Raw genomic sequence first — 115,343 nt, 5'->3', positions numbered from 1 at the left:
GGGCGCTCGGCCAGTTCCGACTTTAGCGGAACATTTTGGGCCGTGACGACCCCTGTTTTGTCAAGCGTCTCGGCGATCGTCTCCGCCAACAGGCTCGCGTCGCGGCGTTGTTTTTGATTGCCGTCCCGAATGACGCCGTGTAACGTTCCGCCGGCGACAAACTGCATATAAAGCAGACGGAGGTTTTCGCCTGGCAAGCGGCATTGATCATAGACGCGGACGATGTTCGGGTGATCCAGCTGGGCGAGCGTCTGCGCCTCGGTCCCCCGGTCCATCGAAATCTTCAGCGCCACCAGCCGCTGCATCGTCTCTTGTCGCGCCAGAAAGACGCTGCCAAACGCGCCGGCGCCCAAAGCCGACATCAAATAAAAGTCCCCCACTCGGTCGCCGGTCACAAACTTGGCGTGCGCGCGGCCATCGGACAGGGATGTGGTCATCGTCTCGCTGTCCAGCTTGAACAAGCGAACGATCGCGTCGGCTTGGCCAGGAAATCGGTTCCCGTATTCGTGGAGATCGACCTGTTCGCCTGACGTTTTGCGGACGTGGTATTCCTCGAAGATCAGGTCCGTCGGCATCCCGTCAGGGCGACTTAGTTCCGGAAATCGCTCATGATAATCTTCCAAGCGAAGAAAATCGCAGTTGCGTTGCCGCCGATATTCCATGTCGATCTTGATCAATTCAATCAAGACCATCCGGCGAAAGACGCCGTGCTCGGGGGGCAAATAGTCCACCAAACGCGGCGGCAATGAATCGGCTTCCCATTGCTCGAGAAACCGCTCCATAAACCCAGCCAGCGCATCCCAGCTTGCGCCAGCATCTTCCAGCTTCAGCGGAATCGTCGGCTGATCGTCAATATTGATTTTCGGTCTACCTTGCAGTCCCATACTTCATGCCTGCGCCAAAAGTGCGCCACGACGGGGCCACCGATTTTCGCCCGCTACGAACCGGATGACAAGTGAAGAGAAAAAAGTGAGACCGTTTTATTTCCAATTGTGGTAATATCAACCGCACCGAATTTACCCAGTTTATGATTTTGGCTCGCATCTCTCTTCGTAGCCCGAAGCGCCAGCCAAATTTCTTCCTGCACAACTTCAAAACCGATCATTACGGAGCGACATTCTTGTGAGCGATGAAGCGGCGCTTGTCGAACAAATCAGCACCGGTGACGTGGATGCGTTGGCGATGTTTATCGATGCGCGAAAACATCATCTGATGGCCTACATTCATCGCCGCTTGGGGCCGGCGCTCAAGTCGAAGGTCGAAGCGGAAGATATCTTCCAGGATTCGAGCGTCGAAGCGGTCCGCGCCATAACTCCTGAGTTTCCCGGCGACAAAGACCCGTTCTCGTGGCTCTGTCAGATCGCCGAACGGAAGATCGTCGATGCGCATCGCCACCACTTTGGCGCACAAAAGCGAGACGCCGGGCGCGAACGTTCGCTAGACGGGCGTCCTGCAGGGGGAGCTGGAGAGGTCGGCCTGGTCAACTTGCTGGTCAAAAGCATGACCACTCCCAGCAAGGCCTTTTCGCGAAACGCGCGCGAATCACGCCTGCAAGCCGCTTTGGCCGAGCTGCGGGAAGATCAACGCGAAGTGATCCGTCTGAAATACGTCGAAGGCTGGCCCTCGAAAGATATCGCCAATGAACTGGGCAAATCAGACGCCGCCGTCCGCGTGTTGCTCACTCGTACGCTGAAACAACTGCAAGCCGTGCTGGCCGAGCAAGAGTTGCGCTAGTCAGCCGTAGGGCCGGCTGGGCGGACTATCCGCGCCGCACGTGGTTCGTGGTCCGCTACGACGATCCACAGCGCATCAAAAAAGCCCGACGGTCGCGAGGGACCCGTCGGGCTCTGTAAGTTTACGCGTCGACGCGGTGGTGCTTAGTAGCAACCCCAGTAGCTGGTGTAGCACGGGGTGTAACAAACCGGAGCGCGGTAAACAGGGCGATAGCAGCTGTAGTACGGACGGTAGCAGCTGTAGCCGTAACCATAACCGTAGCTGCGATAGCCGTAGTTGCGATGTCCATAGTTACGGTAGCCGCGACTGTGATAGCCGAATCGACGGAACGAAGCTTCAATCGCCTGATCGTCGCTTTCGCTGCCGGCGTCGGCCGCTAACAGATCGAAGTCCAGATCAAAACCTTCTTCGACGATCGACACGTCCGCATCTTTGATGTCGCTCAGGTCAAAGTTAAGCGAGTCATCGGCTCGCAGAGCGACCGAGAACAAGCAGACGGGAACGATGGCGAACACGATTTTCTTCAACATGACTTTGATTCCTCAATCGGCGTTGGGTTGGCTGGAAGTCAACTGAATTGCCGTTCGTTTCAGTTGACCGAAGTTGCGTTGATACTCTGCAAAGCGACAACCCGCGACGTTTGTTACACCCTTTCTCAAAAAACGTTCATTCGCGGGGCTGCTCGCTCTCGGCCTTATTAAAGGGGGCGTCAAAAAGGGTGGCGCACCCCCGGCAGCAAAATCTGTAACAAACGGCCGCGGTTCTCGCTTCGCTAGATAGAGCCCTTCGCTACCCAAGAAAATCGAAATTCATAATCGCAGGTAATCTCATGTTCAAAACGATCGCCCCCCTGGTTTGCGGCCTGATCGCAGCGCTCGCTTCTGTCGGTCTGGCCGACGAAAACGACCTGTTTTCCGGCGTCCGCACCGACGCCGTCTTTGTCGACAGCTCGTCGAAAGGGACGATTTCGCCGGTTGCGCGAATCAATTCGACCGACCAACTGAACCAAATGCTGACCGCAGCCGGTCTCGAGAGCAAAATCGCCGGTTCTCGCGTCGTGCTGGTCAAAAAGGCATTGGACGACTGGGCTTTCAACGTTCTAGTGACGATCTCAGAAGACGAGATGAGCATTGGACTTACGATGCCGCTCAGCACGCTTAAAGACGAAGCAAAGCTGAACTCGCTCCAGTTATTGAAGCTGCTGGAAGCGAATCAACTGCATGCTCCGTCAGTTTTCACCTTCAGCACCCAGCGAAAACGAACCGAGCTGTTCCGCATTTTGCCGAACGAGTCGATCACCGGGCAAAAGCTGCGCGACGAAATCAATCGTCTAGCGGTGCTGGCCAAAGGGACCGTCGACCTCTGGAAAATGCCGAGCGCCGAAGCCCAAACGACCGACGCCGCTGCGACTACTCCGGCGACATCGATCTCCGCCGCGGCGCTGATCGGCGCCTGGAGCGCCGCGAAGTCAAAGACCGAAGCGTTGGCGATCCGCTTTGACGCCGACAGCAAGTTTCAGTTGGTCTACGTCAAATCGGGCAAGCAAACCAAATCGAAAGGGACATTTTCGCTCCAAGCCGGAACCCTCTCGCTGGTCGGCGACGACGGAATCCGCTTACAAGGCAAGCTCGCCATCACCTCGGCGACTAAGTTCACCTTCACCCCATCAGCGACCATCGGCACGCTTGAGTTCAGCAAAGCGACCAACCCGCAGGCCGCCAAGTAGGCCTTCACAATAACCGCTGCGATCCTTGGGTAGCCCGGGCTGTAAGCGTTTTCTAGACTGCCTCCTAGAAGCGTTTGCAGCCCGGCATTTTTGTTGGCGCCTCTGACGTCGAGATGCGAAACGCCAGCCCGAGGCGCGAGCCGAAGGAATACGGCTCGCCACTTCAATCCGTGTTGGGATCTCCAACTCTATTCCCTTGCTTGCGCTGCGGGCTAGCGTGACGATTTTTGGTTGATTCCGAACCTGTTTTCGGTTCTTCACCGTGTTCGATTCTTCTTGAATCGCCAAATCGCGCACAACTTCAAAACCTACTCCTCGGGCGAATATCCAAGTTAACTGAGAGTCGCTGTCGGGACTCGTATCTCGCTTTTGCAGCGATTACGATAATGGATGCCAATCCTGCCGGTCTTTCCTCGCGTTTTCCGCGCGATCCTCGCATGCCCCGGGAAAGAAACATGAAACTTACCATCGGTTCGCTACTGTTGCTGCTAGGACTCTCTAGTTGCCTCTTCGCCGCGCCTCGCGACATCCAAACCGATGTTTGCATTTACACGGCGACTCCTTCCGGAATTTTGGCGGCGATCGCCGCGAAGCGGGCCGGACAAAAAGTGGTGATCGTTGAGCCTGGTCGCTGGGTAGGCGGCATGCTTGGCGCCGGACTCAAGCCGATGCAAGACTGTCCCAACTACGCCGCTACCGGCGGGATGACGCACAAGCTGCTGAAGAGCTTAGGGCAACCGGCCGCTGGTCCCCCATTGCCGACCGGCAAGCTGAGTCCCTTGCAGATTCGGGACGACTTTCTTGCGCTGCTCGAGAAGCACGGTGTCCCGGTCATCTACGAGCATCGTATTTCCAGCTGTCAAAAATCGGGGGCCAAGATCGAAACCGCGATCTTTGATTTAGCGCCGTTTGACGCACTCGGGGTCCCCATCGCCGAGCCGACCGTACGCAATCATCTGCAAGTGCGCGCCAAGGTTTTCATCGACGCGAGCTACGAGGGAGACCTGCTAGCCGCCGCCGGGTGCGACTATCGCGTCGGTCGCGAAGCGACGACCGAGTTTGACGAAGCTGCGGCTGGGGTTCGACCCGTCGTGCAAAAAACGCCCATCGATCCCTATCGTGTCGCCGGGGATCCCAGCAGCGGTTTGCTTCCTCTGGTCGAAAAAGACCACGGTCTGCCGATCGGCGCCGCCGACAATCACACCCAAGCTTATAACTATCGCTACTACACGACCGCCGATCCGGACCATCGTGTAACAATCACGCCGCCGACCAACTACCAAGTCGAAGATTTTGAACTGGTCGGACGCTACGTCGCCTATCTCGCCGCAACCGAAAAAGATCCGAAACGTTTGCGTGCTCGCCTGGTCGGCATTTGGCCCGGCTGGATGAACTCGCAAGAGTGGAACTATCAACGCGCTTCGTTGATCTCGATGGCGCCGCTAGGAATTAGTCAAGACTACGCCGCCGGCGATTATGCCGCCAAGGCCCGCGTTTGGAAAGCACATCAAGATTACCTCCGCGGCCTTTATACGTTCATGAAGTCCGACGCACGCGTACCGCAATCGTATCGCGAAGAGATCAGCCAACTCGGGCTCGACGATCGCTTTCATCCCGAGACCGCCGGCTGGCCGCATCAACTTTATATTCGCGTCGCGCGGCGCCTGCAGGGGCGTTATGTGATCACCGCGCACGACGTCTACAATCGGACGCAAGTCGACGATCCGATCGGCTTGGCGCAGTACGGTATCGACACTTACCCGTCGCGCCGCATTGAGGTGCAAGACGCAGAGCGTACGTGGGTCGCCAACGAAGGAAACATGTTCGTCGGCGGTAGCCGCGGACCGACGAACGTTCCCTATGCCATTCCGTATCGCGCGATCACGCCGCAGCCAGAGCAATGCACGAACCTGCTCGTTTCGGTCTGCTTTTCGGCGAGTCACTTGGGCTATGCTTCGGCCCGGATGGAGCCGGTTTTCATGATCGCCGGCGAGTCAGCCGGCATCGCCGCCGCCCACGCAATCCAAGAACAACAGCCGGTGCAGCAAATCGACAAGCAAGCGTACGCCGCAGCGCTGCACGCCGCTGGTCAAAAGTTGAACTGGGATCCGTCCGTCGATCCAAGCAGCGCCGGCGGCGCTGCCAAAAAGCTGGACTTCGCCCTGTTGCTGGAAGAATGCGACCAAGACGCCGACGATCTGGTCTGCGCGGCGGAATGGAACATCGGCAAGCCGAGCTTCGATTGGCTTTTCTCATTCATCGACGCCGACAATAGCGGCAAGATCGAAGAACAAGAGTATGCGTCGTTTCAGGACTATAAGGCTCAACATCCCCGGTGGCGAGAGACGATCGCCCCAGCGAAGTAGGCAAAATGACGAATAAAAATGGGCAGCGCGGCCAGCTCGCTGTGATGACCGCGCCGCCCGATGTTCACTACATGTCGATCGCAAACTCAAACGTCGTTTGCTGCTCTGATACGACCGCATGCAACGGGCTATCCCTACTCGCAAATTTCTCGAACTCTGGCGCGATTCCGAGGCCGTCCATCGACATGCGAAGCACGCTGACGGTGTACTCGCCGGGCAATATTTCGTTGATCGTGAACTGCCCCGTCGAGTCGGTGACCGCTCGCCCCAGCGTTTTGGTATCGGGCGAATGAAACGTCACCTCCGCCTCTTTGCACGGTTTTCCGTTCATGGTGATCTTGCCAGAAATCGTCAGGAAGTTCCCTGGATCGATCTGCTGAGAACATGCTCCGGCGAACAACGCCAGAAAGATGGCCGTCAAGCCAATACAGCGGTTATTCATGGCGACTCTCCTACGGACTTGCGACTAAGGAATTTGGACCACTTCGCCCCCTTGGGGCGTGCCGAGGGCGAACCACATGCTGCCGTCGATCACATCCGGGACAAAGTGAACGCTGCCATCCATAAAGCCGCCGTTAATTCCGCCGGGATGATAGCTGCCGACCGTCGAATTGTTTCGCCCCCACGACTGCCCCACTCCCCAGGTCGCAAGCGGACTATTGGGCGTTCCGTTGGAGTTGATCGTATAGCCGATACTTGCTTGAAATTCTCCGTTAAACCAACTCCGCCCAAAATTCTGGGACGTGTTCGCTTCGATCACATAATCGCGATTCGGCGCAAACTCGCCGATCACCATCGTATTGCTCAGTCCGTCGACGATTGCCTGCATTCGCATCGCGGGCGCGACCAACGTCGCTTGCTCTAAAGGGATCGGCGTCGCGCCTGAATAGGTATGCTTCAAGCCCCAAAAGATCGAGAAGACGCCGCCGTTGGGCGGACTGTAACGGCCGCATTGACCAAAGCCGTGGCTCGACATCGCCAACGGATAATTGTTCGGTCCGTCGGTGCTCAGATACGGACCAAGCTCGGAACTGGGACACTCATAAGTCGAGACCCGCGTCGCTCGGACCGCGGCGTTGTGCGCGTCTTTCATGCCGTACAGAAAGTCGATTTGATCATACAGATTTTGCTGCTCAAGATAAGGAAGTAAAAATGTATGCAGGGTATGGGCGTACGGATTACTCTCATCTTTTCCGCACGTCGAAGCAGTCGTCGTATGATCGACGGTCACGCCGCGCGGAATACGTCCGCCGGTCATGTCCATGTAAGAATGGACTCCCAACAGCATCTGCTTGATGTTGTTGGTGCAGTGGGCGCGGCGAACCGATTCGCGGGCCATCATCACTGCGGGGAGAAGCAAGGCAATCAACACGCCGATAATCGCGATGACGACCAAAAGTTCAACCAACGTAAACGCTTGACGCTTTGTCATTGGAATGTTCCCAGAAGGAAAGAAGGATGGGAGAATATTTACACGCGCAAGAAATCACCTCGGGAGGAAATAAAGGGGCCGGCAAGCAGGCATGATCGAAGCTGCTGGTTGCGATAATCGTCGCGAACCCGTGCTCGCATAGTCAGACAGGATTTGCGTTTCGCAAAGGAGGGATCGTGTCTGCTGATTAGGACGTCAGCGGGGTAGGCTGCGATGGGGAGAAAAGACGTTCTCGTCGATGCCAACCCTTTTTTATACGGTTGATCAAGATTGTGTCTTTCGGGTCAAACCTAAACCCATTCAGCACGCTCGAAAAGCAAATTATTCGGCTGCGCGGCCAATTTTTGAGAAGTTTTCTAACGCTTTGCCGGTGAATAATTACCATGACGTAGTTAGATATAGCGGATTCGCCGCAATCTACCACATTGTCCATGTTGTAACGGCGTTATCCCGAAAAGTTGGTAGTCTGATGAGCTGCGGAGGTTTGCCGAAAACGATCCGGTTCCACCGCACAAACTCGTCGGCGTCACTCTTTGCAAATACAACCGACTAGTTTTCGCGCCGCCGATGGCGCTAAATAGACGTAGGGTCCGCGATGCGGCCCTGGCCCCTTAATATCCACACCGTTCCACCCTCCTTAGCCCTCACGTGCAACTATGTCTCAACTGATTTGTCGTCTCGCTTCGCTCGGCTTCCTCTTGCTCTGCGTCGCCGCGGCGGATGCTCAAAATGCTCCCTATGACAACCCGCCGCCGGTCGCAGCGCCCTACTATCGCGTTCGCTACGAAGCGTCGACGAAGCCCGGCGAGTTGATTTATCCGGTCGCCTATACCGTTTGGATTCCGTCGCAAGTCGAAACGCTCCGCGGCGTGATCGTGCATCAACATGGTTGCGGCGAAGGTTCGTGCCTGTCAGGTCAAAGCGGCGCCTTCGATCTGCACTGGCAAGCGCTCGCCGCCAAATACGATTGCGCGCTGTTGGCCGCGTCGTATGAGCAACCGGAGGGAACCGATTGTCAGATGTGGTGCGATCCGCGCAACGGATCGGCCGCCGCGTTTCAAAAGTCGTTGACCGACTTGGGCGCTATGACCAAGCATCCCGAACTCGCGACCGTGCCGTGGGCGCTGTGGGGACATAGCGGCGGCGGTCATTGGTGCGGCGGCATGGTGATGCTTTATCCCGAACGAATCGCGGCCGCTTGGCTGCGGTCTGGCGTGCCGTTGTTCGAACCGATCGCCGGCCGCAACATCAAGCCGCACGAACTTCCCCAAGCCGCTCTCGAAGTGCCGCTGATGTGCAATCTGGGAACCAAAGAAGGCGTCACCGTCACCGACGGCCGCTTCTCGGGCGCCTGGAACAGCAACAAGACGTTCTTCGCAGCGATGCGCGGCCAAGGCGCGCTGCTGGGCGTCTCGATCGATCCGCGGACGAGTCACGAATGCGGCAATCAGCGCTACCTGGCGATGCCCTGGTTCGACGCGTGTCTCGCCGTGCGACTCCCCGCGAAGTCCGGCGAACCGCTGCGTCCCTTTCCGCCCCAAGACGCCTGGCTAGCGCCGCTGCCGACCGACAAGGGAGAAGCGACCGCGCCGGTTCCTGCCGACCAATACACAGGCGACAAGTCGACCTCAATCTGGTTACCCAGCAAAACCGTCGCCGACGCCTGGTTGCAGTACATGACCGATACCCAAGTCGCCGACACCACTTTGCCGCCGGCGCCCACCAACACTCAACTCACTGGCGACCAACTGACCTGGAACGCAACCGCTGACCTGGAAAGCGGCGTCGCTTACTTCGAGATCCTCCGTGATGGCAAGACCATCAAGACCGTTCCAGAGGATCCAAAGAATCGATTCGGCCGCCCGATCTTCCAAGGTCTACAGTACAGCGACACGCCGGCGGTCCCGCTGGTCGAAATGCGCTGTACGGTAGAGCCGATCAAAAATGGCGCCGCCAATCCCTACACCGTGCGCACCATTAACACGGCAGGCCTGATGTCCAAATAGAAAAGGGGACGAGGGGTCGGCCACAGCGGATAAGCCCAGGTCAATTGACATCTGCGCGAGGAATTCAAAGCAAGGCCCGCACTACGGAAATGGCTGTGTAACAAGTCTTCACTAGCGGCTTGATCGTCAAAATCTTCGTGGACGCCGCCAGCTAAATTGTAAAAATCTTCGGCCGGCCAGTTGTAGAGTCGCCCCCACTTGGTCGTTGGCCAGACATGCTCGACGGGGTTTAACTCGGGGCAGTACGGCGGCAGCCATTCAAACTTCGCGCGGGTGTGCCATGGTAAGACATCTTCTGAAGATATATCCTCTAGAATTCGGCAGACACTTCACGGGTGACGAAGTATCGAAGATTTGCAGTCAACTTCTTAACGAAGACGGGATTTCAGTTGTACCGGAGTCCATAAAGATTCAGCAATTCGACGAGATTCGATTCGTGAGTTGCGGGAATAACCTTCACCGTGTGAAGTGCCCGCTTTGTGGAAAGCAAGTGGAAATGGGAACATGGCAGGATTTGCTGAACACTGCCTGTTCAAGACCTGGCGGTTACGACCCAACCGAATCTCATGCACTTCCTTGTGGTCACAGCTTCCCCTTGCATTCTCTGGGGTATAAAGAGAAATGTGGCTTTGCCAGCGCTGTGATCTCCGTTCAACCGGTATCTCATACTTGGATGGGCTGGTTGAGAGAGTTTCCTTGGATCGATTTTGTTGCGGCGACTTACGATGAATAGGTCGTACATGATCACCTCACGGTTTGGTGGATCGTTCTCAAGCGGCGGTCAGGTTGTACAGCCCACGATCGGTAAAGGGTAAAGAACACGTGCTAATGCTTCGCTCAGCGCCACATTGCTGAAGTCGCTGAATCGTCAAGATGCGCCAGCATCAAGACACCTTCACGGCCAAGTTGTAGGGAATATTCGATCTGGACCGTCAGGCACATCTGCTCGACTTTGACCAATCGGCTGAAGGTTTCCATCGTTCTACCGCAGCGGGCTCTTCTTTCATGAAGACGTGGGCCCGAATTTTTTGCGATTCGCCTAGTCTCTGCGATTCCAGACTCACTTAGCCGCGTTTGCCCCAATCCCCGCTTTTCTTCTACGGCGTCGCGAAGTCTCTCCACCGCCGTTTCTTCCGAAGGATGTTGGATCGCAACCATTTGCTCCGGATTGTACGCCGCGCGCATCCAGGCTCGGCGTCAACGCTCCCAACAGGCTTGTCTGTTGGATCGATCTCTTCGCGAATGAAACGGCCGAACAACGGATTTATCCGATCTACGACGCCACGGGTAACGTCGTTGCAATCGCCAACGACGAAGGCGAGGTTCTCGAACGCTATCAATATGATCCGCGCGGCAACGTCGCTTATCTTGTTATCTTGACAAGGACTTTCTCGAAAAAGCCGGGCCGAGTTCCCAATACAGCTGGCGGCATCTGCTAGGCGGAACTCGCAAGGATCCTTCTGGTCTTTACTTTGCCGGAGCCTACTTCCACTCCGCACTTGGTCGCGCGCTGCCGCTGGGCCCCATCTCCGTCATTCCAGAAAGCCAGCTCAACGCCCAATCGCAAGGCTTCCCGCTCGGCGGTTGGCGTCCTCCCACGTCGGGAGCGACCATCTCCGGCGAAGCCTGGATGAAATGGTGGAACGAAGCTTCCCCTTGGCTCAAGCTGGGCGTCGGCGTTGCTGGACTTGTTGTTGTCGGCGTAATCGCCATCGGCTTTACCGCGCCGGCCGCGCTCGCTGTTGTGATGGCTGGCGCCGTCGTGGGAGGCGCCAACGCGTATAACGAATCGCGACTTCATGGCGGCGATCACTTTGACCGCTTCATGAGCGCTGGAATTGGCGCCGCCTTTGGAGCTATATGCCCAGTAAGGGCGTTTGGTGGAGCGATCGGTTCGGTCGTTGTTGGCGGCGCAGCATCGTTAAGCGGCGCCAGCGATAGTCAAATTGCAACTGCGTATTCGGCAGGCGGCATGATTGGCGGCCTGGCCGGTGGTTTTTATAACGGCGCAAAGGCTCTTGAGAACGCAACGTTGCGCTCGCGACTGGGAGCTGGTTTAATAGCAGTTGGGCCTGACCTGCTGGGCGGCGGCATCGGCGCGATCGGCGGCTATTGGGCCGACGGCTCGTCGACCGGGGCGTTGCATGGCGCCTTCCTCGGCATGATGATCGGGAGTGCTGCCGGCGGGTTGTCGCGAGGAGTGTGGGGGACAAGGCGGGCGGTTATTGCGGATGGTGTTGCCCCAACAAGTGCAGCAGATGACTTTGTAAATGGTTGGCGGCGTTTGAGTGTTGACGATGTGCCGCTACCAGCCGGTGTCAAATCGACATTCCGTGGCGGAACGGCGGTTGGCAAAGTGTTTGAGGAAGATGTCGTTTTGTATCGGGTCTATGGCGGGACAGCTGGTCGAACTGGTAGTTATCTCACAAGAGTCAAGCCCCGTTCGCCGTCCGAAGCCATCAAGAAACTAGCACTTGATCCCGATTGGGGAAACTCGGCTGTCCACCTTTTTGAAGTTGAAGTGCCGAGGGGTACTGTAATTTGGGAAGGGGCAGCCCGTCACCAAGGGACTTTGCGTGGCGGTTGAAACCAAATCTGGATTTCACGGGAGCAACCTGTCGATGATTGGTTTAAGGTGATTCTGTGGGGGAACTAAATGGATAGAGCGATTTATGACGCACTGAAGAGACTGAAAGTAGCCGCGAACGGGAGTGACGATTCCGAAGTGCCTGAGTGGCTTCGAGAGAGGGTCACAGAGAACGTATCAAAACTGATCGAAGAGAATGCGTCGAATCGAAAGGTTGCCGAAAAGCTCACGGGTGGGTTGCGTGCTATAATGGATGCTTCATCGCCTAGTGACGATGATCCGCTCATCTGCCAAATGATTTCGATAATCGAGGTGATTGAGTTGGTGTCAAACGAAGAGTGATGGTGCTGTCGGTTTCCGCATCACGATCTTCGCAGGCTGTGCTGGTTTAAAAGGTTGCAGCTTGGCCGATTGAACAGACTTCCACGGCTTGAACACCGGCACGCCTGACGGCGGCTGCTTTGGCTTTTTGCTCAAGCTCTTGTTGACCGCTGAATCCCGTGGCGACCGGTTCAGCTTCAACAGCCCGATAACGGCATCCACCTAGTTTATACTTCTCGGCCACCGGTTCTGCGGCGGGATGGGGGCAGGCATAATAGCAGTTGGGCCTGACCTGCTTAGCGGCGGCATCGGCGCGATCGGCGGCTATTGGGCCGACGGCTCGTCGACCGGGGCGCTGCATGGCGCCTTCCTCGGTATGATGATTGGGAGTGCTGCCGGCGGGTTGGCGCGAGGGGCATGGGGGACAAGGCGGGGGTTGGCGGCGGATGGTGCTTCCCCAGCAAGAGTGGTAGCAGCTTCGACAGACGGAGCGTCAAATTCGCTGCTGCCAGTTTCGTCGTTGAATCGACGACAATTGCGAGTTCACAATTCCCTCACCGAATCAGGAGCAACCGGGCGGTTCTTGAAGCGTAAGATCTCGATGACTGATCTTCGTGCTATCGGAAGAGTCACCGGTGATGAGTATTCTGTTTACACGCTGGGTGGGCGCAGGTTTGTCATTCGAGGCTACGGGAATGAAATCAGAGTAACTGAGTCGATGGCAGCGGATTTGGCGGCTGGCCAATATGGTCGTTGGTCCGGTCACACGCATCCACCAGGATATGGAATCGGCGCAAGCACATTCGATCGATGGAGCATTTCTGTTGGTCAAGAACGAAGCGCACTATGGGGAGATGGGGGCTACATCATTTTCCATCAGACTCCGGCAGACGACTATACGTTCGAGAGCGCCCGCCGAACCGAACTTATGAGGAGGTGGTATGAACGGCAGCAATAATCAAGTGCGAATGGACGGCGAAACGGCTATGGCGTTTGCCGGACACGACTTCGAGCAGCGTCACCCAAAACAAAGCTGTCCTGATTGGTTGGGCCGTTGCACTACCATCGGTTACAGCAAGGATCAAGCAGGCAGATTCGTTGTGAGTTTTGCCGTCACGCCCAAGGCAACGAACGATGCTGTGAGCTACTTCAAAGTTGCTATTGATTCTGTTACGGCAGAGACCGAAGTCCTGCTGGACAGAGACTTGGCCGACTTTTCAGGCGAGGATTTGCAGGGGCATTGAAGACGTTGTCTCGCATTTCTGCATCACGATCTTGGCAGGCTGTGCCGGTCTGAACGTCTGGAGCTTTGCCGGTTGAGCAGGCTACTACAGCTTGAACATCGGCACGCCTGACGACGGCGGCTTTAGCTTTATTCTCAAGCTCTTGTTGAATGGCTGGATGGCACTGGCCAGCAGGTCATTTTCGTTGTGCCACTGGCCCTTTTCAGCCAGTGGCTTCACTCCGAGTGCGGCGATTGCACTCCAGCGTTATCGAACAGGCCAGGCGGCGGAAACGATAAGCTTGGCAGGCGAGGATCAACGATCCCGTTCAGGTAAAGCCGGGCGCTCGACCACTTCCAATCGATCGCTCGTCGGCAGAGCCCGCGACGAACGGGGTTTTCATGAATATAGTCGATCGCCGAGGGTTGAAAGAGATTGCGCCGTAACCAGAGCCCTCTTGCCAGAAGCCAAAGCAACATTTGCCAGGCCGCTCTTGGATCGTCAACTCGTCCAGCAATCGAGAACGAGCTTCGACCAGCATCGTTTTGATTTGTCGAGATGTCGGTTGTTTGATTTTCTGTAGTAGTCGACTGATGCTGGCCTCGGCGGAGACCGGCAATACCAGCAGATGAACATGCTCTGGCATGAAGACCATCGCGATCCATTGGCAGGCCTCCAATTGGCAGGCGTCGTCGATCGATCGAGCCAAGATGGTGCGCCAGCGGTCGTTGGTCAAAAGCGGTCGTCGACGATAGGTAGAAAACGTCAACGCATGAAAATGCCCCGGCACATGAAAGTGCTTAACTCGCTTTCGATGCGGCGGTTGTTCGTCCATAAGCTGGAAGATAAATCAACCGTGCGGTCGAGTCAAAGAATTCGAAGTCACTCTGTTGCTGCTGAGTTGTGCCGCGGTGGAAAGAGAAGACACTGGCCAAAGCCCAGAAGCGTCCGGGGTTTCAGGTTTTTCATCGTTCCGGCCGCCTGGCGTGCGTCATGTGTTGGGACGAGAGGCTGGTGTGCTGATCTTGCGGTCGGCGCCGGTTCAACATCCGCGCAGGCGGCGGCGCGGCTTGCCGTCGGGGTTAGACGCCAGCTTATTACGACTCGGCTTTCTTTTTTGCGCGGCGCTTCGCGGCCGATGCTCGTTCCACGTCACGCTGTCGTTCGCGCTCGCGTAGGATCGGCGCGATTTCTTCCCACGTCGCTGCGCCGCAGGCGACTTGCTCCAGCATCACGAACATATACTTGCTCGGACGATGTCCCAAGTGCAGATAGGTCAGCAGCGCCGCGATCACCGCGACGTAGAAGCTGAGCAGCACGCCCGAGCGGTGATGACTGATCAAGTGATTGAAATTGGCGAAGCATTTCAACCAGCGGAAGAAGAGTTCGATCTGCCAGCGCTGTTGATAGAGCTGGGCGATGACTTCGGCCGACACGTCGAGCAAGTTCGTAATCAGACGCACGGTTTTCGTTTCGTCCTGCTCTTGATACTCGATAATCACCTCGCGCAACGGCACATCGAGAACGATATGTCGCGCTGCTTTCGACGAGCGAAAACGGCCGCGCCGATCACTGACGACGCCTGCTGCGAGATCTTTTTCGCTTAGCGGATTTTCGTCGGCGTCAGCCAGGTGCGGCGCATTGCCGCCAGCCGGTTTGTAACGGATAACGAACTGCGCGCGGGGAGTCCAAGATTCGTTTTGCAGATGATAATGCGCGTTGATGACGTCGAAGCCGCTGAAGCCGCGATCGTACAGATAAAGCCGACCATCTTGCACGTTAGCCGCATCTTCCCACCCATGACCTGATCAGGCCACAATGGCAATTCGGCCAACTCCCGTTTCGTTCGGCGCTGTCGCGATTTCGGCTGCATGTCGAAATCATGACAAACTGAAGTCGCTGGCGCAAGTGAAGAAATTGCGAAGAAAATCCCGGACGCTTCTGGGCTTTGGCCAGTGGCACGCGAAGGGGAGCCATTTCACCAGTGCCAGCCGGCCGAAGATCGTGATGCAAAATCCAATTCAGATCATTGACTCGATTGCCTCTCCTTCGCACTGCTCAGAGAGCTTTGGCATCGCAGCCACTTACGCACGCAAGAGAAAGCAAGATCAAAGCATAGCGGCCATCTGTTTTTTTCCACGTGATTCTGCATAGCTTCTTGCAGATTCTCCATCAGGGGCATGATGCTGTGGATTTGCACCGGCGTCTAGCAGCATACGCCCAACCTCCCGACTCTGCTCATCATCGAGCGAATTGGACAAAGCACATGCTTCAAGAGGCGTAATTCCTTGGGAATCGATCACATTTGGGTTGGCTCCTGAAACCAAGAGTAGTCGAACCGCATTCGGGTGGCCATAGAGAATAGCAAGATGCAGACCCGAACACCCTTGATGTAATCTATCAATGAATTGAGGTTCGGCTTCGATCCCTGCGGCCAAACTTTGCAAGCCTCCGTCACGAGCTGCAATTGCGATTCTTGGCGGCCCCAGCACTTCTCGCCCATCTTCGTTCACTTCAACAAGCGCAGACTGGTCTGTGTTCGCTACTACGAGCAATCGCTTATTGTCGCAATTGAACTCAAACCCGCCTTCACCAACGCCATCTTCAATTTGGGCAACCGTATAAACTCTTAGGGACTCAACCAATTGGCTGCTTGGCGGCCCGGGATGCCAGTAATACACTTCCAATCTTGCATCGCCATCATCACGTGTTAAATAAACTTCGCCACCCACGACACCTTCGTCAGCAACCTCAGAGTCAAGGTACGTGTCCAAGTCTTCTTCAGTCAACTTGGAGCTTTCCACAAAACTTGGAGAGGGTAATTCCAATCCGGACACTGAATCGATGAAACGAACCGTAAATGTGAATCTTATCCGCATCGCAATTCCCTATTGGTTCCAAAACCTGATGAGTTCCCTGGCAAAACCCTCAAATGCTTGCTGCCGCTCTCTCAAAGCGTCGATATACTCCTTGGACGCTTGCCTACCCATCGGGGTCTTTGCCCAATCGTCCGCAAGTCGATTCAACTTCGACGAATTCCATGACTTCGGTAGCGGCTCAAAATTCCCGGGATAATTCAGCAGAAACTCTTGTTGTTGCGGAGTAAGCAAGTCAAAGTCATCGAGTTTCTCTATAAGGCTTTTTGGGTAAACGTGGTCGGCGGCGAGATTACCTTCGAATTTAACCCACTTGTTTGTTCGAGGATCGATGTAACCGCCCTGCTGTGCCCATCGCTGAAGTTTGGCGTTGGGCGTGATAATCCTTGTCGGGGCCTTAAGCCTCGCCAGAGCGTCGTCAACATCAACCTTGTCCTCTCGCGTTAAGTTGTCGCGCCTTATCGTCTCGGCGATCTCATCAAGCGTCGTTTCTCCTTGGTTTAACCGCGCCTGAACTTTTCCTATCGCTTCATCGCACAAGGCGGTATTGTGGACCAGAATCGAATCAAAACCAACTGCGTAGTTGTGGAAATCGCCGATCGTTAGATTTGAGACCGGGAATGCATCTTCGTATCGCTGGTGAATGCTGCGAATGATGCGAGTTTTCCCGTCGCGACTGTAGATTATATCTCCAGCCTGCAGTTCGTGGGAGTTGACCCAGCGGCCCGGTAGAGCTTGGCGTTCATCTTCTCCGCCTGAAAGGAGTCGCGGGGTGGACCGGAAGGTCAGTTCGTGCCCTTGCACAACCCAGAACGGGTGATGAATCGTCGTTTCGATTCGAGAGTCGCCGGTATCGATCGTCAGGACAGCGCCGCGGTACAAGCTGTCGATACGGTCAGTGACGGTCCGCAGCTTCCACTCGCCGCTGGCGAAGTCGAAGGATTGGACTCGCTCGCCGGGGCGGATCTCACCCATAGGGCGTAAGCCTGATTCTGTAGACACCACTGTGTCGCGAGAAAAGCAGGCCGATTCCGCAATGTCTCTGACGATCTCCGCGCCGCTGTCGGACAATTTCTCGACGTGAACAAGACCGCACGAGTTGTCCTACTTTGAGCAAAAATGCCCGCGATCGATCTTTGGAGAGGAGCGGCAGGCGATGGAAATCAGAGCAGGTCAGAAAGCTGGCGTCGCCAGTGATGTCCTATCGCCGCCGTTTTTTTCGTGCGGTGCCATGGGCAGGCGATTACGACTATCGGCGCCAGTGCGTCAACGGGATTTTTGCGAGACACGACATTGCGAGAAAGGAAGCAAGACATGCTCTTTCCGCGAAGACGCGGGAAGAGCATGTCACTTGGCCGTGGCAACGGCATCCTAGCCATACACCCGAAGACGTGGTAAGTGCATGGCAGACGTTTACCTCTCCATCAAACGCCAGCTAAAGCATGACTTTCACCAACTTTGCTTTCCCAGTTGATTCGCAAACCTCCACTGGTCGATCGTATGTGCCGAAATCGGAGTCGACCAATCGGAACCAAACTCGCCATCCCGAAACTCCCTGTCCAAACTCCTCAAGAGAATCCGAGTAAACGGCTTGCAGGAATTGGGGTTTCTCGTACTTTTTTGGAAGGTGGACTGTCGCAATCGCAATCGCATTGTCTTTTGTAATCATCTTGGTAAAACTCCAAAGATCTTTCGGAATTCTTCATTAAACATCACTTGAGCCTTCTCTAATTCGAGCACGCTAAGCCGTCCAGGATAATTCTCTGCATAATTAAGGACGTATCGCCAAGCCTCAAGTTCACGAGAAGCAGAACCTACATCGCCGAGGTATCTTGCGGCATCGCTTCCGATGTCGGCGAAGTATTTTGCATGCTCCAATTCATGTACGGCCTCGAACAGAGTTGCATCAGACCTCAAAAGCAAAGTTTTGTCGCCAGCCCTGAATCCTCCAAGAAACCCCAGGTCATCGAGAGTGTCATCATCAATCGACAACTTCATATCTGGATCAAGCGATTTAAGCTGAGCCTCAACTTGTTCTAGCCATTCTTCGTCAAGAACTACACCGCCTTTACGTCCGCGAGATAGTTTTGAAATATCTGCCATACCATCGACCCAAAATCTCGAGTCTGAAAGATAATGGTATTTTCTAGCAGCACCCTTAACAGCTCCTTCCGCAAGAACTCGCGGTGAAAATCCGTACTGAGCTTCCAGATTGGCGTCCACCGCTTCTTTTACTACTTCCTTCGCACCCGTCGTAGCCGCACCTCGGATTCCCACCGTAACATACGACTTCATCACTGCTTGAGCGATCGACCGTCCTGCAAAGTAGACAGCGAGAAAGTCCTCCACGAAAATGCTCTCCATTTTTGGCCCGTCGCCATAAGCGTTTTCTTTCCAGACGCGGTCAAGGGCCGCTTGGGCGCCGACACCGCCGAAAAATTCTTGGTAGGAACTAGCGCCACTGTTGGTCGCCCCCGGACTCCAGTCTTCGATAACCGCATCGAAGTAAACATTCGCCAAAATATCGAGATTGCCTTGAACCAGATTCGCTTTGGATTTTACTTCTTCATCAATGGTGGCGCTTCTTTGCCGAAACGGTTCTTTGTCGAGCGTAAAATTTGGATTGCGTAAATTCTCCGTTATTCTCGCCTTTTCTTCCCCCAGGTTATAGATGTCTACGCGAAAAGAACGAATCTCGCGTGCGATCTCCAACGCAAGCTGCCCCTTTGATCTTTCGCTTTCGGTGAGTGCGTCAAGCTGCTCTCGACTAGGGACGAGGTAAGAAAGGTTGTCGTTCGGAGCAGGGGCAGTAAATGTTAAAGTAATTTCGCTCGGAGCAGTGACTTCGAGTTCGGCCTCCTCCTTGATTAATACGGTCTCAGTCGGCCGCCGCAGATTCTCCGGAATGTCGACAGGCAGGTTGGCGTATTCGCTTTTGACTTCATTCGGTGCTTCATTTGTTTCGCTAGGCGCGGCGTCGTATTGTGGCGCCAAGCCAGCATTCTGTTCCAGAACCGCCGCTTCCCTTGTAACACGATCAGCCGCAAGATCTTTCTCTGCAACCTCCTTGCGTACCTCCGCCTTCACCCCCTCAACGATCCGATCCCGTTCCGCCTCGGCGGCCTCTACCTCCTTGGCTTCCGTCGCCGCGGCGTCTTCGTCGTCGTAGTCTTGAATGGCCGCGGCGATGGCGAGTCCGCCCGTTTGCACGGCGGTGGCGATGCACAGCGATTTGGTTGCCCATGGATTGGCCATTGCGCTGAGCGAGGCGACCGTCGCGTCGTAGAGATTGGTGATGTCAAATTCGGCGAACGCTTTATCCCGGGCGGCCACATCTTCTCGCTCGGTTCGGAAGGCGGCTGCTTCCGTGGTGACGTAGGCGAGCTTCGCGTCGGCGATGGCTTTGGTGGACTGAGCGCGGGACTAGCCGACGTTGTTTTCGTAGTCGACTTCGGTCTTGGCGACGGTCGATTGGTGGGCCCCTTGGGCGCCGATGGCCGCTTTGTAGTAAGCTTCAGTAAAGGTCTCGCGGGCAGCGTCGAGTGCATCATGGGCCGTTTCGATCGCGGTGTTGTGGGCGGTCGTATCGCCGTTGTCGGCGAAGCGACGGTCGGCTTGTTCAAGGGCGATGCGATGGTCGCGAAGCGCCTGGGCTTCGGCGATTTGGTAGGCGGCGATGGCGTCGGCCAGTTGCGATCCGTTCGACAGGTAGCTGCCGGCGACCTGGTCTTCGGCCTGTTTCAGACTGGAAGCGGCGAGCAGGTTGTGGGCGAAGATCGTCGATTCGCGAAGGCTGGAATAGGCATTGCTGGCGACGGCGGCGATCGCGGCGTAGGCGACGTTAGAGCCGATGTTGTCGAGCACCCAATCTTGCGTTTCGGTCAGCAGATTGTTCGCGGCCGTTTGCTGCCCGGTGAACTGGGCGATGAGGAACGCGGTGTAGTCATTGTTTAGCAGCGTATCGATGGTCGTGACGCCTGCCTGTTGTGCGGCGGCCTCGTTGGCTTGATGCGTTGCGGTATTGGTCGTCAGGCACGGCGATTGCGCCATGATGGGCAACCTGCGACAATCCGGCAAGTGCGTCTTGGCGGTTTCGTGATTGCTTGATCGCGGCCAAGCGTTTGTCTTGCCGAGAGTTGTTCAGCATGTCGTCTTCATCGCGCGCTTCGATTCAAGAACACTTCGCCGATCTGACGGATCCGCGGACTCGCAAGGTAACTTATCCGCTAGTCAACATCGTCACGATGTCGCTCTGTGCGGTGCTAGGTGGAGCAGATGATTTCGTTGCGATCACTGACTGGGCCGAAGACAAGAAAGAGTGGCTTTCGCAGTTCCTCGACATGAGCACCGGCGTTCCTTCGCATGATCGCTTCAACGCGATTCTCGGCGCTTTGAAGCCGGCTGAATTTGAGAAGTGTTTGCTTAGCTGGATCACTTCGTTGCAAGAGATTACCGATGGGCAGATTATCGCGATCGACGGCAAAACTTTGCGGCGCAGCTTTGACGCCGCCAGCAGCAAGGCCGCGATTCATATGGTCAGCGCCTGGGCGACCGCCAATCATGTGAGTCTCGGGCAAGTCGCGACTGACGCGAAGAGTAATGAGATCACGGCGATTCCGAAATTGCTCGAAATCATCGAGGTTTCCGGCTGTTTGGTGACGATCGACGCGATGGGTTGTCAGAAAGAGATCGCCGCCAAGATCGTTAACGCAGGCGGTGATTACTGTCTGGCGATTAAAGGGAATCAGCGTTATCTGCATCAAGCGATTCGCGATCACTTCGCCGCTGCGATGGAAATCGACTTTGCGAAAATGAAAGTTCACCGCCACGAGACGCACGAGAAAGGGCATGGCCGCGAAGAGTCGCGTTACTACTATCTCTGTCCAATCGACGCCGATGATTTTCCGTACGCCTCGCGTTGGACGAAGCTGAAGGCGATCGGAATGACGATCAATATCGTCAAGCAAAACGGCAAAGAGACGAGTGAAGTACGCTACTACATCGTGAGCAAATATCTCACCGGCAAACGCTTCGCCGAAGCGGTCCGAGGGCACTGGAGCATTGAGAATTCGCTCCACTGGCAACTCGACGTAACGTTCGGCGAAGACCAAAGTCGAATCCGCAAAGGCCACGCCGACGTCAACTTCAGTCTGCTAAGAAGAACAAGCCTGAGCTTGTTGAAGAACAACAAAACGGCGAAGGTGGGCGTGAAGAACAAGCGGCTAAAAGCTGGAAGGAACGACGCCTACTTGTTGGAAGTGTTGCTGGGGACGTGATTTATGGTGCGATCGCCGTGGGTCGTCAGGCGGGCGTTTAATACATAGGATGCCGCATTGTTTTGGACGAGCGCCGATTCGTTTGTCGCTTCGAGCCCCAGGTTGAGGGCCTTTTCGCTTTGGGCAGACTTCTGACTGTAGGCGTATTGGGCGCTGTCGATTTTGATCGTGAAACTGTAGTCGGCGTCGATCGCGGCGGCGTTGTACGTTTTCAGGTGGTTGGCGGTATCCAGGGCGTATTGAAAATCGGCCTGGGCGGTTTTCTCGATCTGGGCCAGGTCGAGGGCGAGCAAGGTAGCGTCTCGTTTCGCTTCGGCGCCGGCAAGCTGATCGTCGAGCGTTTGCTGGGCCTTGGTCAAGTCGAGCGAATATTTTTGGCTGGCGGCCGCGTTACACCACCAACAGCTGAAAGTATCGCCTACTCCTTGTTTTCAAGAACATGGGATTGCGACTATCGAGGTGAGGAGCAAAAACTAAATTTCTGTCAATCGCGGGCGTTCCGTAAAAGGACGTAAGACATGCTCTTCTCGCGAAAATATGGTACGAGCGCGGTGCCTGACATGTACTATTTCGCCCAGTATTTATCACCTCCAGACTTTACAAATAAATTCAAGAATTCCTCGAAAGACTTGGCTGCTAGGTGCCATTCTGATCTCGGGTCGATGGGGAGCGCTACGTATACATATCCAAAATCATCTATTTCTGGATTATTTCGAATGACCAAGACATCAGAATCACCAAAAAACTTACCTACAATTATATCGCCAGAAACAAAATCTCTCTTCCGCCGTTCGTAGAATTGAGCTGTTGTGTTTGCTACACGTAGCGGATCCAATATCTCCAGCCCCCACTGTCCGTATGTTTGATCGTGAAAAAGATGAGCGTTCCGAGCGTGCATCCAAAACCTAGCAATGTCTTGATGGCATACTGGAAGTATCACAGAAAGCTCCTCTTGTGTTACCGCTTCATCTGTGAACAGGCAAGAAAATTCCATCGCTGGCATTCCAGCAATTGGGACTGGCTCTGCAAGCCGCGTCCCCTCCCGTTTCATCAACTCAATCAAGTCTGTAATGCTCATTAGCAATCCTTCACAATCCTACAAACTCGCGCCAGAATTCGTTAAATAGGTTCTGGTGAGCAACTCGTTCAACTGGCACTAAATTCCAGAAATCGTTTGTTCCACCGAATTCGCGTGGATGAATATGATGTATGTCGTACTTGTCCCAGCCACCTTTTGGTGTTGCATATCCCCTTCGATGCCAATCCGAAATGAATGCAGCGCGATCCATTTTTGAGTCCCAGCTAACCCTAAGACTTCTGTCGACTCGTCCTTTGATTTCACTTGGAAATGGAATATTGCGCCCTGTTCGGGCATCAACTACTTTCGGATATAAATCTAGCTTAGCCTGAATTCGCACAACGAGCGTGCTAGGTTTCGTCCGCGGATCCGCAAATGGATTCAGCACCATTCCCTTGCGGCTTCTGCGCGATGAGGAGAGTCCCTTTCCGGCCCTGCTGAGAGTATCGGATTCAGAAATCGCTTTGACAACTACCTTGAAAGTTTGCGTGCCTTTCAAAGCCCCCGTGACGGCCTTCGCTGGCGCGAGCACTGAGATGGTAACTTCAAAAGCCAGGGCGCCTCCTTTCTCGGGATCATCAAGTGCTTCGTTGATCTGACGTTGAACTTCATTCAGAATCTGCTGACGGGTCGCTGGATCAGTAGTAATTGCGGTGACGGCTTGCGTCATTTCACTAGCGATGGTGACGATGCTGTGCGTTACTAAGTACTCACCGGCTTTGTAAATCCCAATGACCGCGTTGGTTGGCCCCGATATGAAGTATCCTTTGGCTGCGGCCGGGATCCCCTCAAAATAGGCCTGACGATTGCCCGCGTTAATTATCTCAATATCACCATCAATAACATCCGTAAGTGTCGAGACATTTATCCTGAACCACTTCTGAATGCTCAGCTCAAGTGAAGCGGCGATTTTTTGTCTAGTGGGATCCTGAGCACCGAGATGTTGAGTAAATAGTTCCAATTCCAGCTTATTTCTGATCGCGGCTGGACTCGGCAATCCGGTGATTTTGGGATGGAATTTTAAATACGAATCAATTCGCGCTCTAATCGCTGCTTGCTGGCCTTCCGTGTCAAGATCGAAGGCGTTAGGGAAATCTGTTGGCAATTTCCTGACAATGACGTCTAGACTGCTTGGCTTAATCTTGTATCCGCCCAGATCTTCATTGAGATAGATCACTCCATTATCTTCGAAACCAATGTGAATTCGAGATGTTTTGCCGCCGCCGAACCATGCACGATCGATGAATTCAATGAAAATCAACCCATCTTCATTGATCCACCGGGCACGATAATCGGTTTGGCTGCCTGTTACGTCCGAAATCGCTACACCACCAATTGCGCCAAATGCGCTATTTGAAAATATCGAGTTATTGGCCGCAAACACGCTAAACAAGGCGTTGGCAGTTGCAGTTACGCCTGCCGCAATGGATGATCGAAACGACTGCGCCGAATGTTGGCTACTTTGTTGATTCTCAATTTCAGAAAAGTCGGTGCGGTAAACTGCTGGTTGACCATAGTATCCGGGATATATTGATGTCGATCCGATAATGGCAATCGCATCGTTTACTCCCGTTTCGCTCGAAAGCACTGCACCTAGTTCTACCTCTTCTGAATTACGAGTCGTCTCAGTCGGCCGCATCAGATTCTCTGGAATCTTGACAGGCAGATTGGCGTAGGCGCTTTTGCCTTCATTCGGCATCTTATCGACATTGCCATTCCAGGCATTGGTGATGGCCGCCATGTCGGCGTTCATTTCTTGAACCACCGCTTCTTTCGTAACCCGATCTGCCGCAATACTCTTCTCCGAAACCGCCTTGCCAACATCCGCCTTCACCTCGCCAACCGTCCGATCACGATCGGCCTCAGCGCTAGCGACATCACTGGCTTCGCTGGCGGCGGCTTGGCTAAGGTCGTAATCGTAGATGCCAGCGGCGATGTCGGTGGCGGCGTCTTGGACGGCGGCGGCGACTGCCAGGGCTTTGGTGGTCCAGGGATCGGCGGTGTCGTTGTTGGCGGCGGTGAGTGCGGCGAGGGCGTCTACCAGGGAGTCGTAGTCGTTATCGACACCGAACTCGGCGAATTCTTTATCGCGGGCGGCGATGGTCTCTTGCTGGTTGCGATAGGCGGCGGCTTCGGTGGTGACGTAGTCGACCTGGGCGTCGGCGATTGTCTTGGTCGACTGGGCGCGGGATTGGCCGACGTTGTTTTCGAATTGGGCGTCGGTCTTGGCGACGGTCGATTGGTGGGCGCCTTGGGCGCCGATGGCCGCTTTGTAGTAAGCTTCGGTAAAGGTCTCGCGGGCAGCGTCGAGTGCATCATGGGCCGTTTCGATCGCGGTGTTGTGGGCGGTCGTATCGCCGTTGTCGGCGAAGCGACGGTCGGCTTGTTCAATGGCGATACGATGGTCGCGAAGCGCCTGGGCTTCGGCGATTTGGTAGGCGGCGATGGCGTCGGCCAGTTGCGATCCGTTCGACTTGTAGCTGCCGGCGACCCGGTCTTCGGCCTGTTTCAGACTGGAAGCGGCGAGCAGGTTGTGGGCGAAGATCGTCGATTCGCGAAGACTGGAATAGGTATTGCTGGCGACGGCGGCGATCGCGGCGTAGGCGACGTTGGAGCCGATGTTGTCGAGCACCCAATCTTGCATTTCGGTCAGCAGATTGGTCGCGGCCGTTTGTTGCCCGGCGAACTGGGCGGTGAGGAACGCGGTGTAGTCATTGTCCAGCAGCGTATCGATGGTCGTGACGCCTGCCTGTTGTGCAGCGGCCTGGTTGGCTTGATGCGTCGCGCTATTGGTCGTCAGGCGGGCGTTGAGTGCATTGGACGCCGCATTGCTTTGGGGGCACGCCACTCCGCTTTCCGTTTTTCTGTAACATCCGCGCCTCATTTCCGCTGTGCAAAGTATCCAGGCACTTCGCCTGGCGGACGCACTTTAGCCTTTGCGGAAATGGTGAAAACGATGCAAGCTATTACCAAATCATGGGTTACGACCGCTGCTGCGACTCTGGTCATGGTCAGCGGGATGGTTTCGACCAGCCGGGCGGACAGTACCGTCTACGAGAAAACGCTGAAATCGACTGCCTGGGTGCTGGCCAAGACCGGCGGCGAGACTTCGAGCGGGACCGGCGTACTGGTCGACGCTGAGAAAAAGCTGCTGGTGACCAATTATCACGTGGTGGGGGATGCCCGAGCTGCGGTGATTTTCTTTGCGGATCTGACCAATGGCAAGCCGGAAGTCGCCCGGTCGCACTACCTTACGAACGTCAAAAAGCTGGGACTACGGGGTCGGGTGGTCGCTGTCGACCGCAAACGGGACCTCGCGTTGATTGAGTTGGAAAAGCTGCCGGCCGGCGTCGCCGCGATCACCTTGTCGACCACCGGCGTTGGACCCGGCGAAGATGTCCAGTCGATCGGCAACCCCGGTTCGACCGACGCTTTGTGGGTTTATACGTCAGGCACGGTTCGCTCGGTCTATCAAAAGCAGTTTCGCACTGGGGTTGGTGAGCATGATTTCAAAGTGGTCGAAACCCAATCGCCGATCAACTCGGGCGACAGCGGCGGCCCGGTCGTTAACAACCAGGGGGAACTGGTCGCGATCTCGCAAGCGATCGCTCCGAAGGCTCGGTTGGTGAGCTACAGCGTCGATGTTTCGGAAGTGAAGGAATTTTTGAACGGCCCCTGGAAACCGGCTCCGATCGCGGCGGATGACCTGTTGAAGAAAGCCGATTTGGAGTTCACCACCCACGAATCAGGGCACTTTGAGGTGAAATTTGATGAGAAAGACGCCAGCAAGCAGTCGGTCTTTCTGACCAAAGACATCGAATACTACGAGCGAGCCGACGTCCGCAAGGTTTGGTCGCTGGCCGCGACGCTGAAAGAGGCGCCGAGCACCGACACGATGATTAAATTGCTGGGCCAGAACGCTCGCACCAAGATGGGCGCCTGGTCGGTCGAAAAGGCCGAAACCGGCGAATACCTGGTGATCTACTGCGTCAAGATCGACGCGACGGCGGCGCCGGATGCGGTGAAAAGCACGATGGAGTACGTCTCGAAGCTGACGAGCGTCTCGAAAAAAGACCTAACCCCCCAGGAATCTGTCCAGAACGCGTCACAAACGCTCGATTCCTGGCTGACCAAGTAGCTGCGGCGTCGCGACGTCCGCGCGACAGACCATTTCCGCCCAGCAGCCGCGATTCCCTCGGAGGGAAACGTGGCTGCTGTTGTTTCGAAAGCGGAAACGGGAAAGCGGAAGAAAAGGGAGAAACGTGCTCAGAGGCTAGTTTCAGGCCTTTTTTAGGGGGAAACGCTTCCAACTCCGCCGCTCTCCGCTTTTCCCAATTTGTTCTGTAACAAATCGGCCAGGTTCTCGCTGAGCATGTTAGAGACGAGACGCAACCTTCCAACTCACCACCACTTGCTTTCAGGACCGATGACCATGACCTACTCGACCAAAACGATCGCCACGCTGCTGACCGTCGCCGCCGCCATGCTGTTTTTCGCCGCCAGCAGCGTCGAAGCCGGCAACGGCAAGCAGAACAATAATCACCATAAGAACAACCATCACAACAACTTCCAGCACGTCCAGAAGTTCAACAATCACCACAACAGCTTTCAGCAGGTCCAGAAGTTCAACAAACACCCCAACAACTTCCAGCACGTCCAGAAGTTCAACAATCACCCCAACAACTTTCAGCACGCCCAGAAGTTCAACAATCATCACAACAACTTTCAGCACGTCCAGAAGTTCAACAAACACCCCAACAACTTCCAGCCGACCCAGAAGTTCAACAACCATCACAACAACTTCCAGCAGGTCCCCGAGTTCAAAAATCACCACCATACGGGACATCAGCTTCAGTTCGACCACCACATGCTGAACTCGTGGATCGGCAACTAACAGCAGGCCGATGGGGAATCACGCACTCTGGCCTGCTGAAACGGCTGCTCTCTCTCGAAACGATCGAGAGGGAGACAGCCGTTTCGCCCATTCTTGCCTGAATTATTCGGAGAGCGTGTTCCGGCGGGCCGGTCGACGCAGAAAATCGCTCGACTTCCGAATTTTCCAATTTGGTCTGTAACAAACGGATCAGGTTCTCGCTGAGCTTATTAGAGACGCAAACAACGCTCTCGCCCGAACAACAAACAAACTACCCTCAGGAGATTTCCCATGACCCGCTCGACCAAAAACATCGTCACGCTGATCGCTGTCATCGCCCTGGTCGTCTCGCTGTCGACCCAATCGGAAGCTGGCGGTTGCCACAGCAGCCGCGGCGGCCACGGATTCTCGCAGTCGCTTCACCACAACCAACTTCGTTCGCAATACCAGCACCAACATACGTACCGTCGACCGACTTACGTCGCTCCTCGTCAGCCGATCGCTCCGCCGCAACAGTTCTCGCAACAGCCGATTTCGCAGCCGGGCCAACCTTTCGATCCGGGTCAGCCGCAACAACAAGCTCCGCAGGGTCAGTCCTTTGCCCAAGGCCAGCCGCAACCGCAGCAACAAGCTCCGGCCGCTCAACCGCAACCGGCAGCCCCGACCACTGGCTCGGCCAACGCTGAGATCTCGGCCTTGGAAGCGTTGGGGGGATTTGCTCCGCCGCAAGCCGAGTCGACCACGCCGGTTGCTGAAAACAACGCTCTGCCGGCCCACGTCGGCCGCTGGTCGTCGACTTTGGGCAACGGAGCTCGAATTCAGCTTGACCTGAACGCCAACGGCAGCTTCAACTGGTCGGCCGCTAACAAAGATGGCGGGACCAGCAGCTTCCAGGGAACCTACGAAATCACGAACGGTTCGCTCACTTTGATCCGCTCGACCGACAACCAAAAGCTGGCCGGTTCGCTGGAAACGAACGGCAACGACGCTTTCAGCTTCCAATTGGCCGATCAAAAGGCCGCCAAGCTCGAATTCGTCCGAGCCTAACTAACACCAACCGCGACAAACTGCGTGCCGCACCGATTTTGAAAATCGGTGCGGCTCTTTTGGTGCGCTGCCCTTATCATGAACAGAGACTCGCCTGATCGCCCAGCGTTCCAGCCGATCGGAACCTGACCAGCGGCAAGCGGCTTGCCGGCGCTTCCTGACCGCGTTTCTCACGAACCTGTCCTTCAGCTACGCTGCGCTCAAATGGTATGCGATTTGCCGCTTTCCTCTCCAGCAAATCGATGATCGTCCCTCTATATGTCCGTGTCGAAAGGAAGAATTCTGATGAAATCAACCCTGATGTTGGCTGTCGTAACCGAAATCGCAATGGCGATGGCTGCGATGTTTGGCGCCGAGCATGCCGATCACGCCGCCGAGATGACGACGCCCAAAGCGGCCGTCGCCGTCCTGATCCCGACCGAAGGTAACAGCGTCCAAGGCGTGATCCGCCTGAAAGTGATCGGCGAATCCTTAGAGATCACCGGGCAAGTCAGCGGACTGAAGCCAGGCGAGCATGGGTTTCATATCCATGAGTTCGGCGATTTAACCGCCGCAGACGGCACGGCGGCCGGCGGACACTACAATCCCAGCGGCCACGAACATGGCGGCCCCGACGCGGCCGATCATCACGCCGGCGATCTAGGCAACATCACTGCTGATGACAAAGGAATCGCGACGGTCAACAAGGTCTCGAAAGACCTGAAGCTGCCGATGATCATGGGGCGCTCGTTTGTCGTCCACGCCGGCGTCGACGATTTGAAGAGCCAACCTTCGGGAGATGCCGGGCCGCGTGTTGCGGTCGGCGTCATCGGATACACGAAAGAAGCGCCTCCGACGAAATAGTCCGCTAGGCGTATTGCCCGCGCCACGCCGTCGGCGTGGCGCCGTTTTGTTTTTGAAACGCGGTTGAAAAATGTGCGCTCGTGGCGAAGCCGCACAAACGCGCGATCTCCGCGATCGCCAAGCTAGATTCCAGCAGCATGCTTTTAGCGCGCTCTAGGCGGACGCGGCGGATTTCCTCGGCCGGCGAACGTCCCAGTTGCTCGCGAAAGCGCTGTTCTAGCGAACGCCGTGACACGGGGAATTCACGCACCAACTGCTGCACTTGTAAACCTTGATCGGCATGCTCGCGAATGTATCGCAAGATCGCCAGCAGTTCGCTGTCGGCGATCGCCAGCATGTCGGTCGAATGTCGCTCGCAGACGCGGAGCGGCGGGATGAACATTGGTTTCGCTGGAATCGCGGCGCCGCTCATCAACTGGTCGAGCAGCTTGGCCGCTTCGCTTCCTAAAGCATGACAGCCAAGCTGGACGGCCGAAAGTCGCGGCCAAGCAAGATTGCAAAGCAGGTCGTCATCATCGCCTGCGAGAATTGCGACTTCATCCGGCACGCGGATTCCGCCTAGGTCGCAAATCTCGGCCAATTGCCGCGCCGGATAGGGATCGGCGGCGAAAACGCCGAGCGGGCGCGGCAGTTTATTCAACCATTGCATTACATGTTGATGCTCGACTTCCCAGCCTTGGCGAATCTCTTTCGAACCAAACATCGAACAATGAAAGCCTGCCTCCTGCAGTTGGCGAGCAAAGATCTGAACGCGTTGATCGGAATAACGTCCCAACGGCGGAGCATAGCAGGCAAAGTGCTTCAGCCCGCGCTGGCGAAGATGTTCGATCGCCATTTGAGCGCGGCGTTCGTCATCGGTCACGACACGACCGAGCCAAGTTTCCTCTGGCAACATCAGCGAGACATCCACCGTTGGCAAGCCGATCCGCCGCAAATGGGTCGCCAGCGCTCGCGTGCGGAGATGGACGATCACGCCGTCGCCGCGCCATTTTTTCGGCAGCCGCATCCGATTTTGCGAGTCACGCGGAGCGATCAGCAGTCGCCAGTGTTGCTGCCGTGCGAAATTGCCGATCGCTTCGACGACGCTTCGCCCCCAACTGTCGTCGGTTTCAATCAGGATGGCGACGCGATGATAGTTTTCCGGCGGCATCGATCCAATCCACAGTGACAAGAGAGAAACGGCAGAACGTCTGCGCAATTTTGATATCTTTGTGCGCGAGTGCGCATTTTAATCGGAACCGCGTCAAGATACGATCATCTATCGGCAAGTCTCCATTCAATTTCAGCCGCGCCCCGAGCCCCATTTTATGAAAACCGCTGTTATTTCTGACGCCGCACCCGAGTCGGTTGGTCAGCGACTACGAGAGCATCATCGCATCGTCCTGTTGACCGACGGCTATTCGTCGCCGTTTCTCGCCAAAACGGCGATCAGCATGTTGCGGTATCGGAGCGACGATGTGGTCGCCGTCCTAGAATCGAGTACGCCGACGCTGACGGCGCAAGAGACCTTCAGCGCCGGCGGTGATATTCCCTTGGTCGCCGACCTGACGCAGGTTCCGGATGCTGACGCGATCTATATCGGCATCGCCCCTCCGGGAGGAAGTCTTCCCCCCGCCTGGAAACCGATTTTGCTGGAAGCGCTGCGAAGGAATATGGACGTCGTATCGGGTCTGCATGATTTTCTGATCGACGACGCCGACCTGGTCCAAGCGGCCGAAGAGAACGGCGCTAGTTTGATCGATGTTCGTCGCAATCGCTTCCGTCAGATCGCCGATGGCCAGCCGTTTCGCCCTGGTTGCGTCCGCATTCATACGGTCGGACAAGATTGCAGTCTCGGCAAGATGGTCGTCTCGCTCGAAGTCGAGCAGGGACTACGTCAGCTCGGTCAGAGCAGCGCGTTTGTCGCCACGGGACAAACAGGCATCATGATCTCGGGCCGCGGCGTGCCGATCGACTGCGTGGTTGCCGACTTTGTGAACGGCACGATCGAACGGTTCGTTCGTCAGAACGAAGAGCATGACTTTTTGCTGATTGAAGGGCAGGGGAGCATCTCGCATCCCGCCTATTCGGCCGTGACGCTAGGTCTGCTGCATGGCGCGGCGCCGGATGGTTTGATCTATTGCTACGAAGCAGGCCGCGAGAACGTAAAAGGTTTGAAGGACGTACCGCTTCGTTCGCATCAGGAATTATTGAACGCCTACGAAGTGGCCGCCAACTTGCGCCATCCGTGTCGCATCATCGGCGTCGCGGTCAACACGCGTACGCTCAGCGAGGATGCGGCGATGGCCGAGTTGGAATGGGCGAAAAAAGAGTTTCAATTGCCGGTTTGCGATGTATATCGGACCGGCGCTGCGGCGCTAGTAGAAGCTTCTCTGCAACTACGTGCGGAGGTGCTCGCACGATGAAAATGACCTTACACCGTCTGCAGTTGCCGCTACAGCACGAGTTCACCATCTCACGCGGTTCGATCCAGTTCCAAAACAGTTTGGTCGTCGAGTTGGAACAAGATGGAATCTCCGGCTTTGGCGAAGTGACCGAGAACAGTTTTTATGGGCACACGATCGAAGCGATGAGCGCGTCGCTGACCGATGGGCAAGATCTGCTGGAAAAATACGAGACTGACTCGCCGGAAGAGGTGTGGCCGGCGGCGAAAAGCCAATTGCAAAACATGTTCGCGCTGAGTGCGCTCGATATGGCGGCGCATGATCTCGCGGCGCGCAGGTCAGGCGTTCCGCTCTACCAGCAATGGGGACTCGCCTGGCGAGACGTACCGGAGTCGAGCTATACGATCGGTATCGACACGATCGAAACGATGATCGCCAAACTGAACGAACAGCCCGGCTGGAGCGTTTACAAGATCAAACTGGGCGCCCAAGATGACTTGGCGATTGTCCGTGCGCTGCGCGAGCAAACGAGCGCGACGTTTCGCGTCGACGCGAACTGCGGGTGGACGGCCGAGCAAACGATCGCCTATTCGCACGAACTCGCGAAGCTCAACGTTGAATTTATCGAACAGCCGCTTCTCAATACCGCTACGCCGGAAGAGATGCGGCATGTTTATCAGAATTCGACTCTGCCGATTATCGCCGACGAAAACTGCCAGGTCGAAGACGACGTCACGCGATGCGTCGGGTTCTTCCACGGCGTCAACGTCAAGCTTTGCAAATGCGGTGGTCTGACGCCGGGATTGCGCATGTTACGCATGGCGCGACAGCTTGGCCTGAAGACGATGGTCGGCTGTATGATCGAAAGTTCGATCGGCATCAGCGCCGCGGCGCACCTGGCGCCGCTGCTGGATTACGCCGATCTGGATGGCGCCGTGTTGCTAAAGTCCGATCCGGCGATCGGCGTCGTGATCGACATGGGACAAATTCGACTTAGCCAAGCGCCAGGCGGCGGCGCTCAATGGAAAGCGCCAGTGGCCGCTCGTGCGGCGCATTAGTTTTTCCCCTGCCAACTTTCTCACGCTTAGTGCGTCAGTTTCCTGTCTTGCAAGACCTCTTTCCCCAAAAAAAGGCGGTCTTCTCCCACCAAGAAGACCGCCGTAGGCGGCAAGGAATTTCACGCTTGCGCCAAACGAATTAAGCCGCCGCCGTTTCTTCCGCTTTGACCGGCGGGCGAAGATCGAACAACACGCTCAACAACACCGGCACCAGGATCATGGTGAAGATGGTCGAGACGACCAGTCCGCCGACCACCACCGCGCCGAGACCGCGATAGAGTTCACTGCCTGAGCCTGGCATCAAGACCAGCGGCAACATGCCGCCGACCGAAGTGAGCGTGCTCATCATGATCGGACGAACGCGACTTTCGACACTTTTGGCGATCGCTTCACGCGGCGTATAGTGCGACGTATCTTCACCTTCTTCCGATCGTCCTTGCAAGATGTTGATCGTTTGATAGACAATCAAAATCGCGTTGTTCACCACAACGCCTGCCAAAATGACGAAGCCGAGAATCGTGAGCACATCCATGTTTTGAATCGGCATGTACCGATCGACGACGCTCCAGTGATGCACGAGCGCCAAACCGGCGAAACCGCCCAATAGCGCCAGCGGCACGCTCACCATAATCACGACCGGATAGGCCCAGCTTTGAAACAAGACAACCATCAATAGGTAGACAATCAGCAAGGCCAGAAAGAGGGAGCTGCTGAGCGTACCGACTAGCGAACCGTCCCCCATCAGCGCGTTTTTGATCTGCGCCAATTGACCGGCCGAGCCGGCCAGATTCACATCGACTTCCGGCGGAATCACTCCTAATTCACGCATTGACGCGACCATTTGGTCGACTTGATCAATCGCCTCCTGCAGCGGCAAGCCGGCCGGCGGAGTCAACTGCAGCGTCACGGCTCGCTGACGATCGGCATGCTTGATCTGATCGGCCGCTTCCACCCGTTCGATCGTCGCTAAGCTCTGAAAATCAACGACGCGTCCTTCCGGCGTAGCGACCGGCGAATTGTGCAGCGCGTAGATTGGATCCCCGAGCAGCGCGTCCTGCGTGATGATCTTCAAATCTTTTAGTTCGCCGCCGACGTCAAACGCACGCACAATCATGATGCCGTCGCCGTTGGCCGAAATCGCCAGACCCAGATCGTCTTGTCCCATGCCGACATCTTGCAGTCGTTCTCGATTCGGGGTGATCCGCAACTCCGGCGTCGGCAACGAAAAGTTAGCCGGCACCGGCGTCACCGCCATGGGGCCGTATGACTGCGCGAGATTGCCAAATAACGCACCGGCTGCCGCCGACACTTTGTCGAGATCGTCCCCCACCAGATCGATCTTGATCGCCGATCCCGTTGTTCCCCCGACGCGGAATAGCGGCAATTGAAAGGCGAAGTTAATCACATCCGGCGCGTTTGATGCGGCGGCGTTGAGCAGCGGCAACGCGTCCACCACCCGTTTCTTGTCTTGGGAAATGCCGACTTGAAAGACGCGTCCGTCCCATGCGACCAGAAAGTAGTGATCGAGCGGCGGCGGCATGATTTTCTCGTCACTGCCGTACATTGGATAGGCGGTTCGTTGATCCTCACCGCTCCACTCTCCTCCGCGTTCGGCGGCTTCGGCGCCAAACTTGTCGCCGGCCGCTTCCCATGCCGGTTTAATAACCGATTCTAAGCGGTCTCCAAGTTCCGACAGTTGATCGACGTTATATCCCGGTGGCGGAATCAGCATCCCGAATACGATATTGCGATTCCCCAGCGGCAGATAGTCGAGCGGCGGAATCAACATCCAAGTACCGACAGCCGTCACCGCCGCGAATACGCCGATCACCGCCAGGCGTGACATCCAGGTCCCCGTCAGTCGATAGACCAAGCCGCCGACGATCGCCGGCAAATTGGTCGCCGCTTGCACCAGCGCGAAGCCGCGTCCCAGCCAACCTTTGCGTTTGACCGGCGTTTTCTCGGCAAGCGGTTCCTCGGTTTTCGGCTTGATTTTGATCGAGAGCCATTGTCCGGCCGCGGCAGGAATGACCGTGGTCGACACGATATAGCTGACGCCGACCGCCGCCATGATCGACAGGGCGATATCGCGGAACAATTGGCCTGCTTGTTCTTCGATCAAGAGGATCGGAAAAAATACGACCAGCGTCGTCAACGTCGAGGCCAGCACCGCCGACGCGACCTCTTGCGTCCCGTCGATCGCCGCTTGTTTGGAGGATTTACCCATCTCCAAATGGCGGAAAATGTTTTCAATCACGACGATCGCGTTGTCGACCACCATCCCCACGGCAAACGCCATTCCGGCGAGCGAAATGATGTTCATCGTCCGACCAAGCATCACCATCACCACCACGGCGACGACAGTCGAGATCGGAATCGCGATCCCAATGATGCCGATCGTACGAACCGAGCGTAGAAACAGCAGCAGGGTCATGACCGCCAACAAACCGCCGACCAAAATATTGCTTTGCACTAGGTCGATCGCGTCGACGACGTACGTGGTCGCGTCGTAGGTTTGCACCAATTCAAACGTGCCGTTGACGCCTAACGCCTTCGCTTCTTGCTCCAACACGCCGCCGGGTTCGTTCAAGCGGGCCACTTCGGCGTTGATCGAGTCCATCGTTTCCAGCAGGTTACCCCCGCTTTCGAGCATGAAGTTGAAGAACGGCATTCGCTGGCCCCGAGCACGAACCCACTCGGTCATTTCTTTGTGCGTCTCGACCACTTCGGCGACGTCGCGCAAATAGATCGGACCGCTCGCTTCACGCCGAATGACCAACCCTTCGACCCAGTCGGCTTCGCGAAATCGTCCGACCATGCGAACGCGGATGTCGCTTTTGCCGTCGGCCAATTTGCCGCCAGAGTAATTGCCGTTATTCATCTGCAGCGCAGCGACCAGTTCGGCATAGGTAATGCCGCGCTGCGCCAATGCGGTTGGATTGACGCGAACTTGAACTTCTCGCTCGCGAGCGCCGCGAATACCGACTTGCGACACGCCATTGATCCGCTCAAACCGCGGGCGGAGACGCCGCTCCATAAAATCGTACAGCGTTGTTGCGTCAAAGTTGGGATCGGTCGAAGCAAGGCCGATCCAAGAGATATAGTCGACTGATTCTGGATCAAAGTCTTCAATCTGCGGTTGATCGACGCCGATCGGATAGCCGGGGACTTCCGAAAGTTTCTGATCGACTTCCGACATCGCTTCGTCGATGTTGGTGCCGGTTTGAAACTCTAAGCGAATTTGTCCGCTACCCGGCTGGCTCATGCTGGTCATCGCGACCAGACCCGCCAGATCGCCAAGCCGTTGCTCTTGCTCTTGAATGACGTCGCTTTCGATCTCTTGCGCCGAAGCGTTTTCCCAATACGTGCTGACCGAGATGACGACGGACTGGACTTCCGGCGTCATTTGAATCGGCACGCGTGAAAAAGCGATCACGCCGGCTAAGACCGACAAGATGACGCCGACCGCAACGGTGATCGGCTGTTTGACCGACATCTGGATAAAGTTCATCGGTAGCGTCCTGGTTCAAGTATTTTCAATGGGTTGCAACTAGTCGCCAACTAGCGAGGTTGACGATCCAATTGCACTTCGGCCTGCAGTGCGGGGGCCGACACTGCGGTGACGGCGAGCGGAGTTCCCGGCAATAGCCGTTCGTTCCCTTCAATGATGACCATATCGCCGGGGGTCAAACCGACCGCATGGACGACAACCCAATGGCCGGTTTCAAACTTCACCTGAATCGGCTGACGAACGGCGGTGGTTCCTCCGTCGGCGGTCACCGCTTTGTAGACGAATGTCGAGCCGCCGGAACGTACGACGGCATCTTTGGGAATGGTCAGATCGTCTTGTTCTGGGCCGACCGGCAACCATGCGTCGACTGACATCCCCGGCGAAAGCTCGGCATCCGGATCGGCGAGCGTCAGCACAAACTGAAACGTTCGCGTGCGGGGATGAACCTCGTTGACCCGCTTGGCCGAGGTGGCGATGAATTGCTTGTCGCTGCCGACAATCTTCACCGCCGATTGATTGGCGAATTGGCTGAGCACGCCTGCGTAACGTTCAGGAATTTCCAGCCAGGCTTCGATCTGTCCGGTCGAGACGAGCGTGACGAACGGCTCGCCGGCTTTGATCCACTCACCTGGCTGGGCATGACGTTCGATCACTTGCGCGTCGTAGGGCGCTCGAACCGTCGTATCGTCGAGCCGAACCTGAAACAATTCGAGCTGACTTTTGATTTCGTCGATACGACGTTGATCGGTCGCGAGCCGAGCTTCGGCGACCGCAACTTCGGTCTCGTTATGTTCGTGTTGTTGTTGCGATATTGCGTTGCGACCAACCAGGCTATGCGAACGCTCCAGATCGAGCTTTGTCTGCCGTAGTTCCGCTTCGCGCTGGGTGACCAGGGCTTGTGCGGTCATTAAACCTGCTTGCAGTTCGCCGTGTTGCGCTTCTAGGCGGCGCGAGTCGACCACGGCGATGATGTCCCCTCGCTTGACGGCGGCGCCTTCGCGGACGGTCACTTCTAAAACGCGACCATCTTCTAACGCGGCGACTTTGCCGCGCGAGACTGCTCGTAGACTGCCAGTAAAGCGGTGGTGGGGCTGAACTTTACGGAGCTCGACCGGAACGGCGCGAACCGAAACCGGCGGCATTTGCGCCGAAACCGGCGTCGCGCTCAGTGCGATTGCCGCGAGCAGGAAGATCGTAAAGCGATACATTGCGTTATCTCCAGATGTCCAGTAGACCAGTCGTCTCAGTTTGGATGCAGCAAATAGGGAGAGGTTTCACTTCCGCGGCGGAATTAAAACTTCAAACACGAAATGGAGGAATTCGTCGACCGGTGCGATGTCGTTATTGACTTGCACGCGGATCAAAACGCCCTCGAACGCCGAGATCATGAAGTCAGACAGCGCTTCGGCGTCTTGGTTCGGATCAATTTCGCCGGCTGCTTGTCCTTCACGGATGCACTGGGCAATGATTGATCTCCACTGATCCCAACCGCAGCGGACGGCGGATTGCATCGGTCCACTCAGCGTGCCGATCTCCAGCGCCAACTTAGAAATCAAACATTCTCGGCGAAAACCGACTGATAGCAGATGCTCACGCGCCCATTCGTAATAGGCGCGCAGTCGCTGAACCGGCGTCTTCGAGCGATCCGACAACCGCTGGCGCAGCGCTTGGATGTTTTCGTCGACCGACTTCTCGATGATCGCGATCCCCAACTCCTCTTTCGACTTGAAAAAGTGATAGAAGGAGCCTTTGGGGACGCCCGCCTCTTTGAGAATCTCATTGAGTCCGGCGCCGTTATAGCTTTTGGCGACCATCGCCTCGCAGCCGGCGTCGATGATGTTCTGTTTTGTTTCTGACAATGCATACCCTTTCTCTCCCGGCTAGGTGAGCGACTACATAGTAGACCAGTCGTCTCACGCGGGCAATTGGTATTTTCCGCATAAGTTCTCGCCGCAAGCGACTACTTTTTCGGAAGGGGAGACTTTAAGAATTCAAGCAGATTGGCCATCTGCGTCACATCGATCTCTTTCTCCAAACCCTCTGGCATCAGCGACTTGTCGCTCGTTTGAAAGAGATCAATTTCGCTGCGGAGCGTTTCTTGCAGCTTCCCATCGGCCAACTGTAATACGATCGATTCCGAGGATTGGCTCGCGACCACTCCGATATACGATTGCCCGCCGAGGGTCAAAATCTGACTGGCGGCGTAGCGCGGCTCGACCTTGCCGCTGGGATTAAGAATGTCGTACATGATCGCTTCCCGGGACCGATTTAGAGAGTCAGCTAGATCCGGGCCAACGCTGCGGCCTGACTCTTCGGTCGGCACATGGCACTTCGCGCAGTTCTTCAAAAAGACTTCGCGACCCGCGACGGCGCTGCCGATGGTGCGCGGGGCTTCGCTGAATTGCGCTAAAACCGCATCTCGGTCGGTCGACGCCGCTTTGCCGAACAGCTGCGCAGCCGATGTGCGAATCGATTCGATTCGATGCTCATGCAACGCGCGTTGTTGATCTATGCTCACCGCCGACGCGGCGATCATGCCCGATTTGATCGCGCTCAGCAGGCTCTCGACGCCCAATTGGCTTTTTAGCAAGTGAGTCAGCGCGGCGCTGTGCGACTGCGGCTCCATCTCGGCCCAGGCCGATAGCAACACTTGGGCGCGCTTCTCGTTCAAGGCGCTGCCCAGCGCGTCGATCGCGGCCAGCTGCACTTGCGGCGGAAACCGAGGATGCAGCAAATCGGCGAAAAATTCCTCTTGAGCCGTCGAGAATCGCGCGAGCAGCAAGATCGCTTCCCGCCGATCCTGCAGCGGCGCCGCTTCATCCAAGGCGACGTCCGCCAACTGATCGGTCAATCCTTCCCACTTGGCGCCGCTTTGTTTCAACAACGCCTCCAACTTTGCGTTGTTGTTGATTCCTTCGGCTAGCCCCGCCAACAGGACGATCTGTCGATGCGACGCAGCGCTGGTCAGCGCCAATTGTACCAAGGCGGCAGTTTCTTGTTTGTCTTTACGAGCGCCGACTACTTTCGCGAGCCGTTTTTGCATTGCATCCGGAGCAGCGTCTGCGGCCAGTTTGGCGAGGATCTTACCGCTGCAAGTTTCGGTCGCCGTCATGATCGCATCTGCAAAATTGACGTCGGCGCCATCGCTGGTCGTCAGTTTCGCCAACGCATCGACGCGGCGCGGATCGGCAGTGGCGCCCATCGCCAGCGCCAATTGATACCGGACGTACGGGTCTTTGTCGCTCGCTAGCGGCAGCACCGCGGTCAACAGTTGCGGCTGGTCGTTCCATTGGCGACTCGCCAATTCTACTGCGGCGGCGCGCACGTGCGGGTTCTCGTCGGAGAGCGCCGCGGTGATCAGCGGCGCCTTCAATTGCCCCATGCCGGCCAAGGTCCAAATCGCGTGCAGCCGGGCCAACGCGAATTTGCTGTCGTGAAATAGTTTTTCGATCGCCGGCGCGGCGTCGGTTACTTGGCCTTCGACTAACAACTGTTGCGCCTCGCGACGTCTCCAACCGTTGGCGTCACCCAACATGGCGACCAGGTCTGCGTTTGATTGGGGGGCCTTATAAGTACGCAGCGGCTGTTCGCCGTCAGCGACGATGCGCCAAATGCGGCCGCGATCATCGCCGGCGCGCCAATCGAGTTGGGCGGCGATTTCCGGCGGCAGAAATTTTGGGTGTTCGACCCACAAGCGATACATGTCCGCCAAGTAGAGCGTTCCATCCGGAGCATTCGCCAAGCTGGCCGGTCGAAACCATGTATCGGTCGACGCGACAAAATCGGCGTCTTCTCGTGCTCGTGTCGAAGTCAAACGAGCGCCGTCGCGCTTTACAATCGCACGCGTCACCAAATGTCCGATCGGCTCGCAAGCGAAGACGCTGTTTTCCATCGCGGCGCCCAACGCATCGCCCACATAGGCGGTCGTGCCGCAAGCCGACGTGTGCGTGCCTGCGTGCGAGAGCCAGTTGCTTTTCATCGCGACCAGCGGAAAGACCTTCGAATCGCCGCCGGAGGGCGCAACGTCGTATTGCTGAGTGTAAATCGGTGAGAAGCGATTTCGACGCGCTTCTTCATAAGTCATCGGCGCGGCGATGATTGGATTGCGGTTGGTGCTGAAGAGTCGATCGCCCCATGCGGTGATCGTATTGCCAAACTGACCGGTTCCGGCGGCCGGACCAAACTCGCGAGTCAGCGGATCAAACCAAAATTCGGTACGCGGCATCGCAAACGGCTCAGCGTCGCTAGTTCCTTGCGTGATCTTACCGACGCCGTAGTTGAGATAGATTTTGTTATCGAGTCCCCAACGCGGATTGCCGATCTGCATTTGCGGATGCGCCGGCAGAAAGCCGTCGAACAGCACTTCTCGTGATTCGGCCACGCCGTCATCGTCGGCGTCGGTGAGCAGCAACACCTGGGTTTGGGCGCAGGCCAGCACGCCGCCGGCATACGGCATCAAACTGTGACAAAAGGTCAGATGGTCTGCGAAGAGCGTTCGCTTATCCATCTGGCCGTCGCCGTTGGCGTCTTCCAACAGCACGATCCGCGATAGCGGCGGCGCCTTTTCGTCGGCAGGTCCGATTGGATAGTCGCTATACTCGGCGACAAACATTCGACCGCGCGCGTCAAACGCGATCGCCACCGGATCGATCACCACCGGTTCGGCCGCGACTAATTCGATCTTGTAGCCGGGCTCGATCTTGAACGCGGCGAGCTGTTCTTCGGGCGATTTCGGACCAGGCGTCTTGTCTTCGATCCAGTGCCGACCACCCTTGGTCTTGTCGTCTTCGCTCAGCGGCGCGGCTTGCGCCGAATCAGCGGCCTTGGCCGTTCCATCAGCGGCGAGCGAAGCGATTTCTGTCGCGTTAAGCGCCCGGTCGAACAGGGCGATCTCATCCAAGCGGCCTTCCCAGTTCGACTGATTGTCGCTGCGTCCGCCAAAGAACGTATCGTCGACTGCGCCAATCTTCGACGCATCGGCCGTAATTTCCAGCTTGCCGTCCAGGTAAACCTTCATTTCGCCGCCGGCGCTGACCAACGTGACGTTATTCCAGATCCAACGCTCGATCGGCGTCTTGCCGAACAGCTGTTTGTCGCCGAGTTGCAACACTAACCGCCCAACATGTTCCCCTTTGCCGGCGATCCCTAAATGCACGCCGCCGGCGGTGACGCTATCGGCTTGATCGCGAGAGAACATCCAGCCGGCGATCGGTCGGGCTTCCAGGTTCAGTCCGTTCCAGCACCAAATGCTGACACTGTAATCTTCCTTCAATTCCGGCGTTCGGGTCACGATGCGTCCGTCGGCAAAGTGAGCGGCTCGATTGATCTCGGTCGCGGTCGACAGCGCGGGACCATCGGCGCCGTTCAGGTAGAAGACAACTCCATCCTCAAAGATCGCGTCCCGAAAATGAGGAGAAGCGTCGACAGCGGTCGGGCCTTCCATCTCATCCAAAGGATAGTGACGCGCCGGTTTCAGATCGGCGATCACCTTCGCCATGGCGCTATGCGGCGGAGTCGCTTCGCGTCGCGGTTTGCCGGTCACTTCTTCCAGCAGTTTCAGGTCGGCCGCGACGATTTTCGGTTCGGCCGTCACTTCCAAACCGGCCGAGCGGGCCGCCCAAGTGTTGTATCCGCCCAGCACATGTTGTTCTGGCGGCGGAATATAGCCGTCGCCGCCGTTCGCCAATTCGATGACGAACGTCTTTTTTAGCGGACTACGTTCTTTCAGTTTTAAACCGGTTAACGCGTAGGTTTCGTTCGGGGTTGTCGTGATCGCGATGTCGCCGATACGGATCGCTTGGAGCACGATTTCGGTCGACTGTTTCTCGTGCAAAATTGGTTGTTCGCGAGCATAAACTTCTTCGGGAGTTTTCGGTCCTCGATCTCCCATCGCTGCGATCACGCCGTTGGCCCAGGTCAAACGTTCGGCGCTGGGCACGCGATAGTTGAGACGCATCCGCGTTTCGGCCATCGCAATCGTCGCGTCGCTTTGATATTCGATGTCGGCCAACGCCTGGTCGGTTCGTTCGACCATGCCCTCGACGAACCCTTCAAACGTTTGATTGGTTCCGGCGCGATAGTCGACGCGCCAAATATCGCCGCTGCAACCATGCGACATCACCGCGACAAAGGGAGGCTTATCTTCGCTCTTTTGATCCAACTTCGCTTCGAGCGCTCGGCAATAGTCCCCAAAGTAATCGGATGCGCCCCCGCCGCCGAAATAATGCATCGAGAAGTTCGCCAACATCGCGATCGGGCGACCTTCTGGAGACTGAAACGAGATGATCGCCAGTTCTGGATCTTCGGGGCCCGATTCGCCGGTTACATTGAGGATATTATTTTTGGCCGTGTGCATGCTCGCCCGAACCGACTTGTTGCCGAACGGATCATCCCGCATTTGATCCGGGCCCAAAATCCAGCGCCGCAGCGCCGTAAACTCGTTGGCGTCGGCCGTACCATACCCAACCTTGGCCGGAGCCAGATTGCGCTGGGCGGTGATGATCGCTTCGGCCAGTTTGATCCGCAAGTAAGGGGTGTACGTTTCGTCCGCTTCAGTACCGAGGGCGCCCATCGATGAAGGAGCGGAGTGGGTATGCGTCGCCGACATCAAGATTCGATCCATCGGGATCTTCGTCCGTTCAGACGCCAGTTGTTTGGCGCCGTCAATCAAATCCTTGGGCAACATGCAGCTATCGGTGACGACGATTGCAAGTTGCTCCTGACCATCGCTCACGACAATCGCGCGGGCGAAGATGTTTTTGGGCGAGCCTGTCCTGCTATAGAAACTGCCGTTAATCAACACCGGAAATTGTTCCGGCGTCACATCGATCGCGGCCGCGCCAACTTGAAACTGGGCCCGCGCGTTTCCCGCGAAGGCAAGTGAAGTAACGGCGGCAAATGCGATTAGGAGACTGCGCAGCGGCTGCATCAGATCGACTCCAGTAGGACTGGCCTCAGGCGGGGCGTGTGAGGCGTGATTAAAGGTAGGTCTGCGTCTGTTGAGATTTTATATTCTCCCCAGATCGTCTACATGATATCTCGTTCCATCGAAAAATGCCAATAGTTCCTTTTTACGTTCGCTTTTTTCACAGCAGATACGAAACAATCCCCTGTTTTTTTCGCCTTCTTGGTGAAAGAAAACGCCCCCAGCAATTCTCTAGCGACGTCGATCCCGACCACCATGTCCGAAAACCGCGAGACGCCTTCGACGGCACTTTCTATATTGGGAGACATGCAACTTAACCGCCAAGCCTGTTATCGAGCGTTGCTCGCTCGCGATGAGCGCCATGATGGGCGTTTTTTCACGTGCGTGAAGACGACTCGCATCTATTGTCGCCCCATCTGCCCGGCGCGTCCCCCCAAATTTGAGAACTGTGAATTTGTTCTCTCCGCCGCGGCTGCCCAAGAAGCGGGGTTTCGCCCTTGTCTTCGTTGTCGCCCAGAGCGGTCACCCAGCCTCTGGACGAGCGGCGGCGCATCGACGACGGTGTCGCATGCGCTGCGTTGGATCGATGACGGCGCCTTAGACGAGGAGAATGTCGCTTCCTTGGCGGAACGTTTGGGGATCGGCGCGCGCCAACTGCGCCGTCTGTTTCAACAACACCTTGGCGCGTCGCCGATCTCGGTCGCACAGACGCGCCGCGTATTGCTCGCGCTGCAACTTATCGAGCAAACCGATCTGTCGATGGTCGAAGTAGCGCTGGCCAGTGGGTTTCAAAGCGTGCGTCGTTTTAATGAGACCTTTCAAAAACTGTATGATCGCCCACCGGCGCAGCTACGCCGCTTGCGTCGTTCATCCGACGCGCCGACCTCCCAGTTGTCGCTGCTTCTTCCTTATCGCAAGCCGTACGATTGGCCCAGTATTCTGAATTTCTTCGCCGCGCGCGCGATTCCGGGTCTTGAGCATGTAACCGAGCATGCTTATTCACGCACCATTGAGATCGACGGCGCCATCGGCGCGTTGCAAGTTCGTGATTCGCCCGAGCATTCGTCGTTATTGGCCATCATTCAGTTTCCCCAGCTGAAAAGTTTGCCGCAGATCATTTCGCGGGTACGTCGAATGTTTGATCTGAACGCCGATATCAGCGCCATCTCGACGGCGCTTGCCCAAGATCGAGTACTCGCGCCGTTGGTCGAACAGAGGCCAGGATTACGCATCCCGGGCGCATGGGACGGATTTGAGATCGCAGTCCGCGCTATCCTGGGACAGCAGATCACCGTGGAGGCCGCCCGAAAATTGGCCAGCAAGTTGGTCGTTCAACTGGGAGCTCCGCTGGATGACGCTTCGCTGCCGCTGGAATTGACGCATCGATTTCCAGCGGCGGAAGACTTTCGCCAGGCGAAAATTGAAAAGCTGGGAATGCCGCGAGCCCGAGCGGCGGCGATCACAAATTTGGCCGCCAGGTGTCACGCTGATCCTCTCTTGTTAGAGTCGGTCGGGAGAATGGAGAGCGCCGCCGAAGAACTTGGTGCGTTTCCCGGCATCGGCCCATGGACCGCCCAGTACATTGCAATGCGGGTGCTGCGCGAGAGCGACGCGTTTCTGGCCGCCGATGTAGCGCTGCAGCGCGCGATGGCGATCGATGGGGTCCGTCCGACCGCCAAGCAATTACTGGCGCATGCCGAAAATTGGCGACCGTGGCGCGCTTATGCCGTGATGCATCTCTGGACCAGCGATTCGACGAATACAAAAGCCAAGCAAGACAAGGAAATCTCGCATGCCGTTCTTGCTTAGTCGCCAAGATTCGCCGCTCGGATCGATGCTGATCGTCACCGATGCGCAAGAAAATTTGCGCGCCCTCGATTTCTATGACTACGAATCACGCCTGCATACGCTGCTGACACGGCATTACGGCGCGTACGAATTGCAGAATGCGCCAACTCCCGCGAAAATTGAGAATGCGTTGGCCCATTACTTTACCGGCGACCTGTCAGCGATTGAAGATCTGTCGGTCTGCACCGGCGGTACGCCGTTTCAACGCGACATTTGGAAGGCGCTGCGTTCGATTCCCGCCGGCGTGACAAAGAGCTACGGTGAGCTTGCGCGTCAAGTTGGCAAACCGAACGCATCACGGGCTGTTGGCCTGGCCAATGGGGCGAATCCAATCGCGATTGTCGTTCCCTGTCATCGCATCATCGGGGCGACCGGAGCATTGACCGGATACGGCGGCGGGTTACCGCGCAAACGTTGGCTGCTGGAGCATGAGCAAAAACATGCGGCGGTTTTCGCCGTTTAGCTACCAACGTTGGTATGGCCTGCGTTTTAGATAACCGCCCCTTGCGTACGGAACTGCTTCGGCGTCATCCCGACGCATTGGCGAAAAACGCGACAGAGGTTTTGCGACGTTTCAAAACCGGTTGACTTTGCGATGTTGACGATCTTCTCGTGGGTTTGCAGCAGCATTTTTTTGGCGCGCAGCAGACGGATGCGGCGAAGTTCTTCCATCGGCGGGCGAACGTAGTTCTCGCGAAACGCTTTTTCGAGACCGCTCCGACTCATCGCGACCGTGCGAAAGACGTCGACCATGCTGATCGGCAGATGGGCGTTTTCTTGCATAAAGCGGAGCGCGGCGGCGACCTGCGGATGCGGGACCGCGATGCTATCGGTGCTGCGGCGTTCGACGACGCGGCTGGGCGCGATGTAAAACGTCTCGGTCGGCGACTGTTCTCCGGCCATCAGACGCGAGAGCAGCGCGGCGCCTTCGTAGCCGACTTGCTCGAGATTGTTGTCGATGCTCGACAACGGCGTTTGCAGGCAGTCGCAAATTGTCTCGGTATTGTCCACGCCCAGGACCGAAATCTCATCCGGCACCAGCGCGCTGATCGCCATCGCCGCTTCGATGATCTCGACCGCTTCGATATCCCGCGGTGCGAAGATCGCCAGCGGCTTGGGGAGTTCGGACAAGCGTTGCGCCAGCCAACGATGCCGTTGTTGACGAGTATCGGCTTGGCGGCCTCGCTGAGTTTGCCATGACAAGATTTCGCACCGGCGATCGTATTGCGCTAGTTCGGCCGTAAAAGCATCGCGCCGCCGCTGACTGACACCCAGTTCCCAACGATGCACAAAGGCGAAGTGGCGAAACCCGCGATCGAGAAAATGCTGCGCCGCCATTTGGCCGATCGCGACGTTGTCCATGGTGACGCGGGGCAGGGGAACATCGGGCCGACTTTCAGACAGGTCGACCATCGGCACGTCAAACTGCTGGAGCGAACGCCAGATTTGTTGCTGGGCGCCAAGCAGCGTGATGACTCCGTCTCCTTGCCAATCGCGCGGAACCAGATCATCAAAGTCAAACGTCACGTGCCAATGGTGATCGCGGGCAAAGCGCGCCACGCCTCGATGAATCTCGGAATAATACCACCCGAGCGCCAATAAAACGTGCGTGGCGCTTCTTTGAGGGCGATTCCAATCGGCGGAATTCTTCATCAGCATCTTGCGAGTGATCGATATTTAACGGGACGGGTATACTTCTATCCTAGCGGCAAAAGTAGTGAAAACGACAACTTTTTTCAGCAACATTCGCATGTTCACTAAGATAAACGGCGATACCATTGATAGATGATTAAGGCGGCGTGCGCGAGATTACGCCGGTCTGACCTTCATGAACTCCCCGCTTTCCAAGTTCAAGCGCAACGTTCCGCTCACCGCGCTCTCCCACCGCTTTCCAAGTAAGATCGCCCGATGAAACGTGTTGCAAAAACCGTACTTTTCGCGTTGTTAGCCATCGCGACCAGCGGCGGAATTCTGTCTGCCGGTGAACTGCACGAAAGCGTCGTCTACCAATCTGGCGTCGGCGGTTACGATACGTATCGGATACCGTCGGTGATCGTCGCCAAAGATGGAACGCTGCTGGCCTTTATCGAAGCTCGCAAGCACAACAAGTCGGATACCGGCGATATCGACCTGATGCTCCGCCGCTCGAAAGATAATGGCGCGACCTGGAGCGACGCCGAGGTGATCTGGGATGACGAAGGCAACGTCTGCGGCAATCCTTGCCCGGTTGTCGATCAGTCGACTGGGAAGATCTGGCTGCTGCTGACGTGGAACGCGGGCAATACGCCGGAAGGGAAGATTCAATCGGGATTCGGTCAAAACTCGCGCCGCGTCTTTGTCGCTTCGTCGGACGACCATGGCCATACTTGGACGAAGCCTGCCGAAATCACTACCGATGTGAAGGACAAAGAGTGGACCTGGTACGCGACTGGTCCCGGCGCCGGCATTCAAATGCAACATGGCCCGCACGCAGGCCGATTGGTGATTCCGTGCGATCACAAATGGCCGACCGGCGGTAAAGTAAAATTTGGCTCGCACGTAATTTACTCAGACGATCATGGCCAAACCTGGAAACTGGGGGGATCGGCGCCTGAATATAAAGTCAACGAGTGCGAAGTGGTGGAACTAGCGGACGGCAAGCTGCTGTTGAACATGCGAAACTACGACCGCGAACAGACGGCGCGTCAGGTCTGCGTTAGCCATGACGGCGGCGAAACCTGGTTGGATCAAAAGTTCGATCCAGCGCTGATCGAATCGACCTGCCAGGCGAGCATACGCCGCTATCGTTGGCCGAGCGGCGACAAGCCAGGCGTCGTCCTCTTTTCCAATCCGGCCAACACCAAAAAACGGACGACAATGACGGTTCGCGCTAGTTTCGATGACTGCGAAACCTGGCCGGTCGAGCGTCAGTTATTTGACGGCAGCAGCGCTTATTCTTCGCTAACCGTGCTTTCCAACGGCCAGATTGGTTGTTTGTACGAGCGAAACGGCTACAAACAAGTTGTCTTTGCATCCTTTGATCTAGATTGGCTAACCGACTCGAAGGTTGCCGATAAGTAGTTTCTAACTTCTGTCGCTCTCTCCCGTTTTGTTTCCTCCTTCGTACAGCGTGAAAACTCGTGATTCAGCCTTCCTATGGTCGCCTGCGCGGTCTTGTCGCCGCGGCGTTTACCCCGTTTCATGCCGATGGCGCGATTGATAACGCCCGCGTGTCGCCGATGGTTGACGATCTGATCGAGCAGCAAATCCATGGGCTCTACATTTTGGGGAGCACCGGCGAGGGGATTTCTCTGACCAGCCAAGAGCGGCAGATCATCGCCGAAGCGTTCGTCACAGCGGCGGCCGGTCGGATCCCGGTGATCGTGCAGGTAGGTAGCGAAAGTTTGTTCGCTGCGAAAGAACTCGCACGACATGCCCAACAAATCGGGGCCGACGCCGTTTCGGCGGTCAGCCCCGTTTATTTCAAGCCGGACTCGGTGGAAACGCTGGTCGATTCAATGGCGCAAATCGCAGCCGGCGCTCCAGATTTGCCGTTCTACTACTACCACATTCCAGCAGCGACAGGACTCACGCTCTCACCGCTAGCCTTTCTGCAACGCGCGATCGAGCGTATCCCCAATCTGCGCGGGATCAAGTTTACGTCACTGTCAGTGCAGGATTACCAGGCCTGTTTAGAGCTCGCCGGTGATGACTACGAAGTGATGTGGGGGCTCGACGAAACATTGCTGTCAGGTCTGACCGCTGGAGGAACTGCGGCTGTCGGCAGCACTTACAATTTCGCCCCGGCGGTCTATCACAACATCTTCAGAGCGTTCGACGTCGGCAATCTCGAAGAAGCCCGGTTGTGGCAATCGCGTTCGCAACAGTTGGTGCGGACCTTTGTACCGTTTGGACCTCGCGCCGCACAAAAAGCGATCATGGCGATGATCGGTCAAGACTGCGGCCCCAGCCGCTTGCCGATTCGCTCACTCACGTCAGAAGCGTTCACCCAACTTCGTCACGAGTTGGAAGAAATCGGCTTCTTCCATTGGGCGCGTTCGTCGGACGAATCGGTCGCCGCTAATTCCGCATCGGCATAGATACGTCGGCTAGGCGAACAGGTCCATCACCGGTTTTCCCTTGCCATCTTGCGTGACATAAAAGGGACGTCCTTCGATATGAAAGCCGGTGCGTGGGCTGATCCCCATCGCAGTCATGATGGTCGCATGCAGGTCCATCACGCTAACCGGGTCCTTCGTCGCGATCAGCGGACGTTCGGCGGCGGTTTCGCCATAGATGAAACCCCGTTTCATGCCGCCGCCAAACATCACGACGCTTGTGCCGCCGGTGAAGTGACGATGGAGCCCGTAGTGCTTCATTTCGGTCACGTTGTCGACCTTGAAGGTCGTCTGATCGTTGGCGTTCGAACCCGGCTTTCCTTCCATGATCGCGTCGCGGCTAAACTCGGACGCGACAATCACCAGCGTCCGCTCAAGCAACCCGCGTTCTTCCAGATCAAGCACTAATTGAGCGATCGGGCGATCGATCTCTTGATGCATGCGTGCGGTCGTCTCGTGTCCGTTGGCATGCGTATCCCAGTGCAAAAAGGGTACATATTCGGTCGTCACTTCGACAAACCGCGAGCCAGACTCGACCAGTCGCCGCGCCAACAAGCATCCGCGCCCAAAGCGGCCGGTATCGTAACGCTCGACGACTTCTTTCGGCTCTAACGATAGATCAAACGCATTGCGATCCTTCGAGCTGAGCAAGCGATAGGCGTTGTCAAGCGAGCGCAGCATCGACTCTTGCTGATAGTCGCTCATATAGTCGCGCTGCGGCGTTTGATCGACCAGCTTGCGAAACAGGCGATCGCGGTTGGCGAAACGCTCGGCGTTCATTCCCTGCGGCGGGCGCACGGCGGCGGCGGCGTCTTCGGGAAACGGCAAATTCATCGGTCCAAATTCGCTGCCAAAGAACCCGGCGGTGGTGAACGCTTTCAGTTCTTCCTTTTCGCCAACTCCTTCTAGTCGCTGACCGATGTTGATGAACGGCGGCATCACCGGATTGTTCGCTCCCAAAACCTTCGCCATCCAAGCGCCAATATGAGGACAGGCGACCGTTTGCGGCGGAACGTATCCGGTATGCCAATGATACTGATGCCGCGAATGCAAAATGCTGCCCAGATCGGGTTGAACTGCGGAGCGAATCAACGTCGCCCGGTCCATCACCTGCGCCACGTTTTCGAGTCCCGCACAGATTTTCAGCCCGTCCACGTTGGTGTCGATCGCCGGAAACGTGCTGAGCATGCTGTCGACCGAAATTCCCTTTTCGAACGGCGTGTACTTCTTTGGATCAAACGTCTCGGGCGCCGCCATCCCGCCGGCCAGCCATAGCAAAATGCAGGCATCCGCCGTAGGTTTCGGCTGCTTGACCGCTCCCTCTTCCGCAGCGGAGACCAACTGCGGCGCGCCGCTCATCCAAGCGGCGGCGCTCGCCGCCGACAGTTGTTTGAGAAAATCGCGGCGGATGGTTGCGCGATCTTGACGAGTGGAGTCGTGATTCATGTCCGACATGATTTTCGTTCGCCGTTAACGGATGATCATAAATTCGGGAAGCATCAGCACCGTCCAAAGCATGTCTTGGACGCTTTGAACATCCGGCTCTTCGCCGATTGTTTCAGCGAAGATCGCTTGCTCCTGATAGGTCGCTGGTCGCGACAGCAGCGAAAGAAAGACATGATTGACCAGCTTGTGGGGACTTTCCCAATCTTGAGCTAACAGTCTTTTCGCTCCCCGTGACAAGGCGTCATCGAATGCCGGACCATTGGCAAGACTGATTGCTTCCAACGTCGTTAATTCGTTCGGACGAGTCGAGACGACCTGATCGCGATTCGGTCTGCCAAGCGCCCGCATCAAGAAGTCACCTTTGAGCAGCGCCGCTCGCACCATGGGTGTGCGGCCGGTCAGCCCAAGTTTCGCCGCGTCTTCCACGTTGGTTGTCCATACGGCCAAGGTCGGCACAATCGCGACTGGCTGTTGTTGCTTCGCCCAGTCGGACAACGGCTGCTTGGTGACGACTGTCTCTTTGGGCGCCGGGGTCCAATTCCACGATGCGTCGGAAGCGATAGTCGCCGATTCGCCGCCGATCAGATCAATCTTCGCCTGAAAGTAGAGCCCTGCCGGATTGGCGCCGGCGCCGGCGTTCTTGGCGATCACCACTAGTTCGTTGGGCCCCTTTTTCAGATAAGGAGACAGTGCGACCGATTTGACCTCGGTCCAAACCGCGCTCGCGGCGACTTCGCGGCGGTTGACGAACAATTGGAACTCGTTGTCGCAAGTGATCGCAGCAACCGCCGATTCGATCGGGCCGTCCAGCTGAAATTGACGCGTCAAAGCGATCGTTTCGCCAGCCGGCGGAATCTTACCGACCGCGGCGGAATCGCCCCAGATCCACTGCGCCTGAAGTTTGACGCCGGTTGATTTCGCGTCGTCTTTGTCAATCCGGCTGACCTTCGCATCCATCGTCAGCGGCGCCGCGTTGGACAAGCGCCAGACGGCGTCAACAAATTGCTCGGCGGTCATCCGTTTGGCCTGCGGACCGCGAAAGACGTACTCGCGGTCGCCGTTTTCGTCGGTGATGACTTCGGTCTGCGACTGATAGGCGCGACTGGTCGCAATCAGCCGCAACACTTGTTTCAAATCATAATTTTGATCGACCAGATAAACCGCCAGGTAGTCGAGCAAATCTTCATTCCAAGGACGCGACTGCATCGAATCAAGCGGATGCACGACGCCGCGCCCCATCAGTCTTTGCCAGAGCCGATTGACGATCGTCCGTGAGAATCGTCCATTTTCGGGCGCCGTCATTAGCTGCGCCAGTTGACGCAAGCGTTCTGGCTGATCGGCCTCGGCGTCAATTTCGCCCAGCTCAGGAAACAACCACGCGGCCTTCGCCATCTCGCCGGTCGGCTTGTCGCAGCGGTGCAGTTCTAGCGGTTGCTTTGCGTAAATCGCTGCGAGTCCATACGCGTCCGCCAGTTTCCATTGATCGACAAAACTATTGTGACACGAGGCGCACTTCATGTTGACGCCTAGCAACGACTGCGACACGTTTTGCGAAAACTGGATCGCCGTCGTTTGTCCGGCGCTAACTTCTCCGCGCCATTGAATCCCATCGATGAAACCACGACTTGCCGCCGTCGGAGGCGCGATCAACTCGCGCGTGAACTGGTCAAACGGCTTGTTCTCACGGAGCGAGTCGTAGAGCCAGCCGGTGATCTGCGTACGACCGCCGGTGATGAATCCGGTCCCGGCGTAGTCGTTGCGAAGCAAGTCATTCCAAAAGCTTAGCCAATGGTCGGCATAGTCGATGTCACGAGCCAACAGAGCGTCGATCGCATCGCTTCGTTTGTCAGTCGAATCATCGGCGAGAAACGCTTGCAGTTGTTCGATGGTCGGCGGCAACCCGATCAGGTCGAGCGAGACCCGTCGCAAGAACGCCGCATCGCCCAGCGGCTCTGGTGGTGGAATCTGGCGGATGGTCAGGTAGGCGTCGATGATCCGATCGATCGGGTTCTCACGTCCGGCGACCGCCGGGGGAAGTTCAGGACGACGGGGACGCAGCGGGGGCTCGTAGAATTTGTCGCCAAAGGTAAAATCTGCTTCCCACGGCATGTCGGCCGCTACCCACTGGCGCAGCAACGTGATCTCTTTTTTGCTAACGCGCGGCCGCTCCTGCGGCGGCATTTGCAGCTCTGGATCGTCGGACGCGATCAGTTCCAGAAAGTAAGATCCGTCGATATCGCCGGGAACCGCCATGCCGTCGTCCAAAAACGACGTCCGATCGTTGATCGAAAATCCCCCCTCCGCCTTGCCGGCAGCATGACAAGTCGAACAATTCTTGCGGAGAATCGGCACGATCTGATGGGCGAAGTCGATCGCTTCGCTCTTCTCCGCCGCGTCCAGACCGCCGACGACATAAGACAGCATCCCGATCGCAACCAGCGCACGTAAACAGGGAGATGGAACGCACAGCTTGTTCATACGGTCGGCAATTTTTAGGCGGGAGAAAGTGGCTCGCAATCGATTCCATTATAGCGGAATGTTGCACTCAATCACTAACCTAAACGAGGGCCGTTTAGCGGGCCAGTTCGGCCGTTTGCGTCACTTTTTGAGCGAAAAGAGCCAACAGGTCCTCCGATTCTTCCCGCGTGAAGAAGAACGGATCTTGCTTGAGAGTCAAAAAGATTTTGTCCGCAGTCGTGGTGACGCTAAAAGCGCCGGCCGTGCGGGGACGAACCGGAGGCACGCCTATCAAGCAATCGTAGACGACGTCGCCAGCGACCAATCCGCCGTTCGCCACCGGCAACTTGGTGGCGAAACGCCGCCAGGAATTACCAAAATTGGTCAACACGGCGGTCGCAAAACAAAACTTGCCGTTCACGATCCAAGGTTGTGCTCCGACCGATTGAATCCCGGCCAGACCACCAATGAAGTACCGCGACAGTCGATCCGAGCGAATCGCGCCGGTTTCCCAGGCTAAGGATTTGCGGAGCGCATCGGGCATATTGCAAAGATCGCCGCGGCGCGTCAAAAAGGCGAATCCAACATCATTGGTCGTCGGCATTGCGCTATCGCCGCGGCCGCGCAAGTTTTGCGGCATCAACACTCGCAGTTGTCGACGTCGGATTGGAAAACCCTGCATCTCAATTTGCTCGTGCACCGTCAAAAACAAATCACGCAAGAGCAAATCGTTGAGCGTCACCTTGGACTCCGACGAAAATCGTCGCAGTGCGACCGTCGTCTCGTGCGACAATTCTTGCGTTACAAAGCCATTTTGTTTGCGCGTTGCGTTAGTCGTTATCGTCGGCAATCCGCTGGTGAGCGGCAGCGGACGTTCTGCAAAAAAGCGAAACGCGCTGGCGACGCCGCTCGCGACGTCTCGCAGTCCTTTCACCCAGGTCGGATTTTCTAACGCCGAATTGCAACGATTCAACAAACGACCTGGCTCTAGCTTGCGCGGAGTCACCGGTTTGGCTCCCGGCGTCGCGTTGTTGTAGCCGGCCAGAAAATCTTCGATAAAAGCAAAAGCGCCCACTCCATCGGCGCACGCATGATGAAAGTGGAACATGATCGACGACCGCTCACTGCCGCTGCGCACGTAGACGCGCAGCCCCACATTCTGGCGGAGGTCGATCAGGTCGTCGTAACAAGTTTCATGGTCAGCGCCATAGTCGTTCCAATCAACTTCGGGACGAAGGTCGGTCAGGCGCCAGACGTCGCCCCGCTTTTTGTCGTGTTCAATGACGCTGCGAAAGATCGGAGCGCGGCTCAGTGCGAACTCCAGCGCTTCCTCAAAGGGTCCCCGCTCGATGGTCCCTTGAAAGCGCGCCTCGGCGTCGCACATCATCGGGTATTGCGCCCGACCATCGGCGAACATGAACTTCTCTACCGGAGAAAGCGGCAGAGGAAATAGTTTGTTCAACGATGCGTTGAACTCCGTTTGCGAAACGTCAGCGACTTGCGACATCGGCAAGCTCCCGGCGGTTAGGCCTATCACTAAGGAAGTCGATCGCGCACGATTTTACCGGCGGGCGAACGCGGCAATGCGTCGACCAATGCGATCGCCTGCGGGCGTTTGTAGTAAACCAAATGCTCTTCGCAATACGCTCGAATGGCCAACTCATCCACGCCGGGCTCAACCGCGATCGCAGCTTTGACGATCTCGGCTTGAGAGGCCAAGCGACTGCCGTAAACTTTGACTTCTCGGACCCCGGGCATCGCGGCGATCGTTTCTTCGACTTCGCAAGGGACCACTTTTAGTCCCAAGACATTAATCATTTCACCGGTACGACCCCGCAAATGAATCACGGCGTCGCCGGCGATTCTCGCGAGATCGCCGGTCTCAAACCAACCGTCCGCATCCCACGGATGAAGGATCGCGTCCTGCTCATCCAGATAGCCGGCCATCATCGAGCTGCTTTGAATGTGCAGCTTGCCAACGCCGGGCTCTAGTCCCTGATCCTCGGCATCCGCCGGCGGACGAACGCAAACTTTGACGCCGTTCATCGCAGGGCCAACGCGACCATCGACATCTTGTCCGTCGGCAGTCGTCGCGACCGAAATTCCGCCGGTTTCGGTCGTTCCATAAAGAGGACAAACGGTGACGCCTGTCTTCTTGCGAAACTGCACCGCCGAGCGACGCGGCATCATCGATCCGGCGGTTAACAGCCAACGCAACCGACCAAAATCAATCATTCCGCCAAACAGCAACATGTCAATATGCGCCGGGACCATCGGCAGCAGGGTCACCGGATAGTCGCGCAGGACGTCTGCCAGCTTTTTCATGCTGAAATTGGCGGTCGTCACGATGCTGGCGCCGGAAAGCAGCGGCGTCATCACCGTCAATCCATAACCATACGCATGGCTCATCGGCGGAATCGCGAAGAGGCAATCATCTTCGCAAATCGCCATCGTCTCGGCATAGTGCCGCGCTTCCTCCATCGCCGCAAAGCCAGGCCGAAGTGCGATCTTCGGCAGGCCTGTCGAACCCGAGGTTGGATGAAGCGGGACTCCCCGCAGCTCTGGACCAGGGACGCTTGTCGGATCCGCAAACGCGCCCCACAGCAGATTCCAACCGTCGAGCGGCTGCAACTGCTGTTGGCGTGACAGGACCGTCGAAACGTGCGGATCGCCCCCAAAACTGGCGATCCACTTCACGCCGAAGCGTTTGGAATAGCGAGCCAACTCGGCCGGCGGAGTCATCACATGCACCAGCAACGGCGAGGCCTCACAAGCCAACAGCGCCGCTAACGCCGCCGGAAAGAGAGGCCCATTGCCAATCGTCACCAGGACGCGGTCGCCGGAAGCCAGACCTTGACGGCGAAACTCGCCGATCAAGGCCACGCGAGCGCGGGCAAGTTCGTCCGCCGAAATGACGCGCTGCGCATCAAGATCGATAATGCTGCCGCGATAGTTCTCGACAGCATCCAAGATTGGCGCCGCACTCCAAATCGTGTCGGAAGTTACCGGACCAGACACTGTCGGGCTCCATCTTCCCAACGCTCCAAAACCTCATCGATGTCGGCTGAAGTATGAGCGGTTGACAGGAACATCGGTTCAAATTCGTTCGGATGGAAATAAACTCCGCTGCGCTGCATCTGGTGTTGGAACTGGATGTAGCGTTCAAAGTCGCAATGACGTCGAACATCGCGGTAGTTGTACAGTCCTTCGACGTCGGTCTTGGTGATCAGACCGGCCAATAACGGGCCCAGGTGATGAACATGGTGCGGAACGCCAAGACGATTGTAAATATCGTCGATACCGCCGGCCAATTGATTGCCGAGAGCATGCAAGTTGGCGTAAATGTTGTCTTTGTCGGCGAGAACGGTGTCGAGCACCGCTTCGGCAGCCGACATCACCACTGCATTTCCTGAGAAGACGCCGCCGTGGAACAGCGGGCCGTTGGTGATGCAGCTCATGATCTCCGCCGAAGCGCCAAACGATCCAACCGGATAGCCGCCGCCCATCGCCTTCGAGACGACGGTGATATCGGGCGAAACGAGATAGTGCTCTTGGGCGCCGCCCGCAGCGACGCGCATGCCGGTGATCACCTCGTCGAAGATCAACAGACCGCCGCGATCATGGATCATTTCGCGCGCCGTGGCCAAGTAACCGTCGCGCGGAAGCAACAAACCGGCGTTGCCCGAGATCGGCTCCATGATGATCGCCGCCGCTTCGTCGCCGTGCTCTTCCAAACAGCGCTGCAGCGCGTCGAGATCGTTCCATTGGCAAGTGATCACGTCATCCAATGCGTCGGTCATGCCGGTAGTGCCGGGGATCGCCGGCCCATAACCGCACTCTGGCAACATCTCCAGCGGAGCGTGGTACTTGGTGAAGACCGCTTCGCTCCAACCGTGATAGTGACCTTCAAACATGATCAGCTTGCGTTTGCCGGTGTAGGTCCGAGCCAAACGAATCGCCGAGGCGCAGGCTTCGGTCCCCGAATTGGCGAATCGCAGCAGTTCGATGCACGGAAACAATTGCTTCAACTTTTCGGCGACCCGAATCGTCACTTCGGTCGGAAAGCCAAGCTGGCTCCCTCGTTCCGAAATCTGACGATACACGGCTTCGATCACTTGCTTGGGCCGATGGCCCAACAGCAGCGGGCCATAGGCCATGTTCAAGTCGATGTACTCGTTGCCGTCGATATCCCACAGACGACTTCCTTCGCCGCGGTCTGCGACGAGAGGAATGTGATAAGGCAGAACTCGCATCGTGCTGCTATCGCCGCCCGCGATGCTCTTGCGACCGCGTTCCAGCGTTTTCGCACTAAGAGCCGCTCCGCTTGAATCCGCTTTGGAAATCATTCCCGTCATGGCGTTACCCCCGTTCATTGCTGTGTGTCTTTCAATTGGCGCAGTTATTAGTGGTGTCGGAGCGGGTCAAAGAGGCAAGATCGTGAAAACAACGAGCGAGCTGCTCAGAACTCGCCGCATGCCCAGTCGTCACCAAACGACCCGACTGCAATGCTGTTTCCCAAGACAGCTCTCCGCGCGTCAATCGCGTGAATGTGTCGCTGTTTAAATAACAAGTGGGACTGTCGCCGTTTTGCAAACCCGCCCCAACGCCGACCAACCGCCCATGATCTACGATCATGTGCCATTGCCCACCGCCGCTGCCGCAAATCTGCAAACTGACGTACCGACGATCGCTGGATTCCTGAGCGAGCTGGTTGGCGTTAGCCAACCAAGGAGCCAAGTCTTCAGCGACCGGAAACTTAATCTTGGCCGTCGCTTCGCGCGGCCAACCGAAATTCTTTTCTAGGGCGAATGAAATTAAACGATCCATCATCGCGTCATCTACGACCGGGCAAGGCAAATCGGGCAGCGCTTGCTCGGTGCGCGTCGAATCAAACGCAGGGTCGTCGCTCCAGTACGATTGGTACACGCCCATTTGCTCGCGGAACGTCTCCCCAATTTCATCCACCGAGATATTTTTATTTCCGGTGAATGGTTCATCCGGACGAGCCAACTTCATCACCATCGATGCAAGCGCCGCCAACATTTCGGCTACCGTCGCAGGCTTAGGGTTGGTGAAATGATACGTCTCGCCATGCAAGTCAGGACGAGCGATCACCTCGGTCATCGCCTTCGAGACCCAGTCGACCGGAACCAGATTCTTTCGTTCCGATCCGTCCAACTGTAACGCTCCCAGCAGGTCGCATTGAACGAACGACTCCCAAGGCAACGAAGTCACCATCGCGTGAACCAAACGTAGCGGCGTGTAAAAGCCGTGGTACGAAACGGTAAAGCCGGTCTCGGCGTCTCCCACGATAATGGAAGGACGATGCACGGTAAGCACATCCAGAAAATCGGCGGCGCGAACTTCCTTCTCAGCGGTTAGTTTGCTCGACTCGTAGTCGTTGCTAGGCTCTTGACCCACGTCAACTTCGTCTTCGCGGATCACATCGCGACGCGTTCCGCAAATATAGGCGGTCGAAACATGATGCAATTTGCGAATCCCCGCGTCGCGGCAAAGGCCCAGCATATGACGCGTCCCCAGAATATTGCTGCGCCATGGTTCGCCTTCTTCGCTATCGGCGTAAAACGTCAGCGATGCGGCCGAGTGGACCATCGTGTCGCAATTCTCAGCGACCCACGCTTGATCGGCGGCCGAAAGTCCCAAGCCGGATTGGGTGATATCTCCTTCCAAGACGACCGGACGAACGAGAGCTCGACCGAGCTCCGCTTCCCAATAGGCCATCGCCGTCTCAATCCGTTGCGTCGCCGACTCAAATCGCGATCGGCGCACGACGACCGCCAAAGGCACGTCGGCCAATGTGAGGTCGCGAATCAAGTACCGGCCAAGCAATCCTGTCGCGCCGGTTAACAAGTGATACTTCATGCGGAAAATCTTGCTTTGCTATTACGTCCTGATCAACTAAACGTGAACCGCGGCTCCGCCGTCAACGACGAGCGTTTCACCTTGAACAAGATCCGACAACGGCGACGCCAGAAACAAGACCGCGTCCGCAATGTCTTCGATGCTCAGCATGCGGTCACCCATCATCGTTTTGTCTTTGCGATGGTCGAACATCTCGCCGGCGCCTGGCAGGCGTTTGGTCGAATCGGTTTCGACCAGGCCCGACTTGATGATATTGACGTTCACCCCTTTGTCGCCGACTTCCAAGGTGAGATGGCGCGCCAAGCTTTCGAGCGCCGCTTTCGAGCTGCCGATTAGCCCGTACCAGGGCAACGCCATGTTCGAGCCATGGCTGCTGATGCCGATCACTTTCGCGCGGCCTTTGCTTTTTTCAAGCAACGGCAATCCGGCCTGCACCAGAAATAGCATCGCTAGCACGTTGGTGTGATACGTGTTTTCAAAATGCTTTTCGTTCGCCGCCATCAACGGGCGAAAACCGCCGGTCGCCGCATTGCTGACGATGATGTCCAATTGTTGAATATGTTCGCTGATGTACTCCATCATCGATTCGACGTCATCCTTTTTGCTCACATCCGCTTTGACGACAAACGAACGTCGTCCCATCGCGCGAATTTCCTTGGCCGTTTCCATCGCGGCGGTACGTGACGTGACGTAGTTAACGATGACGTCGCAGCCTGCTTCGGCAAGTCGCAATGCGGAAGCTCGCCCCATTCCGCGCGAACTTCCGGTAACCAAAGCGATACGTCCGGAGAGGTTAATCATGTTGCGTTCCCTGAAAATCGAATTGGAAGTATTTCGCTAACGTCGTCCGAACCAGTCATTTGGCTCGCACGCTCGATATAGTTTTGAAAATGAAAAACGCGTTCTTCACGTGTTGAAATCAAACCGCCGGTCGGCTCATCGGCCGCCGCCAACCCGGCTTGAATGTGCGGCAGGATTTCGGCGTCTTCGGAACCGACCTTGGTCAGAAAATCATTCGCCCACCGGCTGATAAAGCCGCGATTCCACAATCGCCGCAGCTGTCCCTTTTCGCCGATGTGGCACATCAAGCGGACCACCGACAACGACTGATCCGGCGAAACCGGAACCACGCATTCGACCCAACGATAGAGCGATAATCGCGCGATCATGATGTTGGGGTAATGCAGAATGTGTTCGTAAGAGCCGTCCCGCTGACGTCCCACCATCCAATGCCCGATCCGATCCAGCATCGCGCGAAACGAGCGTTCCTCACTGTAATCGACAAACAGCGACGTCCAAGTGTCGTGCAGCTGATGCGTGCAATCCTTCTCGGCCGGCGCCTTGCCGAACGTCTTCGGATGGACCTCGGTTGTGTGATAGCTTTCTAGTGCGTTTTCGACCAAGCATTTCCAATTGGCGTTGATCTTTCGCGTCATCACAATCGCCGTATGCATCTCTGGCGAAAACCAGGATTCGTACAGCTCGAACTTGTTCCCTAAAAATTCTTTCAGGCTCGGACCGTCTTCTGTCAGATTGACAAACACCAGTTCGCCGCAGCGCTCCACTCGAAATCGCTTAAGTCCCAGCATTCCGTGCGCAAGCGGACGAAAGGTTTTCGCGTCTGGAATTTTCCGAACGTTGCCGGTCTCGTCGTATTCCCAACCATGGTATTGGCAATGCAAACGCTCGGCGATTCCGCACGGTTTGCATGTCAGTTTCGAGTAGCGATGCGAGCAAACGTTCAGAAAGGCGCTGACCTCATCTTCGTTTCGCCACAGGATAATCGGGCGCTCGAACAAGTCGAACGTTAAAAAAGATCCGTTGCGAGGCAATTCGCTCATCACCGCGACGCAATGCCACGCCGGCAACAGGATCGTTTCAATCTCCTTTTTGTAGATCGTCGGATCAATATAGGACTCACGCGGTAAAACCTGCGGATGGTGTTCTTTGCTCACAAACATGAAGTAAACTCCTGCCGAGCGGCGACTGGAGAATCATGAGTAATTGCTTGCCAAACTGCCGTCGCGGTTCCTCGAGGGGACGTGCGAATCCACGTCGAGAGGGGAGCGAGTCGGCGTCCAAACAACGAGCAACGAACTTCTCGATCGCAATACGATTCGATTTCTACGCTTCGCGGGTTCCAGGCCTGGCTGTCTCCCTGTGATTTGAAAATCGCTTCTTTCAGTCCCCATAACAGGGAAGCCGACTCCGGACGTTCGGCAAGCCAAGCTTGTTCACGCTCACTAAACCAAGCACGCGAAAATTGCTTGTCTTGCGGAACGTCCCAAGCCAGATCAACGCCGATGGACGTCGCGTCGGTCGTCATTCCGACCAATACGGCGTCGCCCGCATGAGAAAGAGAAATGCGGTGTTGCGACGGTTGCCCATCCACAAAAACCTGCGGCGCTGCCCCCAATCCAACAGGTGAACGGGACAATATTTCTACCCGCCGTAAATCGGCCGACTCATTCGACAGGGCGATCAAACGCTTGGCGATCCAGCGTGCGCGCAGCCATTGCCGACGGCGATTTTCATGCGCGAAAAACGCCAGTTCGGCCTCTTCTGCGGCGCTCAGCCAAGCGTCTTGATGATCGATCGGCAATCGACGCGTATCCGCGACGTACCGAACGATCCAGGTCGGTGAAAAAATCATGCGATTCCTCCCCGGCCAAGAATCACTTTCTGATAGCCAATCGCTTTCAAGATCACGTCTCCGTTTTCACCAAACAGAGTCAGATCGTAGATCGCCGATTTTTCGGCCACATCGCGACAAACAAAATGAACGTAGCAATTTTCGCCATCTCGCGGCAGACGACCAAGCTCCAATCGCTCAATCTTCCGCGGCAGCGAAATCGCCCCCTCGCTATGCAGATACAGCTGACAACCGCACGCATAAAGCGCCGAATCGAGCACGCACGATGGAACGCGCCACCCTTCCACGCGTTCAGGCTTCGTCAGATCGGCCAAAGGTTGTGCGACAATATGTCCCCAACCGCCTGTCGAGTCGCAACTGAGCGCCTTTAAGCAGCGGAACGGAGCGCCATGATAGATGGCGCTATCCTCGGGATACGTGACAGCGCTCCATTCGCTCGGAAACGGCGGCAGATCGGCCGTGATCGCAGCTGGCGCGTCACTCAGTTCGAGCTTTGCTTGCAAGTAAAGTCGGTCTTTTTGAATCAATCCGCCGGTGCGATTCCGGAAATCGCAGGTCCAGCGGCACTCAGCGACATGGTCGCCCACCATCTTGGCTCGCGCCTGGGCTGTCGCTGCGTTGTCGGTATGAAACGCCAGGCCGTCAATCATATCGACGTCACAGAAGGCGACCACCTTTTTACCAGAAGCCAACTCGGCCGCTTCGCGCAGCGCTTCTAGCGTTACGACAACCGGCATCAACGGTTTGCCGCGCAGCCGATGCAACGCCAAGAAAGGATCGTTCACCGGATCGAGCGGCACGTCGCCGACAAACTCGTCTCCCTCAGTACGCGAAGTCGCGACCAGCGGAAACGAGCCGTCAACCGCATCGCCAGAGCGAGGTTGGAACTCGCCTAAGGGGAACTGTTCGTTCGGGTAGAACATCGGGTAGAAGTCGCCGAACGTGTAAAGCGTTTCCGCTTTCAATCCGCCGCCGGCCATTTCTTCTTCCATCCGCCGAACTCCTTCTTCCGGCAGCATGTATTTCATTTTCATCACTGATCGCGGTCCCCAGGCGAATCGAGACAGCGTCGCGATGCCGGCGCCTTCCCACGATTCCCAGTGGATGCAGAGCGTCGTGCAATCAGGACGTGTCGAGCGAAACCAGTCGAGCGCCTTCGACATCGAGTCGTTTCCGGCCGCGTAGTCGCTCAGCCCGTTCCCACCAAAACGTCCGCTGATCGAGCCGAATCCGATGCAATGCGTCAGCGGATCCTTCTGCGTCAGCGCGAATAAATGAAGCAACCCGTCAAACTTGGCGCGAATTAGCTTCTCGACAAACGGTCGACGTTTGTGATCAAATCGCCCCGGCTCAATCAAGCCGGCGCCATGCATCAGACCGTTGATCGGACCATCGACGCGACGCACCTTTTCCAACACCGCTGCGACCGCATCGCGATCGGTGACGTCGCACTGGTGATAGGTCGCCTGAACGCCGGAATCCGCAAACCTCTGCAGGTTGTTGAAAATCTCGCAGTCTTTCAACACGCGATCCCATGCCTGACCCGGCGAACCGCCGGCGGCGACCGCTTCTCGAGCGATCTGCGTTTTGTAGGTTTTCAGCTGTTCTTCATCAAAAGTGCGCCAGATGGCGTCGGCCAGCGGCGCCGGACTTTTGCCCAGCAGATGCAATTTCCAACCGTAGCGAGCCGCCAACTCGCGTGCGGCGATCGCGGTAATCCCGCGAGCACCACCCGTCACGACCCAAGTTCCGCCACGTGGAATGTTCGCGGCCGGTCCCAGTTCGAGCGGGGTTCCGATCGGCCGAATCACACGACGAACGCCGCGGCTCCAGCTCACTTCAACTTCCGGCTGATCGGCGGCAAGTTCACGCATCAGCGCGTCAAACAGAGTCGCCGGCGATTCGTCGCTCGGAGCGTCGATCACTTTGCAGCGTGCGACGCGATTGTCGAGCCGCGAATCTTCAATATGCAGCGACTTCATAAAGCCGGCGACTCCGCCGCCGTCAGGCGTCTGCACCGTCGACTCAAAGCCGAAATCTCCCCCCAGCGAAGTTGCTGCGACCAGATCGCCGGTACCTGCTTCCGGAAACTTAAGGAGCCGCTTGTACCAATTTTGGGCGATGAAGTAGGGAGCAATGATTCCTTCGTGACGACGGCGATCAATCTCGGCGACCGACAGCGAGTCGGCTGACAACGCATCACGACTGGTCATCAAAAAGAGCCGCTTCGCCGGTTTCTCGGGATGCAGCGCATCAAGCCAAGCCAGCGTTTCGTCCAGGTCGGCGCGTGCGCCAAAGCGATAGACCTCGACGCCTGCTTGTTGCAGTCGTTGCTCGAGTTCGACCGCGTCGGCGTTTTCTCCCAAGATCCAAACTGGCCCATCAAACGTAGGCGCGGTCGGTGTTCCCGCAGCAAGCGGCGAATCGATCAGTTTCAATTCGCATCGTTCGGTTCTCAACTCCACCGCAGCATCCGCTGGCCCCAGCGGCTCGGTTGAAACAGGTTCGGCCGGCGCTGCGGATGGCTTCGCTTCGGCGCGGCTCTCGGCCAAAATCCCCAAACCATCGGCAAAACGTTGCCAATGACGACGCTCGGTGATCAGAATCTCGCCGCGCGGAACATCGGCCTCGATCTCGCGAATCAAATGGCCAACGCCTTCGGCGAGCGGCATCAGTTTTAAGGCGCTCTTATCGTTCAAAACGTTTTTCGTTTCAGGGCGAGCCGCCATCCCGACTTCATCCCAGCCGTGCCAGTGGAAGCCGACAGCTCGGACCCACGGACGCGTGCGACGGTAGGCGTTCATCAGTTTACAGAGCAGATCGCTCGCCAGACAATAGTCGGCTTGCCCAAAGCTGCCGAGCCGACCAGCGATGGAACCGAAGCCGATGAAATGTCGGATCGGATCCCGCTCGGTCAGCGCCGCCAGATGGACGACGCCGCCATCTTTGACGCCGATGGTCGCCTGCACGACATCGCGACGTTTCTTTTCCATTCGGCAAGATTTGTCGATGCCGGCGCCATGCAAGATGCCGGAAATCGGTCCATCGACGCGGCGAATTTCTTCCAACACGACCGCCAATGCGGCGCGATCCGAAACATCGCAAGCATGGTACGTGGCCGAAACGCCGCTGTCGACAAACGCGCGTAGCGATTTGTCGATCTCCAAGCTTTTCTGCACCCGCTCCCACGCTTGCGGCGCTTGTTGGCCTGCATTGCGGGCCGCGATCATCGTCTCGGCCTTCAGTTTTTGCAGACCCGCTTCATCCAACTGTCGCCAGGCGGGATCAATCGCCGGCAATTCGCTAGAGCCAATCAAATGCAGTTTCAGGCCGTACCGTTTCCCTAATTCCAACGCACACGCCGCCGTGATGCCGCGAGCGCCGCCGGTAACGACCCAAACTCCTTGCGGCAATTGGGCGGCAGCCTTGGTCGCAGCAGGACGGTCCATCGCAAACGGAACCCGGCGCACTCCGCCGGTGTAGGAAACCTCGTAATCTTGATTGCCCGAAGCGAGTTCGACAAAGATGTTGCAGGCGATCTGACACGGTGATTCTTGCGAACAGGTATCGAACGCTTTGACGCGGGGGCCTTTGCCGCCGCGCATCACGGTGTATTCGATGAAGATCGCTTTCATCAACCCGGTCAAAGCGCCCCCCTGAACCGCCGTCGCTCCGCGGCTGAAGCCGAAGTCGCCGCCCAGTGCGGTCACGGCGACAACCGTCGTATTCTCAAGCCAACCACCGGCATCCGCCAAAGATAGCCATTTCTGGCAAACGAACAGCGGCGTTTCCATGGACGATTGTTGCTGAGCGTTCCAGGCCGACTCGACGGAAAACCGCAGATTCGCGCGATCATCGCGCGCCGTCGTTACAAACAGGTGCGGCGCAGGGCCGGCGGCACAGATCGATTCAACCTGCGCGACGGCGCTCTCCAAATTGGATGCGTCCGCGATTTGATAAACCGTAACGCTCGCTTGTTGCAGCTGTTCGATCAGTGCAGCGGCAGTTTCTCCATCGCCCAGCACGATTGCGGCGCCATGGAAAACAGGCGTCATCGACGATGCGGATAGCGGCGAATCGCACATTTCCAGCTCAAAACGAGCGGTGACGTGCGGCTGCGCCAGCGGAGTCGCTGCACCTTTCTGCCGAACTGCCGGCGCCGTAATGTTGGCGTCGGCAAACAATCCGTTGAGCGAGAAATGCTCCATCGATCGCGATGTGGTCGATTTCTTCAGAGACAATTGTCCCGATCCAAAATCGATCAAGAAGGCGAGAGCGTCACTATCGGCTGACAGCAGCAGATTCGCGACTTCGCTCGAATCGACATCTTGTTCGGTCAGCGAAGCACCGCCAGCGAGCGCCATCTGACGCTTGCCGCAGTGAATGGACGGTTGATCGCTGATGACTTGCCGTTGTTGCCCGTGCGACTGAACGCTGGCCAGACGACCACCATGGAGATCGCCGAGAACCACATTGCCTGCTGCGGCGGGCGAATGCAGCGTCAGATCAATCGCGGCTTCCAGATCTACGCCGTTTTGTAATACATAAGCTGAATGGTTCTCACCGCTGAAAGTCAAACCTGCAGCGTTCACGCCCCCCAACACCAACATCGTGCCGATCGGAGCAACCACCACGTGCGACAAGCCGTTGGTCGGCCTTCGCAAAAACGTCGCCAACCGAATCGTCTCGCGCATCGGGTTGATCACCGGCGAGCCAAATTGAGCGGCGTGCAACAGCGAACCTTCGGACTGGCCAGTCGAAGCGGCTTGCTCCATGCCGGTCAGCGTTTCTGCGACCGCAAAGTGATGAGCGAGTACATTGCTAAGCGGTGTCTCAATTGCGTCAGCGATTCCTTGCAGTTCATCCAATTGATCAGGCGTCAGCAGTTGCAACGCCTGAGCCGTGTGAGCGGAACCAGGGAGCTCGTCAATCGACTCGCCAACGTACTCCGCATAGGTGCGGAGTACGCGACGAATCTCTGCGCGATATTGACTGCCGTGCCGCCAGCCCATTTCGTACGGCGTGCCGACGAGGGTCAGGGGCGCTGCAGCGCCAAAATCCAAATTCTTACCATTGAGTTCCGTAGCGGCAGCACCATTAGTGCTGCTAGCTGCGGCCGGCGCGTTGTCTTTAGTTTCCAGAGCCGGCGCCGGAGCGGCCAGGGAAAAAGATGCTGGTTCCTCGGTCGCGGCAGATGCGTTGCCCGCGAGGAAGTTCAAGACGTGACGCAGCGTCGGGAAGTCATCCAACGACATGTCGGTGGCCGACGTGCTGATGTCGAAGTATTCCTGTAACTCGCCAAACAACTGCGCCTTCTTGATGCTGTCGATGCCCAAGTCGGCTTCGAGATCCGCGTCCATGTCGACCACTTCCGGCGGATAACCGGTTTGCTCGACCACAAAGTTGACCAAAAACGATTCCAGCTCGGCCGGGCTCGTTCCCGTCGCAGCAGGCGTTTCCGCCATAGGCGGAGGCGAAACCGCAGCCGGCGTTGCGACCGGAGCAGCCGCAGAGCTTTCGCTGGCTTGACCGCTAGCCGAGAGGAAGTTCAAAACGTGACGCAGCGTCGGGAAGTCATCCAACGACATGTCGGTGGCCGACGTGCTGATGTCGAAGTATTCCTGCAACTCGCCAAACAACTGCGCCTTCTTGATGCTGTCGATGCCCAAGTCGGCTTCGAGATCCGCGTCCATGTCGACCACTTCCGGCGGATAACCGGTTTGCTCGACCACAAAGTTGACCAAAAATGATTCCAACTCGGCCGGGCTCGTATCAGACGCAGCAGCGACCGGCTCAGCGGCGGCGACCGGAGCAACCGGTTGCGGCGGGGCAACGACTGGAGTAGGCGCCGCCGGAGCAGTGCTTCCTTGTCCGCTGGCCGAGAGGAAGTCCATGACGTGACGCAGCGTCGGGAAGTCATCCAGCGACAAGTCGGTGGCCGACGTGCTGATGTCGAAGTATTCCTGCAGCTCACCAAACAGCTGGGCTTTCTTAATGCTGTCGATACCGAGATCGGCTTCCATATCAGCGTCGAGATCGACCACTTCCGGCGGATATCCGGTTTGCTCGACCACAAAGTTGACGAGGAATTTCTCCAGGTCGACCCCTTCGCTCTTGCTGCTCGCAGCAGCGGACACAGGCGCCGGCGCAACCGGGGCAGGGGGCGGAGTCGGCGGCGCTGGCTGCGGTGCAGGCGGTTGAACCGCAACAGGCGCTGGCGGGGCGGCAAACGTCGGTCTCGGAACAATTGGCGCTGCGACCGGCGCCGGCGCGGGAGGCGTGACCACGGCCGGAGCCGGAGTCGGCGGCGATGCCGCAGGCGGCGAAGCCTGGGCAGAACCACGCATCTTCGCGCGACGACGCTCTGTAGCGTCAAAGTGCGGAATATCGTCCATCTGGTTCTTCTCGTTGGTGCTAATCGAACTACGGGAGGAAGCGACAGGCTGCGGCTTAACTGGCGCGCGGTCCGTCGAAGAAGTTATGGGTTGGGAAACAACAGCCGCAGCGGCCGGTTGCGGAGCCGTAAACGTCGCACGCGTCTCGGTCGCCGTCTTGGCGGGGACAGGCTTCGGCGTGCTGACAACGGGAGCTCTCACTCCTAGGCATTCCAGCAGCGCTTCGACGCACAAAATGGGCTCGATGCCGCCATGCTTGGGATTATCGGAAGCAATCACTGTCGCATCGCCGGAAAGGATCCGGCGGTTCAGTTTTGTGAGCGTTTGTTGGGGGCCGACCTCGACAAAAATCGTCGGCGTCTCCAACGCTAGTTGTTCAATCAAGGGGGCATATTTGACAGGAGTCGTCAGTTGCACGCCCAGATTGCGACGGATTCGGACTGGATCTTCCGTCAGGTTGTTATCAACGGTGCTGATAAACGGCGTTTGCGGCGTTCGCATGTCGGCCGTTTCGAGCGCCTGTTGCAGCATCCGGCTTGATCCGGCCATCAACGGCGTGTGAAACGCCGCCGGAACCGCCAAGATTCGCGTGGGATACGACTTGGCCGCCAGCGCATTGGACAACTGCTCCAGCGCCGCCAATTTGCCGCCGATCACGGTCTGATCAGGAGCGTTGTAGTTGGCCAGATAGGCCTGGCAGCCGCAAGCGGCGATCACCTGCTTGATCTCTTCTGGCGGAGCGGTCGTGGCCAACAGTCCGGCGTTGTTCAGCGAAGTCGCGTTGATTCCATCGCAGCGTGCCCGCGTCATACGAATGACCGCGTCCAGGTTCCAAACGCCTGCGGCGTACAAAGCGGGGAACTCGCCGTAGCTGTGTCCCAGCACGACATCCGGTTTCACGCCGCGTTCCGAAAGGGCCGCCAGGCAGATCAGATCGGCCAATAGCATCGCGATCTGCGTCTTCCAAACGTCGGCGCCAAGCTGCGTCGGCGCGTTCCAGGCCAAGTCCGCAAAAATCGGATAGCCCAGTCGTCGCATCGCAGCGTCCGCTTCTGACATCATTTGAGCCGCAGCCGGCGACTGGCGGACCAGATCGCGCAACATTCCTTCGTACTGCGATCCCTGGCCCGGAAACAAAAACGCAATACGCGGTATTGCAGCGAGCGGTTCGCGACAGAAGATCCCTTGTTGTTCTAGTACCTGACGCGAAGCGGAATTGCCCAGTTGCGGCAATGCCATCATCAGCTTCTTGGTCAGCGCCGGCACACTGTCGGCGACGATCGCTAACCGAATCTTGTCGCTAGGAGTAAATGTTTTTGCTTCCGCCTGGTCAAACGTGCTGTCCGCATCCGCAAGTGCGACGTTGACCATGTTCTTCAGCTCGGACAGCGAAGCGGCGCCCAAGCGCACGATTCGTGCGGCTTGAACCGGCTCGGCTGTTGACGGCGTGCTTGCTTGAACGATCGCCTTAGGCGGCGCGACCGAGCCGTCATCCAGCATTAGGTAGAAAGCTTGTCCCTTCGACCAGCTGGCGACGGCGCCTACTCCACGGCCCCCCAATTTCACGTTGACGGTCGCCGTCTGGACGCTGGCGGTCGAACCGTTAAATGCGGCGGTCGACTGTTGAAGTTCGCGCGCCGCCGAAACTTCGTGATGTTGCGATTCCAGGGCCGCTTTGAGCACGGTGATCAGCGAGCTGCCGCCTCCCATGTGTCCGAACTGCGCGGTGCCGGACGTCAGATGGAGCGGCTGCTTGCGATCGGGCGACGTATGCTCGTGAGCCAAGGCCGACAGCGATTGCGAGACGCTACTGTTGTTTTCGTCCGTTTCGATATCGACGAACTGAATTTCACTCGGCGCAATGTCGGCTATTTTCGAGGCGCGCTCGACCGCCATTCGCATCGCTTCGGCAGGCGAATCATGCGTCGCGACGCCCAGACCACGAATTACGGCGCGAATCCGATCGCCGTCACGTCGCGCATCAGAAAGTCGCTTCAAGACGACAACCGCGGCGCCTTCGCTCGGCACCACGCCGTTGTATCCAGCGTCGAGTACGTTTTTCGGCTCCGCATCGCAATGCAACAAGCCCGACTCACGCAGTCCGTCAAACATGGTGATTCCCATGCGACGCTGTCCAGCGGCGCAAATCATCATGTCGTTGTCGCCTGACAACAGCGAATCGATGCACAGCGCAATTCCTGACATGCCGGACGTCGTGCCGCTATCGATCGCGACGGCGCCGCCGTTCAAGTCAAGCGTTTTGCTAATTCGCGAAGCGAGCGTGCTGCTGGTAAAACTGCCGGTCTCGTCGACCAGGGCCGGCCATTTTTTCAGCAAGACATTGGCGAAATCTTGATTGATCGCTTCGATCTTCTCGGCGGCGAGTCCGCGTGCTTGCAGTAACGTGGTCAGCTTCGCCTGCATTTCGGGGAGACGCAGACCCATTTCTAACTGGTCGCCAAAATCGCCTCCAAATTCGGTTCCGATGACAACGCCGCACAGTTCGCGCTGGATCGATTCGCGATCGTAGCCGGCGTCGGCCAGCGCTTGTTCGCTCGCGTCAAGAAACATGAACTGCAGCGGATCGGCTTCGAGAACTTGTTTGGGCGGGACCTTATGTTTGCGCCAATCGTACGCGTAGTCCGTTATGAAACCGCCCAGGACCTGAATTCCTTTGTCGGCCGCCTTTTGGCGCGCCAGCGGCGACCAGCGATCGGCTGGAGGTTCGATTTTCGGATCGGTCCCTTGTTGCAATGTTTCCCAGAACGCGTTGATTTCAGCGGCGCCTGGTGCGATGCAGCCCAGGCCGATAATCGCGATAGCGCGATCGTCCGCTGTTTCGGCAACCGGACGCGGACCGCCGGTAATCTGCTCGGACGTCTGACCGACATACTCGTCGATCACCACGTGCATGTTCAAGCCGCCGATTCCAAATGCATTCACCGCTGCGCAACGCGGTCCGCCATCGGCGGGCGCACTCCACGGAGCCGGTTGCATCGGCACGAAGAAGGGAGACTCGTTCCACGGCACCTTCGTATTCAGCTCTTTGATATTGATTGCGGCCGGAAATTGCTGATGCTGCATGCAGAGGATCGTCTTGATCATCCCGGCGACGCCTGCCGCTTCCAGCGCATGCCCAATGTTGGCCTTGGCGCTGGTGATGGGGATTTTCTTCCCCTTCGGAAAGTTTGGCTCCAGCACTTCGCGCAGCGTTTCCAACTCGGTAGCGTCGCCCAACTGGGTCGCCGTCGCGTGACATTCCAAGTACTGGAGTCGAGAAACGTCAACGCCGCTGCGATACGCGCGGCGCATTGCTCGCATTTGCCCTTCTTTGCGGGGCGCCCACAAACTTTTGCCGCGTCCGTCGGTCGCTACGCCCAAACCGCGGACGACGGCTTGAATTTGGTCGCCGTCTGCGATCGCTCGCTCCAGCGTCTTCATGACCAGCGCGACGTAGCCTTCCGACATGATCAGGCCATCGGCGCCGGAGTCAAAGGGACGACTATCATCCTTTGTCAGCGTTTGCGCGTTCGAGAAGAGGACCAGCGAATCGGACTTACAGTCCGACGCTCCGCCGACCACAACCATATCCGCGCGGCCGCGCTGCAGCGCTCGGGCGCCCATCAGCATCGCGTGCAACGAGGAGGCGCAAGCCGAGTTCAACGCCAACCACGAGCCGTTCAGACCAAACGCTTTGGCGACGGTGCCGGCGACCATGTTGCAGTTGAGATAGCGGAACCCTTCGGCGCCTTCTGGAATGGTGGCCAATAGATCTTGCAGCAATTGCTGCTCGACGGCTTGGCGCTCGGCGGGCGCCAAATCTTGGAACTCGGGGGTTTGTTCCAGCAACGCGACCGCTTCGTCGACGTACGCGCGAAACGTCAGTTCGCCGAGGCGCGAGCTTCCTTGCGCATGGCCAATGAAGACGGAACAGTTTCGATCCTTGAGTTGGAAAGGATCGTAACCGGCATGACGGAATGCTTCGGCCGCCGTTTCCGTCATCAAAAGATGCGTGTTATCGACCGAGTCAATCAAGTCCTGCGGCAGCGGGCAGCGGTCACGATGGAACGTGCGATCTGACAGCACCGCAGCTTTGGTCGAGTAAGTCTTTCCGCGGACGCCCTTGTCCGGATGGTAATAGAGCTCACGATTCAAACGATCCGCCGGGACTTCGCCTACGGCCGATCGCCCCTCGGAGATCAGTTGCCAATATTCGTTCAAGTTGGCGGCGCCGGGGAGACGGCACGCCATGCCGACAATCGCCACCGGAATATCGGTTCGATCAGTCGAGATTGTCATGTTTCCTATCCTGATTTTTTGGCAACCAACAATGGTTTCTTGTTGCGCATTGCGGGCTACTTGCGATTCACCCTCTGCCAGCTTGCCCTTGGTGGGCGAGACTTTCGGTGAATATCGATGTTGAGAGTCAATTCGGAGGCGGGAATGAGTAGAGGCGATCTCATGCGTTTGAGCATTGAAACTCCCATGATTACACAAGATGGGGTAAATGCAACATTCTCACAGGATACGAGAGGCGATTTTTCTCCCCATCTGGGCCGCTCGCATTCGCCCCCCCCGAAATAGCAGAATACGGAAATGGAGTAGGGCGAGTTGAGCCACCTAGTTCACGACAATTTGGTCGTTTTAATCGCTCTGAAGCAGGCGCTTAATCGCCCTAGTTATTAGCATGCGAACTAATAGTCACTCAGAACTTTAGAGTTTTTCGCGGATGTCCGCCGGGATATACTCGCGACGAGGATGCCGTTCGATTCGGCTGATCGGGTTGTACCGATCATGATTCCAGACGACCCAATAATCGCGGTCCGCCGCATGCCCGAAAAGGTCGTATTTCACGCGTCGAGATTGGACCAAATCGAGGTCATACGACGTGCACCACATCCGGCGTATGTGTGCGACCGTCGGCGCGACGTCCCCTAGAAACATCAAACCCTCGCCCCGCGAAGCGATTTCGATCGCTTGATGCCCGCGGGTATGTCCCCCGGTTTGAATGACTCGAACATCCGGGACAATTTCCTGGTTCCCTTCGACCAACATCAAGCGTCCCTCGGCGGCCAGGGGAAGAAAGTCATCTCCGTGATACCCGCCCGAAAGTTCGAGCGTATTTGAATTCGCGTCGTCCCACTCTGACTGCTGAATAAAGTAAGTAGCCGAGGGAAAGGTCGCCGCGATTCTCCCCTCGAGCCGGGTCGTCGCGCCTCCGGCATGATCCCAGTGCAGGTGACTAAGAATAACGATATCGATATCGTCCGGAGCGACGCCGAGCGCCGCGAGGTCCGTCAGCAGCGGCCAACCTGGCTCCAGACTATGCGACTTGCGATCCAACGGAGACATTTTTTCACCGTGCCCGGCGTCGATGAGCACCGTGTAAGATGCGCTGCGCGCCAAGACGCAATTCATCGCCAAGGGAACGCGGTTTTGTTCATCGGCAGGAGTAATGGTTCGCCAGATCGATTTCGGCACGACGCCATACAGGATTCCCCCGTCGTGCAGGAATCCGCCTCCCGAAACTAGGTCAAGTCGCCAATCGCCAATCTGCATGAGTTGTCGCCATCAATGCTGCGGGTAAGTTCGTCTTCGCGTTCAGTTCATCCTATTTGAAGCGCCATTGATGTGTTATGCTCATTCGACAAAATCGGCGAGCATTGCCGCTTTTCTTCGTAATTCCGACGCCGTAGACCTTTTTTCCAAGTTGATATGTCGTCATCTTCCTCCTCGTGGCAAGATCGATACGGTTGGCTGATCATCGCCTTCTTTTTGGCGGTGACGCCGATTCTGACTTACGGCGCCAAAGGCGCTTGGGACAGTATCAAGAACCGCGTCGAAGACTGGCTTCCCGAATCGTTTGAAGAGACGCAGCGGCTCCTCTGGTTCTATCAACAGTTCGGCACCGACGAATTGCTGATGATCAGTTGGGAAGGTTGCACCCTCGGCGACCCTCGTCTGAATCAATACAAAGCGGAACTATCGAAGCTAGATACCAGCGGTCCGGAGCCGGTGGAGTGGTTTGGCGAGATCATTACCGGCGCCGACGCAATCGAATCGCTCACCGCCGACCCGCTCGAACTTCCCCAGGAAGATGCGCTCGCACGGATGGAAGGTTGGTTGATCGGATCGGATCACCAGCAAACTTGCCTGATCGCGATCGTATCTAAAGCCGGCGAAGAAAATCGAGCCGCCGCAGTGGAATACGCCTATCAATGTGCGGATCAAGTCCAAGGGCTCACGCGCGAGAACTTGATCGTCGCGGGGCCAACCAGCGACGGGGTCGCGATTGACAACGCCAGCAAGAACTCGCTGGACCTGCTCAATCTGGGTTCGTTCGCCGTCTGCATCACGATCATGTACATCGGTTTTCGCAGCATGCGTGCGACGATGATCGTGTTTCTGATCGCCATCTTCTGCGAACAGCTCAGCATGTCAATCATGTATTTCAGCGGTCAAGCGATTGACTCGGTCCTGACCTTGGTCGCCAACTTGACGTATGTGCTCAGCATCTCGTCAGGCGTTCACCTGGTGAACTACTATCGCGAGTCGCTCGTTGATCGCCCCCCCAAAGAGTCCGTCGCGTGGGCGTTGCGCGCGGCGCTGGTTCCCTGTCTCTTGTCGGCAGGCACGACGGCTGTCGGCATGCTTTCGCTGACGGTCAGCCAGATTCGCCCGGTGACCAACTTTGGGCTCTATGCCGCCGCGTCGATTGGCGCCGGTTCGATCGTCCTGTTGCTGTTAGCGCCTGCCGCGCTTTACAAGTTTCCGGTCAATCCCCAGCTTTGGCACGATCCCAATCATGGTCCGCGTTGGCTACACGTCTTTTGGGACAAGCTTTCGAATAGGATCGACTCCCTGCGTTGGTTCATCTTCGTCACCTCACTCGTCTTGATCGGCGTTTGCCTGGCTGGCGTATCGCGGATCAAGACGTCAGCCCAGCTGCACGATTTGTTTTGGCCCGAGGCGCGAATCATCCATGACTACGATTGGCTGGAAGAACATGTCGGCCCCTTAGTGCCGATCGAGATCGTCTTGCGCATGCCCAATACCACGGATAGCCATCCAGATGGACTAAAGCTGGATGAGCAGTTCTACATCCTGAACCAAGTGCAACAGGCAGTTTCAGATGTAGATGGAGTCGAAGCTTCGATGTCGGCTGCGACATTCGCACCGCAATTCCCCGATCCTACGCAACGCGGTTTTATCGCGGTCACGCGACGCGCTTCATTTCGGAAGATCCTGCAAAATCGTCTCGACCAATATGTTGAGATGAACTACCTCAGCGACGAAGAAGACAATCACTTGTGGCGAATCAGCGCCCGCGTGCCGGCCGGCGATCGTTTGCACTACGGCGACCTGATGGATCGCGTCAAACAGAACGTCGATCACGTCTTGGCGGATCATCCCAACATCGAGCCGATCTACTCGGGCTCGGTCCCCTTGGTTTTCAAAGCCCAAACCGAGATGCTCAACGACTTGATGAAAAGCTTCGCCTTGGCGTTCATCATGATCGCCGGCATCATGATCGTTCTGCTGCGCAACGTATTCACCGGCTTCTTCAGCATGGTTCCCAATATTCTGCCCACGCTCATCGCCTTTGGCGCGATGGGTTGGCTGGGCATGCCGGTCGAAGTGGGATCGTTGTTGACGGCCAGCGCGGCGCTCGGAATCGCCGTCGATGACTCGCTGCACTTTATCAGCTGGTTCAACAAGGGGATCGCCTCCGGCGCCAATCGGCGCGAAGCGACTCGTCTGGCGTATGAGCATTGCGGCGCCGCGATGATTCAAACTTCCTTGATCTGCTCGTTCGGCTTGCTGGTCTTCGCGCTCAGCCCGTTTACGCCGATCTCGCGGTTCGCTTGGATGATGTTTTCGTTGCTATTGATCGCTCTGCTATGCGACCTGTTCATTCTGCCGGCGATTTTGCTTTGCTTTTCACGTGAGAAGAAAACGGAGGCCGGCGAAGCGCCGCCGCTCGCACACGAATAACGCCGCGCCTCCGTCCCACGAAGCGAAGAGTCGCGCCGAAAATTTCAAGTAGTACGCCATCGACTTATGGTCGCTGGTCAATTACCGTGCGGATGCAAGTCCCGGCATATGGCTTCTTCCTTTTTGCAAACGCAGCCGGCTACAAAGAAACGGAAATCGTTCCGTCGCGCAGCCAGAAGGTGCGTTCCGCCATTTGCTCGACCAACTCGGCCGAATGACTGACCAGCACAATCGGGGTCGCAAACTCTTTGGCGACCCGTTTTATGTAGTCGGCGATCCGCTCTTGCAGCGCGGACTCGACCGACGTCAAAGGCTCATCCAGCAATAAGAGTTCCGGCGAACTGACCAGCGCCCGAGCCAGCGCTACGCGTTGCTTTTGACCACCGCTCAAACTGCCGATTCGCCGCGTGAGCAGATCACCGATCTCCAGCGTTTCAATCGCTTTCGCTCTTTGCGCCGGATCGCCCCGCCGCCGTGAGAAGCCATAATCAAGATTCTGCTGTACATTGAAGTGCGGAAAAAGTCGCGGCTCTTGGAACATCACGCCGACGCGGCGCATTTCGGGCAAGACAAACAACTTTTGCTCAATGTTGACCCAGGTCGCATCACCGCAACGAATCACCCCTGACTGCGGCTGCAACAGCCCGGCGATCAACATCAACACGGTCGTCTTCCCACTTCCCGATGCGCCGCACAACGCCGTCACATGCGCATCGGACTCCAAGGTCGCATGCAACGAAAATCCTTGCGAATACTGGAACGTACAATTCAGCGACAAAACCATGCGATGCTCAGGGGGTGGTCGGTTCGACGCGGCGTTCCAGGTACTCGCTGACAAGCAAAGCGATGGCCGAAATGAAGATGGACGCGGCGATCAACATTGTGATGTTGCGCTCGCCGCCAGGCGTTTCCAATTCACTATAGATCATCAGCGGAATCGTTCGCGTCTCTCCGGCAATGTTGCCGGCGATCATAATCGTCGCGCCGAATTCGCCCAAAGCCCGCGCAAACGCCAACAGGGCGCCAGCGATCACGCCGCGTCGCGCCAGCGGCAGGGTGACGCTCCAGAAAAGATCGAGCGGGCTCGCGCCCAGTGTGCGCGCCGCATCTTCTAAGCGAGTATCGACTCCGGCGATCGCCGAACGGATCGAACGAACGAGGAGCGGAAACGAGACCACCGCCGCGGCCAGCGCCGCTCCTTTCCAGTCAAACACCAGTTGCAAGCCGAACCAATCTTCCAACCAACTGCCGACCGGTCCTCGTCTGCCGAAAGTGACCAACAGCAAATAGCCGGTCACGACCGGCGGCATGACCAACGGCAGGTTGATCACGGTTTCCAACACGATCTTGCCTGGAAATCGCTTTCGCGCCAGCAACCACCCAGCGGCGATTCCCAACGGCAAACTGGCGATCGCGGCGACCAGTGCGACCTGCAGACTGACGGCGATGGCGCTAAGGTCGGCCGGCGTCATGCTTCTCTCCGGCGGTGGTTGGCAGTGCGACGAAGTGATGACGCGCGAAAATCTCACGAGCTTCCGAAGATTGTAAAAACGTGAAAAAGCCTGCGGCCTCTGGTGACGCGCCTGTCAGCAAAACAGCGGGATAAATGATCGGATCATAACTGGTTGGATCAAGCTCCCCCAACACAATCACCCGGTCAGAGATCGCCGCATCGGTTGCGTAAACAACGCCGGCGTCGACCTCTCCGCGCTCGACATAGGCGAGCGTCGTGCGCACATCCGCGCCGCGCACGATGCGATCGGCCAGCAATTCGTAAATGCCGGATGTTCGCAGCGACTGATCGGCATAAATCCCAGCCGGTACGTTCTCGCCGGCCAAGGCGATACGCTGCGCTTTCTTTGCGATCTCACTCGGATCGGCGATCCCCGCCTGATTCTCCAGGGGCGCGATCCAAGTCAGCCGATTCGACAGCAATGCGACGCGCTGCTGGATATGATCTTCGGCGGCCAGCGCGTCGGCCCAGCGTTCGTTCGCCGAAAGATAAACATCCGCCGGGGCGCCTGACAAGATCTGCTGCGCCAGCGCGTTCGACGGACCGAAGCTAATACGAACTTGCACGCCCGAGCGGTGCGACCAGGCGTCGGCCGCTTCCTGAATCGCATTCGTCAAACTGGCGGCCGCCAGCACGGTGATTGTCTGGGCGGACTTCGCCTGATCGCGCGGTGAAGGACACCCAGCCGACGCGAGAACCGTCAGCAACAGCGCGCCAATTATTGCGGGCCGCGCGTCGCTAATCATAGAATGAACCGGCTGAGATCTTCGTCTTGCGTCACTTTCGTCAGTCGCTCGCGCACATATTCGGCGTCGATCGTTACTTTCTTCGTCGTCATGTCGGGCGCCTCAAAACTCAACTCTTCCAACAGTCGCTCCATGATCGTGTACAACCGGCGAGCGCCGATGTTTTGCGTCGTCTGGTTGACTTGAAACGCAAACTCGGCAAGTTCTTCGATCGCGTCTTCGGTAAAGTCGATCTTCAGACCTTCCGCTGCTAACAGCGCCTTGTACTGCATCGTGAGCGATGCGTTCGGCTCGGTCAAAATCCGGACAAAGTCATCCTTCGTCAGATCGTTCAATTCGACGCGAATCGGAAATCGGCCCTGAAGTTCCGGCATCAATTCGCTGGGACTCGACTTATGAAACGCGCCGGCCGCGATAAACAACACATGATCGGTCGAAACGTAGCCATGCTTGGTTTGCACGGTCGTTCCCTCGACGATCGGCAGCAAGTCGCGCTGCACTCCTTGGCGAGAAACGTCGCCGCTTTTGCCGTCGGTCGCGACGATCTTGTCAAGCTCGTCCAAGAAGATGATCCCCAGGTTTTCGGCTAGTTCGATCGCCGCCTGATTGATCGCTTCCTTGTCGAGCAGGCTTTCGCTCTCCTGCTCCAGCAACACGCCGCGCGCCTGGGCGATGGTTAGTTCACGGCGCGTCGAGTTTTTGGGCAAGATCTTCTCGAACATGCCTTGCAGATCAACATCCATCTGCTCGAGCCCCATACCGCCGATCATCATCGGCGCCGATTTTTGCTCGATCGTCAGCTCGACCTTACGCTGTTCTAGTTCCCCTCCGCGCAACATGCCGCGAAAGCGCTCGCGGGTTCGCTCGTAGTGGTCGGTCGCCTCTTCTTCTTCACTCGCCATTTCATACGAGACAGGGCGGGGGACCAACAAATCGAGCAAGCGTTCTTCGACGCGGACCACGGCGTCTTTCTCGACGTTCTTGCGTTCGCGTTCGCGAACCATCGCGATCGACGTCTCGACCAGTTCGCGCACCATGCTTTCGACGTCGCGACCGTAGTAGCCGACTTCCGTGTATTTGGTCGCTTCAACTTTCAAGAAGGGGGCGCCGGTCAGCTTCGCCAATCGGCGCGCGATCTCGGTTTTCCCAACCCCGGTCGGCCCCATCATCATGATGTTCTTGGGAGCGATTTCGGCTTGCAGATCTTCCGGCAATTGCTTGCGTCGCCAACGATTGCGAACCGCGACTGCGACGGCTCGTTTGGCGTCGGCCTGACCAACGATGTTCTGATCCAGCGCCGCGACGATTTCGCGCGGAGTCAACTCTTGCGGCGATTCGCTCACGATTGGCTCTCCATGCTTTCGACCATGATGTTATCGTTCGTATAGATGTCGATTCCCGCGGCGATCTGCAGTGCAGCTTTGACGATCTCGTCGGCGGACAAGACGCTATGATTGACCAGCGCCCGCGCCGCGGCGACCGCGTAGTCACCGCCTGAGCCAATTCCCAGCACGCCATCGGTGGGCGCGATCACGTCACCGGTGCCGCTGATCAAAAAGGTATGCTCGCCGTTAATCACCGTCATTAGCGCTTCTAGACGGCGCATTGCGCGATCGGTTCGCCATTCTTTGGCCAGCTCGGTCGCCGCCTTGGGTACGTTGTTGGGATAATCTTTCAGCTTCCCTTCAAATCGCTCTAGCAGCGAAAACGCATCGGCGGTCGAACCGGCGAAGCCGCAGATCACCTTGCCGCCCAGCAACGGGCGAATCTTGTGCGCATCGGATTTCATCACCGACGAATTCATGGTAACTTGACCGTCACCGCCGATGGCGACGCGGCCGTTGTGCCGCACGGTTAAAATCGTGGTAGAGCGTATTTTCATCGCAAAGACTTTCTGGGTTTCGATCTCTGGTTATTGTGACGGATCGACCTTCGCGCGGCTAGGACCGCTTGCTGCCAATGAACGCGTTGTCTGAATCCCCCGGCTATTTCCGTAGCCCGCTGTTGATGTCACGCAGCGATACCGCGCTGCTGCTGATCGATCTGCAAGAGCGGCTGATGCCGGTGATTGACCAGGCCGAATCGATCGTGGAGAACGTGCAACGTCTGGTTCTGACGGCACAGCTGTTCGACATGTCGGTGCTGGGAACCGAACAGTATCCGAAGGGTCTGGGGCCAACTGTCGAGCCGCTTCATTCGCTGCTGAACGACCTGCCTACGAAGCTCACCTTCAGCGCTTGCGGCGTTGACGGTCTGTTGAAGGAGTTGCCCCAGCGAGCGATTCACAAATTGCTGCTCGTCGGAGTCGAAGCCCATGTTTGCGTGCAACAAACGGCGCTTGACCTGCTGGCGGCCGGCTTTGACGTCTATATCGCGGTCGACGCGATCGGCTCACGATTCCCGCTCGAAAAAGATATCTCGCTCCGCCGCATGGAAAACGCCGGCGCTGTCCTTACGACCACCGAAGCAGCCATGTTTGAATGGTGCGAACACGCCGGCGACGACCTCTTCAAACAGGTCAGTCGGTTAGTGCGAAAGAAACACGCAGAGTAAGCAAGGCCGAAGTTGTAAGGTCTATCGCTGATCTCAAAAAACAACAACCGCCTACTTTGCTACAGCAAACGCCGCAACGATCACAACAACCTTCGTGCGCCGCTTTCCGCTCTCTCTCCTACCCCGCCAGCTTCTCAAACTGCGACAAGATCTCCCGATCATCTCCCCATTCTTGGCGACAACCGTCGGGTTGTTCGAGCCAGACTGAGCGCTGACCGTCGCGGCCAACGACGCGCCAGGTTTCGCCTCCCCGGTGGACGCGGATGATGCGGCCGGCGGCGTCTAAGATCGGCAACGAATTGCGCAGGCGAACTCGGTCTCCCTGCTGCAACGGCTGGCCAGTCGAGATCGTACCGGCCGAGCGGGCGATCAACGCATGCAAACTTTCGTGCCGCAGCGCACATTGCCAGACGGCGCGGCGCACGGCCGGCGAGGAGAGCGGCTTCAAACCGCGGGTCTGACCATCGAACAACGCCCGATTCAAACTTTGACGAGCAGGGGTTCCTAGAGAGTCAAACCACCACTGAATCAGGTTCCGCGCAGCGCAATCGGCGACATAGGCCTGAAGCGTTTGGAGCTCTGAGTTCAGCACAGGCGACCTTTCCCTTAGACACAAGCTATCGTCCTTCTCCCTATATCGACCTTCGAACCGGCTTGTCTGCGAAAACCATGTCGAGAGCTGTCTGGAGCAATCGCGAAATCTAGGCAAACTGTGCCGAAAGTACCGAGCTGAGGTCGCAAAAGCTGGCGATTGATCCGGGGAGCCAGCCGGATGACGAAATTCGGAGCGCGCAGAACAAAGGGGCGAGATATCTCGCCCCTTGAGCAGCTTTGGAGAACTGCAAGCCGGCTATTTTTTCTTGGGACGATCGACCGTCAACACAATGTCGCTGGCGGAACCTTCCACGTTCAACTCCAAGTCGGTCGAGCGGTAGTCAATATAACGCTTGTCAATCAGCATTTTCGGCGCGGTGTAATCTCCTTCGGACGCTCCCTGGACGATGATCTTGTAGTTTCCATCCGGAAGTCCTTTGGCGATGGTAAAGTTTCCCTGGTCATCGATCGGAGCAATTTCGGAGTAAGTACCGCTGTCGAAAATCAATTCTCCCTGCGTCAGCGGAGAACCATCTTCAAACTGAACCTTACCTCGCACGGTGGCGCCCCCCTGACCGCAGCCGATGGCGAACATCAGCAGCGGCAGTGTGCAAAGCGACAGCGCAATTTGTTTGCTAGACATGATGAATCTCGAAAATAGGGCGTTGTTCTGGATTGTTGTGAGGTCGAAAGCGATGAAGAACGGCTTCTCGCCAACCGTTCCCGCGGCTTAAAATTCGCCCAGAACTTGGCCGTCGGCACAATTACCGAGGTTGGCGAGCGTGTTTTGCGAGATGTTGGTGCTGATATTGCGAACCGATCCGTCACCCAAGACAAACTGGCAAATGCCGGGGTGCCAACTGCCGTGCCCCTGACCGTTGTCAGGACGAGCATTATCTTGCGGGCCGCGTCCCAAACGTAAACGAATCGAACTAGCGACCGAAAACTCGCGCCATTCGTTGCTGGCGAACAAGTACGAACCATCCGCCGCTCCGTTTTCATCGCAGCAAACGTTAAGTTGGTTCTGTCCCAGACCTTTTTCTCCCAGCATCGCCGTATTACTAAGACCATCGGAGACGCGAGCAAAGCTATCGCGTCCGACCGCCGGGCCGCAGGGATTGCTGTCATTTGCGGCGATCGGCTTGCCAACCCGCAGCATGCTCTTCACGCGATCCACGTCTCCCGTATTGTAGGGATCCATGTAGAAGTTAAACGTCGTGCTGTTATCGAAATAGCCGACAGCAGAATAGTCCGACATCGGACCCGGCGTGTCGCCGGTTGCGATTTGAACGCCGCTACGTCGCGACGGGCAAGTCATGTAAGGAACCGACGCGACGGCTTCTTGCTGCGTCGCGGTTAAATCGGTGAAGATTGTGTCTTTCCAATTGTCGGTATTACCCAAGTGCAGCAGATCATAGACGGCGGTTTGCTCGGTGTACGGCATCAAATGGACCCAGACGCTGTAACCTTGCTGGCAATTGACCAACGGCGGCAACTTGTTGTAAGTGCCGTGAAAGTTATGGACGGCCAAGCCCATCTGCTTCAGATTATTGCTACAAGTCATCCGTCGAGCAGCTTCACGCGCCTGTTGCACCGCAGGCAAGAGGAGAGCGATCAACACGCCGATGATGGCGATAACGACCAACAGTTCGACGAGCGTAAAGCCCGGTTTGCGAAGTCTGCTCATTATTAGTTCCCAATTAAAATTTTTAACTTGCGTCCGATTTATACCGGAGTCTAGGCGCCGTGAAATTCAAACTCAACCGTGGCCACCTGCAAAAAGCCTGAATAAATTCGCCGGTTCAAAAAGAATCTCAATTCGACCGTCGATGCCTACGATTTCTTACCCACTTTGCGGTCGGCGCCGGTGAAATATTGGCTCCCGACTTAGGCAGAAGGGTAGCAGCGAGCGAACGCTTCCGACAATTCTCTCGCGGTGCGGCTGATCCAAATTCATGGCACCTTGCTTCAGCCCGGAGACCAGCAGCGTGAAGTCCAGATCGACCACCTCTCGGTCCTCCACCACGCGCAATCTCAGCTCGGCCGTGGATCAAAGCGTCAAGCTCACACTTTAAAATGGCGTGAAAGATCGATCAACGTGCGACTAGCAGACAAAGAATCGCGATGAAGGGGGCAATTCTCAATTAGACGCCACTAGAAAGGATTTTTTCGTGGCAAAGGAAAATAAGAGGACGGTAGAAAATCCTAGTTCCATGGTGTGGTTTTCCGCAGACACCACGCTACAGAGGTAAACACGACCGCAATCCGCTTCGCCTGAAGGTGGATCTTTGCTCGGAGCATTCCTTTCTCCTTCCGATCCCCAAGCGCATGCATGCCGGGATCATCGCTGAGGGACGCAGGCTTTTCTGCAAGCCAGAGAACGCGCTCTCCTTTCGATAGCCAAGAGATTGAACCTCGGACGATTCCCCACTTTTCCACAGCGGCTCCGGCGGCTATACCGATCCCCGACGCTCGGACCGATTTGTCCGCATGATCTCAGGTGATATCTCTTGGATCCGCCAACCTGCAGAATTTTATAAAATCAGGTTGACGGGCGCTATTCCCGTCGGGCAGACTAGGGATTCCTACCTAGATGCCCCCACCCACCGACCCTCTTGAGAAATGTTCATGAATCGAAAGACAAGTCGACGTCACTTTGTGAAACAACTCGGCTTGGCCGGCGCTGCTTTGGCGCTTCCGGCCGCTTCTTATTCGCGCGTCTTGGGCGCGAATGAAAAATTGCGCGTCGCCAGCGTCGGAACCGGAGGCAAAGGCTGGAGCGACTTGCTCGGCGTCGCCGCTAGCCCGGCGGTCGAAGTCGTCGCCCTTTGCAACATCGACAGTTCGGCCGATCATCTCGGGCGTGCCGCTGAGAGGTATCCGTCGGCCCTCACTTACGCCGACTATCGCAAGATGCTCGACAAGTCGGACGACATCGACGGCGTGATTGTCTCGACGCCTGACTTTATGCATGCTCCGATCTCGCTCTCGGCGATGGCGCTAGGCAAGCATATCTTCTGCCAAAAGCCGCTGACCCACACGGTCAAAGAGGCTCGGCAGATGCAGTTGGCCGCGCAAAAACAGAAATTGGTCACGCAGATGTGTAACCAGATTCAGTCGCACAGCGCCTATCGCACCGCGGTCGCGCTGGTGCACGCCGGACAGATCGGCAAAGTCCTGGAAGTCCATTCCTGGCAAGGTGGACAACCAAGCTGGCCCCGCAATATCGATCGTCCTGCTGGATCGGACCCTGTACCGACGACCGTCGCTTGGGATCTCTGGCAAGGGGTCGCTCCGCGTCGTCCTTATAAGACCGGCATTTACCATCCGTTCAACTGGCGCGGTTGGCAAGATTACGGCACCGGGCAATTGGGTGACTTCGGCTGCCATATCCTGGACCCGGTCTTCAAATCGTTGGAGCTCACTGCGCCGCTCGAACTGGTCGCCGAAGCTCCGCCGCTCAAGCCGGAAACCTGGACCGACAAAGCGACCGTCAGCTACGTCTTCCCCGGCACCGAACGCACCGCCGGTGATACGATTCGCGTCACCTGGTACGACGCAGCCGGAGTTCAACCGCCGGCAGAAGCGTTGTCGAGCCTGCCGAAATCGGCCGAACTTCCCAAAGCCGGCTCGATTCTGATCGGCGAGAAGGGATCGTTGATCATTCCGCACGTCGCGATGCCGAAGCTCTACCTCAAAGGGGAAGAGACCGAAGCGAAGTACGACACGGTCGCAGGAGTCGATCACTACGTGCAATGGGCGGACGCTTGTCGTGGGGAAGACAAAACGACATCGACGTTCGACTACTCGGTCCCGCTCACCGAGACCGTGCTGCTAGGCACCGTCGCGATTCGCTTCCCTGGCCAGACGCTGAAGTGGGACGCGGCCAAGATGACAATCCCCGGCTTCAGCCAGGCCGAGCCGTTCCTGTCGAAAGAGTATCCCAAAGGCTGGATGTAGTCCGACCTGCTCGAGATGCGAAGCAGCGCATGCTTGCAAAAAAAGAGACCGCACGGTTGGCGTGCGGTCTCTTTTCACTTCTTGCTGATGTAGCGAAAACCGAATCCTAGCGTCCGCCGCGACCTCCGCCGCCACCGGGAGCGCCGCCGCCACGACCTCCGCCTCCGCCGCCGGGAGCGCCGCCGCCGCGACCGCCGCGTCCTCCGCCGCCTTGTTCCATCGCGCCGCGAATACGATTGAACATTTCCATCCGCTGACGCATTGCGTCGGCGTCGGCCTGGCTCGGAGCCTGGGGTTGATTGGGGGTCGATTGACCATTGGTGCTGGACGTGGCCGACGTTGTGTTGGAAGTGACGTTGGCGCCGAGGATCGATCTCAGCGCGTTTTGCACCGTCTCTGGATTCGACTTGCGAATGTTGACCACCTGCATCGTTTCTTGCGAATCGGAACCAGCTTGATCGAGCTGTTCGACAAGCAATTTCACTTCATCAAACAGCGGGTCGGGGGCTGATACGACCAGCGCGTTGCTGCGCGTGTCGACGCCGATGGTCATCTTGGGCGGTTCGCTAGGAGCGCCACCCTGGCCGCCTTGACCGCCGCCGCCGCCACGACCGCCGCGACCTCCGCCCAGGGCGCGAATGAAATCTTCCGGACTCGGCTGACGCTGCTGACCGCCGCCGCCCGAATCGGCGATGCGATCGGCATAAACCTGCTTCACCACGTTCAGCACATCGTTGGCCGGTTGATACAAAACCGGGATCATGCGCGGCTTGGCTTTGGTCTGCACATCTTCGGGACTATGCGGTTGATCAATGATCTTGAGCAACTGGTCAATGACTTGGACATCCGCCGCACTCCCTTTGACAACCAGGGCGTTGAGACGTCCATCGGCGACCACCGAAAAGCTGCCGGATGCGGTGTAGCTTCCGCCGTCGCTTCCGCCTAGTCCCAATAGCGAACCCATCAGGCCGCCGCCGCCTCCTAGCATGCTCGACGCCATGTCGCCCAGCAGTCCGCCCCCGGCGTCGCCGCCGCCGGAAGCAGCTTGACCGGTCATTATTTTGGAGAGCAAATCGGCCGCCACGTCGGCTGGCGCGTGCTTCAGATAGAAGACCGTATAGTCAGCGCCGCTGTTGGCGATCCGGTCTCCCAGCATTTGAATCAATTCTTCGAGCTGATCGAGCGCTTCGGTATCGTCCGAGGCGATAACGATGCCGCCGGGCCCCGGCATGATGATGATCTCGGCAGGCGGTTTCGGAGTCGCCGGCTTTTTCGGCTCGGCGGATTCGGCCTGCACCGGTTCCGTCGTCGCATCCTCGGCTGCGTCAGCGACCGTCGTTTCACTCACAAAGCGAAACGGAGAGGTCGAAGTCGCGTTGGCCGATTCGTCCTCGCGTGGTGTGGTCGGCTTTTTGGCCGGCGGGAATAGGAGACGCAGATTCTCTTGGAATTCCGCTTCGACCGGCGAATCTTGGGGAGCGACCGTCCGAATCGGCGGCGCCGAAGGACGGACGACGCGAATCCGAGCCGTGCTGACGGTGGGCCAAATCATTTCCAGCTCGTCCAGGATCTGCGACGATGACGCGCCCGGCAACGACAGAGTGCGAACTCGGCCGCGGTCCAACGACGATGCGAGCGCCGCTTCGGGGTCTTCTCCCATCTGTTTGAGCAGATCGTTGATCTGCGCGATTTGATCCTGCGTTCCGCGAACCAGCAACATGCCGCTGATCGGGTCGGCGTCGACGATCGGAGCGCTGGGGTTGGGCGTTTCTCCACCGCCGCCAAACAGTTTGCTGATCGACAACACGGCCAACTGCGGATCGACGGTCTGCAGTTGAATGACCGAAATCTTTTTCGAGTCACGTTGCATCTGTTCAAGCGTCGCCCGAATCGTCGCGTGTTGCGACGGCTTGGCCAACGCGACCAAATTGCCGGTGTTTTCGTCAATCGCCAAGCGGACTTCCGGCAAGCCGGCCAGCAACGTCTGCATCACTTGCAACGCCGTCTGCGGCTGCGAGGATCCGACGGCGTAGACTTCCAATTGCGGCTGTTCGCTGATCGCGACCATGCCGCCCGGCTCATCGACCATCTTGAGAATTTCTTGCACGCGGCTGGTCAATTCGGGCTCGCCGCTCACAAACAAGCGTCCCCCCAAAGCGTCAACCGCGATCCGCAAGGTACCGTCGTCGGTGCCGTTCGCTTCCGGCGGCAGATCCAGCAATTGTCGCACGACAGTCAGCGCCTCTTCGGGGCCAACATTCTCGAGCGTAACAATATGCACCTTCTCGCTCAGGGGCCGTTCGACCGCGTTGATCACATCGCGAATCGTCCGCAAGCGTCCTGCCGTCTCGGTCACAAAAATCTGCTTCGACTTCGGCAGCACCACGACCTGACCTTGCGGTCCGATCAGTTTCGAGATCTCCGCTTCCGCTTCTTCCGCAGTCATGCGGCTGAGCGTAAAGAGCGTCTTGACCAGTTCGTATTCGCCGCGTTCGTCCAGCTTTTCGGCCGGAACGGTCGTCACAAAGTCGGGCGGAATTCCGTCTTCCAGGTTCACCACCAACAACATTTTGTCGCGTCGAACCAGCGTATAGCCTTTGGTCAGCAAGACGCTGTTCAGCAGGTCAATCGCTTGAGCCGGCGTATAAGCGCGGCCATCGGTGTAATTGAAGGTGCCGGACGGCGGCGCGTCCATCACCATCGACAGATCCGATTGCTCCGCGAACCAATCCAGCACGTCCCGCCAGGGAGCGTAACGGAAGCTGAAACGCAACAGCGGTTCTCCATTGGGTCCCACTTCCGGCTTCGGCGCGGCCGCCTTGTCGCTGGGGGAAGGAACATTCGCATCGACAGGAGCGGCGGCGACTGCCGGTTTCATCTCGGCAGGCGTCGCTTCGGCAGGCGGAGTCACCGCGGGAAGCGGATCGGCAGGTTCACCCACCAGGCCGGCCATCTGGTCCCAAGCCGCTTGTTGCGTAGGGCTCAACAATTTGCGGGACTCGCGTTCAAATTCTTTGCGAGCCGCTTCCACCGCCGGAGCACCCGCCGCTTGGGCGGCGTCAATCTTGGCCGCGAGTTGGCCGATTTGCGTCTGTTGATCGGCGGTTAGCTTTAATGAGTCGGCCATTTCCGTCGTCAGCAGCGACTTCATGCCTGCTTGCTTCACGCCAAATTGCTTGAGCCCCTGTTGCTGATCCGCGGTCAGCAGCGCAAAGCCGAGCTTTTCTGATTCGGCGACAAACGGCGCAAGCTTCTCGGCCTGCTCTGCTTTCGTCAGATCCTGGATCGACAGCGCCAGCTCTAAGGCCTTGTCTTCGCGGTCGGCGATCAGCTGCTTTAGCTTTTGCTGAGTCTCGGCGTCGATGTTCAGTTTTTCGGTCGCGTCTGAGTCAAGCGCATACGCCAACACCCCCACAAATTCTGGGGTGGCCGCCGAAACCGGCGTCAGGAAGGTAGAAAAGCAGACGAGCGCCGCCAAAAGGAGCCCGCCAGTTTTGAAATGGGGAATCGCGACCATCGTGGTATGCATTGACCCGATAAAGGAAAAATTGCGCCAAATAATGCCGTAAGCTCTTCTAAAACAATAGTTTAGAGAATCACGTTTGGCGAGATTCGGAAGAGCAAGTTGAGTGGAACAAGAAACTGTCCCGTTTGTTTAACCCGGAAAGCCGGAGTTTGTGTCCGCAAACTATTCGTTTTTCTCGGATTTCACCGGCGGGAAATTCCTTGCCAGAAAGGAGTTTAGCCGCAAAATAGAGGCAACCCTTCCCAACCTCTTCTCGAACGTCCTCGATCGCAGCCGAATGCTTGCCATGAGAAAACTAGCGATTTGCCTTGTTGCATGGTCGCTCGCCCTGCTAGGAGGGGGAGAGAACCTACTTGCTCAGGGGACAAAAGTCCCCAACCCCAGAGCGTTTGGGATCGATCTGCCGCCGGGAGTCATTTCTCACAATCTTACCGGTAGCGTCGAAGTCCGCGATGAAGCCGGCGAACAGGTCATCGGTCGAATCCATGTGATGATCGGCAGCAATCTAATTGTCGAGCTTCCCGATGGCCAATTGGTGACCCGAGCGGTCAGCGACCTGCGACGAACCGACACACCGTTCAAAGGGCTCGACAAAAAGTCGTTGGCCAAACAACTGGAAGAAAAATTCCCCGGCTTCAAGACGCGCACCAGCCGGCATTACGTGTTCGTCTACAACACGTCCAACGAGTTTGCCGAAGCGACCATGCGTATTTTGGAATCGATGATTCCAGGCATGCAGAAACATGCCAAGGCGCAGCGGATTGATGTGCATGAGCCGGACGTTCCGCTGGTCGCGATCATGTTTGCAACCGAGGCCGAATACCAAGAGTTCAGCGAGGTTCCCGAAGGGATTGTCGCCTTCTACGATACGCTGGCCAATCATGTGGTGATGTACGAACGCCCCACGAATCCCCCGCTAAAACAAGACCTTTATTACAAACAGGCGATTTCCACGATCGCCCATGAAGGCGCCCATCAGATCTTGCATAACATCGGCGTACAACAGCGACTTTCGCGTTGGCCGATGTGGATTTCGGAAGGAATCGCCGAGTATTACGCGCCGACCGAATTCGGCACGCGGATGAAATGGAAAGGCGCCGGCGTCATTAACGACATGCGGATGTTCGAGTTGGAGTCGTACATCAAAGGTAAAGACGCCGAACAAGCCGATGGAATCATGGTCGAACAAACCGTCAAAGCGGCCCGCTTAACGTCGACCGGCTACGCTTCGGCCTGGGGTTTAACGCACTATCTCGCGTCGCAGCGGCGATCTGATTTCAATGATTTGATGCGTGAGTTAAGCGCGATCAAGCCGATGGAGGGCTCGGTCAACGTCTCGACCGGCGGGGTAATCCTCTCGAATCAAGATGATTTCTCAAAACATTTTGGCGCCGACCTCAGCGAGATCGAAAAGGGGATGGTCGCTCATCTCAAATCGCAACAATACAACCATCCGTTTGCAGAATTCGCCCATTTTACAGCGACAGTCAGGATCATTTCGGACGGCAAAACCTACGGAACCGCGAATGTGTTCCATGCTCAGGACCTGGCCGCCCAGTGGCAAACGCAGCAGTTAAAAAAGCTGACTCCCGAGCAACGCGCCGGGGCTCAGGTCGAAATTCGCTTGTTTCGTAACCGAGGGGAAGCCGAGCGATTCGCGTCGCAATGGCTTCGCTCAATCCGCTAGTCTCGCTCTTCCCCGATTTCCAATTCGCGCCAGATCTTCAATAATACTTACCGTCAAGGCGCGTCCGCGAGCGTCTACCCACCAACTTGCCGCCGGTAGCGGCCTCTCCTTGAAAGGATTATTTATGAAACGCGTCCTATGTATGACGCTGGCGCTCCTCTCGTTCGGTCCGGCCGTTCTGCAGGCTCAAGAGCCGGCCGCGCCGCAAGCGGAACTTGGTTCGACGATGCAAAAGGCCTCTTACGTCATCGGACGTAACTTTGGCACGAACATCAAATCCGATCTCCCCACGATCGACGTCAAAGCGTTGCTGCTGGGCATCACCGAATCGCTGGAAGGGAAGGATTCGCAACTGACCCAAGAACAGATCCAAGCGACCATGGTCGAATTCCAGAAAATGTTGATCGCCGAACAGCAAAAATCGATGGATGCCGCCAAAGAAAAAGGGATTGCGTTCCTGGCCGAAAACGCCAAGAAGCCGAACGTAAAGACGACCAAGAGCGGCCTGCAGTACATCGTCGAAAAGGAAGGGACCGGCCCCTCGCCGACCAAAGAAAACGACGTGGTCTGTCACTACAAAGGCGAACTGCTCGACGGCACCGTCTTCGATAGCTCGTACGAACGAGGCGAACCAGCTCGGTTCCCCGTCAGCCGCGTGATCGCCGGCTGGACGGAAGCGCTGGAACTGATGAAGACCGGCGCCAAGTGGAAACTGTTCGTTCCGTCCGATCTCGCCTACGGCGAACAGGGCAATCCGACCATTCCGCCGAACTCGGTGCTGATCTTCGACATCGAACTGCTCGAAGTCCTACCGCCGGCCGCCGCTGCCCCGGGCGGCGCCAAGTAACGCCAGTTGGCTCTCTAGAGCCTTCTACTGCGTGAAGATGTTTCAACCCAATAGCGGGCGTCGCCGAGCGACGTCCGCTATTTTTCTGCGCTCTTCGTAACGCCCCAGATGCGGCGAAAACGACGCACCCAGGCATTCGCCCAACGAATTAAGCGACCGTGATCCAAGATCACCGCGGCAAAGACAGTTCCGACCGACCAGCCCCAAATTACGTCGCTGGGAAAATGAGCGCCTACCAACACGCGCTGAAAACCGGCCATCAACGTCAGCCCCACAAACAGCCAGCGGCCGTGTGGATAGATCAACGTCAACGCAACCGCCAGCGCGGCGGCGGTCGCCGAGTGGGCCGACGGACAGCCTTGGTAATCATGCTCGCCGAGATGCGACCACGCGGCTGAATTGAATAGCGGCAGCGCCGCATAAAACGTCCCCCAAATCGATTGCGTAAAGTCGAACGCATGCGGACGAATGCGGGCCAACAGCGAAACTTTTAGAATGTTGGCCAACATGCCTCCCCCCAGCGCGGTGAGCAGCGGCACAAAAAACAAGTTGCGATGTCGCCGATCCAAGACGGCCAGCGCAATCACGATCACAATGACCCCGGTCCCATGGGCAAACGCTTCGCTCAACAGAAACAGAGTCCGCAGGTCTCCTTCGATCTTCCAGGCCAGATCGCCGGGCTCCACAAAATTGGCGCCTGCCGCATGGTCAATCGGCAGCGCGAGAAATCCGAGCAAAAACAGCGCAGCCGCCAGATAATAGACGCGCCGCATCGAGGTCGGCGCGGCGGCTAGTTCCTCGGCGTAGACCGCCAGCGACGGCGACTCGACCGCGGTCGCAATTTTTTGGGGCTTTGACGCCAATTTCTCAACTGCCAAACAATCGTTCAGAAAGCTTCGTATCATACAAGTCGAACAGTGTAGCGGGCAGTATGCTGGCGTCGAACAGCAAATTCCAGCCATGGAATTGACGTTGCTTTCTGCTGGCGCCTCAGAGTAAGCTTCGACAGCCTATTTTCACACGATAGCAAAGGATTGCTTATGAAGGGGGGACGACTTGCCCCTTGGCTGTTGGCCTGCGTATCTGCAGCGGCGTTTTTCATCAATCTCGGCGGCCCTCGGCTGTGGGATCGTGACGAACCGCGCAATGCCGGCTGCGCGGTCGAAATGCTGCAAGCCAACGACTGGATTACTCCGCGCTTCAACGACGAGGTTCGCTCTCACAAGCCGGTCCTGCTGTATTGGCTGATGATGACTTCCTACTCGACATTGGGGGTCAACGAGTTCGCCGCGCGCTTTTGGTCCGCCGCGCTGAGCGTTTCGGTCGTGCTGCTGACTTACGACATGGGACGTCGACTGTTCAATCCCGAGGCCGCGTTTTGGGGCGCTTTGGCGCTGGCGACGTCATTGATGTTTGCGATGGCGGCTCGGATTGCGACGCCCGATGCGCTGTTGATTTTTACCGTGGCCCTGTCGATGTGGGTTTACGTCTGGGGAGTGGGCGATTGGTCGAAACCCGATTCCAAATATTATCCAGAAACGTGGTGGAAAGTCGCGCTCCTCTACGGATCGATGGGACTCGCGATGTTGGCCAAGGGTCCAATCGGCCTGGTGCTGCCGACGGCGATCATCGGAATGTTCCTGTTGATCCAGCGTTTGCCTGCCGACGCGGCGACCGGTTGGCGTCGTTGGCTCACGCCGCTGAAGCCGTTCGCGCCGCTGCACTTTCTCAAAACATGCTGGTTCATGCGTCCCGCTTTGGCGATCGTCGCCGCATTGGCCGTCGCGCTGCCCTGGTATCTGTGGGTCGCGCTGCGTGAATTCGCTTGGATCCAAGGCTTCTTCTGGGAACACAATCTCGGCCGTGCGACGTCGGCGATGGAAGGGCATCAAGGGCCTGTCATCTTCTATGTTATCGCGATCTGTATCGGCTTTTTTCCGTGGTCAATTTTCTTCCTCGAGACCATTCTCGACGTCGGCGCTCAAATCGGTCGCCGCGCGAAGGAGACGCCCGGCTTGATCTTTCTGGCCTGTTGGTGCGGAGTTTGGATCACGCTGTTTACGATCGCCAAAACAAAACTGCCGAGTTACGTCACGCCCTGTTATCCCGCTTTGGCGCTGCTAGTCGGCACGGCGCTGGCGCGACTTGTTTCTGGTGAGACGCAAGTCAGCCGGAACTGGTACATCAGCGGATTTGCGATTTCGATCATGATCGGCATTGGATTTTTGGTCGGCGCCCCGTTAGCGATCGATCAATTCATCCCAGGCGAAACCATTTTGGCGGTGGTCGGCATCGCACCGCTTGTGGGAGGAATCGCCGCGATTTACTTCCTCCGCAAAAATCAGCCAGGCGCCGCACTATCGGTTTATGGAGGAACAAGTCTCGCGTTCATCCTGCTGATGTTCGCCTTCGCGGCCCAGCGGATTGATCGGCACCAATTGAATCAACCGATCATTTCGCTCCTGCGCGAGAGCGACGACGAACTGTTCGCCTACAACACGCTCGAGCCGAGTTGGATCTTCTATAGCGGGCGCGCGATTCGCGAGGTGAACGGCGACGAGTCGCTGCTGCAACAGTCGATCGCATCCAGCCGGTCTCCATTGATCGTCACCACGCGCGGGCACTACGATCGGCTATCGGCCGAAACGCAACAACAACTGAGCGTCATCGAGTCGGCGCCCTACTTCCTGCGCAAGGATGAATTGATCGTTCTAGCGCCAGGTGATTCTCCCCTAGCCAAGATGGCTGCGCTACGTAACTCAAATTCTCGCTAGGCTTTAAGATCGACGGTGGGAGTCGCATTGATTCGCTGCCGAATCGCCATATTCTCTGCGGAAAAAGATTGACGCCTTAAGACGGGGTCGATAGGTTGAAGGAAAGTCCCTCCTTCCAGTCGCATTCTACCTACCCCCGCGCGGCGATATGCTTCAACTCACCTCTCGCGCCAAGTCGGTGACTTGCGACGGCATGGTCCGTCGCGATTTCTTGCAAGTGGGCGCGCTGGGTGCGCTTGGTTTGTCGCTTCCCCATTTGTTGGCCGCCCAAGCTCAAGGCGCTGTCGCCGATAATCATGACGAGCGCAGCGTCATCATGATCTTCAATCTGGGCGCGCCGAGCCAGATGGATACGTTCGATCCGAAACCTGATGCGCCGGCCGAAGTTCGCGGTCCCTTCAAGCCGATCGCCACCAAAAGCCCCGACATTCAACTGACCGAGATCCTGCCGAAACATGCGGCGATCGCCGATAAGTTTTCCCTGGTTCGCAGTTGTTATCACACGGCGGCCGCCGTTCATGATACCGGCCATCAGATGTTGCAAACGGGTCGCCTGTTTACCGGCGGCGTCAACACGCCGCACGCCGGTTGCGTGCTCGAGTATCTCCGCGGCCGCAAGACCGACTTGCCGGCCCATGTGATCTTGCCAGAGCCGATGGGCAACACCGGCGGCAATCTGCCGCATGGACAAGACGCCGGATTCTTGGGCAAAGCGTTTGATCCGTTCGCGTTGATGGCCGATCCCTCGAAACCGAACTTCCAGGTTCCCGACTTATTGCCGCCCAAAGAAATCGGCCAGGCCCGCTTAGAGCGTCGTCGCCGCTTGCGCCAGATTGTCGAAGGCACGATGCGCAACTTTGAAGCGAGCGAGAGCGCCAAGCTGATGGACGCGAACTTTGAGTCGGCCTATCGCATGATCACCAGCCCGGCCGCTCGTGACGCGTTTGATCTCACGAAAGAACCGCCGGCGCTGCGCGAGCGTTACGGCATGAATCGCTTTGGTCAAAGTTGCTTGTTGGCGCGACGCTTGATCGAAGCCGGCGTTCGCTTTGTCACCGTCAATACGTTTCTGACCGTCTTCAATGAGATTACGTGGGACATCCACGGCTCGAAGCCGTTCACGTCGATCGAAGGGATGAAAGAAATTGTCGCGCCGATGTACGACCAGGCCTACTCGGCTTTGATCACCGATTTGGTTGATCGCGGCCTGCTCGAAAACACGCTGGTCTGCAATCTGGCCGAGTTCGGTCGGACGCCGCGCGTCAATCCTGCCGGCGGCCGCGACCATTGGCCGCAATGCTTTACCGTTTATTTCGCCGGCGGCGGAGTTCAAGGAGGTCGCGTCGTGGGACGCAGCGATCCCAACGGCGCCTATCCGGCCGAACGTCCCACACCGCCGTCCGAGGTGGTCGCGACCATCTATCGCAGTCTCGGACTCGATTTAGAAACAACGCTGCCGGGTCCTGCCGGTCGGCCGTTCCCGTTGGTTGATTTTGGAGCGCACGCAATCGATGAATTATTCTAACGCGGCGCTATTCCCTGATTTTCTTCCACTTACAGAGGATCCATGCGCGTCCATCGTGTTTTCCTTTCACTCGCACTGGCCGCGGCTTATGCCGCCGTCGTCGGCGATTTGCATGCAACCGAGCCTTCGCTCAGCGTGCTCCCCGGCGAGATCGTCCTCGATACTGTCAAATCGTCGCAACGCATCGTTGCGCAGCGATTGGACGGTGACCAGGCGTTGGCTGAAGCCCGCGACGTGGTCTGGAAATCGTCGGACGAATCGATCGCTACTGTAAAAAATGGATCGGTCATTCCGCACGCAAACGGACTGGCGACAATCACCGCTACCGCAGGAGAACTGACCGCAACCGCGCAGGTGCGCGTGACGGGTCAAGAGACGGAGTTCCACTGGAACTTCCGCAATCAAATCTTGTCGATCTTCTCGAAAGCGAATTGCAACGGCGGCGCATGCCATGGCGCACTGGCCGGCAAAAAGGGATTCAAACTCTCGCTCTTCGGGTACGATCCGGCGTCCGACTACGACTCGATCACGCGGCATGCTCGTGGACGCCGAGTGACGTACAGCGATCCAGGCCGCAGTTTGCTGCTGCTCAAGCCTACCGGCACGTTGCCCCATAAAGGGGGCGTGCGATTTGAAGTCAGTTCACCCGACTATCTGGCGATCGCCGAGTGGATCGCCGACGGCGCTCCGCCGCCGCAAGAATCCGACGCGCGGTTGGATCACCTCCAGATCCTACCGGCGGCAAGTCGTCAATCGCCCGGCGACGAACAACAACTGGTCGTCATCGCGCATTACGAGGATGGTCGCCGCGAAGATGTCACGCGCTGGGCCAAGTTTGACTCGGTGAATACATCGGTCGCCGAAGTCGCCGCCGACGGTCATGTTTCGATTGTGGGCCCCGGCGAAGGCGCCGTGAAGGCTTGGTTTTTGAACCAAAACGTCCTCGCATTCGTCAGCGTTCCCTATCCCGGCGAACCGGCTGCGGTCGCGATCGCCGCCGCACCGCGGCGCAATTTCATCGACGAGATGATCCTGGCGAAACTCGATAGCTTGAACCTGCCGCCGTCTCCGCCGGCCGATGACGCCCAGTTTGTCCGCCGCGCTTATCTCGATGCAATCGGCATTTTGCCGACCACCGCCGAGACGCGCGATTTTCTCGCCGACCACGATCCGGCCAAACGCGACAAATTGATCGACGCGCTGTTGAAACGTCCCGAGTTTGTCGACTATTGGTCTTACCAATGGTCCGATCTGCTGTTGGTCAGCGGCGATCGGCTTCGTCCCGAAGCGGTGAAAAGCTACTACGGTTGGATCCGGGGTCAGGTCGAGAAAAACCGTCCGTGGGACGAAATGGTGCATGAACTGGTGACCGCGAGCGGCGGGACCTACGACAACGGCGCCGCCAACTTTTATGCGCTCCATCAAGATCCGACCGTGATGGCCGAAACCGTCGCCCAGGCGTTTCTCGGTCTCTCGATCGGCTGTGCAAAGTGTCACAACCATCCGCTGGAAAAATGGACCAACGACCAGTACTTCGGCATGGCGAATCTCTTCTCGCGCGTCCGCGGCAAAGGTTGGGGCGGCGATTACCGCAGCGGCGACGGCAAGCGAACCGTCTTTGCCGACACCGCCGGAGAACTAGTCCAACCGAGAACCGGCAAACCGCAGTTGCCTCGTCCACTAGACGGCGAAGCGATCCCATTTGCTGCGACGGAAGATCGCCGCGAGCACATGGCCGATTGGCTTACCTCGAAAGAAAACCCCTATTTCTCGCGGGCCATTGTCAATCGCGTCTGGGCGAACTACTTCGGAGTGGGGCTGGTCGAAAAAGTTGATGACGTTCGCCTGACCAATCCGGCCAGCAACGAAGAACTGCTCGCCGCGACGCAACAATATCTGGTCCAGCATGACTTCCAACTCAAAGAACTGATGCGAGTCATCATGCAATCGGCCGCCTACCAGCGCAGCAGCCAACCGTTGGCAGGGAACCAAAACGACGGGCGCTTTTATTCTCGCTACTACCCGCGTCGGCTTTCCGCCGAAGTGATCCTGGACGCTTACGCCGCTGTGACCAAAGCGCCGTCAACCTTCAAAGGTTTTGACGCCGGTACGCGCGCGATGCAACTGCCTGATGCGAGCGTGGAGTCCGACTTTCTGGCGACCTTTGGTCGTCCCGAACGTCTGATCACCTGCGAGTGCGAACGGAGCGACGAACCGTCGATGACGCAGGCGCTGCATCTCTATAACGGCGAGACGTTACTGAAAAAATTGGGCGCCAAAGATAGCCGTTCGCGTCAATTGGCGACGAGCGACAAGTCGCCCGCAGAAATCATTGAAGAAGCCTATCTGGCGACGCTTTGCCGCTTCCCCACGACCGCTGAAACGGAAGCGATCTCGGCCGAGTTTGAACAACTCAAAGCCGAGGATCGGCAAGAATTAGTGGACGATCTTTTCTGGAGCTTGCTCACGTCGAAAGAGTTTCTCTTTAATCACTAAACCATTCCCCACCGCGTGCGATGCGAATATTCCTACTCACCACCCTCCTGCTTTGTGTTGCCAGCGCCGCAACGGCCGCTGAGCCGGCCGTCGATTACACGCGCGACATCGGGCCGCTTCTGACCAAGTATTGCGCCGGCTGCCACAATCCGGACGATGCGAATGCAGAACTGATTTTGACCACCTTCGACGGACTGCAAACCGGCGGCGAAAGCGGCGCAATCCTTGCTCCCGATCAACCCGAGAAGAGCCTATTGCTGGCCGTGCTGGCGACAGACGGCGAACCCAAAATGCCCCCCGAAGAAGAGCCGCAACCGACGGCGGCGGAACTCGCTCTGCTGCGACGTTGGATTCTTGCCGGCGCCACAGGCCCCCAGGCCGACGAAGCGGCTCCCCAGATGAACATTCCGCAGATCGCAGTCCGCGGCGATCTGCAAGCCGGCACAAGCTGCATCGCACTCTCTCCCCGAGGAGATCAAATGGCGATCGCCCGCTATGGCAAAGTAGAACTCGCCGCATTTCCGGCCCACAAGACGATTCACCGGCTGGATTTTCCCGGCAAAGTCAACCAGATCGCCTATTCTGCGGATGGAACCTTGGTTGCCGGTGCAGGGGGACAAGTCGGCGTGAGCGGCGAAGTTCGTATTTGGGACGCTGCGACAGGCCGGTTAAAGCAATCGATTCGCGGACATCACGACGCGATCTATTCCGTCGCGTTTTCGCCTGACGCGCAAGTGCTGGCGACCGGCAGTTACGACAAGGACGTGATTGTTTGGGATTTGCAATCAGGCTTACCGCTCAACACTCTCACCGGGCACAACGACGCGATCTATGATCTTGCTTTCCGAAACGACTCGAAAGTGCTGGCGACCTGCAGCGCTGACCGAACCGTCAAATTGTGGGACATCACTACCGGCGAACGGCTCGAGACCTTTGGCGAAGCGACGGATGAGACTAACGCCGTCTGTTTCTCTCCCGCTGGAAATCGAGTCGCCGCCGCCGGCGCCGACAATCGCATCCGCGTCTGGCAGGTGAGCAAGTCAGCCGCCGAAGGAACCAATCGGCTGCTCTTCACCAAGTTCGCTCATGATGCGCCGATTCTCGACCTCGCTCTTTCCCCAGATGGCAAACTGTTGGTTTCAGCCGCCGAAGACCGCACCGTTCGCTTTTGGCGATTTGCCGACATGGAATTGCTGGGCGAGACGCCGCATCAAGCCGATTGGCCGGTATCACTGGCGGTGACGCAAACCGAAGCGTTGGTCGCCCTGGCGCGCGGAGATTGGCGCGTTGAACCGATCACGGGGATTCGCGGCAAATTGAACGACGCGGCCGCAACGATCGGCCTTCCCTATCAACCGCCGCCAGCGATTCGCTCTGCGGAGCACGTGGCTTGGGAGAAGCTCCCCAGCGCCGACGAAGTTGAACCCAATAACGGGGTAAACCAAGCCGGTTCGCTCGCTTGGCCGCAGGTAATCCGGGGCGTTTTGCAGGACGATGGCGCTGGCGCCGATGTCGATCTCTATCGCTTTGCGGCCGAAGCCGGCGAGCAGATCATTTTTGAGACGCGCGCCGCGCGCGACAAAAGTCCCGCCGATACGTGTCTGGAGATTCTGGATGCGGCCGGAGAGCCTGTGCCCCACGTTTTGCTGCGCGGCGTACGGGACGCCGAGGTGACCTTCCGCGGCATTAACTCTTCGACGATCGACTGCCGCACGACCAACTGGGAAGAGATGGAGCTGAACCAGTTTCTCTATATCCAGGGAGAAGTCGTGCGGCTCTATCGCATGCCGCAGGGTCCTGACTCGGGATTTAATTTTTATCCCGGACAGGGAAAGCGCCGACCCTATTTTGACACGACCGCGCATGCTCACGCGCTGTTTGAACCTTGCTATATTGTCGAGCCGTACGCGCCGGGATCGGACTTGCCCGACAATGGTCTGCCAACGTTTACGCTGAACTATCAAAATGATGACGACAGCGAAGGTCGCGGCGCCGGCGACTCGCTGCTCGCGTTTGTCGCGCCGCATACCGGCGATTACTTGGTCAGCGTCCGCGACGTGCGAGGTTTTGAAGGCGACGACTACAAATATCAGTTGATTGCGCGGCGGCCGCTGGCCGATTATTCGGCCAAGCTCAACGGCGCCAATCCGACGATCAACGCCGGCAGCGGCAAAGAGTTCACCATCCAAATCGAGCGATTTGACAACTTCAACGGCCCCGTCGAAGTCGAAATCACCGGCTTGCCCCCCGGTTTTCAGGCGACATCACCGCTGGTGATCGAAGCGGGACACATCGAAGCGACTGGGGTCCTCTCAGCACTGCCTTGGGCGCCGGCGCCAACCGCGGAGAACGAATCGATCTCGCAGGTGATCGCTCGTGCGATGATCGATGGCCAGCAAGTGACGAAGGAGGTCGGCAGTCTCGGCAAGATTCAACTTGCCGAACGCCCCAAGCTGGCGGTCTTTCTTTCTCCCCAAAGTTCGCCCGACGGCCCTTTTGGCGAACCTCCACCAGAGCGGACTTGGAAAGCGTTGCGCACGGACCAGTTCACCACCAGCGATGACCATTCCGAGCTCGCGCTGCTCAACGATGGTTCGTTATTGGCGATCGGCGCCAATCCAGGTAACGATCACTATCGGCTAGAAATTCCCCTCGCCGCAGGCGAGACGCTGCATGCGATCCGTCTCGACGTGCTGGGACATGCGTCGTTGCCGAGCGGTTCGCCGGGTCGCGGCGCTGACAACGGCAACTTTGTTTTGACAGGCTTGAAGCTCTCGTATCAACCAGCGGGAAAACCATCGCAGCCGATCGCAATTGCATCTGCGGCCGTCGACTATGCCCAAGCAGGGTTCGCCGCGGCAGGCCTGATCGATGACAACCCGAAAACCGGCTGGGCGATCGCCGAGCCCAAAGATGGCAAGTTTCCGGTCAAACGAAATGGGAAAGACCCCGCTCACTACGCCGTATTGGAATTCGCCCAACCGTTGGCGACGGCCCAAGCCGGGAAACTGATTTGCGAACTGCGGCACGAAGGGAATGCAGGCCATCAATTGGGACATTTTCGCTTGGCCGCAACCGTAGAGCCGCCGATCATTCCCGACTATCATTTTCCGGCCGTCCAAGAATTGACGATTGTCGCCGGCGAAACGATCACGTGCCAATTGCGGGTCGATCGCAACGGCTTTGATGACCGCATTCAATTCGACGTCAGCAACTTGCCGCATGGAGTCATCGTTGACAACATCGGCCTGAGCGGAGTACTGATTCCGGCTGGTCAGCTAGAGCGCACGCTGCACTTGACGGCGGCCGCTTGGACTCCTGCTTCGCAGCGCACGTTTCAGGCGTCGACCAAGGTCGAAGGAAAGCAAACCTCGTTGCCGATTCGACTGCGCGTCGTACGACCAGCCGCCAATTAGCTCGGCGGCGATTCTAGTTGGAGCAGGCCTCGGCGAATTCTTCGGTAGGCGATGGTTCGCTGCGCGAGATCCGCTCCATCTGCAAAATGCGGAGGACGCTTTGCAGCGTGAGCAACAGATCTGTCGTGGTAATGATGCCGACAACATGATCGTCTTCCACCACCGGCAGGCAAGAAATGTTGTTCTCGATCATGTGCGACACCGTCGGCAGCAACATCGACTGCGGCGAGATCGCCATGACCGGGGTACGCATCACGTCGGCGGCCACGCCATCTTTGACGGCCAGCAGATCTCGATCGCTGATCACGCCGACGGCGCGTTCCGTTTCGTCGACAACGACCAAATGTCGCAAATGTTGCGTGCTCATCAGGCGGCGCATTTCCATCACCGATCGTCCCGGCAACACGCGAACCACTTGGGTCGACATCAGATTGCGAACTTCGACCTGGTTTTCCAACAACAGATCAAGGTCCTTTTGTAAGCGGCGCAAAATGACTTGTCGCTTTTCGTAAAGCTGAGATCGTCGACCTTCGTCCGCTCCGGCGTCCGGCTGCGCTGATTTGGTCGAATTACGCCAACCTCTGGTAAGCAAATAGCCAACCAGTACGCCGACCGCCAGCGACATGATCGCCACGGCGATGATTGGCGCCGCTTCCTGGTCAAATGCCGCCATTGATCCGAACAACGCATTAACGCCGATCATCATTGCTCTACCCCTCCAGCTGAAAAAACTTCCGTATTTCAAGCGTAGTGCGAAAATGGGTTAGCGGCGGTCGCAAGCGGAAAAGTCAGGCGGCCTAGTCGGCGAGCGAACATCGCCTAGCTGGATCAATCGGCGTAATCGTTATGCATCATCCCAGGGACTATCGGCGCCCAGCACGTCGAGGGGAGCCAGCAACTGATCTTCTTCGCTAACACGTTGCGGCGTCGCTTGAGTCGAGGGGACAATATCTGCGGCCGAGATAACGATTTGCAGGAAGAACATGACCGCTCCCCCCAGCGTCAGCAAGAGAACGCTCCCCACGAGTTCCGGATCCCCAATCGTGTTCGAGCTCTCGGCGATCGCAACTAGCGTCCAAAAGGGATTGCTGATTTGCACGATGCTGTAGTCATCGTTCGGCAGCCAATAGGTCGAAAGCTGGACGATGATGGGAATAAAAACTCCCAACAGCAAAAGCAACAAGTGAATAATCGCGGACAGGAAAATATCGCCAGAGCCGATTCGGCGCAAGCCGATCATCAGCAATCGTCCTACCCCCAGATAAATCACCACGTAGGCCGTCGCTACCGCGACAAACGCGAACAGCATCTCCAGATCGGCGACGGCGCCGGGCCTCAACTGTTGCGTCGCGGCCGCCAACACGACGATAGACACGGCGCCGCTGATCATGCCGCTGGTCGCAAATAAATATCCGCGCGCCGGCCCCGGCAAAAACCAGTTGGAAAACAAGCGTCGGACAACCGCTTTGGGAATCGAGCGACGAATGCGCGGCGAGAGCGCTTGACTTTCGCCAACCATCAGCGCGCCATGCAATCCCCAATGAATCGCTAAAAACGTCACCATGGCTAACAACGCGCCGGTTTCATACGAGGATTCGAGGAAGACCCAACAAAACCAGATAAAAAAGAGGAAGTGTTGCGTCAGCATCACCATGCGCAACTTTGTCGAACGATTTTCACTCGCGAACGAAATCGCCGCGGACGCCGCAAAATAGAGCAGTGCGAGATAGCTGAAGTAAAAGGTCAGGGCGCAGACCGTAATCGTCCAAAATCGGGGGTCGTCGTAGCGCCGCCAGCCGGTGTCTTCGACCACCGCTCCCAAAGTTAGTCCAATCGCGGCGAAGAAGGCGATCAGAAACAGGATGATCACCGCGACCGATAATACCGATTGCCACGACTTGGAGTTGGTTACCGTCGCTAACAATAGGCCCGCCATCGACAGAATGACGGAAGCCAGCGTCGCCGCGATCATCACGTAACAGATCGTGATGATGTCGATCCCGCGCAGTAAATAGGTGAACGCGACGCAGGGAGCCAGGGCCGAGAGATAGACGATCATCTGCAAGACGGCGCTTCCCAATTTTCCGCTGATGATCTTTTCTGGCGGCAATGTCGACACCGACAACAACTCGTAGGTCCCATCCTCTCGTTCTCCCGCTAATGAGCGAAACGCGGTAAACGGGATGATTACCAGCAAGGGAAACAGCAAAATGTCGATGTAGCCGACCAGCATGATCGGGCCGTTCGCTGAATAATAGATTGCCGGCGAGTTAACCGCCACGCCGAGCAGCGACCAGGCCCAACCACAGGCCAGCACGAGGGTGAACGTGACGGCGAATTGCCGGCTCTTGAGCGCCTGGCGCGTCTCCTTCACCAAAATCGGATTTAGAAACTCGCTGCCGTATTCAATCCACTGATCGAAACGCTCCCAACGGCTCGCCGGGGACGCGGTCGTTTGTTCCTCTTCGATGGCTGCCGCCGACTCCACCGTCGTCATTGCACTCTTCCTTGGGTCACGGTCAGAAATACGTCTTCCAAAGACGTATGCTTGGCGCCAAATTCAGCGACGATAAAGTTCGCTTCAATCATTTCCCGCAACAGCGCCGCTTCCGAGACGCGATCGCCGGCGTGCGAGAACATCACCAGTTCGCCATCGACCAGAACGTTCGACATATCTTCGCGCTCGGTCAACCATGCGGCCAACCCGGCGGCGTTTTCTAAACAACGCACGCGCACCGTCGCATGGGTGACTCTGCCGCGCTGGATGTCGGCCACGCTGCCGGTTGCGAGTAGTTGACCTTGCTCGATAATTCCGACGATGTCGCACATCTCGGCCAGTTCGGTCAGAATATGCGAACTGACTAAAACCGACTTGCCGTCGCTCGCCAAGCGATTGATCATTTCCCGCAGTTCAATCCGCGCGCGAGGATCCAACCCCGCGGCCGGTTCGTCCAGGATCAAGACAGCCGGGTCATGGATCATCGCGCGCCCCAGACAAAGCCGCTGCTTCATCCCTTTCGAGAGGCCGTTAATCGCCTTTGTCGCCAGCACTTCGAGCCCGGTAAAGTCCATCGTGTAATTCAGCGCTTTGCGACGATCATTGCCGCGCAGGCCATAGGCTCGCGCGAAAAAGTCGAGATACTCCCAACAGTTCACGTTGGAGTAGGTGCCAAAATAATCAGGCATAAATCCCAACCGGCGGCGGACACGATCGGGATCATTGATGACCGAGAACCCATCGATCAGCGCGTCGCCGGCGGTGGGCAGATCCAGCGTCGCCAAAATGCGCATGCTCGTCGTTTTGCCGGCGCCATTGGGTCCGATATAGCCAAATACTTGTCCCGCTTCGACTTCGAACGAGATATCGTTCACCGCTTTAGTAGCGCCAAAAAAGCGATGCAAGCGCCGCAGTTCAATCATCGGAAATTTCGTCGCGATCATCGGCTCACCATTTTCCTCGAATCACTTCGACGCTCATTTCCGAACGAAACCGGGGAACTCCGACCGGCGTCCACGGAGACCGTTCGACCAACGCTTCATAAGTGTGCGGAGCGGCGAGAGAACCGGACCGCATCGATTCGTTCAGCTCCCGCTCCAACCGACTTGTCGCGTGCGACACCGCAATCGATTCTTCAGGAATCTGCTGGTAGTAGTATTGATTGCGCGAGCGATTGCTTGCGTTATAGGCGTACTGATCAAACCCAATCGGCAGTTGCAGATCAAAGTCGCTGAGCCGACGGCGAAATTCGCCGGCTGTTTTCGGCGTACTGAGGGTCAACGTTCTCGTTTCGCCCGCTTTCAAATCCTGCGCCGTATAAAGATGCTCGTCGTCCTTCCCGGTGATGACGACCATCGAGACGTCGACTCCCAGCAAGTTCTCGACGACCAGCGCGTCACCTTGCTCGGTGATCGCCAATTTCAGTTCGGTCTTACTCGGCTGCACGACCAGCATTTGATGCGTGACGCGCGAGCGAAAATAGCCCCGCTTCAAGTGCTGAGCTTTGTCGCTAATCACCAAAACATGATCTTGCCCTCGATCGCTGGGCTGCTGATTGATCTCAAATACCGCCGCGGACCGCGGGAAGGTAAACCCGGACGACGGCGCCAGACCGGCGTAGTAGGCTTGCCGCGACCAGGTGACAGCATCGCCGGACCGCTGATCCAGCAGCGTGATTCCCCGCGTTCGCAGCTTGACCCCAAAGCCGTCCGAGAACAACGCAAAGCCGACCAGCGCCATGGTCACCATCGCCGCGCCTGCCGGTACGGTCACGATGATCCAGTTGAGTCGCCCAGCGCTGCGCAACAGAAAATAGTTGACCGGGCCGATCACGACCACAAACAGCGAGATCAGAAACTGGAATGACGTCACCGGCGCCTGACCGACGCCTGGAATCATGAATTGCCAGTAATGCTGGTTCTCGCGCAGTTGCGAGAGACCGTTCCGCTGGAACCACATCCAGCGATCGCTCCCCATTCGGTCGAGCAGATCTTTCCATTGCTGCGCGTCGCCGGGGAAGGGAGAACCTTCGATCGCGACAACCAACCCCATTTGCCAAGTTCGCATCTTGATTTCAATCGGCGGAATCGATCCCTTGGGATCTGTTCCGACGCGAAACGTGCCGTCTTCCCCCACATACGAGCCGACATAGTTGTTGCCATAGTAGCCTCGCGTCCGCAACTGCTCGACTCCAGAGCGGCGCGCGAACGGACTTTGCTCAAGCCAATTGTCACTGGCGCCGGCCGGGGGCATTCCCAACAGTCTCGACAGTTCGCTGCGGTCGGCGGAAAAGGATTTTTCCTCCACTCCCAAATCGCTCACCACCAGATTGCCGCCGCAACGAGTCCACTTGGTAAGCGCCGCGAACTGCTCAGGTTGATTCGCTTTCATCCCACGCAGATCAGACAACGAGACAAACGCCAGATCGACCGACGTCAGGTTGATCCATTGTTGCGGCATTTCATTTGGATTTAAAATATCGATTCGGCCCAGCGACCAAAGTGCGTTCATCACTTCCAATCCCGTTTGGCCGCCGCCGACGAGCGAGCTGACCGAACCGCGGGCCGAGGTCCCGGTCTCGTTGATCAAGACGCGTAAATCGGGAATCGGCGACTTCCTTTTTTTGTCGAGGATCAACCTCACTTGCTCGTTGTACCAGGCCAATCGTCGCACCCGATTGGGAGCGTCGGAATCAATCACGACAATCGCCGGAAACGACTCGCTGGCACTATAGCGCCCGTCGGTAATCGCGACGGGACCGCTGCTGCTGGTCGATAGGTCTTTCAGCTGGGTCCCATCCTCGTAGGTCGTCACTTCGATTTGGTACCAGAGCGCCGTCGAAGGAGCTGGGACCTCGGCGGTCACCGTGGTCGCTCCTTGCGGTAGTTCCACCACGGCGCTGATGGTCTGACGGTTTCGCCAATACCATTGGTCAGAGCCGCTCAGCTCGACCGTCAACACGCGATCCGCCTTGGTCGGCATGCCGTTCGAAGTGTTGACGGTGACCCATATCGGCCGATAGCCGCTATTTTCGACCCAGTTCGTCTCGACGGTCATCGTCAGGCCATGCTTGACGGTCTTTCCCGTTTGGGGAAACGAAACGACGCCCCGGTTTTGTCCCCACGCCGGCGCCGTCGACGTAAGGATGAACAGAACAACGATCCCCCACGCGCGCCATGTTCGCTTGTCTGCATCCATTGGATCGTGATTCCTGAGAAAGCGACCGCGACGATCGGCGTTAATCGGCGACATGGTGATCGGTCGGCAAAATCTGCGGAGCCGGGGTTTCGTTGGCGAACGGAGAACGAAGCGTCCGGCTTTGCGTCGCCCCAAATACCGCCGACGCCAGCGCTGCTACCGAGAACAACACGCCCTGGCCGAGCGCCCAAATCGCTAGCGCAACCAGCGAGAGCATGACGGCGATCGCCCAGCCGTCGCCGCGCACGGCGCTGGCCAATGTCCAACAGACGATCGCCAGCACGGCGGTGCTGATCAACATGCTTCGAATCGTGAATTGCAGTCCTAACATGTCGCCTATTGTCTTCGACTTAGCGAGGTTTTCAAGAATATTGTGAATCTCGTCCCCTATCCACTGTTCGACCAGGGGGACGCATTCTTGGCTTGGCGGCTATTTTTCCCTATGGTTATCCGTAGCTGGCCGCGCTCGACCCGAGAATTATCTTCCATGAATTCAGAATTAAGAAACCATTTTGACACGGAACTCGACGCCGTTTTGGCCGCGCTTCCCGAGGCGGTCCACCAAATTCTCGATCAAGTGCCTCTCTACGTCGAAGACTATCCATCGCTCGGCTTGATGAAGCAATTGCAGATTCTGCACCGCAGTCACCTTTGCGGTCTCTACACCGGCATTCCGCTCACCGAAAAAAGCGTGACGCATAGCGGAATCTTGTCGGATGCGATCCAGATCTTTCGGGAAGGGATCATCGCTCAGACGATCTCCGTCGCCGGAAACCTGACGCGAGATGAGCTTCGAAATCAAATTCGCATCACCATCTTGCATGAGCTGGGACATTTTCACGGACTCTCGGAAGACGATCTGCAAGCGCTGGGCTACGGCTAGCAGCGGCGTTTTTTCGCGGCATAACCGGCATTTCCGGAAAACTAGCCAAGTCTCCGCCGCCTTCTGCCGAAATTGAAAATGGAGCATTCCCGTTTTCAATCCGCACCTTGGCCATGCACATTCAACCGTTGCTACTTTCGTCGACCAGCCTGATCGGCTCGACGCTGCGCAGCGGATCAACGTCGGCCAGCCCCAGCGGCGCTTCCAGCAATGACGTCAAACCGTCCACCCAGCCTGCTGATGAGCTCACCCTCTCTGCCGAAGCCCAGGCCGCATCCGCTGCCGAAGACGCATCAGCGACTTCCGCTACGACAGAGCTGACGCCGGAAGAGCAAGAGCAAGTTCAAAAGCTCGAGAGCCGTGACCAAGAGGTTCGCCAGCACGAGCAAGCCCACTTGGCCGCGGCTGGCGGCTTTGCCCAGGGCGGCCCGACGTTCACCTATCAGCAAGGCCCAGACGGTCAGCGATACGCGATCGGCGGCGAAGTCCAGATCGATACGTCTCCCATCGACGGAGACCCCCACGCGACGCTTCAGAAGGCCCGCGTGATTCAAGCGGCCGCGCTTTCGCCCAGCGAACCCTCCTCGCAAGATCAAGCGGTCGCCGCGGCCGCGGTCCAACTGGTTCAGTCAGCGCAGCAAGAGCTGCAACAGCGCAATGCAGACCCAACGGCAGAAGAGGGGCTCGCTGGCGCTTCCCTCCTCGACGCGGTCGACGTGAATGCGCCCTCCGCTCCGAGCAGCACCGCCGCCCAATCGTCGATCATCGGCTATTTCGCCCAAGAGGCGGAAGCCGCTTATTCGCAAGCCGCCGCCAAACCAGCCAGCAGCCTCTTTCTGCTAGCGTAGAATAAAGATGTCGACCGCGAACCACTTTTCCTCGGGCGGCATCTAGTTATTCTATAGATAGTGTTATTTCGACACCTTAAAGGGTCTGTTTGGTGAAACTGGTCAAGGTCGCTGCCGCCGTCGTCAATCAAACGCCGCTCGATTGGCAAGGAAACTGCGACCGTATCCTCGCCGCGATCGAAGAAGCGAATCTCAACGAGGCCTCGATCCTCTGCCTGCCAGAGCTGTGCATTACCGGCTATGGCTGTGAAGATGCGTTTCTCTCGGCCGACGTGCAACGCACCGCTCTGGCGATGCTGCACATGATCGCTCCCCGCACGCGCGACATGTTTGTCACGCTCGGGCTGCCGATGTCTTACCGCGGCGTCCTTTATAACGTGGTCGCGGTTCTGGCCGACGGCGAGATCGTAGGCTTCGTCCCCAAACAAAACCTGGCCGGCGACGGAATCCATTACGAGCCCCGTTGGTTCAAACCATGGCCCGAGGGACTGCGGGCCGAAGTCGAACTTGAGGGGCGCACCTATCCGTTTGGCGACTTGGTCTTCCGCATTGATGATGCGCTGATCGGTTTAGAAATCTGCGAAGACGCTTGGGTCGCCGATCGCCCCGGCAGTCGTCAGGCGCGTATCGGCGTCGACATCATCTTAAATCCGAGCGCCAGTCACTTTGCGTTCGGCAAGCATGAAATCCGCCAGCGATTTGTCCTGGAGGGATCGCGCGCGTTCCACACGAGTTACGTTTACGCCAATCTGCTGGGGAACGAAGCAGGCCGCGCCATCTATGACGGCGACGCGATGATCGCTTCCGGCGGCCGCATGCTGGCGATTGGTTCGCGACTTTCGTTCCATGCGTACCTGGTCACAACGGCAGTCATCGATCTCGATCTGACGCGCATGTATCGCGCTCGCAGCGACGCGTTCCGCCCCGACTATCAAGGCTCGCTGCAACCGGTAGTTCGCGTTCCCTTTAACCTTCCCGAAATCGAGCCGGAACCGGTTCACTTTGTTCGGGCCGCCTGGGAAACGGGGAGCGATACGAAAAAGGAAGAATTCACCCGCGCCGTCGCACTGGGCCTTTATGACTATTTGCGCAAGAGTCACTCGCGCGGGTATGTCGTTTCGCTCAGCGGAGGCGCCGATTCGGCCGCGACCGCGCTGTTGTGCAGTCTGTCGCTGCGCATGGCGGCCAAAGAGTTGGGCTTTGGAGCGCTCAAAGAGTCGCTCCAATTCATTCCGGCCGCCAAAGAGGCCGAGTCGATTGACGCGCTGGTGACTGCGACCCTCGATTGCGTTTATCAAGCGACCTGCAACAGCGGAGAAACGACGCTGCAAGCGGCCCAGCAGATCGCCGCCGCGATCCACGCCAACTTTCATCACTTTCAAATCGATCGCCTGGTCGAGTTGTATACGGAACTTGGCGCTCAGGCTCTAGGACGACCTCTCTCGTGGGCGACCGACGATATTGCGCTGCAAAACATCCAAGCACGCACACGTTCGCCCAGCGTCTGGATGTTGGCGAATCTGCGAGGATCGCTGCTGTTGTCGACCAGCAATCGCTCCGAAGCGGCGGTTGGCTACGCAACCATGGACGGCGACACCAGCGGCGGACTCTGCCCGATCGCCGGCATCGACAAAGCCTTTTTACGACAATGGCTCAACTGGATGGAAATAACCGGCCCGGCCGGCTTTGGTCCGACGCCTGAGTTGAACGCAATCAACGTGCAAGCGCCGACCGCCGAACTTCGCCCGCAAGAGTCGAAGCAAACCGATGAAGACGACTTGATGCCGTACGAGTTGCTCGACGCCATCGAACGCGCGGCGATCCGCGACAAGCAATCGCCGCTAGAAACCTATCGCCAGATGATGGCTCTGTTTCCGCAATACGACGAGCAGCAATTGGCCGTATGGATCGAGCGATTCTTCAAGCTCTGGTCGCGCAACCAATGGAAGCGCGAGCGCTACGCGCCCAGCTTCCACCTAGACGACGAGAACCTGGACCCAAAAACCTGGTGCCGCTTTCCAATCCTCTCGGGAGGATTTGAGCGCGAATTAGCGGAAATGTGGCGTGCGATGCGGGGAGAAGAGGAAGGGTAAAACTCGAAGTATTCCATGTCGACTCGTCCGAAGATTACCTTTCGGGGCGTAGGCGCTTTAGCAAATCAGCCACTCCGATTGACGTTGCCCAGTGCCGTAGGTAACGATCATCTGCGCTCTCGCCCAGCAAAGACAGCACTTTTCTTATGTCATCCAACTGACGCTCCGAAGACTCGCCTCCGAGTCGGAACCATTCCAGTTTGCTAATGACAATATCTTCGGCCGAAGCAATGGGAACAGAGATGACATTCGTTTCTCCCAATTCTCCCACGACAGCCCGAGACATCGCCGATTTATCAAATTCACGGTCGCGACTAACAAATACGTCGAATTTGAAAGAAGTCGGCAAGTGGATCAGGTTAAAACACGAACGACGCCGGATCGCATCTTGAATTGCGGATTCGCTGGCGTAGTAAGAACCGCCTAACGATGTCAAAAGCGCCGACACCGCTGTTGCTGGAATTTCCGAAACAACGTCCACATCCATCGTACTTCGAGCCGCACCATGGTACGAACTCGCTACGCTTCCGCCGATGTAGTAGCGAATCTCCAAGCTTTCGAATGCCGCAACTACCAAGGTCAATGCGTCGACAATATCATCTGATTGACTCACGACTGGACATTACTCCGACTACGCCGCACCGCTTCCGCTAGCTCCGCTCCATAATGCAACTCAATGAATTTCAGTCCAACCTCCGCTTCGTTGAACTGAGGAAAACGCCTGCGAATCGCCGCTTTAGAAAGTCGGAGCATTTCGGAGCTAAGTCTTAAAGCGAGCGCCATTCGCTGCGAAGGCTGCATCTGCGCCATTAATTCGCGCTGCACCGCTTCCGCTTCACTCGAAGTATCCTGCGTGTAGCTTGCCAAGTTTTCCATCGAATCCAATCGCGAAATCATCGATCTAGACCGTTTCCCAAATCATTCATTCCGCGTTAGAAGTCGCGCCCTTCCGTCGGCGGAGGAGCGACTTCCTCGGCTGGTTTCTTGACCGGCTTCTTCTCTTCCTTCGCTTTCGGCGCAGCGCCGAGTCCAAAGAAGTTGAAGGTCGGCAGCTTCAGCGACGGTTCTGGCTTTTCGCGCCACATGTCGAGTTCGGCGTTGAGCACGACTTGCCCATCTCCCATGTTGACGCGCGCGTTTAAGCCGCGGAACCACTTCAAGAAGTTGGCTTCAAACTCTAATTGATCGTCCCCCCACGCGGTCGAACGCCAACGGGCTCCGGCGCCTTCGCCGGTCGTCTCGTAGGTCCCTTCCAGCGGGCAGACAAACTGTAGGGCCAGCAGATCTTCTGCAAAGTCCTTCGCTTTCTCTTCCGGCACGCCGAGCTGCGCTGAAACGGCGTTAAACAACCGCGCACTTCCTAGCGAACCCCGCTTCGCCCACGACTGCGCCATCGCGTTGGCGAGCGGAGTCACATCCGCGTCCGAGATGTCGCCGATGCGTATGCGTGCCTGAGCGGGATGTTCGTCTTCGGTCAGCGCCAACTGCGGCGTCACGTTTCGCAAAATGTCAAAGTGGAACGAGAGCGTCGAGAAGCCGTTGTACTCGCGACGCCAAAGTCCCAGCGGAAACTTCGAGTAACCATATTGATCCGGCGCGGCGAACGCGCCGATCACCGGAATTTTGTCGAGCAAACCAGGCTTCGGCCAAGCGGTCAGATAGCCAGGGGTCGCCTGCATCATGCGCAACGTATTCAGGAGTCCGCCGTTGGCGTAGTTATCAATCGGAAACGGCACGTCCTGCAAACCCAGCGCGTAGTGATACAGTTGATTGTCCGAGTCCCCCTTCAGCACAAACTGCAGCATCGCGACGTCACGTGCGGCGGGGGCAATTTGACGTGTCAGCGGCGGCCCCAAGCGATCGGTCAGCATGCCGTACTTCTCTTCGACAAACGGCGTCATCCGCGCGTCAATTGTCAGTCGTTCCGTTCCCTTGTCGTCGAGCTTAAAGCGATAGATGCCGGCCATTAGTGGATCCATCTGGCTCCAATGAGAGACGTGAAACTCACGAACGCGCTCGAAGTCGCGCGCCTCCGCGACGTTGACCTTGGTCACTTGAACATCGGCGATCGGCAAAAAGTTGCCCGGCGCGCCGCGCAGCGAATCTTGCAGGGCTCCGTCGACCTCCACCACGCGGCTGCCGTCGCTGCGGCGTCCGAACGAGGTCGGCAAAAAGCCGCGCTCGATCAACTCTTCTTCCGAGAGTTTGACGAACCCTTCGTTCATCGCCGCGGCTCGCGCCATTTTCAGCAACTCGATCTCGGTCGTCGCGCGTAACCGGCGGCGCAGTTCGACGCGATACTGCGGGCTATACAACCCCTGAAAGAACTGCGACGACATGTAGCAGAAAATCGTGTCTTCTCGTTTTAGCGGCAAATAGGCGCGAGCTTGTTGAAACTCGGCCGTCGCCCCCAGGCTGTCGGCATCGGCGTTCAACGTGATAAACCGCTCTGCGATGGTCAGCGAAGTAGTCACCAGGTGAAAATCACCTCGCCGCGCGTAGAACGAGCGAATCTTGTTGTCTGGCGTCGTTAACGCCGAGATCTCTTGGCCCGCGATCGTGATCGTTTCTAGTTTCGCGCCCAGTTTTTTATTCAGCTTCAGCGAATCTCTTCGATTGGTGTTGATGTCGTTGGCCAGCAGGTCGTTCGATTTGGCCTGAAAGATCAATCCAAACGCGGCGCCCTCGCGGGTATAGGCGTCACGGCCAATCATCGCGACATCGGCGACGACAGAATCGCCAAACAGCTCGGACAGCTCCGACTGTTTCAGCGCCAACTGCTTTTGGACAACTTCGTTCAGCTCAAGCTTGACCCCGCGATTGGCGATCATCATCCCCAAATCGCCGCCGTTTTCCTCCATCAGCTTGTTGAACCAAAGATAGTTGCTCAACTTGCCGAAGCGGATGTAAAAACAGTCAGGCGGAACCGCTTTCGCCAGCGGTTCGATCGGAACATCGGCGGCCGGCCGGGGCGCGATAATATCGGACCAATTGATCGGCCGCGGCGACGGCAAATCGGCCGGGTCGGTGATCGATTCGTCAAGCATCACCGAGCGCATCTCGGCGGCGCGAACTTTGTCGGAGTTCAGCAGCACGAAGACCGACTGTTCGGGACTGAACGCGTCTCGATCGTTCAAGTCATTTTGCGATAACGGGGGCGCCGGCAAACCCAATCGCCGCGAGAGCATCGCGGTCATGTAGGTCTCCATCACCATCGGGTAGTTGGCCCAATCTTTTTGTTCACGCAGATTCTCGTGATACTTGCGCCACCAGAGCGTCTCCATCGCGGTCAGCATCGATTCATGCGACGGAGGAGTCGGCGTCAGGCGAAATTTTTGCGGAGTCGGCGTCGCAACCGTAATGTCGAGCGGTTCGGTTCCCGTGAACAAAAAATAGACTGTCAACCGCTGCGGCGGCGTGACGTTGTTGATCCCCGTCAGCGCCTGCAGGAATCCGAGCACGCGTTGTTTTTCAAACGCCGGATAGAAGATCCGATTGTCGGTCTCGTGGATCGAAAACCCGTTACTGTCGATTGGGTCGCCGAAGTCCGACTTTTGAAACGAGACCGTGATTTGACCAACGCCGAACGGTTGCCCGCTCACGGCGATCGCCTCGGCGGCGTCGGCGCCAGCGGCCGTCAGCGACATCACGCTGATGCCGAGCAAAGCTATCCACATTCGCATCGCACTATCCTTGGTTGAAGCGTCGACTCGCTCGCTCCATCCGTGGGAACGATCCGCTGGGTGCGGTTAGCGAGCGCCTATGTCAACGGGCGCAAACCACGCTCGGCCCGTTGTTGATTGAATTGTTGAAACGCAGTTGGTTCGTCTTTGAGAAAACGAACCAACTGCGTGGTACTGCAAGATAACGCTTGAGCCGCTAGTTTTGCATCCCAATCGGCCGCCGCCAGATAATCGAGCCCTTCGGCCAACAGCGACGGAAAGTCGGCATGCGCCGGATTCACGGCGATTTTGCCTCCCCGCACTCGCGATTTCCAGCGCGAACTAGGGGAAGCATCGAGCCGAGTTTCGCAGCGAACCTGCACAGCCAAGCGTAATCTTAGCCGAAAGATCGCAACTTGGCGATTTTCGGCCTGGGATCGGCGCTCGTTCGCTTCGGCACTAATCTTGGTCGGCTGATGGGTTAA

At 57.3% G+C, this 115,343-nt stretch carries 80 protein-coding genes and 1 pseudogene (1 of these 81 cut by a window edge); 28 read left to right on the top strand and 53 right to left on the bottom strand.

Annotated features, from left to right (window positions below):
- A protein-coding gene (locus DSM3645_RS15360; RefSeq protein ID WP_002653142.1) for a serine/threonine-protein kinase crosses the window boundary here: on the bottom strand, positions 1–884 show its start. The gene continues 1,396 nt to the left of window position 1, outside the view; only the first 884 of its 2,280 coding nucleotides appear in the window; its start codon is at positions 882–884; its stop codon lies beyond the left edge, outside the window.
- A 238-nt stretch (positions 885–1,122) separates the two neighbouring features.
- On the opposite strand from DSM3645_RS15360, the gene DSM3645_RS15355 reads away from it, so the two are divergent.
- Complete coding sequence (locus tag DSM3645_RS15355; RefSeq protein ID WP_002653141.1) at positions 1,123–1,734, top strand: sigma-70 family RNA polymerase sigma factor; 612 nt, start codon at positions 1,123–1,125, stop codon at positions 1,732–1,734.
- A 143-nt stretch (positions 1,735–1,877) separates the two neighbouring features.
- On the opposite strand, the gene DSM3645_RS15350 is transcribed toward DSM3645_RS15355, so the two are convergent.
- Positions 1,878–2,264: a hypothetical protein gene (locus tag DSM3645_RS15350; RefSeq protein ID WP_002653140.1), complete on the bottom strand. Its 387-nt coding sequence runs from the start codon at positions 2,262–2,264 to the stop codon at positions 1,878–1,880.
- 299 nt (positions 2,265–2,563) lie between these two features.
- On the opposite strand from DSM3645_RS15350, the gene DSM3645_RS15345 reads away from it, so the two are divergent.
- Both DSM3645_RS15345 and DSM3645_RS15340 read left to right on the top strand, forming a co-directional pair.
- Positions 2,564–3,460, top strand: coding sequence for a hypothetical protein (locus DSM3645_RS15345; RefSeq protein WP_002653139.1), 897 nt, complete (start codon positions 2,564–2,566; stop codon positions 3,458–3,460).
- A gap of 455 nt (positions 3,461–3,915) precedes the next feature.
- The gene (locus DSM3645_RS15340; RefSeq protein WP_237564825.1) at positions 3,916–5,826 is read left to right on the top strand and encodes an FAD-dependent oxidoreductase; all 1,911 of its coding nucleotides are present in this window, start codon (positions 3,916–3,918) and stop codon (positions 5,824–5,826) included.
- A gap of 67 nt (positions 5,827–5,893) precedes the next feature.
- On the opposite strand, the gene DSM3645_RS15335 is transcribed toward DSM3645_RS15340, so the two are convergent.
- Both DSM3645_RS15335 and DSM3645_RS15330 read right to left on the bottom strand, forming a co-directional pair.
- Positions 5,894–6,268, bottom strand: coding sequence for a carboxypeptidase-like regulatory domain-containing protein (locus DSM3645_RS15335; RefSeq protein ID WP_002653137.1), 375 nt, complete (start codon positions 6,266–6,268; stop codon positions 5,894–5,896).
- 24 nt (positions 6,269–6,292) lie between these two features.
- Complete coding sequence (locus tag DSM3645_RS15330; protein ID WP_002653136.1) at positions 6,293–7,258, bottom strand: DUF1559 domain-containing protein; 966 nt, start codon at positions 7,256–7,258, stop codon at positions 6,293–6,295.
- Positions 7,259–7,914: 656 nt separating this feature from the next.
- On the opposite strand from DSM3645_RS15330, the gene DSM3645_RS15325 reads away from it, so the two are divergent.
- Complete coding sequence (locus DSM3645_RS15325; protein ID WP_002653135.1) at positions 7,915–9,264, top strand: hypothetical protein; 1,350 nt, start codon at positions 7,915–7,917, stop codon at positions 9,262–9,264.
- Here DSM3645_RS15325 and DSM3645_RS31820 read toward each other — a convergent pair.
- Together DSM3645_RS31820 and DSM3645_RS31365 are read right to left on the bottom strand one after the other, a co-directional pair.
- Positions 9,219–9,569, bottom strand: a complete 351-nt coding sequence (locus DSM3645_RS31820) for a transposase (RefSeq protein ID WP_390072407.1) — start codon at positions 9,567–9,569, stop codon at positions 9,219–9,221. The two genes, DSM3645_RS15325 and DSM3645_RS31820, sit on opposite strands and share 46 nt — an antisense overlap.
- 532 nt (positions 9,570–10,101) lie before the next feature.
- The gene (locus DSM3645_RS31365; protein ID WP_002653134.1) at positions 10,102–10,242 is read right to left on the bottom strand and encodes a hypothetical protein; all 141 of its coding nucleotides are present in this window, start codon (positions 10,240–10,242) and stop codon (positions 10,102–10,104) included.
- A gap of 652 nt (positions 10,243–10,894) precedes the next feature.
- Between DSM3645_RS31365 and DSM3645_RS15315 the strand changes: the two genes are divergently transcribed.
- The gene (locus tag DSM3645_RS15315) at positions 10,895–11,851 is read left to right on the top strand and encodes a hypothetical protein (protein WP_002653132.1); all 957 of its coding nucleotides are present in this window, start codon (positions 10,895–10,897) and stop codon (positions 11,849–11,851) included.
- 388 nt (positions 11,852–12,239) lie between these two features.
- On the opposite strand, the gene DSM3645_RS15305 is transcribed toward DSM3645_RS15315, so the two are convergent.
- Entirely contained in the window at positions 12,240–12,533 is a 294-nt protein-coding gene (locus tag DSM3645_RS15305; protein WP_040351878.1) for a hypothetical protein, read from the bottom strand.
- A 580-nt stretch (positions 12,534–13,113) separates the two neighbouring features.
- On the opposite strand from DSM3645_RS15305, the gene DSM3645_RS15300 reads away from it, so the two are divergent.
- Positions 13,114–13,416 carry a hypothetical protein gene (locus tag DSM3645_RS15300; RefSeq protein WP_002653129.1) on the top strand — a complete coding sequence of 101 codons (303 nt, stop codon included), beginning with the start codon at positions 13,114–13,116 and terminating at the stop codon, positions 13,414–13,416.
- Between the two features lie 307 nt (positions 13,417–13,723).
- On the opposite strand, the gene DSM3645_RS15295 is transcribed toward DSM3645_RS15300, so the two are convergent.
- The 6 genes and pseudogenes from DSM3645_RS15295 to DSM3645_RS30475 form a co-directional block, all read right to left on the bottom strand.
- Positions 13,724–14,230, bottom strand: a complete 507-nt coding sequence (locus DSM3645_RS15295) for a transposase (RefSeq protein ID WP_002653128.1) — start codon at positions 14,228–14,230, stop codon at positions 13,724–13,726.
- A 262-nt stretch (positions 14,231–14,492) separates the two neighbouring features.
- A pseudogene (locus DSM3645_RS15290) lies at positions 14,493–15,182 on the bottom strand (IS4-like element ISBlma1 family transposase); the annotation flags it as partial.
- 321 nt (positions 15,183–15,503) lie between these two features.
- Positions 15,504–16,184, bottom strand: coding sequence for an ankyrin repeat domain-containing protein (locus DSM3645_RS28395; RefSeq protein WP_050769391.1), 681 nt, complete (start codon positions 16,182–16,184; stop codon positions 15,504–15,506).
- Positions 16,185–16,283: 99 nt separating this feature from the next.
- Positions 16,284–17,246, bottom strand: coding sequence for a polymorphic toxin-type HINT domain-containing protein (locus tag DSM3645_RS15280; protein WP_002653125.1), 963 nt, complete (start codon positions 17,244–17,246; stop codon positions 16,284–16,286).
- A 690-nt stretch (positions 17,247–17,936) separates the two neighbouring features.
- A complete protein-coding gene (locus DSM3645_RS15270) occupies positions 17,937–19,604 on the bottom strand; it encodes a hypothetical protein (RefSeq protein WP_002653124.1) in 1,668 nt (555 codons plus the stop codon).
- A 90-nt stretch (positions 19,605–19,694) separates the two neighbouring features.
- Positions 19,695–20,321: a hypothetical protein gene (locus tag DSM3645_RS30475; RefSeq protein WP_002653123.1), complete on the bottom strand. Its 627-nt coding sequence runs from the start codon at positions 20,319–20,321 to the stop codon at positions 19,695–19,697.
- A 95-nt stretch (positions 20,322–20,416) separates the two neighbouring features.
- On the opposite strand from DSM3645_RS30475, the gene DSM3645_RS15260 reads away from it, so the two are divergent.
- Positions 20,417–21,547 (top strand): ISAs1-like element ISBlma8 family transposase, encoded by a 1,131-nt coding sequence (locus DSM3645_RS15260; protein WP_002652115.1) that lies wholly within the window; start codon positions 20,417–20,419, stop codon positions 21,545–21,547.
- Here the strand turns inward: DSM3645_RS15260 and DSM3645_RS15255 are convergent.
- The 3 genes from DSM3645_RS15255 to DSM3645_RS30660 form a co-directional block, all read right to left on the bottom strand.
- Positions 21,517–21,906, bottom strand: coding sequence for a hypothetical protein (locus DSM3645_RS15255; RefSeq protein WP_002653122.1), 390 nt, complete (start codon positions 21,904–21,906; stop codon positions 21,517–21,519). The two genes, DSM3645_RS15260 and DSM3645_RS15255, sit on opposite strands and share 31 nt — an antisense overlap.
- 206 nt (positions 21,907–22,112) lie before the next feature.
- Positions 22,113–22,625, bottom strand: a complete 513-nt coding sequence (locus DSM3645_RS15250; RefSeq protein WP_002653121.1) for an SMI1/KNR4 family protein — start codon at positions 22,623–22,625, stop codon at positions 22,113–22,115.
- Between the two features lie 10 nt (positions 22,626–22,635).
- Complete coding sequence (locus DSM3645_RS30660; RefSeq protein WP_002653120.1) at positions 22,636–25,473, bottom strand: HNH endonuclease signature motif containing protein; 2,838 nt, start codon at positions 25,471–25,473, stop codon at positions 22,636–22,638.
- Positions 25,474–25,581: 108 nt separating this feature from the next.
- On the opposite strand from DSM3645_RS30660, the gene DSM3645_RS30655 reads away from it, so the two are divergent.
- Positions 25,582–26,763 (top strand): S1 family peptidase, encoded by a 1,182-nt coding sequence (locus DSM3645_RS30655; RefSeq protein ID WP_161603352.1) that lies wholly within the window; start codon positions 25,582–25,584, stop codon positions 26,761–26,763.
- A gap of 279 nt (positions 26,764–27,042) precedes the next feature.
- Here DSM3645_RS30655 and DSM3645_RS30225 read toward each other — a convergent pair whose 3' ends face one another.
- Positions 27,043–27,492, bottom strand: coding sequence for a hypothetical protein (locus DSM3645_RS30225; RefSeq protein WP_131282606.1), 450 nt, complete (start codon positions 27,490–27,492; stop codon positions 27,043–27,045).
- A 297-nt stretch (positions 27,493–27,789) separates the two neighbouring features.
- Here DSM3645_RS30225 and DSM3645_RS15230 point away from each other — a divergent pair, with 297 nt between their 5' ends.
- Complete coding sequence (locus DSM3645_RS15230; RefSeq protein ID WP_002653117.1) at positions 27,790–28,545, top strand: SRPBCC family protein; 756 nt, start codon at positions 27,790–27,792, stop codon at positions 28,543–28,545.
- A gap of 285 nt (positions 28,546–28,830) precedes the next feature.
- Positions 28,831–29,388: a superoxide dismutase family protein gene (locus tag DSM3645_RS15225; protein ID WP_040351876.1), complete on the top strand. Its 558-nt coding sequence runs from the start codon at positions 28,831–28,833 to the stop codon at positions 29,386–29,388.
- A gap of 4 nt (positions 29,389–29,392) precedes the next feature.
- On the opposite strand, the gene DSM3645_RS15220 is transcribed toward DSM3645_RS15225, so the two are convergent.
- Positions 29,393–30,538 carry an AraC family transcriptional regulator gene (locus DSM3645_RS15220; protein ID WP_002653115.1) on the bottom strand — a complete coding sequence of 382 codons (1,146 nt, stop codon included), beginning with the start codon at positions 30,536–30,538 and terminating at the stop codon, positions 29,393–29,395.
- Positions 30,539–30,695: 157 nt separating this feature from the next.
- Here DSM3645_RS15220 and DSM3645_RS15215 point away from each other — a divergent pair, with 157 nt between their 5' ends.
- Positions 30,696–31,793 carry a DUF1611 domain-containing protein gene (locus DSM3645_RS15215; RefSeq protein ID WP_002653114.1) on the top strand — a complete coding sequence of 366 codons (1,098 nt, stop codon included), beginning with the start codon at positions 30,696–30,698 and terminating at the stop codon, positions 31,791–31,793.
- On the top strand, positions 31,790–32,830 hold the full coding sequence (locus DSM3645_RS15210; RefSeq protein WP_002653113.1) for a dipeptide epimerase: 1,041 nt from the start codon (positions 31,790–31,792) through the stop codon (positions 32,828–32,830). Before DSM3645_RS15215 ends, DSM3645_RS15210 begins: the two co-directional genes overlap by 4 nt.
- Before the next feature lie 139 nt (positions 32,831–32,969).
- On the opposite strand, the gene DSM3645_RS15205 is transcribed toward DSM3645_RS15210, so the two are convergent.
- The 4 genes from DSM3645_RS15205 to DSM3645_RS15190 form a co-directional block, all read right to left on the bottom strand.
- Entirely contained in the window at positions 32,970–36,341 is a 3,372-nt protein-coding gene (locus DSM3645_RS15205; protein WP_002653112.1) for an efflux RND transporter permease subunit, read from the bottom strand.
- 50 nt (positions 36,342–36,391) lie between these two features.
- A complete protein-coding gene (locus tag DSM3645_RS15200; RefSeq protein WP_002653111.1) occupies positions 36,392–37,549 on the bottom strand; it encodes an efflux RND transporter periplasmic adaptor subunit in 1,158 nt (385 codons plus the stop codon).
- Between the two features lie 66 nt (positions 37,550–37,615).
- Positions 37,616–38,200 carry a TetR/AcrR family transcriptional regulator gene (locus tag DSM3645_RS15195; protein WP_002653110.1) on the bottom strand — a complete coding sequence of 195 codons (585 nt, stop codon included), beginning with the start codon at positions 38,198–38,200 and terminating at the stop codon, positions 37,616–37,618.
- A gap of 101 nt (positions 38,201–38,301) precedes the next feature.
- On the bottom strand, positions 38,302–43,269 hold the full coding sequence (locus DSM3645_RS15190) for a PVC-type heme-binding CxxCH protein (protein WP_002653109.1): 4,968 nt from the start codon (positions 43,267–43,269) through the stop codon (positions 38,302–38,304).
- Between the two features lie 303 nt (positions 43,270–43,572).
- Between DSM3645_RS15190 and DSM3645_RS15180 the strand changes: the two genes are divergently transcribed.
- Positions 43,573–45,075 carry an AlkA N-terminal domain-containing protein gene (locus DSM3645_RS15180; RefSeq protein ID WP_040351874.1) on the top strand — a complete coding sequence of 501 codons (1,503 nt, stop codon included), beginning with the start codon at positions 43,573–43,575 and terminating at the stop codon, positions 45,073–45,075.
- A complete protein-coding gene (locus DSM3645_RS31705; RefSeq protein ID WP_002653106.1) occupies positions 45,059–45,577 on the top strand; it encodes a methylated-DNA--[protein]-cysteine S-methyltransferase in 519 nt (172 codons plus the stop codon). Before DSM3645_RS15180 ends, DSM3645_RS31705 begins: the two co-directional genes overlap by 17 nt.
- 26 nt (positions 45,578–45,603) lie before the next feature.
- Here the strand turns inward: DSM3645_RS31705 and DSM3645_RS15170 are convergent, their stop codons facing one another.
- On the bottom strand, positions 45,604–46,674 hold the full coding sequence (locus DSM3645_RS15170; RefSeq protein ID WP_237564824.1) for a XylR family transcriptional regulator: 1,071 nt from the start codon (positions 46,672–46,674) through the stop codon (positions 45,604–45,606).
- Between the two features lie 348 nt (positions 46,675–47,022).
- Here DSM3645_RS15170 and DSM3645_RS15165 point away from each other — a divergent pair, with 348 nt between their 5' ends.
- Together DSM3645_RS15165 and DSM3645_RS15160 are read left to right on the top strand one after the other, a co-directional pair.
- A complete protein-coding gene (locus DSM3645_RS15165) occupies positions 47,023–48,174 on the top strand; it encodes a sialidase family protein (protein ID WP_002653104.1) in 1,152 nt (383 codons plus the stop codon).
- A 59-nt stretch (positions 48,175–48,233) separates the two neighbouring features.
- A complete protein-coding gene (locus DSM3645_RS15160; protein ID WP_002653103.1) occupies positions 48,234–49,193 on the top strand; it encodes a dihydrodipicolinate synthase family protein in 960 nt (319 codons plus the stop codon).
- A gap of 9 nt (positions 49,194–49,202) precedes the next feature.
- Here the strand turns inward: DSM3645_RS15160 and DSM3645_RS15155 are convergent, their stop codons facing one another.
- From DSM3645_RS15155 to DSM3645_RS15105, 11 genes are all read right to left on the bottom strand, one after another.
- Positions 49,203–50,657 carry a DUF1501 domain-containing protein gene (locus tag DSM3645_RS15155; RefSeq protein WP_002653102.1) on the bottom strand — a complete coding sequence of 485 codons (1,455 nt, stop codon included), beginning with the start codon at positions 50,655–50,657 and terminating at the stop codon, positions 49,203–49,205.
- A 24-nt stretch (positions 50,658–50,681) separates the two neighbouring features.
- On the bottom strand, positions 50,682–53,135 hold the full coding sequence (locus tag DSM3645_RS15150) for a DUF1549 domain-containing protein (RefSeq protein WP_002653101.1): 2,454 nt from the start codon (positions 53,133–53,135) through the stop codon (positions 50,682–50,684).
- 94 nt (positions 53,136–53,229) lie between these two features.
- Positions 53,230–54,621, bottom strand: a complete 1,392-nt coding sequence (locus tag DSM3645_RS15145) for a condensation domain-containing protein (RefSeq protein ID WP_002653100.1) — start codon at positions 54,619–54,621, stop codon at positions 53,230–53,232.
- A gap of 29 nt (positions 54,622–54,650) precedes the next feature.
- Complete coding sequence (locus DSM3645_RS15140; protein WP_002653099.1) at positions 54,651–56,132, bottom strand: class I adenylate-forming enzyme family protein; 1,482 nt, start codon at positions 56,130–56,132, stop codon at positions 54,651–54,653.
- Positions 56,117–57,469 (bottom strand): aspartate aminotransferase family protein, encoded by a 1,353-nt coding sequence (locus DSM3645_RS15135; RefSeq protein WP_002653098.1) that lies wholly within the window; start codon positions 57,467–57,469, stop codon positions 56,117–56,119. Before DSM3645_RS15135 ends, DSM3645_RS15140 begins: the two co-directional genes overlap by 16 nt.
- 31 nt (positions 57,470–57,500) lie before the next feature.
- Entirely contained in the window at positions 57,501–58,997 is a 1,497-nt protein-coding gene (locus DSM3645_RS15130) for an SDR family oxidoreductase (RefSeq protein ID WP_002653097.1), read from the bottom strand.
- 36 nt (positions 58,998–59,033) lie between these two features.
- Positions 59,034–59,798, bottom strand: coding sequence for an SDR family oxidoreductase (locus tag DSM3645_RS15125; RefSeq protein ID WP_002653096.1), 765 nt, complete (start codon positions 59,796–59,798; stop codon positions 59,034–59,036).
- Positions 59,795–60,958 carry an aromatic ring-hydroxylating oxygenase subunit alpha gene (locus tag DSM3645_RS15120; protein ID WP_002653095.1) on the bottom strand — a complete coding sequence of 388 codons (1,164 nt, stop codon included), beginning with the start codon at positions 60,956–60,958 and terminating at the stop codon, positions 59,795–59,797. Before DSM3645_RS15120 ends, DSM3645_RS15125 begins: the two co-directional genes overlap by 4 nt.
- Positions 60,949–61,650 carry a 4'-phosphopantetheinyl transferase family protein gene (locus DSM3645_RS15115; RefSeq protein WP_002653094.1) on the bottom strand — a complete coding sequence of 234 codons (702 nt, stop codon included), beginning with the start codon at positions 61,648–61,650 and terminating at the stop codon, positions 60,949–60,951. The genes DSM3645_RS15120 and DSM3645_RS15115 overlap by 10 nt, the downstream gene beginning before the upstream one ends.
- A complete protein-coding gene (locus DSM3645_RS15110; RefSeq protein WP_002653093.1) occupies positions 61,647–72,344 on the bottom strand; it encodes a type I polyketide synthase in 10,698 nt (3,565 codons plus the stop codon). Before DSM3645_RS15110 ends, DSM3645_RS15115 begins: the two co-directional genes overlap by 4 nt.
- A 414-nt stretch (positions 72,345–72,758) precedes the next feature.
- Positions 72,759–73,604 (bottom strand): MBL fold metallo-hydrolase, encoded by an 846-nt coding sequence (locus DSM3645_RS15105; RefSeq protein ID WP_002653092.1) that lies wholly within the window; start codon positions 73,602–73,604, stop codon positions 72,759–72,761.
- A gap of 156 nt (positions 73,605–73,760) precedes the next feature.
- Here DSM3645_RS15105 and DSM3645_RS15100 point away from each other — a divergent pair, with 156 nt between their 5' ends.
- Positions 73,761–76,040, top strand: coding sequence for an efflux RND transporter permease subunit (locus DSM3645_RS15100; protein WP_002653091.1), 2,280 nt, complete (start codon positions 73,761–73,763; stop codon positions 76,038–76,040).
- A gap of 139 nt (positions 76,041–76,179) precedes the next feature.
- Here DSM3645_RS15100 and DSM3645_RS15095 read toward each other — a convergent pair whose 3' ends face one another.
- Genes DSM3645_RS15095 through hslV form a run of 5 tightly spaced genes read right to left on the bottom strand, consistent with a single transcriptional unit; the run spans position 76,180 to position 80,181 of the window.
- The gene (locus tag DSM3645_RS15095; protein WP_002653090.1) at positions 76,180–76,824 is read right to left on the bottom strand and encodes an ATP-binding cassette domain-containing protein; all 645 of its coding nucleotides are present in this window, start codon (positions 76,822–76,824) and stop codon (positions 76,180–76,182) included.
- Between the two features lie 7 nt (positions 76,825–76,831).
- A complete protein-coding gene (modB, locus tag DSM3645_RS15090) occupies positions 76,832–77,512 on the bottom strand; it encodes a molybdate ABC transporter permease subunit (protein ID WP_002653089.1) in 681 nt (226 codons plus the stop codon).
- Positions 77,493–78,299: a molybdate ABC transporter substrate-binding protein gene (modA, locus tag DSM3645_RS15085; RefSeq protein ID WP_002653088.1), complete on the bottom strand. Its 807-nt coding sequence runs from the start codon at positions 78,297–78,299 to the stop codon at positions 77,493–77,495. The genes modB and modA overlap by 20 nt, the downstream gene beginning before the upstream one ends.
- Complete coding sequence (gene hslU / locus DSM3645_RS15080) at positions 78,296–79,642, bottom strand: ATP-dependent protease ATPase subunit HslU (protein WP_002653087.1); 1,347 nt, start codon at positions 79,640–79,642, stop codon at positions 78,296–78,298. Before hslU ends, modA begins: the two co-directional genes overlap by 4 nt.
- On the bottom strand, positions 79,639–80,181 hold the full coding sequence (gene hslV / locus DSM3645_RS15075) for an ATP-dependent protease subunit HslV (RefSeq protein WP_002653086.1): 543 nt from the start codon (positions 80,179–80,181) through the stop codon (positions 79,639–79,641). The genes hslU and hslV overlap by 4 nt, the downstream gene beginning before the upstream one ends.
- Positions 80,182–80,258: 77 nt before the next feature.
- Between hslV and DSM3645_RS15070 the strand changes: the two genes are divergently transcribed.
- Positions 80,259–80,852 (top strand): hydrolase, encoded by a 594-nt coding sequence (locus tag DSM3645_RS15070; RefSeq protein ID WP_002653085.1) that lies wholly within the window; start codon positions 80,259–80,261, stop codon positions 80,850–80,852.
- A 118-nt stretch (positions 80,853–80,970) separates the two neighbouring features.
- Here DSM3645_RS15070 and DSM3645_RS15065 read toward each other — a convergent pair whose 3' ends face one another.
- From DSM3645_RS15065 to DSM3645_RS28390, 3 genes are all read right to left on the bottom strand, one after another.
- Positions 80,971–81,444 carry a hypothetical protein gene (locus DSM3645_RS15065; RefSeq protein WP_002653084.1) on the bottom strand — a complete coding sequence of 158 codons (474 nt, stop codon included), beginning with the start codon at positions 81,442–81,444 and terminating at the stop codon, positions 80,971–80,973.
- A gap of 258 nt (positions 81,445–81,702) precedes the next feature.
- Positions 81,703–82,089 carry a hypothetical protein gene (locus DSM3645_RS15060; protein ID WP_002653083.1) on the bottom strand — a complete coding sequence of 129 codons (387 nt, stop codon included), beginning with the start codon at positions 82,087–82,089 and terminating at the stop codon, positions 81,703–81,705.
- An 87-nt stretch (positions 82,090–82,176) separates the two neighbouring features.
- Positions 82,177–83,133, bottom strand: a complete 957-nt coding sequence (locus DSM3645_RS28390; protein WP_002653082.1) for a DUF1559 domain-containing protein — start codon at positions 83,131–83,133, stop codon at positions 82,177–82,179.
- Positions 83,134–84,074: 941 nt separating this feature from the next.
- On the opposite strand from DSM3645_RS28390, the gene DSM3645_RS15050 reads away from it, so the two are divergent.
- Entirely contained in the window at positions 84,075–85,406 is a 1,332-nt protein-coding gene (locus DSM3645_RS15050) for a Gfo/Idh/MocA family protein (RefSeq protein ID WP_040351873.1), read from the top strand.
- Between the two features lie 106 nt (positions 85,407–85,512).
- Here DSM3645_RS15050 and DSM3645_RS15045 read toward each other — a convergent pair whose 3' ends face one another.
- Positions 85,513–88,935: a secretin N-terminal domain-containing protein gene (locus DSM3645_RS15045; protein ID WP_002653080.1), complete on the bottom strand. Its 3,423-nt coding sequence runs from the start codon at positions 88,933–88,935 to the stop codon at positions 85,513–85,515.
- A 283-nt stretch (positions 88,936–89,218) separates the two neighbouring features.
- Between DSM3645_RS15045 and DSM3645_RS15040 the strand changes: the two genes are divergently transcribed.
- Both DSM3645_RS15040 and DSM3645_RS15035 read left to right on the top strand, forming a co-directional pair.
- Complete coding sequence (locus tag DSM3645_RS15040) at positions 89,219–90,619, top strand: DUF1570 domain-containing protein (protein WP_161603350.1); 1,401 nt, start codon at positions 89,219–89,221, stop codon at positions 90,617–90,619.
- A 124-nt stretch (positions 90,620–90,743) separates the two neighbouring features.
- Entirely contained in the window at positions 90,744–91,466 is a 723-nt protein-coding gene (locus DSM3645_RS15035) for an FKBP-type peptidyl-prolyl cis-trans isomerase (RefSeq protein WP_202594946.1), read from the top strand.
- A gap of 77 nt (positions 91,467–91,543) precedes the next feature.
- Here DSM3645_RS15035 and DSM3645_RS28385 read toward each other — a convergent pair whose 3' ends face one another.
- Entirely contained in the window at positions 91,544–92,329 is a 786-nt protein-coding gene (locus DSM3645_RS28385) for a phosphatase PAP2 family protein (protein WP_161603349.1), read from the bottom strand.
- 177 nt (positions 92,330–92,506) lie between these two features.
- Between DSM3645_RS28385 and DSM3645_RS15025 the strand changes: the two genes are divergently transcribed.
- The 4 genes from DSM3645_RS15025 (at position 92,507) to DSM3645_RS15010 (ending at position 101,677) form a co-directional block, all read left to right on the top strand.
- On the top strand, positions 92,507–94,240 hold the full coding sequence (locus DSM3645_RS15025) for an ArnT family glycosyltransferase (protein WP_002653076.1): 1,734 nt from the start codon (positions 92,507–92,509) through the stop codon (positions 94,238–94,240).
- Between the two features lie 148 nt (positions 94,241–94,388).
- Positions 94,389–95,765, top strand: coding sequence for a DUF1501 domain-containing protein (locus DSM3645_RS15020; RefSeq protein WP_002653075.1), 1,377 nt, complete (start codon positions 94,389–94,391; stop codon positions 95,763–95,765).
- A gap of 42 nt (positions 95,766–95,807) precedes the next feature.
- Complete coding sequence (locus DSM3645_RS15015; protein WP_002653074.1) at positions 95,808–98,261, top strand: DUF1549 domain-containing protein; 2,454 nt, start codon at positions 95,808–95,810, stop codon at positions 98,259–98,261.
- Positions 98,262–98,281: 20 nt separating this feature from the next.
- Positions 98,282–101,677, top strand: a complete 3,396-nt coding sequence (locus tag DSM3645_RS15010) for a c-type cytochrome domain-containing protein (RefSeq protein WP_002653073.1) — start codon at positions 98,282–98,284, stop codon at positions 101,675–101,677.
- A 13-nt stretch (positions 101,678–101,690) separates the two neighbouring features.
- Here DSM3645_RS15010 and DSM3645_RS15005 read toward each other — a convergent pair whose 3' ends face one another.
- The 5 genes from DSM3645_RS15005 to DSM3645_RS14985 form a co-directional block, all read right to left on the bottom strand.
- Positions 101,691–102,383 (bottom strand): CBS domain-containing protein, encoded by a 693-nt coding sequence (locus DSM3645_RS15005; RefSeq protein WP_002653072.1) that lies wholly within the window; start codon positions 102,381–102,383, stop codon positions 101,691–101,693.
- A gap of 138 nt (positions 102,384–102,521) precedes the next feature.
- Complete coding sequence (locus DSM3645_RS15000; RefSeq protein WP_002653071.1) at positions 102,522–104,174, bottom strand: ABC transporter permease; 1,653 nt, start codon at positions 104,172–104,174, stop codon at positions 102,522–102,524.
- Positions 104,171–105,118, bottom strand: a complete 948-nt coding sequence (locus tag DSM3645_RS14995) for an ABC transporter ATP-binding protein (RefSeq protein WP_002653070.1) — start codon at positions 105,116–105,118, stop codon at positions 104,171–104,173. Before DSM3645_RS14995 ends, DSM3645_RS15000 begins: the two co-directional genes overlap by 4 nt.
- Positions 105,119–105,122: 4 nt before the next feature.
- Positions 105,123–107,426, bottom strand: coding sequence for a hypothetical protein (locus DSM3645_RS14990; RefSeq protein ID WP_002653069.1), 2,304 nt, complete (start codon positions 107,424–107,426; stop codon positions 105,123–105,125).
- Complete coding sequence (locus DSM3645_RS14985) at positions 107,413–107,673, bottom strand: hypothetical protein (RefSeq protein WP_131282604.1); 261 nt, start codon at positions 107,671–107,673, stop codon at positions 107,413–107,415. The genes DSM3645_RS14990 and DSM3645_RS14985 overlap by 14 nt, the downstream gene beginning before the upstream one ends.
- Positions 107,674–107,859: 186 nt before the next feature.
- Here DSM3645_RS14985 and DSM3645_RS28380 point away from each other — a divergent pair, with 186 nt between their 5' ends.
- The 3 genes from DSM3645_RS28380 to nadE all read left to right on the top strand — a co-directional run bounded on the left by DSM3645_RS28380 (position 107,860) and on the right by nadE (position 111,196).
- A complete protein-coding gene (locus DSM3645_RS28380; RefSeq protein ID WP_050769389.1) occupies positions 107,860–108,255 on the top strand; it encodes a metallopeptidase family protein in 396 nt (131 codons plus the stop codon).
- Positions 108,256–108,368: 113 nt separating this feature from the next.
- Complete coding sequence (locus tag DSM3645_RS14975; RefSeq protein WP_002653066.1) at positions 108,369–109,103, top strand: putative metalloprotease CJM1_0395 family protein; 735 nt, start codon at positions 108,369–108,371, stop codon at positions 109,101–109,103.
- Between the two features lie 92 nt (positions 109,104–109,195).
- A complete protein-coding gene (gene nadE / locus DSM3645_RS14970) occupies positions 109,196–111,196 on the top strand; it encodes an NAD(+) synthase (protein ID WP_002653065.1) in 2,001 nt (666 codons plus the stop codon).
- 34 nt (positions 111,197–111,230) lie between these two features.
- Here nadE and DSM3645_RS14965 read toward each other — a convergent pair whose 3' ends face one another.
- The 4 genes from DSM3645_RS14965 to DSM3645_RS14950 all read right to left on the bottom strand — a co-directional run.
- Positions 111,231–111,809: a hypothetical protein gene (locus DSM3645_RS14965; RefSeq protein WP_002653064.1), complete on the bottom strand. Its 579-nt coding sequence runs from the start codon at positions 111,807–111,809 to the stop codon at positions 111,231–111,233.
- Positions 111,806–112,072, bottom strand: a complete 267-nt coding sequence (locus tag DSM3645_RS14960; protein ID WP_131282602.1) for a hypothetical protein — start codon at positions 112,070–112,072, stop codon at positions 111,806–111,808. Before DSM3645_RS14960 ends, DSM3645_RS14965 begins: the two co-directional genes overlap by 4 nt.
- Before the next feature lie 56 nt (positions 112,073–112,128).
- Complete coding sequence (locus DSM3645_RS14955) at positions 112,129–114,879, bottom strand: hypothetical protein (RefSeq protein ID WP_002653062.1); 2,751 nt, start codon at positions 114,877–114,879, stop codon at positions 112,129–112,131.
- Positions 114,880–114,956: 77 nt separating this feature from the next.
- Positions 114,957–115,343: peptide chain release factor family protein (locus tag DSM3645_RS14950; protein WP_002653061.1), on the bottom strand; the 387-nt coding region annotated here is incomplete at its 5' end.

The sequence above is a fragment of the Blastopirellula marina DSM 3645 genome (assembly GCF_000153105.1).
Classification (GTDB): Bacteria; Planctomycetota; Planctomycetia; order Pirellulales; family Pirellulaceae; genus Blastopirellula; species Blastopirellula marina.
Note: the sequence above shows the minus strand (reverse complement) of the source record. Positions and strands in the feature narration are given on the sequence as shown.

What these genes read in the sequence shown, in the direction of transcription:
- DSM3645_RS15350 (WP_002653140.1), bottom strand. Translation starts at nt 2,264, where the DNA reads ATGTTGAAGAAAATCGTGTTCGCCATCGTTCCCGTCTGCTTGTTCTCG.
- DSM3645_RS15345 (WP_002653139.1), top strand. Translation starts at nt 2,564, where the DNA reads ATGTTCAAAACGATCGCCCCCCTGGTTTGCGGCCTGATCGCAGCGCTC.
- DSM3645_RS15340 (WP_237564825.1), top strand. Translation starts at nt 3,916, where the DNA reads ATGAAACTTACCATCGGTTCGCTACTGTTGCTGCTAGGACTCTCTAGT.
- DSM3645_RS15335 (WP_002653137.1), bottom strand. Translation starts at nt 6,268, where the DNA reads ATGAATAACCGCTGTATTGGCTTGACGGCCATCTTTCTGGCGTTGTTC.
- DSM3645_RS15330 (WP_002653136.1), bottom strand. Translation starts at nt 7,258, where the DNA reads ATGACAAAGCGTCAAGCGTTTACGTTGGTTGAACTTTTGGTCGTCATC.
- DSM3645_RS15325 (WP_002653135.1), top strand. Translation starts at nt 7,915, where the DNA reads ATGTCTCAACTGATTTGTCGTCTCGCTTCGCTCGGCTTCCTCTTGCTC.
- DSM3645_RS31365 (WP_002653134.1), bottom strand. Translation starts at nt 10,242, where the DNA reads ATGGAAACCTTCAGCCGATTGGTCAAAGTCGAGCAGATGTGCCTGACG.
- DSM3645_RS15315 (WP_002653132.1), top strand. Translation starts at nt 10,895, where the DNA reads ATGAAATGGTGGAACGAAGCTTCCCCTTGGCTCAAGCTGGGCGTCGGC.
- DSM3645_RS15305 (WP_040351878.1), bottom strand. Translation starts at nt 12,533, where the DNA reads ATGCAGCGCCCCGGTCGACGAGCCGTCGGCCCAATAGCCGCCGATCGC.
- DSM3645_RS15300 (WP_002653129.1), top strand. Translation starts at nt 13,114, where the DNA reads ATGAACGGCAGCAATAATCAAGTGCGAATGGACGGCGAAACGGCTATG.
- DSM3645_RS15295 (WP_002653128.1), bottom strand. Translation starts at nt 14,230, where the DNA reads ATGGACGAACAACCGCCGCATCGAAAGCGAGTTAAGCACTTTCATGTG.
- DSM3645_RS15280 (WP_002653125.1), bottom strand. Translation starts at nt 17,246, where the DNA reads ATGGGTGAGATCCGCCCCGGCGAGCGAGTCCAATCCTTCGACTTCGCC.
- DSM3645_RS30475 (WP_002653123.1), bottom strand. Translation starts at nt 20,321, where the DNA reads ATGGCGCAATCGCCGTGCCTGACGACCAATACCGCAACGCATCAAGCC.
- DSM3645_RS15260 (WP_002652115.1), top strand. Translation starts at nt 20,417, where the DNA reads ATGTCGTCTTCATCGCGCGCTTCGATTCAAGAACACTTCGCCGATCTG.
- DSM3645_RS15250 (WP_002653121.1), bottom strand. Translation starts at nt 22,625, where the DNA reads ATGAGCATTACAGACTTGATTGAGTTGATGAAACGGGAGGGGACGCGG.
- DSM3645_RS30655 (WP_161603352.1), top strand. Translation starts at nt 25,582, where the DNA reads ATGCAAGCTATTACCAAATCATGGGTTACGACCGCTGCTGCGACTCTG.
- DSM3645_RS15230 (WP_002653117.1), top strand. Translation starts at nt 27,790, where the DNA reads ATGACCCGCTCGACCAAAAACATCGTCACGCTGATCGCTGTCATCGCC.
- DSM3645_RS15225 (WP_040351876.1), top strand. Translation starts at nt 28,831, where the DNA reads ATGAAATCAACCCTGATGTTGGCTGTCGTAACCGAAATCGCAATGGCG.
- DSM3645_RS15220 (WP_002653115.1), bottom strand. Translation starts at nt 30,538, where the DNA reads ATGCCGCCGGAAAACTATCATCGCGTCGCCATCCTGATTGAAACCGAC.
- DSM3645_RS15215 (WP_002653114.1), top strand. Translation starts at nt 30,696, where the DNA reads ATGAAAACCGCTGTTATTTCTGACGCCGCACCCGAGTCGGTTGGTCAG.
- DSM3645_RS15210 (WP_002653113.1), top strand. Translation starts at nt 31,790, where the DNA reads ATGAAAATGACCTTACACCGTCTGCAGTTGCCGCTACAGCACGAGTTC.
- DSM3645_RS15205 (WP_002653112.1), bottom strand. Translation starts at nt 36,341, where the DNA reads ATGAACTTTATCCAGATGTCGGTCAAACAGCCGATCACCGTTGCGGTC.
- DSM3645_RS15200 (WP_002653111.1), bottom strand. Translation starts at nt 37,549, where the DNA reads ATGTATCGCTTTACGATCTTCCTGCTCGCGGCAATCGCACTGAGCGCG.
- DSM3645_RS15190 (WP_002653109.1), bottom strand. Translation starts at nt 43,269, where the DNA reads ATGCAGCCGCTGCGCAGTCTCCTAATCGCATTTGCCGCCGTTACTTCA.
- DSM3645_RS15180 (WP_040351874.1), top strand. Translation starts at nt 43,573, where the DNA reads ATGCAACTTAACCGCCAAGCCTGTTATCGAGCGTTGCTCGCTCGCGAT.
- DSM3645_RS31705 (WP_002653106.1), top strand. Translation starts at nt 45,059, where the DNA reads ATGCCGTTCTTGCTTAGTCGCCAAGATTCGCCGCTCGGATCGATGCTG.
- DSM3645_RS15165 (WP_002653104.1), top strand. Translation starts at nt 47,023, where the DNA reads ATGAAACGTGTTGCAAAAACCGTACTTTTCGCGTTGTTAGCCATCGCG.
- DSM3645_RS15155 (WP_002653102.1), bottom strand. Translation starts at nt 50,657, where the DNA reads ATGAATCACGACTCCACTCGTCAAGATCGCGCAACCATCCGCCGCGAT.
- DSM3645_RS15150 (WP_002653101.1), bottom strand. Translation starts at nt 53,135, where the DNA reads ATGAACAAGCTGTGCGTTCCATCTCCCTGTTTACGTGCGCTGGTTGCG.
- DSM3645_RS15145 (WP_002653100.1), bottom strand. Translation starts at nt 54,621, where the DNA reads ATGTCGCAAGTCGCTGACGTTTCGCAAACGGAGTTCAACGCATCGTTG.
- DSM3645_RS15135 (WP_002653098.1), bottom strand. Translation starts at nt 57,469, where the DNA reads ATGACGGGAATGATTTCCAAAGCGGATTCAAGCGGAGCGGCTCTTAGT.
- DSM3645_RS15130 (WP_002653097.1), bottom strand. Translation starts at nt 58,997, where the DNA reads ATGAAGTATCACTTGTTAACCGGCGCGACAGGATTGCTTGGCCGGTAC.
- DSM3645_RS15125 (WP_002653096.1), bottom strand. Translation starts at nt 59,798, where the DNA reads ATGATTAACCTCTCCGGACGTATCGCTTTGGTTACCGGAAGTTCGCGC.
- DSM3645_RS15120 (WP_002653095.1), bottom strand. Translation starts at nt 60,958, where the DNA reads ATGTTTGTGAGCAAAGAACACCATCCGCAGGTTTTACCGCGTGAGTCC.
- DSM3645_RS15115 (WP_002653094.1), bottom strand. Translation starts at nt 61,650, where the DNA reads ATGATTTTTTCACCGACCTGGATCGTTCGGTACGTCGCGGATACGCGT.
- DSM3645_RS15110 (WP_002653093.1), bottom strand. Translation starts at nt 72,344, where the DNA reads ATGACAATCTCGACTGATCGAACCGATATTCCGGTGGCGATTGTCGGC.
- DSM3645_RS15105 (WP_002653092.1), bottom strand. Translation starts at nt 73,604, where the DNA reads ATGCAGATTGGCGATTGGCGACTTGACCTAGTTTCGGGAGGCGGATTC.
- DSM3645_RS15100 (WP_002653091.1), top strand. Translation starts at nt 73,761, where the DNA reads ATGTCGTCATCTTCCTCCTCGTGGCAAGATCGATACGGTTGGCTGATC.
- DSM3645_RS15095 (WP_002653090.1), bottom strand. Translation starts at nt 76,824, where the DNA reads ATGGTTTTGTCGCTGAATTGTACGTTCCAGTATTCGCAAGGATTTTCG.
- modB (WP_002653089.1), bottom strand. Translation starts at nt 77,512, where the DNA reads ATGACGCCGGCCGACCTTAGCGCCATCGCCGTCAGTCTGCAGGTCGCA.
- modA (WP_002653088.1), bottom strand. Translation starts at nt 78,299, where the DNA reads ATGATTAGCGACGCGCGGCCCGCAATAATTGGCGCGCTGTTGCTGACG.
- hslV (WP_002653086.1), bottom strand. Translation starts at nt 80,181, where the DNA reads ATGAAAATACGCTCTACCACGATTTTAACCGTGCGGCACAACGGCCGC.
- DSM3645_RS15070 (WP_002653085.1), top strand. Translation starts at nt 80,259, where the DNA reads ATGAACGCGTTGTCTGAATCCCCCGGCTATTTCCGTAGCCCGCTGTTG.
- DSM3645_RS15060 (WP_002653083.1), bottom strand. Translation starts at nt 82,089, where the DNA reads ATGTCTAGCAAACAAATTGCGCTGTCGCTTTGCACACTGCCGCTGCTG.
- DSM3645_RS28390 (WP_002653082.1), bottom strand. Translation starts at nt 83,133, where the DNA reads ATGAGCAGACTTCGCAAACCGGGCTTTACGCTCGTCGAACTGTTGGTC.
- DSM3645_RS15050 (WP_040351873.1), top strand. Translation starts at nt 84,075, where the DNA reads ATGAATCGAAAGACAAGTCGACGTCACTTTGTGAAACAACTCGGCTTG.
- DSM3645_RS15045 (WP_002653080.1), bottom strand. Translation starts at nt 88,935, where the DNA reads ATGCATACCACGATGGTCGCGATTCCCCATTTCAAAACTGGCGGGCTC.
- DSM3645_RS15040 (WP_161603350.1), top strand. Translation starts at nt 89,219, where the DNA reads ATGAGAAAACTAGCGATTTGCCTTGTTGCATGGTCGCTCGCCCTGCTA.
- DSM3645_RS15035 (WP_202594946.1), top strand. Translation starts at nt 90,744, where the DNA reads ATGAAACGCGTCCTATGTATGACGCTGGCGCTCCTCTCGTTCGGTCCG.
- DSM3645_RS15025 (WP_002653076.1), top strand. Translation starts at nt 92,507, where the DNA reads ATGAAGGGGGGACGACTTGCCCCTTGGCTGTTGGCCTGCGTATCTGCA.
- DSM3645_RS15020 (WP_002653075.1), top strand. Translation starts at nt 94,389, where the DNA reads ATGCTTCAACTCACCTCTCGCGCCAAGTCGGTGACTTGCGACGGCATG.
- DSM3645_RS15015 (WP_002653074.1), top strand. Translation starts at nt 95,808, where the DNA reads ATGCGCGTCCATCGTGTTTTCCTTTCACTCGCACTGGCCGCGGCTTAT.
- DSM3645_RS15010 (WP_002653073.1), top strand. Translation starts at nt 98,282, where the DNA reads ATGCGAATATTCCTACTCACCACCCTCCTGCTTTGTGTTGCCAGCGCC.
- DSM3645_RS15005 (WP_002653072.1), bottom strand. Translation starts at nt 102,383, where the DNA reads ATGATGATCGGCGTTAATGCGTTGTTCGGATCAATGGCGGCATTTGAC.
- DSM3645_RS15000 (WP_002653071.1), bottom strand. Translation starts at nt 104,174, where the DNA reads ATGACGACGGTGGAGTCGGCGGCAGCCATCGAAGAGGAACAAACGACC.
- DSM3645_RS14995 (WP_002653070.1), bottom strand. Translation starts at nt 105,118, where the DNA reads ATGATCGCGACGAAATTTCCGATGATTGAACTGCGGCGCTTGCATCGC.
- DSM3645_RS14990 (WP_002653069.1), bottom strand. Translation starts at nt 107,426, where the DNA reads ATGTCGCCGATTAACGCCGATCGTCGCGGTCGCTTTCTCAGGAATCAC.
- DSM3645_RS14985 (WP_131282604.1), bottom strand. Translation starts at nt 107,673, where the DNA reads ATGTTGATCAGCACCGCCGTGCTGGCGATCGTCTGTTGGACATTGGCC.
- DSM3645_RS28380 (WP_050769389.1), top strand. Translation starts at nt 107,860, where the DNA reads ATGAATTCAGAATTAAGAAACCATTTTGACACGGAACTCGACGCCGTT.
- DSM3645_RS14975 (WP_002653066.1), top strand. Translation starts at nt 108,369, where the DNA reads ATGCACATTCAACCGTTGCTACTTTCGTCGACCAGCCTGATCGGCTCG.
- DSM3645_RS14960 (WP_131282602.1), bottom strand. Translation starts at nt 112,072, where the DNA reads ATGGAAAACTTGGCAAGCTACACGCAGGATACTTCGAGTGAAGCGGAA.
- DSM3645_RS14955 (WP_002653062.1), bottom strand. Translation starts at nt 114,879, where the DNA reads ATGCGAATGTGGATAGCTTTGCTCGGCATCAGCGTGATGTCGCTGACG.